The following is a 114,365-nucleotide window of genomic DNA, read 5'->3' on the forward strand; positions in this document are numbered from 1 at the left end:
CTGGAACGCGCCAATCTGGAAGGCCAGATCGCGGCGATCAACAAGGCGCAGGCTGTCATCGAGTTCTCGCTCGACGGCAAGATTCTGACCGCCAACGACAACTTCCTCGGCGCGGTCGGCTACTCGCTCGACGAGATTCGCGGCCAGCATCATTCGATGTTCGTGGAGGCGAGCTATCGCAGCAGCCCCGAGTACCGAGCGTTCTGGGACAAGCTCGGTCGCGGCGAGTACGACGCCGGCCAGTACAAGCGCATCGCCAAGGGCGGCAGGGAGATCTGGATTCAGGCGTCCTACAACCCGATCTTCAATGCCGAGGGCAGGGCGTTCAAGGTCGTGAAGTACGCCACCGACATCACCGCGCAGAAGCTGCGCGAGGCCGATCAGCTGGGCCAGTTGTCGGCGATCGGCAAGGCGCAGGCGGTGATCGAGTTCGCCCTGGACGGCAAGATTCTGACCGCCAACGACAACTTCCTGAGCACGGTCGGCTACAGCCTCGACGAGATCAAGGGCCAGCACCACTCGATGTTCGCGGACCCGGTGTATCGCGCCAGCCCCGAGTACCGCATGTTCTGGGAGAAGCTCGGTCGCGGCGAGTTCGATGCCGGCCAGTACAAGCGTTACGGCAAGGGTGGCAAGGAAATCTGGATCGAGGCCTCGTACAACCCGATCTTCGACATGAACGGCAAGCCGTTCAAGGTGGTGAAGTACGCCACCAACATCACCGCGCAAAAACTTCAGGCTGCGGACTACGCCGGCCAGCTTGCCGCGATCAGCAAGGCGCAGGCGGTGATCGAGTTCTCCATGGACGGCAAGATTCTCGACGCCAACGAGAATTTCCTGAAGACGCTCGGCTACACGCTGGACGAAATCAAGGGTCAGCATCACTCGATGTTCGCCACGCCCGAGTATCGCGCCAGCCACGAGTACCGCCTGTTCTGGGACAAGCTCGGCCGCGGTGAATTCGATTCCGGGCAGTACAAGCGTCTGGGCAAGGGTGGCAAGGAAATCTGGATCCAGGCCTCCTACAACCCGATCCTGGACATGAGCGGCAAGCCGTTCAAGGTGGTGAAGTACGCCACCGACATCACCGAGCAGCTCAGGATCGCGCGGATCAACGAGCGACTGATGCTGGGGCTCAACTCGGTCGATACCAATGTGATGGTGTCCGACGCGGACCTCAACATCGTCTACGTCAACGCCTCGATCAAGGCGATGCTCCAGGTCGCGGAGTCGGACATCCGCGAGGACGTTCCGAGCTTTGAGGCCAGGACGGTCGTCGGCACGAATATCGATACCTTCCACAAGAATCCGTCCTACCAGCGCAAGCTGCTGGCCGAGCTGAAGACAACGCACAAGGCCAAGCTGGTGCTGGGCGGCCGCACCTTCTCGCTGCTGCTCAACCCCATCGACGATGCCAACGCGCAGCGTCTGGGCTACGTGGTGGAGTGGAAGGACATGACCGCGGAACTCGCCGCCGCCAAGGCCGAGGCGGATCGCCAGGCCGCCGAGCGCAAGCTCGCCGACGAGAACCTGCGGATCAAGAACGCGCTGGACAACGTCAGCGGCAACGTGATGATCGCCAACAACGAGCGCGAGATCGTCTACATGAATGCTGCGGTCGGCGAGATGCTGGTCCGCGCCGAAAGCGAGCTGCGCAAGGTGCTGCCGCACTTCGACGCCCGCAAGCTGCAGGGCGCGCTGATCGACGTGTTCCACAAGAACCCCTCGCACCAGACGCAGATGCTCGCCAACCTGCGCAGCACCTACCGCACCGAGATCAAGGTCGGCTCGCTGACCTTTGGTTTGATTGCCAGCCCGATCGTCAACGCCGCCGGCGAACGCCTGGGCACGGTGGTGGAGTGGCGCAACCGCACCGCGGAAGTCGCGGTGGAGAATGAGGTGTCGAGCATCGTCGGCGCCGCCGCCAACGGCGACTTCACGCGCCGCATCTCGCTCGACGGCAAGGACGGCTTCTTCAAGATGCTGGCCGAGAACGTCAACCTGCTGCTGGAGACCAGCGAAGTCGGTCTGAACGAAGTGGTGCGCGTGCTGGGTGCGCTGGCCAAGGGTGATCTGACCGAGACCATCACCGCCGAGTACAAGGGCACCTTCGGGCAGCTCAAGGACGACGCCAACACCACGGTCGAGCAGCTCACGCAGATCATCACGCAGATCAAGAACGCCACGGACACCATCAACACCGCCGCCAAGGAGATCAGCTCCGGCAACAGCGATCTGTCGGCTCGGACCGAGCAGCAGGCCGCCTCGCTGGAAGAAACCGCCAGCTCGATGGAAGAGCTGACCAGCACGGTCAAGCAGAACGCCGAGAACGCCAAGCAGGCCAACCAGCTCGCGATGGGTGCGAGCGACGTCGCCCGCAAGGGTGGCCAGGTGGTCGGCGAAGTGGTCACGACCATGGCCTCGATCAACGAGTCGAGCAAGAAGATCGTCGACATCATCAGCGTCATCGACGGCATCGCGTTCCAGACCAACATCCTGGCGCTGAATGCCGCGGTGGAAGCGGCACGAGCGGGCGAACAGGGTCGCGGCTTTGCGGTCGTCGCGGCCGAGGTGCGCAGCCTCGCGCAGCGCTCCGCCGGTGCGGCCAAGGAGATCAAGACCTTGATCGGCGACTCGGTCGAGAAGGTTGGCAACGGCGCCAAGCTCGTCGACCAGGCCGGCAAGACCATGGAAGAGATCGTGACCAGCGTGAAGCGGGTGACGGACATCATGGCCGAGATCAGCGCCGCGTCGCAGGAACAGAGCCAGGGCATCGAGCAGGTCAACCAGACCATCACGCAGATGGACGAAGTGACGCAGCAGAACGCCGCGCTGGTCGAGGAAGCGTCCGCCGCAGCCCGCTCGCTGGAAGAGCAGGCCGGTGGCCTGAGCCACTCGGTCAGCCTGTTCAAGCTCGAAGAAGCGGAAGCGCCGATGGCCTTCGGCATCGGTCGTGCGGCACCGAAGCCGGCCGCAGCGAGCAAGCCGGCGCCGCGACCTGCAGCGCGCCCGCTTGCCAAACCCGCCGCGCCGGCTGCCAAGCGCGTGACCAACGGCAGCGGCAAGTCGGTCAGCCTGGCGGCCCCGGCAGAAAAGGGCGGCGAGCAGTGGACGGAGTTCTGATCGCCACTGCCCCGACCTGAAGACTGCACCCGTCATTCCCGCGCGAGCGGGGATGACGGGTTCAGGGACTCCACCGAACCGACGCCATGAACTTCTCGGACCTCACCACGATCCTGCTGCGCTGGCTCGCCAATTACGGTCTCAGCCTCTGCGCCGCGGACTACGCACTGCCCGAGGAACGCGAGTCGAGCTGTCCGTTCGCGAAGCTGCTCAAGTCACCGCAGAAGAACGTCTGATGGCCGACGGATCTGTTGAGGCGCGCGATTTTGCCTTCACCACGCGCGACTTCGACCGGGTGCGTAAACTGATCTACGGCAAGGCCGGGATCGCGCTCGCCGATTCGAAGGAGGAGATGGTCTACAGCCGTCTCGCCCGCCGACTGCGCGCACTGCGGCTCGAATCCTTCAAGACCTATCTCGACGGCCTCGAGGCCGGTGGTACCGAGGAAGAGTGGCAGGAATTCACCAATGCGCTCACCACCAATCTGACTTCGTTCTTCCGCGAGGCCCATCACTTCGAGGCGCTCAAGGAGTTCCTCCAGAAACAACCCAGCGGCCGGCCGGTACGCATCTGGTGTTCCGCGGCGAGCACCGGCGAGGAGCCGTACTCGCTCGCCATCACCGCCTGCGAGGCCTACGGCAGCCTGACGCCGCCGGTGTCGATCCTGGCCACCGACATCGATACGAACGTACTCGCAACCGCCGAGCGCGGCGTGTACACGCTGGACCGCGTCGAGAAGCTGGACCTGGCGCGCAAGAAGAAATTCTTTCTCAAGGGTGCCGGCAGCACGGCCGGCCAATGCCGTGCGGTGGAACCGCTACGCAAGCTGCTGACCTTCCGCCAGCTCAACCTGCTGGACGCGCGCTACCCGATGCAGGGGCCCTTCGATGCGATCTTCTGCCGCAACGTGATGATCTACTTCGACAAGCCCACGCAGCTCGCGATCCTCAGGAAGATGATGCCGCTGCTGTCCCGCGAGGGCCTGTTCTTCGCCGGGCATTCGGAGAGTTTCTTCCATGCCGCCGACGTGATCCGCTCCATCGGCCGCACCATCTACCGTCGCGCGGACGCACGCTGACATGTATGCCATCCGCAAGGTCCGCAGCGAAGCACCGCCGGCAGAACCCAAGGGCTACTTCGATCCCAAGTTCAACGCCCAGGCCCTCAAGGTGCTGCCGGGCGAGTACCTCGTTACCGGCAACGACGTGATGCTGGTCACCGTGCTCGGGTCCTGCGTCTCGGCCTGCATGCGCGATCCGCTCGCGGGTGTCGGCGGCATGAATCACTTCATGCTGCCGGAAGGCGAGACCGATGGTCGCAGCAGCTGGGGCAACGAATCAGCGCGCTACGGCGGCTACGCGATGGAAATGCTGATCAACGATCTGCTCAAGCGCGGGGCTTCGCGCGCGCGCCTGGAGACCAAGGTGTTCGGCGGAGGCGCGGTGCTCGCGGGGTTCACGGTCAGCAACGTCGGCGATCGCAACGGCCGCTTCGTGCTCGATTACCTGAAGAACGAAGGGCTGACGGTGAACGGGCAGGACCTCTTCGATACCTGCCCGCGCAGAGTCCATTACTTCCCGCTGACCGGCAAGGTCATGGTCAAGCGCCTGCCGTCCGCCAACGACGTGGACGTGCTGGCCAGCGAAAAACTCTACCGCTCGCGGCTCAAGGATTCGCCGACGACGGGTTCCGTGGAGTTGTTCTGATGAACGCGACAGCATTCAACGCAAAGGCGCAAAGGGAAAAGAGAGGACGCGAAGAACATCCTCCAAGTGCGCGGTCCGCGTCGGCTGCTGAGAAGTCACTCCCGTCCTTCTCTGCGTTCCTTCTGTTTCCTTTGCGCCTTTGCGTTGAAGGCTTTTCCGGACGTTCGGCATGAGCAAGATCAAGGTTCTGGTCGTCGACGACTCCGCACTCATGCGTCGCCTTCTGGTCGAGTTCCTGACCAGCGATCCGGCGATCGAGGTGGTCGGCTCCGCGCCGGATCCGATCATCGCGCGCGACAAGATCAAGCAGCTCAACCCGGACGTGCTCACGCTCGACGTCGAGATGCCGCGCATGGACGGCCTGACGTTCCTGGAAAACCTCATGCGTCTGCGGCCGATGCCGGTGGTGATGGTGTCCTCGCTCACCGAGCGCGGCGCGGAGACGACCTTGCAGGCGCTGGAACTCGGCGCGGTGGATTTCGTCACCAAGCCCAAGATCGATCTTGAAGCGGGCATCCGCCAGTACGCCGACGAGCTGGTCGCCAAGATCAAGTCGGCCACACGTGCGCGAGTACGCGCGATCGATCGCGGCGGCGGCGGGCCCAAGCCGTTGGTATCGCGCAAGCTGCTGCGCACCACCGAGAAGATCATCGCGATCGGCGCGTCCACCGGCGGTACCGAGGCGATCAAGGACGTGCTTGAGCGCATGCCTGCGGACGCGCCCGCCATCCTCATCACCCAGCACATTCCGGCGGCGTTCTCGGGCCCGTTTGCGGCGCGTATGGATCGCAGCTCCAGCATGCGCGTGTGCGAGGCGCGCCACGGCCAGCAGGTGGTGCCGGGCCACGCTTATATCGCGCCTGGCGACTGGCACCTGGAGCTGGCGCGCGACGGTGCCCGTTACGTGTGCCGACTGCACCAGCGCGCGCCGGAAAATCGTCACCGGCCCAGTGTGGATGTGCTGCTCAAGTCGATGGCGCAGTACGCCGGTGCCAACGCGGTGGCGGCGATTCTCACCGGCATGGGCGACGACGGCGCGCGCGGCCTGCTGGCGATGCGCGAAGCCGGCGCCCGCACGCTGGTGCAGGACGAAGCCAGCTCGGTGGTCTGGGGCATGCCGGGCGCGGCGTTCAAGCTCGGGGCCGCGGAACAGGTCTTGCCTCTGGCGCGTATGGCCGAGGCCTTGCTGGAACTGAGTGCCGGATGTTCGACAGCGGCGGCGCGAGCCGCACACGGAGACTGATGTGAATCAAGCGATGATGCAGACCTGTGCGCGGACACTGGCGGTACCCGCGCTCGTCACCGCGGCGCACGTCGCCGTGCAGGCGACCGGTGCGGCGCCGACCACGGTGTTGCTGACCTTCGTCGCGGTGGTGGCGGCATGGAGCTGGTCGAGCTGGCGGCTGATCCGGCGCGCGGCTGACGCCGAGCGCGAGGCGGCAGCGTATCGCGGCAGCCACGATGCGCAGCGCCGCATGCTGGCTGAGCTGCGCGGCGGTATCGCCAATGAAGCCGGCGGCGTACGCGAGGAGGTCGATCGCGTCAGCGGGCTGTTGCGCGAGGCGATCCGCGATCTGACCGGCGCCTTCGGCCGCATGACCGAACAGTCGCAGCGACAATCGCAGGCGGTGTCGCAGGTGTTGTCGCAGACCAGCCGTGGCGGCGCCGGGGTGGACGTGCGCCAGTTCGCGCAGCGTGCCGGCAGCCTGATGGAAAGCCTGGTCGGCACCATGAGCGAAGCCACACGTCAGAGTGCCGCCAGCGTGCAGCGTATCGACAGCATGGTGAAACATCTGGACGCCATCTTCGAGCTGTTGGGGGACGTCAAGACCATCGCCGACCAGACCAATCTGCTGGCGCTCAATGCCGCCATCGAAGCGGCGCGCGCTGGCGAAGCCGGGCGTGGTTTCGCGGTGGTGGCGGAGGAAGTACGTAACCTGTCCGAGCGTTCCACCAGCTTCAACGAGCAAATCCGCAAGCTGGTGTTCTCGTCCAAGGATGCGGTGGCGCAGGTGCGCGAAACCGTGGGTCAGATGGCCACGCGCGACAACGACACTACCGACCGCGCGCGCCAGGAGGTCTCGCGCCTGCTGGCGGAGATGGAAAACCTCAACACGCTGCTCAACGACGGTATGCGCGAAGTCTCCGGCGCTGGCGAGCAGATTCGCGACGCGGTGGGCCAGGCGGTGCGCTGCCTGCAGTTCGAGGACATCGCCACCCAGGCTCTGGGATCGGCGGCGCGACACGTCGGACGACTGGAAGCAGTGGGCGCCGAAGCCGGGCGCGCTGCGGGCGGCGAGCCCGAGGAGCGCGTGGCCGAGTCCGTCCCCACGCGGTGCCACGAACCTGCTGCAGCCGCCACTGTGTCACCAGCGGCATCGATGTCAAAGCCGCCGGCCAACGTTGTGCCGGTTGCGCTCGCCACGGTGACCGCCAGCGGCGCTGCCAACACCGCAGCAGTCCGGCTCAACGGCAAGGATCATCCACACGACTGGCGTGCGCCGGTACACAAGCCGGTGGCACAGGAGTCGATGCAGGCCGGCGCCGTGGAGCTGTTCTGAAGTCGGATCGTCGTCACTTTCAAAGCACCGCGATCGACGTAAGCTTGCCGGTGTGACCGGCGGCGATGGGTGAGACGTGAGCGAGCACGGATACCGGTGGCTGGCCGACGCGGTGCTGGCCGTACATTTCGGCATCGTCGCTTTCGTGGTCGGTGCCTTGCTGCTGGTGGTGCTGGGAAACCTGCTGCGCTGGCGCTGGGTCAACGGCTGGTGGTTTCGCGTCGTCCATTTGGTTGCGATCGGCGTCGTGGTGATGCAGGCCTGGCTGGGCGTGGCCTGTCCGCTGACGACCTTGGAGATCTGGCTGCGCGAGCAGGCTCAGCAGCCGGCTTACGAAGGCAGTTTCGTGCAGCACTGGGTCGAGCGCTGGCTTTACCACGACGCGCCGCTGTGGGTGTTTACCTTGGCCTACAGCCTGTTCGGCCTGGTCGTGGCGCTGGCGTGGCGATGCTTTCCTCCCCGCCGGCGGGGAGCCTGAGATCGCGCGTCGGAGTTCAGGGGCACGCAAGGCGCGGTGGGTTTCAATACCGGTTCGTCGGCACTACGCCTTGATGCGAGCAGGTGCCGTCATTCGAAGCGCGTACCGTCAGAGACCGGCAGCGGTCGTGCTGCGGTCCGCGACAGATGAAGGAGAGAACCATGACGCCAGAACAGGCCATGCCCCGCGACGAAGCCGTGAACGTGCTCAGTACGCTGATCCACGTTTCCGAAGACGGCCGCAAGGGGTTTACCGAAGCGGCAGACAAGGTCGATGACGCCAACCTCAAGGTGCTGCTCAGCGAACGCGCCCAGGAATGCGGCAACGCGGTGCGCGAGCTCACTCAATGCGTACGCACCCTGGGCGGGCAGGCGCCTGAAGGCGGTACGGTCACCGGCGCTCTGCACCGCGGCTGGGTGAAGATGCGCGCCAGCGTCACCGATGCACGCCTGGCGGTCCTGGAAGAAGCCGAGCGCGGCGAGGACTATGCCAAGGCCGCCTATGCCAAGGCGGTGAAGTCGGCCCTGCCGCCGGAGGCGCGGACCCTGGTGGAAAGACAGCAGCAGGGCGTGTTGCGCAACCATGACCGTATTCGCGATCTGCGCGATCGGCATCGGGCCGCAGCCTGAGTTTTGCGCGGCATCGAAAGCCGGCGCCGTCTCCGGGCGGCGCCGGCTTTCCGCTTATTGGGTAACCAGCAGTTGCAGCAGTTTTTCCGGCGGGACCGACGGATAGAACAGCCAGCCTTGCGCGTAGTCCACCCCGATCTGCTTGAGTGCCGCAAGCTTGCGCGCGTCGTCGACGAACTCAGCGACGGTCTTCTTGCCGGTGACCTTGGCGACGTGGTGGATAGCGCGCACGATCTCCTGTGCCACCGCGCTGTGGGCGATGTCGCGCACGAAGCTGCCGTCGATCTTGACCTCGTCGATAGGCAGCGAATTCAGATAACCGAACGAGCACAAGCCGGAACCGAAGTCATCGAGGCTGAACACGCAGCCGATGGATCGGAAGGCCGCGATGATCTCTGCAGCGACGTCCAGATGGCGGATGGCCGAAGTCTCGGTGATTTCCAGGCACAGCTTTCCGCGCGGCAGATGCGCGTTGCGGATGTCGCGAAACAGATCGTCGACGAAGCGGCCATCCATCAGCGACGCCCCCGACAGGTTCATCGACAGGCCGTGCACCCGGTCGAGCACTTCCGGTTGGGCATCGATCCAGTCCAGCAGATAGGAGGCGGTGTAGCGGTCGAGCTCCGACACCATGCCGTAGTGCTCCAGCGCCTCGATCACCCCGGCGGCCAAGGGCATCTGCACGCCGTTGCGTTCCATGCGGATCAGGAATTCGGCCTTCGCGATGCGCGGCCGAGCGCCGCTGATGTCCATGATCGGCTGCGCCTGCAGGCATAGGTGGCCGTCTCGCAATAGCTGGCGAAACTCGCCGACGGCCAGTGGACTGAAGCTCGGTGCATCGTTCCAGCCGATGCCCATGCCGTAACGCACGATCTGATTGAGGCCGCGCTGTTTGGCCTGCAGGCAGGCCTGCCCGGCCTCCGACAGAACGCGTGCCCAATCGTCGCCCTCGCGGTAGATCGACAATCCCAGCGATGCCGCAATGCATTCCGGGCCGATGGCGGAGTCGTAACGGATGGTGCCCAGCAGATCGCGCAGTGCCGCCGCCTCGTCGGCCGCCGACTGGGTGTGGTCGATGGCCTTGGCGGCAACGAACTCGTTACTCCACAGACGCCCGGTGACGCCGTGGCCGGCAGCCCATTGCACGAGCACCTGCTCAACCCGCCGCAGCACGCGATCGCCTTCGTCGGCGCCGGCGAGCCGATTGATCTCGCGCAGATTTCGCAGGTCGGCGTAGATCAGTACGGCCTGCACGCCGGGCGACCACGCGGTCAGGGCGTTGACGAGTTGCTGATATCGCGAGAACGAGATCTCGCCGTTGGAGGGCAGGCCCATCGAAGTAGTGTCGGCGTCCATCGCATCCGTCGCCATGAGGGAACGGATCGACGGCGCCGTCAGCGCCTTCGGACGGCGAGGCCTGACGGGAAGTCAGGGCGCGCCGGGTGGCAGAGGCGTCGATCCTGCCCTCATCCTGCAGGAGCTGTTCCAGCAACCGGCGTCAAGTTCGTGGCCGGGCCGGCCGGCGCCGCCTCCCGACGACAAACGCCGGCTACGTGACCCGCTCAGGGATCGCGACGGGTCTCGACCTGCTCGAAGCGCGACTCACTGCCGGTCGGTGTATCGATGCCTGCCGCGGGGACCGACGGCGCTGGTGCGTCGGTAGCGGGCGTTGCGGAGGGCTCCGCCGTCTGCCCCACTGCGTGCTCTGCAGAGCAATCCGCGACCACTTCAGCGATCTGTTCCGGTTCCGGCGCAAATCTCAGCCCGTCGGCGTCGCCGCCCGCGACTGCTGGCATGGGCGCCTCCTCGGCGACGCCCTGCGCGGTCTCGTCAGGAATGTCCTGGCGAGGATGGGGCTCGAAGGGCGCGCTGGGCACGATGTCCGCGTGGTCCGGTTGCGCGGCCGACGGCACCACCGCGGTGTCGACCTGCGCTACCGGTTCGGCTGTCGGCGCCGGCGCTTCGGGTTCTGGCTCTGCGGCGGCCGGCACCGGGGAATCTTCTGCCGCTGCGGTTGTGACCGGCAACGGATGTGTAACGGTGTGCTCGACGGGAGCGCCCGCGTCGTCGCCCGCGGCGTGCTCGATCGTCTCCGGCAAGCTCGGCAGCGCAGCTTCCTGCACCGCAGCGTCAGGCTCGGTCGATGGCGCCCACGGCGATGCGTTCGTAGCATCAACCTCGACCGCGGCATCGGCCTGCTCGTCCGCCGTTGCAGGTGCGGCGTCGGTCTGTCCTTCCGGCAGCGGGAAGCGGTTCTCGACCTGGCCGAAGCGATTGACCAATATGGCTGCGCCATTGGGCGCGTCGGCTGGCTCTGCAGCGTCGGTCGGCAGCGCATCGACGCTCGAGGTGTCTTTCCACGGCGTGTCGAGGGGCTCGAGGGGCGAGTCGTCGTTGCTGCCGGCCGCATCGGCGTTCTGCGCAGCGTCAGCGGCGGACAATGAGGCAGCCGCGACGGCGGCGGCGGGAACACCGCGGCCCAGGGCGGCAGCGAGGTCGGCCGGCAAGGCCGGCGGCTGGCTGCCATTGACGGTCGGCGAGGATTCGTTCCTCGTGCTGCCATTGCCGCCTTCGGCACTGCCTTCCGCGCGCCCACCGCGACCGCGCCGCCCACGGCGGCCGCGGCCGGAACGCGGGCCGCTGCCGTCGTTGCGATCTTCGCTTTGGGCGGCCTCGGTCGGTCCGGGTTCGGCACGGGCCGATTCGGCCTCGCTGGCGGCATCCGCATCGGCCTGCTGCGAGCGAGGGGTTTGCTTCTGCGGCTGGCGCGGCGTCGTCGCCGGTGGCGCGGCGCGCTCCTCGCGCCGCCCACCGCCGGCAGTCGGTGTGTTGCGCCCCTGAGCCCCGTTGGTGGGTTTTGTGTCGCTGCGCCCGGCATCGCGGTTGCTGCCGTCGCGGCCGTCGCGCCGGGCATCCTGAGTGCGTTCGTTTCGCTCGTTGCGGTTGTCGGCGCTGCGCTCGGGCTTGCGGTCGCGCCGATTGCTGCGCTCGCGCTCGTTGCGGCGTTCGGCGGACTTGCGGTCGCCGCGGGCTTCGCGCTTGTTGTCGGTGGCGGGCTCGCTGCGGTCCGGCTTGTCCTCGCGCGGGCGCGGCATGAAGCCGAACAGCCATAGCAGGCGCGACCAGAAGCCACGCGGCATGATCGGTTGCAGGGCCAGCACCGGCGCCACCGCTACCGGCGCCGGCGGTGCCTCGATCACCGGAGCCGGCACCGACGGCAGAATCTGCTGCACGGCCGCTTCCTGTGCCGGCTTGGCGCTGGCATAGGGGTCCGCCGGTTCCTGTTTGGCGCGCGGATCGAAGTTGTCCGCCAGCAGATGGCTGGCGGCGCTGTTGTTGTCGATATTGATGTGATCGCCGCGCACGCGACGGATCTCGTAGGCAGGCGTCTGCAGACTGGGATTGGGCACGATGGCGATGGACACGCGCTCGCGTCCCTCGATCTCCCGCACCTGCGAGCGCTTTTCGTTGAGCAGGAAGGTGCCGACTTCAACCGGCACCTGCGCGATCACGCGACTGGTGCGGTCCTTCATCGCCTCTTCCTCGATCAGGCGCAGCAGCGACAGCCCCAGCGATTCCACCGAGCGGATCTGGCCGCTGCCTTCGCAGCGCGGGCAAGTGACCTGGGTATGCTCGCCCAGGCTCGGGCGCAGACGCTGACGCGACATCTCCATCAGGCCGAAGCGCGACAGGCGTCCGAACTGGATGCGCGCACGGTCGATGTCGCAGGCCTCCTCCAGGCGGCGTTCCACCTTTTTCTGGTTGGAGGAGGCGTTCATGTCGATGAAATCGATCACGACCAGACCGCCGAGGTCGCGCAGGCGCAACTGACGCGCGATTTCCTCCGCCGCTTCCAGGTTGGTGTTGAGCGCGGTCTCCTCGATGCCGCCGCCGCCGGTGGCCTTGGCGGAGTTGATGTCGATAGAGGTCAGCGCCTCGGTCCGATCGATGACGATCGAGCCGCCCGACGGCAGGCGGATGGTGCGCTCGTGGGCCAGTTCGATCTGGCTCTCCACCTGGTAGCGCTGGAACAGCGGGGTGTCGTCGCGGTACAGCTTGAGGCGATTGAGCTGCTGCGGCATCACTGCCGACAGATGAGTGCGCGCCTGTTCGTAGATTTCGGGATTGTCGACCAGCACCTCGCCAATGTCGGGGCGCAGATAGTCGCGCAATGCGCGCAGGATGATGTTGTTTTCCTGGTAGATCAGGAACGGTGCGGGCTTTTCGTCGGCGGCCTTCTCGATCGCGTTCCAGATCTCGATCAGATAATCGGCGTCCCACTGCAGTTCTTCGGCATTCCGGCCGACGCCGTTGGAGCGCACGATCACGCCCATGCCGTCGGGCAGGTTCATCGCTTCCAGCGCCGCCTTGGCCTCTTCGCGCTCGTCGCCTTCGGCGCGTCGCGACACGCCGCCGGCCTTGGGATTGTTGGGCATCAGCACCAGATAGCGCCCGGCCAGCGACACGTAAGTGGTCAGGGCCGCGCCCTTGTTGCCGCGTTCCTCTTTTTCGACCTGGACGATCAGCTCCAGGCCTTCGCGCACCTGGTCCTTGATCGGGCCCTGGCCCTTGAGGCAGCTGCGGGCGATTTCCTTGATCGGCAGAAAGCCGTGGCGCTCGGCGCCGTAATCGACGAAACAGGCTTCCAGCGAGTGCTCGACGCGGGTGATGCGACCCTTGTAGAGATTGGATTTCTTTTGTTCGCGGCTGGCTAGTTCGATATCGAGGTCATGGAGCTTCTGGCCATCGACAATGGCCACCCGCAGCTCTTCGGGCTGCGTGGCGTTGATGAGGATGCGTTTCATGTAAAGAGCGGTCTCGGTAGACGCTCGACCGCCTGGCAGGGGAGTTACGCTGAACGGGCGCGCAGGCGCCCGGTCTTTGTGGCCCGAAGCCTGGCGGGAGCGCAGGTTTCTGGTGTTGGCCGCTGCCCGTCGCCGCTAAGCCGGTCAGACGCGCAGCGTGTCCAAGCCGCCGCGTAGCGGTTAATCTTGTGAGCGCTCGCGGGGGGCTGGAAGCCATCGTGTTTTGTTCCTATCACGTGCAGCGCAACGCAAGACGCGTAGGCCGGGTGACAAACTCCGGTAGCGCTTGCGATTTTTCGCATCAGCCTCGGAGTTGAAACATTTTGCCACAGTCTTCAGTCGGCGTGCGCCACGTCAAGGCCGGCCCGCGCGAAGCGGGCCAGCGGATCGACAATTTCCTGCTGCGATCCCTGCCCGGCGTACCCAAATCCCACGTTTACAGGTTGTTGCGGTCGGGGCAGGTCCGTATCAACGGGGGGCGGGCCAAGCCGGAGCGCAAGCTGATCGACGGCGACGAGATCCGCATCCCCCCGGTCCGCATGGCCGAGAAGGGCGAGGCGGTGCGGCCGCCGGACGAGGTGCTCAACCGCTTGCGCGAAGCGGTGGTGCATGAGGACGAGCATTATCTGGCCCTGGACAAGCCCGCCGGCTATGCCAGCCACGGCGGCAGCGGCCTTTCCTTCGGCGTGATCGAGGCGGTGCGCGCCTGGGGTAAATACGAGTTCGTCGAGCTGTGTCACCGGCTCGACCGCGACACCAGCGGCCTGCTGCTGCTGGCCAAGAGCCGGCCGGCGCTGTTGCGCGCGCAGCGGGCATTCAAGGACGGCGACACCGACAAGCGCTATTTCGCCTTGCTGATGGGCCGCTGGCGCGGCGAGGATCGCGAGGTCGACGCCGCCCTGGTCAAGAACAGCCTGGGCGGCGGCGAGCGCTACACCGAGGTGGACGAGGAGGACGGCAAGCCGTCCCGCTCGCGCTTCTCGCCGCAGGCGCGCTATCGCGATGCGACGCTGTGCGAAGTACAGATTTTCTCCGGCCGTACCCACCAGATTCGCGTGCACGCCCTGGCACTGGGTCATCCGGTGGCGGGGGATCGCAAGTATGGCGATCGCGGAGGCGACAAGGCCGTGCGCGACCGCGGCCTCAAGCGGATGTTCCTGCACTCGCACCTGCTCAAGCTTGCGGCGCAGGGCGAGTTTCCCAAGCTGATCCTCAGCGCCGCCATGCCCGACGAGCTGCGCGACGTGCTCAGCCGCCTGCCCGGAGTCCGTTGATGGCACCGCCCACTCTGCTGTACCGCCGCAACGGCGGCCGCTTCGGCGTGGTCATCGCCGCCGTGGTTCTGCCGATCGCCGCCTGGGTTGCCCACAACTTCTGGGATCGGCCGCTCAAACCCGAGGCCCGCGCGCTGCTGGAGGCACAACCGCAACCGATTCCCGATGCCGACAATCTGTTCCTGGGGTTGCTGGCGTTCTCCCTGCAGGGCAACGAGCCGGCGCACGAACGCGGACGCGCGGCGCTGCGCGCTTACGAAGCGCTGCCCGCCGGCGAGCGCCCCGGCACCTATGCCGAAGCGCTGGGCCGCAACATCGCGCTGTTCGATGCCGGTCCGGCGCGTCTGTGCAGTCCGGGCAACCAGGCCGGCGCCTATGCCTGTCTGCAGATGAGCCGCGAGGATCGCCCGGCTCTGCAAGGGCTGGTGCAGCACGTCGCGCCGCTGATGCAGCGTTATCGGGAGTTGCAGACCTATCCCGACTACGCGGATCCGCGCGTTCCGACGATGGACGAGCCCGCGCCCGACGTGGCACCGCTGCGCATCTCGCTGCTGAATCTGGCGGTGTTGACCTGGACGATCGACGCCGGACAGGACGGACCGGCGATGGCCGAACTGGTCCGTTCTGCCGAGCTGTGGCGGCGCGTGCTGTCCGGCAGCGACGTCGGCCTGATCGAAAAAACCATGGCGGTCCGGGCGCTGACCGCGCACCTGATGTTCGCCTCCGAGTGGCTGCGCGAACGGCCTGCCGGCACCGACCTGCCGCTGGACGCCCTGCTGGAACCCTACAGCGAGGACGAGCTGAGCCTGGCCAGCGCCTTCACCAAGGAATTCCGCCTGCAGGCGGCGCTGTGGGAGCAGCTCAGCGATCCGGGCAATCCGGTGGTGCAGGCAGACTTTCCGGATGCCTCGGCCTGGTGGTATCCCCTGCTGATGAAGCGCAACGACACCATCCATCGCGGTTACCGCGACCTGCAGACGCTGCTGGAGATCGAGCGCGCGGGCTGCACCGAGGTCGGCGCGCAGCTCGCCGAAATCAAGGCCCGGGGCGTCGATCGCGGTCCGGCTTGGTACGAGTATTTTTACAACCCCATTGGTCGCGTGCTGCACGGCATGTCGGGCGTCGGGACGCAGTTGGTCCACCTGGGCCGGCAATGCAATCTGCTGGCATTGCAGCGGATGTTGGGGCTGCAGCGCGAGCTGCATCGTCGCGGTACCGCGGCGCAATCGATGGCCGGGCAGGTTCAGGCGCTGGCAGCGCGCTACACCGATCCCAACTCCGGCGATGCGTTTGTCTACGACGCCGAGGCGCGCACCCTGGGTTTCGAGTTCCTGGGACCGACGCAGGAACTGATGACGCCGATGCCCTTGTCTTCGCCATGAAGGCGCTATCGCCGACGCATACGCCCACCGCCCCGGAGCACACCTGATGGAAGCACGGCGCTATGACGTGCTGATCTTCGATTGGGATGGGCGCACCGGGAATCAGGCGAGCGCCGGGGTTTGGCGCTCGCCCCCGGTGCGCGGGCGCCCGCCGGGCGCCCCGGAGCACACCTGATGGAAGCACGGCGCTATGACGTGCTGATCTTCGATTGGGATGGAACCCTCTCCGATTCCGAATCCCAGATCGTCTCCGGCATGCAGGCGGCGATCCGCGATCTGGACCTGCCGTCGCGTGACGACCGCGCCATCGGCCAGTTGATCGGCCTGGGTCTGGAGGAGGGCATGCAGCAGCTCTATCCGGAGCTGGACACCGACCGGCTGATTGCGCTGCTGATGCGGTATCGCGCCCGCTTCGTCGGCCAGGGTCTGCACGAGTCGCCGCTGTTCCCCGGGGTCGAGCAGGCGCTGCAGGTCCTGGCGCAGGCCGGATACCGGCTGGCGGTGGCCACCGGCAAGTCGCGCCCGGGCCTGAACCGCTCGTTCAAGCAGCACCATCTTCTGCAACCGCTGTTCGCCGCCTCCCGCACCGCCGACGAAACCGCCAACAAGCCCAATCCGCTGATGCTGGAGGAGTTGTTGCGCGAATTCGACGTTCCGGCGGAGCGCGCGCTGATGATCGGCGATACCGAGTACGACGCCGCCATGGCGGCTGCCATCGGCATGCCCATGCTCGGTGTCACCTGTGGTGTGCACGAGCCGCAACGCATCCTGGCGGCCGGGGCGATGGCCCTGCTGGAGTCGGTGGCCGATCTGCCGGGGTGGTTGCAGACGCGCCAAATCGTCTGACGCCGACGGCGCGGACGAAAAAACCACAAGACTCGCTGTTCGGCTTCCGAAACGGCGGTTAGCCGCGGATGATGCGAAGGGCGATGGCTCGAAACATCAGCTGCTCCGGGTTCAAGGCAGCTCGAAACCGGCCTTGCGCAGCAGACGTGCCGTGGCGATCAGCGGCAAGCCGATCAGGCCGGTGGGGTCGCGCGACTGGATTTCGTCGAATAGCGTGATCCCCAGGCCCTCCATCTTGAAGCTGCCGGCACAGTCCAGCGCCGGTTCGGCATCGACGTAGCGCTCGATTTCCGCCGCGCTCAGGCGGCGTAGTCTGACCACGGTCACGTCCATATCGGTCAGCGGCCGCGGCATGTCGGCGCGCACCAGCGCCAGCGCGGTGACGAAGGCCGCCCGGCGCCCCGACATCCATGCCAGTTGGGCACAGGCGGCGTCGCGGCTCAACGGCTTGCCGAGCAGGCGACCCATGCAGGACGCGGCTTGGTCGGAGCCCAGCACCCAACGGTCCGGATGCCGCGCGGACACCGTTTCGGCCTTGGTTCGGGCCAGACGCGGCGCCAGCTTCTGCGCGGTTTCCTGGATTTGCGGCGTTTCGTCCACCTCGGCGCCGTCCTGTTCGAAGGGCAGGCGCAGGCGCGACAGCAGTTCGGCGCGATAACGGGAGCAGGAGGCCAGGATCAGAGACGTCATGGCAAAGCGAACGTTTCTTTGACTAAAGAGGGGGACGAATCTACCATTCGCGCCCTTTTTGGCCAGCCGCCGCGTTCTTTTCCGTCCATGCCGATCCCCGCCCAGGTCAGTGCCGAGCGCGCACTCGCCCGCCATGAGCGCTACCAGGGCGAGCTGGACCCCGCGGGATTCGAGCGTTTGCGCGATGCGGTGTCGCAGACGGTGTACGCCGATCTGCAGATCCGTCGCGACGTCGCCGGCGTCGGCTGGGTCGAAGGGCTGATCCGGGCGCAACTGACACTGGAATGTCGCGTGTGCACGGCAAGCTTCGTCTGGCCATTGGACACGCGCTTTGCATTGGCATTGGCGCGCGACGAACAGGAAGAGGCGCGGCTGATGGAACGTGCCGAGCCTTTGCTGCTGATGGACGACGAGCTACGGCTGCACGAGATCGTCGAAGACGAATTGCTGCTGGCGCTGCCGATGATGCCCAAGTGCGCGACGTGCGAGAATGCGCGCCCGCCGGAGCCTTCGGCCGCTGCCGCGGAAGACACGCGCCGCCCTTTCGCGGCCTTGAAAGAATTGGGTTTGAAGGACGGCTCGGCCGTCCGAAGGAAGTGAAATGGCAGTCCAGAAATCGCGCAAGTCCCGCTCCACCCGTGGCCACCGTCGCTCGCACGACGCGCTGACCGCGCCGGCCCTGTCGGTCGATCCGACCTCGGGCGAGACGCATCTGCGTCACCACGTGACCGCCGACGGCTATTACCGCGGACGCAAGGTGATCGACACCCCCGTGGCGGAATCCGCGGAAGAGTAACTCGCGGTCTCGGGTACACAGCGTGCCCGTTACCCTGGCCATCGACGCGATGAGCGGCGACCACGGTCTGGACGTGACCGTGGCCGCCGCCTTGTCCTGCCTGAAGGGCAGCCCCGGCCTGCGTATCGAACTGGTCGGCGATCGCGTCGCGATCGAACGCCAGCTGGGGCGGCTCAAGGCCGTGCCGTGCGAGCGCTGCGCGATCGTTCACGCCAGCGAAGTGGTGAGCATGGACGAGTCGCCAGCCAAGGCCATGCGCAACAAGAAAGATTCGTCCATGCGCGTGGCGATCAACCGGGTCAAGGACGGCGCCGCGCAGGCGATGGTGTCGGCAGGCAACACCGGCGCGCTGATGGCCACCGCCAAATTCGTGCTCAAGACCCTGCCCGGAATCGACCGGCCGGCCATCGTCTCGGCCATCCCCAACGTCAACGGTCATGTCCACATGCTGGACCTGGGCGCCAACGCCGAGTGCACCGCCACACAGCTGTTCCAGTTTGCGGTGATGGGTTCTGCGCTGGTCACCGCCATGCTGGGTCGGCAACGCCCGCGGGTGGCTCTGCTCAACATCGGCTCCGAGGAGATCAAGGGCAGCGACACCATCCGCGCCACCGCGGCGATGCTGCAGGCGTCCAGCCTGAACTACATCGGCTATGTCGAGGGCGACGGCATTTTTCTGTCCGATGTCGACGTGGTGGTATGCGACGGTTTCGTCGGTAACGTTGCGCTGAAGACCGGCGAGGGCGTGGCCAAGATGATCCGCCAGTTCCTCAAGGAGGAATTCACCGCCAATCTTTTGCACAAGATCGCCGCGATCGCGGCGATGCCGGCGCTGAAGTCGCTGGGCAAGCGCATCGATCCGCGTGGCTACAACGGTGCGTCATTGCTGGGTCTCAGCGGCACGGTGATCAAGTCCCACGGCAGCGCCGACATTATCGGGTTCGCCAATGCCATCCGGGTGGCGGTGCGCGAGGTCGAGCAGAACGTGCCCGAACGCATCAGCCGATTGCTGGGCCAGGCCCTGGATCCCGCGCCGCCGCAGCCTCGCGCCGAGGCCTGAAGGCGCCGGTTGGTGCGGTCGACCGCCGTCATCCCCGAACCGGTGCGGCGCGCAAGGCGGCGATCAGCGCAACATCGCTAGCGCGCGGTCCCAGCTTCCGACGGGGGAGCGATGTCCTCCAGCTGTTCGGCCAGACGCTGGTCCACGTTGACCTGCTGCGGGTTGTCCAGCACCTCCTGCAGTCGCCCGCGATCGAGCTGACCGGTCCAGCGCGCGACCACCAGGGTGCCGATGCCGTTGCCGGTGAGATTGGTCAGCGCACGCGCTTCCGACATGAAGCGGTCGATGCCGACGATCAGCGCGATGCCGGCCAGCGGAATCACGCTGTCGAACGCCGCCAGTGAGGCCGCCAGGGTGACCAGACCGGCACCGGTGACCCCGGCGGCGCCATTCGACGAGATCAGCATGAACACCAGCAGGCCGATCTGGGTGCCGATGGGCACGTCGATGCCGAAGGCCTGGGCGATGAAGATGGCCGCCATCGCCATGTAGATGGCGGTGCCGTCGAGATTGAAGGAATAGCCGGTGGGAATGGTCAGCCCCACCACCGCGCGCGGCGCGCCGGCGGCTTCCAGCTTCACCAGCATGCGCGGCAGCACCGATTCCGACGACGAGGTGCCGAGCACGATCAACAACTCATCCTTGATGTAGCGGATGTACTTGAAGATGCTGAAGCCGCACCACCAGCAGATCGGCCCGAGCACGCCAAACAGGAAGATCAGGCAGGTCGCGTAGAAGCTCAGCATGAAGTGAGCGAGCGAGCCGAGGATTTCGCTGCCGTACTTGCCGATGGTGAAGGCCATGCCGCCCATCGCGCCCAGCGGAGCCGCCCACATCACAATCTTAATGACGCCGAACATCACCTTGGCCATCAGGTCCAGCGCCTGGACCGCGGCTTGCGCACGCGGCCCGAGCATGGTGATGGCGCAGGCAGTCAGCACCGCCAGCACCAGCACCTGGATCAGCTGACCGTCGACAAAGGCACCGAAGAAAGATTCGGGCACCAGATGGAGGATGAAACCGGTAAGCCCACCGCCACCGCCATCACCGGCGCTGCTGAGGGTGGCGCTGGCGGCGCTGGCATCGAAGCTGGCCAGATCCAGGCCCAGCGCGGCGCCGGGCTCCATCGCGTTGATCATCACCAGCCCGATGCCCAGCGCGAACACCGTGGTGACGTTGAAATAGATCACCGTGCGCAGCGCCAGGCCGCCGGCCTTGGCCAGATCTCCCAGGCTGGCGATACCGACCGCGACGGTGGCGAAGATGGTCGGCGCGATCACCACCTTGACGAGCTTGATGAAGACGTCCGCCAGCCACTTCATCTGCGCCCCGGTGTCCGGCGCGAAGATGCCGATGAGGATGCCGGTGCCAATGCCGATCAGTACCCAGAAGTACAGGTGATGCCACAGCGGCTTGCGGGAGGCGCCGGTCTCGGCGGATTTATTGGAGGCATTCATGGTTGGCATCCGCCTCTAGCCCGCTTTTCTCACCGGGGGATCGAGCGATGGCCGTACGTCGAGGACGTGCAGCGCGCCGGGACGGAACGAACCCCATAGTGGTTCTATGGGGTGAGTGAGTCCCAAGCACTGTGCGCCGCAGACAGGCCAGTGCCGATCCAGTCGGAGAATCTTCCGACAGTCTGTTTCCGAAGCGAGCTTGAAGAACGCTGCGAGCATGGGAATAGGCAATGGATTCTCCGGCGACCTGTGAGAAATGCGGGCTAGCGGTGTGGGCCTTGTCCGGATGGTGGCAGGGACGACACCCGGGACCAATAACGCGATGGTAGTAGGGCGGTGCCGACGATCCCCGACCACCGCGGCGTCGACGGCGCCATCGGCCGATATCGGCCTGCCGTGCGCCTCGGAGCCTTGCGGGCCACATCGGCGGCGGGGTGCGCGATGATGGGCCATGATCGAATTTCTACCCAACCGTCGTCGACAGGCACTGGTGGCGGTCCTGTCGATCGGTGCGGTGCTGGTCGTGGGCGCAGTGGTGCAACGCGAAGGAACGGCGCGTGGCCTGCAGAGCAGCGCGGGACAGGCGCGCGAGCAACTGCGCCTGCATCAGGACACGCTGAACGCACTGATCGAACGCTACCGCGTGCTGCCCTCGGTGCTGGTCCTGGATCCGCAGGTGCGCGCAGCGCTGGCGGCGCCAGCAGCGGATACGGCGGTCTCCGCTGCGCTGAATCGCAAGCTGGCGCTCATCAACGGCGCTGCCGACACCTCCACGCTGACCTTGCTGGACCGCGGCGGGCACGCCATCGCCGCCAGCAACTGGCAGTCGCCGGACAGCAACGTCGGGGTCGACTACCGCTTCCGCCCCTATTTCCAGCAGGCGGTGGCCGAGGGCAGCGGCAGTTTCTATGCGCTGGGCGTCACCACCGCGCAGCCCGGCTATTTCCTGTCGCAGGCGGTGCTTGCAAACGGCGGTGAGGCCATCGGGGTGGTCGTGGTGAAGCTGGATCTGTCGACGCTGGAGATGGCCTGGAAGGCGCTCCCCGACGTGGTGTTTCTGAGCGACGCTTATGGCGTGATCTTTCTTGCCGGTCGCGACCGCTGGCGCTATCGCGATCTGCGTCCGCTGTCGCCTGCCGAACAGGCCGCGATCGCAGCCACGCGCCAGTACGGCGATCTACCGCTGGAGGCCCTCCCGATCACGCCGGTGGGACGCGCCGATGCCGCGGTGCCGCGGGTCCGCCATCACGCTACGGGTGAGTTGCTGTGGGTGTCGCAGCCGGTGACCGGGCCGGGCTGGACCTTGCACCTGATGCGGCCGACCGCGCCGATCGAGGCTGCTGCGCGCATCGTGGCGCTGGCGGTCATGGCGGCGCTGACCGTGCTGATCCTGGCGGTGTATGCACTGCGCCAGCGGCGGCGGATGGCGCAGTTGCGCGAGCGCAGCCAGGTCGAGCTGCAGCGCCTGGTCGCGCAGCACGCCGAGCAGATGCGCAGTGCCCAGGACGGTTTGGTGCAGGCGGCGCGGCGTGCCGATTACGGCGAAAGCCCCAGCCTGCAGCATCTGCCGCAGGGCGTCAGCGTGATCGATGCGGAGCTGCGGCTGGTGGCCTGGAACCGCCGCTACATCGAGTTGTTCCGCTTTCCTCCCGAGCTGATCCAGGTGGGCCGGCCGATCGAGGAAGTGCTGCGCTACAACGCCTCGCGTGGCCTGCTCGGCGCGGACGAACAGACCATCGAGCGGCGCCTGGAGTATCTTCGTGCCGGCCGTCCGCATCTGCACGAGCGTGAGGATCCCACCGGCACCGTGCTGGAGATCCGCGGCAATCCCTTGCCCGACGGCGGCTTCGTCACCAGCTACGCCGACATCACTGCCTACCGCCAGACCGCGCGGGAACTGCGCTCGCTGGCCGACTCGCTGGAGCGGCGGATCGAGGCGCGTACCCGCGATCTCGACGCCGCCAGGCGTGACGCCGAGCGCGCCAACCGCTACAAGACCCGCTTCGTCGCCGCTGCCGTCCACGACCTGCTGCAACCGCTGAATGCGGCGCGCATGTTCATCTCCAGCCTGCGCAGCCGCATCGGAGACCCCGCGCTGCAGGCCCTGGCCGACAATGTGGAAGGGGCGCTGCGTTCGCAGGACGAGATACTCGACAGTCTGCTGGATATCTCGCGACTGGAGTCCGGCACCCTGGAGGTCAAGCGCCGCCACCTGCCGCTGGCGCCGCTGCTGGGCGATCTGGCGCGCGAGATCGGGGTGCTGGCCACGGACAAGGGCCTGCACTTCCGGTATCGGTCCAGCACCGTGGTGGCTGATACCGACGAGGCCCTGCTGCGGCGCATCCTGCAGAACTTCCTCACCAATGCGCTGCGCTACACCGCACGTGGTCGGGTGCTGCTGGGTGTGCGCCGGCTCGACGACGAGCTGCGCATCGAGGTCTGGGACCAGGGCCCCGGCATTCCGGCCGAACAGCACGCGGAGATTTTCGAGGAGTTCCGGCGTCTCGATTCCGGGGGCGACCTGCGCTCGCGCGGTGCTGGTCTGGGGTTGGCCATCGTCGACCGCATCGCCCGCCTGCTGGGACACCGCATCGGCCTGCGCTCCTGGCCCGGCCGCGGCAGCGTGTTCTCGGTGACCCTGCCGCGCGGCGCGGCGCGGGCCGCAGCCAAGCAGGCCGCGCCTGCCGCGATGCCGTCGAGCGGCAGCCTCGCCGGCCACGTTCTCTGGTGCGTCGAGGACGATCCTGCCTCCGGCGAGGCCCTGGCCGGACTGCTCGGCAACTGGGGATGTGTGACGCAGGTGTTGCGGTCGGCGGCCGAAGCCTGTGCCGCCGCCACACCGGAATCGGCACCCGACCTGCTGTTGCTGGATGTGCGCCTGGGCGAGGATCACGGCCCTGACCTGCTGCCGGCTTTGATCGCGGCCTGGGGCCGCTCGCCGCCGGTGGTGCTGCTCACCGGCGAGCGTGATCCGGCGTTGCGCCAGCACGCCCGCGAACAGGGTTGGGGTTATCTGCTCAAGCCGGTATCGCCGGCGGCCTTGCGCGCCTTGATCACGCAGCAATTGCTGCGCGGACGCGGCGAATAGTCAGGCTTCGAGCTCCGGGCCGTCGCCGGACACCGCATCCGGTTCCAGCGAACGCACCAGCACCGCGGCCTGGGTGCGGCTGTAACAGCCGAGCTTGCGCAGGATTGCGGTGACGTGAACCTTGACGGTGTTCTCCGCCAGTCCCAGCTCGTGGGCGATCTGCTTGTTGAGCAGGCCGTCGGCCAGGCACATCAGCACCCGCACCTGCTGCGGGGTGAGCTGCGCCAGTTGCTGGGCGAGCTGGTCGTCTTCGGCACTGCGTTCCGCGACCGCCTCGGGGAACCAGACATCGCCCGCCATGACCTTGCCCACGGCGTCGAGGATCTGCTCTACCGGCGCCGATTTGGGGACAAAGGCGGCAGCACCGAACTGCTCGGCACGGCGGATGGTGCGCGGGTGGTCGTTGGAGGAGATCACGATCACCGGCAGTTCCGGCCGTTCCCCGCGCAGATAGATCAGCGACGAGAATCCGCGCGCGCCGGGCATGTGCAGGTCCAGCAGCACCAGGTCGACGTCGTCGTGCGCCTGCATCGCTTCTTCCAGCATTTTCACGCTGGCGACCTCGATCGGCGCCACGGCGCCGGTGAAGTCCGACAGCGTCTGCAGGATGGCGGCGCGGAACAGGGGATGGTCGTCGGCAATGACCAGCTTCACGGCAGGCTCCGGACAGGTGCGTCCGCGGTCTTGTGACAGGCTTGCGGCGGATGGGCAAGGTTATCCGCCGCAAGTAGCGTCGACCGAGCGCTCAGGGGACGACCACACCGATGCTCAGCGCGGGGCCGGTGGTATCTCCCGCCGCGGGTACCAGGGCGATCAGTCCGCGGCCGGCCAGCAGGTTGCCGTTGACTGCGCCGCTGGCCCCGATGACGCCCGCGACCGGGTCGTCGTAGCTCAGGGTGGCCTCGTCGGTTTCAATGGTCAGCAGGGTATCGGCCCAGGTGGCGAGCGCGTTGCTGCCGCCGCTGTCGACCAGCGCATAGTTGCCGTCCAGGCCCTCGGCGATGATGGGGTCCTGCGGCAGATGCAGATAGAAGCCGGAGCGCTCGGCCGACTCGCGCAGCAGCTGCACCGGCACCTGCGCTCCGGCTACCAGGCCGATCACCATGGAGCCGTTGAGCGTTCCGCCCTCGGTCACCGCACTGCCTTCGGGGTCGGTGGCAAAGACATCGAAGGCATTGCGGTCTGCGTTATAGGTGATGTAGCCCTTGTCGGTCAGGCTGCAACCGGCCGAATAAATGTTGAAACGGCCACTGGCATCGTCCAGACAACGCTGGAAGGTGCCGGCGTTGCGGATTCGGCCGGATGCCGCGTAGGGCGTGGCGATGCCGCCGGTGTTGTCGACGCCGACGATGTTGTTGATGTCGGCGATGGGGTTGAAGGTGGTGGGGTCAGCGCTGTTCTCGAAGGTATCGCGGAAGGCCACCAGCGGCGCGAAGGCGTCGCCGGCCGGGGTGGCGACGCCGCCCAGCACCACGCCGTTGGGCGCCAGTGCGAACACCGCACCGGCCTCGTCGCTGGCGTAGGTGCAGTCGTCCAGAGGGTCCAGCGTGCCGCTGCGTTCGCTGCCGGCGACGCGCTGTGCGCTGGCGTCGAGGGCGATGCGGTAGCTCAGGTCGGTGGGATCGAGATCGAAGCTCAGCTCCTCGCCCAGCGTGTTGCCGCCCTTGTAGGTGGTCGCCGCAACCGGCAGGAAGGCACAGGCGTCGGGGTCGGGATTGACGGCTTCGACCAGACGGTCCGCGCCGTCGACACAGCCCTGCAGCGCGAGCACCAGCAGGGGCGCGCCGAGGCGCAAGGGGAGCGGTGTTTTCATCGCGGGTCTCCAGGCTCGGTCGGCGGGCATCAGAACACCACCTGGGCGCGCAGGGCGATCGACTCGCCGCTGTCTTCGCCCTGGAAGCTGCCCACCTGGTTGTCGGTGGTCCAGTCGTAGTAGTTGAGCGACAGGCGCGAGTGGTTGTTGAGGTACCAGTTCAGCGCGAGCGTCGTGCGCTGACCGTCGCCGCCGCGCTCGGCGTCGGTGAAGTCGAAGTCGTCGGCGCGCACCGCCAACTCGAAGGCGCCCCAGCCGCCCTCGGTCACCGGGCGCAGAACGCGGGTGGTGCCCCAGACGCCGGAGCGGGTACTGAAGCCGGGCCGCTCGCCGGTGATCAGCCAGCCGGCGGACACCGCCCAGGCCTCGCGGCCGACGCGATCGTTGCCGCCGATGACGACCGTCGAGGGCAGGCCGATGCGGCGCTCGCCGATTTCGCTGGTCGCCCAGAAGTTGCGGTAGACCCCGGCCAGCTCGAAACCCCAGCCTTCGTTGCGGCTGGGCGAGCTCAGGGAACTGGCGGATACGCGCAGGTTGTCGTTGAAGAACGGCCCGATGCGCGGGATGTTGTTGATCGTGGCGACCTCGTCGCTGATCTTCTCGTAGTAATACCAGGTGCCGAGATGGACAAAGCCCTGCGGCCGTTTCAACGGATTCCAGTGGGTGCGGACGCTGTAGGCGATGGAGTCGTCGGCGCTGCCGGTGTTGTCGAGATCGTCGCCGGTGATGCTCATGCCGACGTGCCAGCTATGGCCGTGGACTTTCAGCGAGGTGCCAAGGCCGTAGTAGCTGTTGACCGCGCCGGTGACGCCGGCCACGGCGTTGCGTTCCTGGAACGGGTTGCGAACCAGCGTGTTGGAGGCGTCGATGCCGCGCTCGCGCAGCTTGTTGCCGAGGAACAGCTCCATCGGCAGGTTCAGCGCGCGCCACTCGTAGGCGATCCAGGCGTCCTTGACCGACACCTCCTGATCGGCGAAGTCGGTGTCGACCTTGTAACGTAGGGCGCCCATGCGGCCTTCGGCGCCGAGGCGCACCGCGCGCATCTCGGTGCCGCTGATGTTGCGTTCGTCGAAGTCCGAGCCTTGGGTGGTGGAGACGTCGAACACCACGCGCCCGCGCGGACGGAAGCGCAGTTCGCCGTTGCTGCTGCGGAACTCCGGGGCGCCGCGATTCCAGCTTGCCGTCTCGTTTGCGCTGCTGGCGGCGGTGCTGAGCTGGATGATCTGCGCCTGCAGGTCGGCCAGGGTATCGGGGTCGGCTCCTTCGCTTTGCGCCTCCAGTTCGGCGATGCGGTTCCGCAGCGCCTGGATCTGTGCCTGCAGACCCTGCAACTGCGCAGCCAGTGCGGCGGCGTCATCGGCGGCCAGGGACGGGCCGGCGAAGGCGGTGAGGCCCATCGCCAGCAGGCTGGCGATCGCGGTTCGGTGAAAGCGCTTCATGGGAGGCTCCAGTAAGGAAGACGGTGGGTCAGCGCCGGGATCGGGCAGTCCCGACGAAACCCTGCTGGCGAGCCCAGGTGATGAACAGGCGTGGCCAGGTGGCGGTGGGCGTGCCAGGCAGGCCGATGCCCCAGCTGTGGCCGCCGCTGTCGAACAGATGCAATTCCACCGGCACGCCCGCCTGCTCCAGGGCGGCCGCCATCACACGGCTGTGGTCGGGGTCGGCGATGGGATCGTCAAGGCTGTGCGCCAGGAAGGCCGGCGACGAGCGCGGCTGGACGTGGCGTTCGGCCGAGTACGCCTCGACCACGTCGGGATCGGTGCCCAGCTTCTGGCGCGAGCGCGTCGTGTCCAGCGGCGGCGCCATCGAGATCACCGGATACAGCAGCACGGTAAAGTCGGGGCGTGGCGAGACACCGTCAACCGCGTCCACCGGCTCATAGAAGGCGGTCTCGAAGCGGCTGCCGAGGATGGCGCCCAGATGACCGCCGGCAGACATGCCGATCACGCCGATGCGTTGCGGGTCGATGCCCAGTTCATCGGCGCGCGCGCGCAGCAAGCGTATTGCGCGCTGGCCGTCGGCGAAGGGTGCCGCCGCCGGCCAGCCGTCGCCGGGCAGGCGGTAGTAGAGGATCGCGGCGGTAATGCCGACGGCATTGAGCCACTTGGCAACCGGTTCGCTGCCGCGGCCGATCTGGATGCGGAAATAGCCGCCGCCACCGGCGATCACCACCGCGGTGCCGTTCGGCCGCGCCGGACGGTGGATCGCCATGCGCGGCTCGGAGATGTTGGCAACCGCGCCCAGGCCGCTGCCTTCGCGACCGACGCGTTCGGGGCCACGAACGGTATCCGCGTCCAGGGTGCCGGCCGGCCACAGCGGCAGGACTTCGGGTGATGCTGCCGCCAGCGTCGGGCCGGCGATCGTCAGTGTCAGCAGCAGGCAGCACAGAATGCGGGATGACAGGTACATGCGGTCTCCTCGCGCCGGGTTATCGAGGGCTCGCTGCACCTGCGGGCCGATCGGCGTCGGCTGCTTTTTTACGCTCTACCTGGCTGCGCTCAAATAACACATTGGAGTTAGGGGAGCCTGCACAGCGTTGATCGGGCGCGACGTAGGAAGGCGTAGCACGGCTGGGCCGCGGAGCCGGAATCCGCGTCTGCGAGATCTCGCTGGCGAAGCTGAGCGGCCTTACCCAAAGCGGCTGACCGAGGGCGTCGGTCAAAGTTTCCAAAAAGATCTGGATTAAAGATCTTTCATGCTGATCTCGGAAACATGAGTGCCTCTCTACGCCCTGAACGTCCACCGCCGCCTCAGCCGGAAATCGTGGGCGGATTCTCCACCGTGCTGGCCGATCCGCCGTGGCGGTTTGCCAATCGCACCGGCAAAATTGCGCCCGAGCATCGCCGGCTCGATCGGTACTCGACCATGTCGATCGAGTCGATCAAAGCGCTGGGGGTTCAGGCCGTAGCGGCAAACAACGCGCACCTGTATTTGTGGGTCCCCAATGCACTGTTGCCCGAAGGACTGGACGTGATGTCGGCCTGGGGCTTCCGCTACGTCTCCAATATCGTCTGGGCAAAGCGCCGTATCGACGGCGGGCCCGATGGACGCGGGGTCGGCTTCTATTTTCGCAACGTCACCGAACTGCTCCACTTCGCCGTGCGCGGGTCGACGCGCACGCTGCCGCCCGGCCGCTCGCAGGTCAACATGATCGAGACGCGCAAGCGCGAACATTCCCGCAAGCCGGACGAGCAATACGCACTGATCCAAGCCTGCTCTCCAGGTCCGTACCTGGAGCTTTTTGCGCGACACCCGCAACCGGGATGGACGGTTTGGGGAGACGAGTCTTCGGACGAGGTCACGCCGCGCGGTTCGGTGCACAAGGGCTATGCCGGCGGGCCGATACTGCCGGACCTGATGCCCCACGAACATCTGGACGCTGCCCGCATCGCGGCCCTCGGCGAAAAGCTGAGTTTCCTGTACCAACGGGGAAGCAGCATACGGCAGCTCGCTGACGACACTGGCTACTCGATCCAGCGCGTTCGCAGCTTATTGCAAGCGGCCGGGACCTCGATGAGACCGCGCGGCCGCACCTCGGATGTCTTGGAGCCAGATCTGTTTCAGGGGCTGTAAGGCCGCCCGTTCCAGGTGGCCTCTGTTGCAGCCACGATCGGTAGGGGGCAAGTTCCCATCACACCGCGGCGGACCCGAAGCGCAGCTTTTTCAAGATTGGTCGTCGTTGAAGTTCCGAGGTCGATCGGAAGCTTGGTGTGGCGCTTCGTTCCGGAAAGCTTTTCCAGGTGATCGGCCCAGAGACGCTCCGCGAGCGTTTTCAGACGTACCCGGTCTTGCGTGATCAAAACTGCAGCAGAAATAACCCCGGCCTCGTGCCACGCGCGATAAGCCGAAAGATCGCGATCCAGGTTGCCGTCCTTCGCATTCCACTCGACGTCGAGCGCAACGCGGCCCTTGAAATTGTCGACCAAATAGCCTTCCTGGCGAACGGCAGGGAGGCGCTCCATCTCCAGACCTTTCTTGGACACCAGCACGCCTTCGGTGATCAGGTCTACCCGGGTTTCCCGCCAGCCAAGCGCTGCAAACGAATCGTCAATCTGTTTGGCGATATCGCCGCGATTGCCGCCCTTCTTCAGCCAGAGCGACGGGTTCAAGGAAAATGCCGCGAGTACCGATGTGATATCCCGCCACTCCTCCGGGCAGACCGCTCGCAAAACGGCTGCCGCGGAACTGGTCTCAAGAGACGCCCAGCGTTTCCGGATGGCCGGCTCAAGAACAACGGGATCGTCAAAGGTTGCGGTTTCGAACATGAGCCGAGTGTAGCCTGACCCTTCTGTGGATCGATCCGTCGTGCTACTCGGTTCTGGCAACGCGGAAACCGAGATTGCTGTAGCGGATCGACGACGGGTGCGCGGTGCGGATCGACGAACGCACATCGAAGGAAAGACTGAGCCAGGCCCCGCCGCGCACCACCCGACGTTCGCAGTCGCCCGCGGTCCATGCGCTGCCATCAGCCGGCGCGCCTTTGTAGGTGTCGTTCCAGCAGTCCTCCACCCATTCCCACACATTGCCGTGCAGATCGTGCAGTCCGAAGGCATTGGGCGCGGCGCTGCCGACGACGGCGCTCTTGTCCGCCTCTTCTCCGCACTCGCTGTAGCACACCGCCATGCCGGGAAGCATGTGGTCGCCCCAGGGATAAACCGTCCGGGTACCGGCCCGAGCGGCGTACTCCCACTCCGCTTCGGTGGGCAGGCGGTAGTGCTTTCCGGTCTGCGCACTGAGCCACCGCACATAGGTCTGCGCTTCGTCCCATCGAACGTTGACCACGGGTCGGCGGCCTCTGCCCCATCTCTGGTCGAATATGTCGGCGCTGCAAGGGCCGGACCTGGCGCAGGCATCCCACTCGTCGAACGTCACTTCGTATTTGCCGATTTGGAAGGGTTTCACGTGCACCGCGTGCACCGGAACTTCCTCGGTCGCGCCGAAAGCGGCGTGGTCGCCCATCAGAAGATCGCCTCCGGGGAGGCCGATCATCTGGGGACAGTGCGCGCAATCAGCCGAGCTTGGCGCGGACGGTTCAGGTGCTGCAGTCGTAGGCCCGCAGGTCATCAGCGCCGCGAAAGACAACGCGAACAGACGGCGATGCGAGGGGCTTGGCCGCCGCCGAACTTCCGATCTCAACATCTGCAGTCTCCAGCTCGTTCGACATCGATCCTCAGCCGCAGACGATGCGACCGGCCCGCGGGAGTGTCACCCATCGGAAGCGGCGTGAGGCGACCGCTCGCCGAGCGCCGGAGGCGCGCCCTACTTGACCAACTGGTTGAGATCGAAGATCGGCAGCAGGATGGCAAGCACGATCAGCAGCACAATGCCGCCCATGGTCAGAATCAGGATGGGCTCGAACAAGCCCATCAGCGCGGCGACCAGCGTCTCCACCTCGCGTTCCTGATTCTCTGCCGCGCGGTCCAGCATCTCGTCCAGGCGGCCGGAGGATTCGCCGCTGGCCATCAGGTGGATGGCGATGGGCGGAAACAGCTTGCTGTCGCCCAGCGAGCGCGCCAGGCCGCCGCCCTCGCGCACCCGCGTCGTCGCGTGTTCGATGGCATCGCGCATCGGCACGTTGGACACCACCTGGGTACCGATGCGCATGGCGTCCAGAATCGGCACGCCGCTGCCGAACAGGATCCCCAAGGTGCGGGTGAAGCGGCCGGTGTTGGCGCCGCGCGTGAGCCGGCCGATCAGCGGCAGGCGCAACTGGAAGCGGTGCACGCGCCGACGGAATTCGAGGTTGCGCATCATGCGGCCGAACCCGATGGCGCCTATGACGCCGGCCACCAGCAGGTAAGGCCCGTAGTCGCGCAGGAAGTCGCTGAGCGCGATCAGGCCCTGGGTCAGGCCCGGCAGTTCCTGGTCGATGTCGCCGTACACGCCAACCACCTGCGGCACCACGTAGGTCAGCAGCAGGATCACCACGCCCACCGCGACCACGGTGAGGATGGCGGGGTAGAACGCCGCCAGCAGCACCTTCTGCTGCATCACCTGGCGCCGCTCCACGTATTCGGCCAGACGCTCCAGGATCAGGTCCAGCTTGCCGGATTGCTCGCCGGCCTCCACGGTGGCGCGGAACAGGGGCGGAAAAGCGTTGGGGAACTGGTTGAGCGCCTGCGCCATGCTGGAGCCCTCCAGCACCGCGGCGCGCACACCCAGCGCGATGCGCTTGACCTTCTTCGATTCGCTTTGCTGCGACACCGCGGTCAGCGCCTCGTCCAGCGGCAGGCCTGAGCGCACCAGGGTGGCGAGCTGCCGGGTGAACAGGGTCAGCTCGGTAGTACTGATGTTGCCGCCGCCGCGCCCGAACAGCGAGCGCTGCGCGGCGCTGCGTTCCTGCACCTCGCGCACTTCCAGCGGCATCAGCCCGCGATCGCGCAGACTGCTGCGCGCCTGACGCGCGGTGTCACCCTCGATCAGGCCTTTTTCCTGCCCGCCGGATGCATTGAGCGCGGTGTATTCGAAGGCGGCCATGGGCTACGCGGGAATCGGGAATGGAGAATCGGGAATCGTAGGAGCCGACGCACACCGCGGCTGGGTCGATTCCCGATTCCCGACTCCCGATTCCCCGCTTTTCATTCCTCGATCGTCACGCGCAGCACCTCGCGCAGCGTGGTTTCGCCGGCGACGACCTTGTTGCGGCCGGACTGCAGGATGCCGGGGCCGCGGGTGCGTGCGTAGGTCTCCATGGCCTGTTCGCTGGCGACGTCATGGATCATGGATTCGATCTGGCGATCGACTTCAATCAGTTCCTGGATGCCGCTGCGGCCCAGGAAGCCGGTGTGCCGGCACAGCCCGCAGCCGACCGGCTGGTACAACTGGAAGCTGCCGTGGCGCTCGGCCGGCAGGCCCAGCTGTTCGACCTCCACCAGCTTGGGCTCGTAGGGCGTCTTGCAGTGCGGGCACAGGGTACGCACCAGACGCTGCGCCATCAGGCCCACCAGGGACGAGGACAACTGGTAGGGCTCCACGCCCATGTCACGCAGACGCGTGACCGCGCCGACCGCGGTATTGGTGTGCAGGGTCGACAGCACCAGATGGCCGGTCTGGCTGGCCTGTACCGCGATCTGCGCGGTCTCCAGATCGCGGATTTCGCCCACCATCACCACGTCCGGGTCCTGGCGCAGGATCGCGCGCAGGCCCTTGGCGAAGGTCATCTGCACCTTGGAATTGACCTGGGTCTGGCCGACGCCATCGATGTAGTACTCGATGGGGTCTTCCACCGTCATGATGTTGCGCGAACGGTCGTTGAGCACGCTCAGCGCCGAGTACAGCGTGGTGGTCTTGCCCGACCCGGTGGGGCCGGTCACCAGCAGGATTCCGTAGGGGCGGAAGATGATGCGATTCAGCACCTCGATCTGCTGCGTGTCCAGGCCCAGTTCGCCCAGGTCCAGGCGCTCGGCCTGCTTGTCCAGGATGCGCATCACCACGCGTTCCTGATTGGCCCCGGTGGGGATGGTGGAGACGCGCACGTCGACCTTGCGGCCGCCGAAGTTGCGGCTGATGCGGCCGTCCTGCGGCAGGCGCTTCTCGGCGATGTCGAGCTTGGCCATGACCTTGATGCGAGACACCAGCCGCGGGGCCAGGGCACGTGGCGGCTGCATCACCTCGCGCAGCACGCCATCGACGCGAAAGCGCACCTGCAGACGAGACTCGAAACTCTCGATGTGGATGTCGGAGGCGTTCTCCTTGATCGCCTCCACCAGCAGGCCGTTGATGAACTTGATGACGGGGGCGTCGTCATTGGACTCCAGCAGGTCCTGGTTGTCGGACAAAGCCTGCGCCAGCGCATCGAGATCGTTGTCGTCGGCGTCCAGACCGTCCATCAAGCTGGCGGCGGCGCCGGTGGCGCCTTCATAGGTACGCGACAGCAGCGCGTCGAATTCGGAAGCGTCCACCGCGTGCAGGCGCACCGGCCGGCCGAGGAAGCGCCGCACTTCCTGCAGGGACTCGATGCTGGTTCCGGGGCGGGCGGCGAGCACCACGTGATCGCCACGGTCTTCGCCCACGATCAGGCCGTGGCGCTTGGCGAAAGCGAACGGCGGGCGCCGCAGAGGCTCCATGCTGCGTGCGGACTCAGGGCTGCTCGATAGCAGGCGCAGCCCCGCCGTCTGCGGGCGGCAGCGGTACCGGCTCGTCGGGCGGGGCCGTCGAACCGCCACCAGGCGGCGTCCGCGGCGCATCAAGCACGGCGGGCCGAGGGTCGTCGCCGTCGGGTTTGGCGCGGGCGGCGTCCTCGGCAGCGGCGGCCTGACGCTTGATGCGGGCCTGTTCGTCGCGCGCGGCGTAGGCGTCGTAGGGGTCGAGCAGGATGCGCTCGCCGCCGATCAGGGGGATGCGTTTGCCGGCGCCGGACGAATGCTGCAGCGTGCGCAGGTCTTCGTACTTGCGGCGCGAGTAATAGTCGCCGTCGGCCGCGCGGCGCAGGATCGCCGGTTTGATGAAGATCATCAGGTTGCGCTTGTCCTTGTTGACCGAGCGGAAGCGGAACAGCGAGCCGATCAGTGGGATGTCGCTGAGAAACGGCACGCCGCGCTGGGTGTCGTTGTAGTTGTCGTCGATCAGCCCGCCCAGTACCAGTACCTGGCCGTCCTCCACGCTGACTGTATTGGTCAGGGTGCGCTTGTTGGTGACCAGGTCCACGGCACCGCCACCGGATCCGGGCGCCAGGCTGGAGACTTCCAGGTTCAGTTCCAGCTTGATGCTGTTGCCCTCGTTGATCTGCGGTGTGATGCCCAGGGTCAGGCCCACGTCCTTGCGCTCGATGGTCTGGAACGGATTGAGCTGGGAGCCGCCGGTGGCGCCGGTGTTGCTGAAGGAGCCGGTGAGGAAGGGCACCTCCTGGCCTACCGAAATTTCGGCTTCCTCGTTGTCCATCGTCACCAGAGTCGGTGTGGACAGCACGTTGGAATCGCCGTCGCCCTTGATCGCCTTGAGCAGGATGGCAAAGCTGGTGCCGCTGCCGCCGAAACGGCCGCCGGCGATGTTGATGCCGTTGCCCAGCAGGCCCAGCGCAGCGAGGTCGGAGTTGGCGGAGCTGCTGGTTCCGGTGCCGGTGGAGCCGAGCTGACCCAGTCCCTGCACCGCGCCGAGCGTGGCCGGATCGAGGATGCCGGCGGCGGCGATACGCTCGCCGTTGAACACCGCCCAGTCGATGCCCAGCGAACTGGATCGGCTGGCACTGACCTCGGCGATGATCCCTTCCACCAGCACTTGTGCGCGGCGGATGTCGAGTTGCGCGATCACGTCGCGCACCTGGCGCATGGTCTTGGGCGGCGCGGTGATGATGATGGCATTGGTGTCGGGGTCTGCCAGCACACGCACGTCGCCGCTGCCGCCACCACGATTCGCGTTGGCTGCCTGGGCGCCGCCGGCCGGCGCGGCTCCGGGCGCGGTTTGGTTCACCTGCTGGGCATAGCCTTCCAGGATCGGAGCGAGGTTCTCGGCACTGGCATAGCGCAGGTACACCACTTGGGTGGCACCGTCTTCGCCGACCGGAATGTCGATCTGCCCCACGATCTCCAGCAGCTTCTGTCGTTCGGCGCGGTCGCCGGCGATCAGCACCGCGTTGGAGCGTTCGTCCGCGATCACCGCCACCGGTCGCTGGGTGGGATCCTGCTGGCCCTGCTTGTCGCCCTGATTGAGCGAGGTCAGTACCCGCACCACCTCGCTGGCGGTGGCGTGCTCCAGGCGCACGATCTCAATGCCGCGATCGCCGGACTGGTCGATCTGCCGGATCAGGCGTTCCAGCCGCTGCACGTTGGCGGCGCGATCCGAGATGATCAGCATGTTGCTGGGCGCGTAGGCCGCCAGGTGTCCCCACTGCGGCACCAGCGGGCGCAGGATGGGCACCAGCTGCGCGGCCGACACGTTCTGGATGGCGTAGACGTGGGTGACCACCTCGTCGATCGCCAGGCCGGCGCCGCCGGAGCTGTAGCTGCCGCCGTCCTGGCGGGCGTTGGTCTCCGGCACGATCTTGACGGTGTCGCCGGAAGGAATCGCCGCGAAGCCCTGCACCTGCAGCACCGCCAGGAAGGTCTCGTACAGCCCCGAGGAATTCATCGGGCTGGAGGAGATCACCGTCACCTTGCCTTTGACCCGCGGGTCGACGATGAAATTGCGGCCGGTGACCTCGCTGACGGTCTGGATCAGCGTGGTGATGTCTGCGTCCTTGAGATTAAGGGTGACGTCCGCACGGATCGCGCCGCTGTAAACGATGGCGACCGCGAGCAGCGCTCTAACGAGAGAATTCATGCGCTAGTTGAAATTGACGTTCACGGTCTGCGGTTGCCCGCCGCGTTCGACCACCACGGTCAGGCTGGTGGCGGAGCTGAGCTGGCCCAGCATCTGCAGGGCGGTGTTGGCATCATTCAATTGTATGCCATTGACTTCGGTGACCAGATCGCCCGGACGCAGCCCGGCGGCGGTGAAGATGGCGCGGTCGCGTCCGGGATAGATGCGATAGCCGCGCAACTGTCCGCCGCTGGACGAGGGCTGCATGCGGATGTATTCGGTGGCGCGGCTCGGGTCGTTGAGCAGCTCGTCGCGGATGGTGCTGAGCATGGCCGCGGTGTCGGCATTGCCTGACCCGGCGCCGCTGGCTGCCGATTCCACCGGCGCTGCGCGCGGCGCGTCCTTGTCCAGGCGCAGGGTTTCCAGCTGGCCGGCGCGCGACAGGATCACGCGGTCTGCAAAGATGGCCTGCAGGCTGACGCCGCGGACCACGTCGGCGCCGATGGCATAGGGCTTCTCCTCGCCGTTGGAGGAGCCGATCAGCGCGCGCGATCCGCGTTCGGCCGTAGCCGCCAGGATGCCCATCAGGGTCAGGTCCAGCCGCGTGTCCGGTGCCTCGCTCAGCGCATCCAGGCTGGGCGCCGCGTCCGCCGCGGCCTTGCCGTAGAGGTGCGCCGCGGCGATGGCCTCCACATCCGGCCCTTGGCGTGCCGCTGGACCGGCCGCGATGCTCGCCGGGGGCGGCGCCCAGCGCGCCGATTCCGGCACCGGCAGCAGCTTCCAGAACAGCAGCGCTGCGGCATAGGCCACCGCGCCGGTCAGCAGCCACTCGGCCATGCGCGGCAGCCGCCGGCCGTGCTGTTCGGCCAGACGGCGCAAAACCGGCGCAGTTTGCGAAAGGGTCGAGGGCATCCCGAATGATAGCTTGCGTCAGATGACGGCACGGGCAGGTTGGCGTGCATCGCGCCGACAGGGACGGCGCAATTGGTCCGGCGTTCGGGCCGGGGTCACTGTCGCAGCCATCGCGACGTCGGATCGTGTTCCAGTCCCCGGTCTCCGAATCGTCTCGGCGCCGCGGGCCCTGGGAGGGTGCGGTGATCGGCGGCCGTCGCACCCCGTTTCGACTGGCGCGGTCCGAACGATCGAGGAGCCACCCTGCCGAATCTCCGAAGACGTCCGCCGGCTTCGGTATCACCCATGGTTCACCGCAACGGAGCCTCGTCGCAGGTCTGAATTCCAGTCATGGAAGGTCTTTCCGAGATTAGTTGACGATGTTACGTTAATAGTGTCAACTGATTCTATGGCTCGAAAGCGACAGTCCCCGGATGAGCGCAGCCGCAAGCGCGAGGAGATCCTCGACGGCGCCATGGCGGTGTTCGAGAAGCACGGCGGCCTGGCGGCGCTGAGCCTGCGCCGGCTGGCCACGGAAATGTCCCTGAGCTACTCGGCGCCGTATCGCTACTTCGCCAGCAAGGAAGAGCTGGTCACCGCGCTGCGCGCGCGTGCCTATCGCTGGATCGAGGGCGTGATGCTCGAGGCCATCGACGGCCTGCCCCAGCCGGACCGCCAGCTCGAGGCCCTGGCCGCGGCCTACATCCGCAACGGCGTGGAGCGACCGCACCGCTACGCGCTGATGTTCTTCAATCTCGACGACGGCGGCATCGCCCGGCGCTCGATCGAGTTCCGCGCCGCCAAGCACGATGCGCTGGACGTGTGCACGCGCGTCATCACGGCGGGGCAGGCCGACGGCAGCCTGCCCGCGCAGATCGATCCGCTCACCGCCAGCCACCTGTTCTGGATCGGCGCGCACGGCCTGGTGTCGCTGCAGGTGGCGGGCCAGTTCGAGATGGGGCGCAGCTTCGACGCGCTGGTGCCGGTACTGATCCAGACACTGCGCACCGGCATGGAACATTACGCGGCGGCCAACGGCCGCCCGTCCGCCATCAAGGCCCGGGAGGAGAACCATGGCTGATCACCTGTCCGCAATCGTTGCCGAGCGCGTGCCGGTACCGCGCAGCATTCCCTTCGAGTTCCCCGACGACCTCGATCCGCACTGGAAGCCGGACGACCCCGAGTTCTGCGCCATGGTCAACGGCGCGTCGCTGACCATGCCCTACCTCGAGCCGTTCCTGATCAAGACCGTGCGCGAGGCCATCCAGGGCATCGACGACGCACACGTGCAGGAGACCGGCCGCGCGTTCAACACCCAGGAACAGCATCACTACAAGGCGCACCGTCGTTTCAACGAACTGCTCAAGGCCAGGCGCTATCCAGAACTGGCGGTGATCGAGGACGACTTGAAGGCTTCGTACGCGAAGCTGTCGCAGCGCTCGCTGCGCACACGCATGGCCTACACCGCCGGCTTCGAGGCGATGACCCTGGGCGTGACCCGCTGGCTGATCGAGAACCGCGTGCGGCTGTTCGGCAATTCCGACACGCGCGTGGCCTCGTTCGTCCTCTGGCACTTCGTCGAGGAAGCCGAACACAAGCTGGTGGCCTTCGACGTCTACCGCGCCGCCTGCGGCGGCGGGATCGCGGGCTACTTCGCGCGCATGATCGGCGTCTTCCATGGCTCGCTCGACGTCATGTGGTATTCGATGCGCGGCTACAAGGCGATCCTGCAGAAGGACGGCCTGTGGAGCCGCATGCGTTCGCGCCTGCGACTGGCCGCGCACCTGTGGAGCTTCGTGCGCACCGTGGCGCCCTACCTGTTGCGCGCCGCGCTGCCCGGGCACAACCCGCGCCACGAACGCGATCCGCAGTGGGTGCAGGACTGGCTGGCCGGTCACGCACGCAGCGGCGGCGATGCGATTCCCCTGCTCGATACGCGCGACCCGGTGATCCCGGTGCCGTTTGCGTCCTCGAACACGCTGGCCGCCGGGAGCGCCTCATGATTTCCGTCGAAGAGCTCAAGCCCCTTCGCCGCCTGATGATCGGCCACGGCGCGCTGCTGATCTTCGTCGGTGGCGTGATCGGCTTCGGTTTCCTGTTCTTCCTGATCGGCGAAATCAGCCTGTGGCCGATACCGGGAAAGATCGACTACCAGATGCCCGGCACCTACGACGCCTGGCGCATGGCGCACATGGAGGCGATCGTCAACGGCGCGATCATCTGGATCGGCGCCGCGGTGCTGCCGCACATGCCGTTCACGATGGTCGGATTGCGGCGCGTGGTCTACGGCATGCTGGTGATTGCCTGGACCATCGTCATCGCTTCGGCCTTTGACCCGATCTTTCCGGAGAGCCGCGGCCTGGCGGTGAGTGACTCGCTCACCAACAACATCGCGTTCGGCCTGTTCTACATCGGCGTCGGCGGCGTGATGATCCTGATGGCGATCATCGCCTGGAAGGCGCTGCGCCCCGAGCGCTGATCGAACCCCGCGGCGCGCTGCCGGCTCTCACCTGGGAGGAGACATGAACCACAGCGACACGCTGCAACGCGCGGCCGAGCGCGGCCGCTCGAGGCTGCTGATGCACGGCGCCATCATCGCCGTGATCGGATTGCTGTCCGGCTTCGGGCTGGTGTTCGTCATCCTCGAGTCGGTGACGGTGTGGCCGCTCACGATTCCCACCGATGCCCCGTTCCCCGGCAGCGAGCGCGGCTGGCGCGTGGCCCACGTCGCCGGCGTGATGAACGGGCTGATGATGATGATCATCGGCTTCGCGCTGGTGCATGTGCTGCCCGGCCTGCGCGCGCAGGCCTGGATCGTGTGGGGCATGGTCTACACCGGCTGGGGCAACACGATCTTCTTCCACTGCGCGAACGTCTCCAGCAATCGCGGCCTGTCCGCCGGCACCACCCGCTTCGGCGAAGCAGACCTCGCCGGCATGGTCGGCTACCTTGTGGGGGGCAGCACGATTCCCTTCACCGTGATCGCGGTATCGTTGATCGGCCTGTCCGCGCACCGGATGCTGCGCCGCGCCTGAGCTTCGGTCCGCTATCTGCGCGACCAGTGCTGAATTCCAACTGACCACCATCGGAGAGACCCCGTGAACCGTGTCATCTATCTCAAGCAGACCCCAGAGGCCGAACTCAGGGCCGAGCATTTCGAGCTGCGCGAGGAGGCCGACCCGAGTCCGGCGCAGGGCCAGGTGCTGGTGCGTAACCTGCTGATGTCGATCGACGCCGCCAACCGCGCCTGGATGCACGGCCGTACCTACCGCGACCAGGTCAAGCCGGGCGATGCGATGGCGACCTACACCCTGTCGCAGGTGATCGAGAGCAAGGCGGATGCATTCAAGGCCGGCGACATCGTGCTGGCCGACGGCATCTGGGCCGACCGCTTCGTGGTCGCGCCGGCCAAGCTCACGCCGATGCCGGATCACCGGCCGCTGAGCCACCTGCACTCGCTGCTGGGCATCGCCGGCCTCACCGCGTACCACGGCCTGCTCAAGTTCGGGCGGCCCAAGGAGGGCGAGACCGTGGTGGTGTCGGCCGCGGCGGGATCGGTCGGCACCTTCGTCGGCCAGATCGCGCGGCTCAAGGGATGTCGCGTGGTCGGCATCGCTGGCGGCAAGGACAAGACCGACTGGCTCAAGTCCGAACTCGGCTTCGACGACTGCGTGGACTACAAGTCCGGGGATCTGGGCAAGCAGCTGCGCGCGGCCTGCCCCGAGGGCATCGACGTGTATTTCGACAACGTCGGCGGCGACGTGCTCGAAGCGGTCATGGCACAGATGAACGACTTCGGCCGCATCTCCTGCTGCGGCGCGATTTCCGGCTACGACAAGGGGCACAAGCCGCGCATGACCTCGTTCCCGATGTCGGTGGTGGTCAAGCGCCTGTCGGTGCACGGGTTCATCGTGCTCGACCACGCCGACGAACACCCGCAGGCCATGGCGGATCTGGCGAAGTGGGCGGCCTCGGGGCAGATCAAGGTCGCCGAGGACATCGTCGATGGCCTGGAAAACGCCCCACAGGCGCTGGTCGGTCTGCTCAACGGCAACAACCGCGGCAAGCGCATGGTGCGGGTGGCGCCGGATCCGGAATAGAACCGGAAGCCTCCGGCGCGGCGCCTGAAGCCGAATCCTTCGACGCCGCGCCCACGCTACAGGTGGGACGCGGACTAGGGCGAGCCCCTGCCGGGTCGACGTGCCCGACGAGTGCGTCCAACATCGCGCTTAAACCGCGAGGAGAACCCCATGGAAGTCGCCGCCTTCTATCTGCCCAGCCTGGGCCGCAAGGAAGAGATCGAGCAGGGCATGGCCGGCAAGCGCACCGACCTCTACCAGCGCATGCTGGTGGAACTCTCGGAGCAGATCGGCTTCATGGACGAGCACGGCTACTACGGCGCCGGCACCACCGAGCACCATTTCCACATCGAGGGCGAGGAAGTCTCAACCAATCCGGTTCTGCTCAACCTCTACTTCGGCCTGCGCACCAAGCGCATGAAGTTCGGCCAGCTCGGCAATGTGCTGCCCTGCCTGAATCCGGTCAACCGCGCCGAGGACATCGCGATCGCCTCGCAGATGCTGCAGGGCCGCGTGTTCGCCGGCTTCGCCCGCGGCTATCAGGGGCGCTGGGTCAATGTGCTGGGCCAGCACTATGGCCTGGGCGAGCCCGGCAAGGGCGAGGATTACGAAGAACTCAAGCGCTCCCTGTTCGAGGAGCACTTCGACATCATGATGACCGCCTGGAAGCACGACACCTTCAGCTACCACGGCAAGCACTGGCAGATTCCCACGCCGGGCATCCAGTGGCCGGCGGCCAAGACCAGTCGCGCCTACGGCAAGGGCGTGGACGAAAACGGCATCATCCAGGAGATCGGCATCGCGCCCGGGCTGTACAACAACCAGATCCCGGATCTGTTCATGCCTTTTGCCACCTCGGAGCGCTCCATCCAGTGGGCGATGGAACGCGGCGTGGTGCCGGTGACCATCATGACCCACCCCGACGTTGTGCGCGGGCACTTCCTGGCCGGGCAGGAGGCCGCGCAGCGCGCCGGCCTGGATTACAAATACGGCCAGGGCATGGCCATGAGCCGCGAGGTCATCGTTGCCGATACCGACGAGGAGGCCGAACGCATTGCCCGCGACGCCGGCGCCTTCATCTGGTGCAATTTCTTCCAGCCGTTCGGCTTCAACGCCGCCATCGCCACGCCGGAAGAAAAGAATCCGTTCACCGTGCCCAACAGTTTCGAGGCGATCTCCGAGCGCGGGCTGGTCATCCACGGCAGCCCGGACACCGTCAACCGCAAACTGGAAGCGCTGTTCAAGCAATTGCCGGTTGATTACTTCTGGATGTTCATCTACAACCACATGCCGCACGACGCCCTGATGCGCAGCCTGGAACTGCTGACCACGCGCGTGTGGCCCAACTTCTCCGACAAGATCCGCGGATGACGATGGCCGGCGGTAGCCGGGCCGCAGGTATCGCGACGCAGCCTGCGTTCAGCTGGCGAGTTGCACCCGTTTCAGGCGCGAGCCCGCCCCGGTCTTGATTTCGACCTGCGATCGGCGCAAGTCGAAATGCGCGGCGATCAGCGCGATCAAGGCCTCGTTGGCTTTGCCATCGACCGGCGGCGCCTCGACCTGCGCCAGCCAGGTGCCGTCGGCGCATTCGGTCAGGGTTTGCACTCGTGCGCCGGGCTTGACCCTGACCTGCAGCCGCCGCATCGCGCGCGTCAGACCGGCATGGGCTTGCGTTCGGTGTAATTGAGCACGCCGCGTACGATGCGGTAGATCCACCACACCGCCAGCACCAGAAAGCCCAGCGCGCCGATAAACACCATGGTCAGCAGGGCGCAGACAAAGGCCCATAGCAGGCCCCACCAGAACGTGCGGATCAGCCAGCGGTGATGGCTGCCCACGAAGCTGCTGCCGGTCTCGCCGGCCTTGAGGTGGTTGACGATCACCCCGGCGATCGCGGTGATGCCGTTGAACACGGCCAGGCCGTGCAGGATGTAGGCAATCAGCAGCGTGGTGCGTTCGGACTCGGTGCCGTCGGCGGTGGGGGCAAGCGATTCGTTGTTCATGGATCGGCCTCGGTCTGGGAATTGGCGGACGGCAGTAGCAGCTGGCGCATCTTTTCAAGAATCCGGACCCGCCGTCCACGGCACTGACGTTCAGGCCGCGAATGCCAGCATGCCCTGACGTTCGATGAAACGGATCACCGCGTCGACGCCGGTCCCGGTTTTCAGATCGGTCATCACGAACGGCCGCTCGCCGCGCATGCGTTGGGCGTCGTGCGCCATCACGTCCAGCGAGGCGCCGACATAGGGAGCCAGATCGATCTTGTTGATGACCAGCAGGTCGGCCTTGGTGATACCGGGGCCGCCCTTGCGCGGAATCTTCTCGCCACCGGCAACGTCGATCACGTACAGCGTCAGGTCGCTCAGTTCCGGGCTGAATGTCGCCGCCAGATTGTCGCCGCCGGACTCGATGAAGATCAGTTCCAGATCGGGGAAGCGCTTGCTCATGCGGTCGACCGCCTCCAGATTGATGGAGGCATCTTCGCGGATCGCGGTATGCGGGCAGCCGCCGGTCTCCACGCCCATGATGCGTTCGGCGGGCAGCGCGCCGGCCGCCACCAAGAGGCGTTCGTCCTCGCGGGTGTAGATGTCGTTGGTGATGACGGCGAGCCGATGATGCTCGCGCATGCGCTTGCAAAGCACCTCGACCAGCGTGGTCTTGCCGGAGCCGACCGGTCCGCCGACGCCGACGCGCAAGGGGGATGCGTTCATGGTTCTCCATCTCGGTTGCAAAAAATCGCTTGTTGCCGACCGCCTGGAACCGTCCTTCCTGCACGGAATTCACCGGCGCATACGGACCTGCGGGAAACGCGAGCCGACCTCTGCTTCATTGCCGACACTGCCAGCTCAACTGCGGAACAAGCGCGAGTATTGCGCTTCGTGCTGGCAACTGAGAATCGCCAGCATCGGGGTCTGTGTGCTCAGCTTCTCGTCTCCAAGCGACTGTGCCTCCGCGGCCGCCGCCTCGATTCCGCCTCGCAAACCCAGCAGCAGGCGCTGGCCGGCGGATTGGCCCAGAGGCACGGTCTTGAGCGCGGCCATCACCTGATTCTCGACCCAACCATAGAGATAGGCCTGCAGGCCGTCGTGCTCGTCGATGTGCCAGCACACGCAGGCCCAGGCATGCGCGCTGGGATAGGCGATCTCGCCGTCGGCCAGTGGCGAAGCGTGGCCCAGTTGGGTCATCAGCTGCATCAGCGAATAACCCATCTGCAGCGTCTCGGCACGCAACTCGCCGGTTTCGCGCGTGGCCAGGAACTCGTCATTGCATTCCTGCGCCGACACCACGTCGCGCACGGCCAGCGCGCGATGCAGACGCAGCCACTGAGGGGCTTCGTAGCGCGCCAGCACCAGGCGCAAGCCCTGCTCGATCCATCGCCCGGCGCTGGCCTGATCGTGCACCATCCCGCAATCGATCGCGCTCTCCAGGCCTTGCGAATAGCTGTACGCTCCCACCGGCAGGGCCGGGCTCGCTAGTTGCAGCAGGGCGGTCAGCGAGGCGGTCATCGCAGCAGATGAAACTGCTGGCCGGAGAAATCCGGCGCGGAATCGCCATGGGCCAGGCGCGACAATTGTTCGCCCAGCATGCCTCCGGAGACGTCGTGATCGTGGCGATGACCGCCACCGTAAGCGCCGGCTTCGGGCTCGAATGGGGCGATCGCCTCGCTTACCCGGAGACCCAGGCGCAGCAGCAGCTCGCGCAGAACGCCATCGCGTTCCAGCAGCAGGACGCCGGGCTGCAACTGCACCGGAACATGGCGGTTGCCCAGGTGATAGGCCGCGCGCAGCAGGTCGAAATGCGGGTCTTTGGAATCCGGCGCGGCTTGCACGCGATAAAGCGCCTCGGCCGAGGCAAGCAGTTCGATCACCCGGCCGTCATCCGCCTGCAGCTGGTCGCCGCCGCGCAGCACCGTGCCGCGCGGCAGGAACAGGCCGGCTTCCTCGTCGTTGTCCAGGTGCACGCGCAGTCGGCTCTTGCAGCGCTCGGCGTAGGGCAGGGTCAGGCGGCGCTGGGCGAAGTCGACGCGCGCCGGCAGCCGGCGCTCGATGCGGATCATGCCAAGACGCCTTGCAACCCGGCCCCGCACGGCGAGGCCGGCGCCATGTTCGAGCCGAAGACGCTGTGCTGTTCCGACGGTAGAACGTAGCCCGGTTTGGCGAACGCCAAGCCGGGACGGATTGGATGGGCGAAATCCCGGCTTCGTTGGCGCGAAACCGGGCTACGGCCGGAGGTCGTTCTCATCAGAACAGAAAGTAGCGTTGCGCCATCGGCAGCACGCTGGCGGGTTCGCAGCTCAGCGACTCGCCGTCGGCGATGACCTCGTAGGTTTCCGGGTCGACGCTGATCCTCGGTTGCAGGTTGTTGTGCACCATGTCGCGCTTGCCGATGCTGCGGCAGTTCTTCACCGCAACAACGGGTTTCTGCAGGCTGTAGCGCTCGCCCACCTTGGCCTTGGCCGCGGCCTGCGACACGAAGCTAATCGAGCTGCGCGTGAGCGAGCCGCCCGCGCTGCCGAACATCGGCCGGTAATGCACCGGCTGCGGCGTCGGGATCGACGCGTTCGGATCGCCCATCGCGGCCGCCGCGATCACGCCGCCCTTGAGAATCAGCGAGGGTTTCACACCGAAGAACGCCGGCTTCCAGATCACGAGGTCGGCCCACTTGCCGACTTCGACCGAGCCGACGATGTGCGAGACACCGTGCGCGATCGCGGGATTGATCGTGTACTTGGCGACGTAGCGCTTGACGCGGAAGTTGTCGTGCCGCGCGGTGTCGCTGGCGAGCGCACCGCGCTGCGTCTTCATCTTGTGCGCGGTCTGCCAGGTTCTGATGATGACTTCGCCGACTCTGCCCATCGCCTGACTGTCGGACGAGATCATCGAGAACGCGCCGATGTCGTGCAGGATGTCCTCGGCCGCGATGGTCTCCTTACGGATGCGCGACTCGGCGAAGGCCACGTCCTCCGCGATGCTCGCATCGAGGTGGTGGCAGACCATGAGCATGTCGAGATGCTCGTCCAGCGTGTTCACGGTGTAGGGGCGCGTCGGATTGGTCGAGGACGGCAGCACGTTCGGCTCGCCGCAGACCTTGATGATGTCCGGTGCGTGGCCGCCGCCTGCACCTTCCGTGTGGTAGGTGTGAATCGTGCGGCCCTTGAACGCCTTCACCGAGTGTTCGACGAAGCCGGACTCGTTGAGCGTGTCGGTGTGGATCGCGACCTGGGTGTCAGTGTCCTCGGCGACCGACAGGCAGCAGTCGATGGATGCGGGCGTGGTGCCCCAGTCCTCGTGCAATTTCAAACCAATCGCCCCGGCCTTGATCTGTTCGAGCAGCGGCGCCGCCTGGCTCGCGTTGCCCTTGCCGAGGAAGCCGATGTTCATCGGGTAGGCGTCGGCGGCTTGCAGCATGCGTTCGAGATGCCAGGGACCGGGCGTGCACGTTGTCGCGAACGTTCCGGTCGCGGGGCCGGTGCCGCCGCCGATCATGGTGGTGACGCCGGACATCAAGGCCTCTTCGATCTGCTGCGGGCAGATGAAGTGGATGTGGCTGTCGATGCCGCCGGCGGTCACGATCATGCCTTCGCCGGCGATGACCTCGGTGCCGGCACCGATGACGATATTCACGCCCGGCTGGATGTCCGGATTGCCGGCCTTGCCGATGGCGCTGATACGCGAGTTCTTGATGCCGATATCGGCCTTGACGATGCCCCAGTAGTCGACGATCAGCGCGTTGGTGATCACGGTGTCGGCCACGTATTTGGAAACGCGCTGCGACTGGCCCTGACCGTCGCGGATCACCTTGCCGCCGCCGAACTTCACTTCCTCGCCGTACGATCCGGCGAGCAGGGTGAAGTCCTTCTCCACCTCGATCAGCAGTTCGGTGTCGGCGAGCCGCACACGATCACCGACGGTGGGACCGAACATCTCGGCATAGGCGCGGCGGGTGATGGAGGCGGTCATCGGGTCTTCCTCCCGTAGCCTGGGTGCAACCCGGGGCTTTTCGTTCCCGGCGAGGAACGGCCCCGGGTTGCACCCGGGCTACGCTTGCTCTTCGTCGCGGACTTTGGTTTGTCGAGCGGCCCGGAGATCAGCGCGTTGAATCCAAACACGACGCGATCCCCGCCAAGCGCGACCAGTTCCACCGTGCGTTCCTGCCCCGGCTCGAAGCGCACCGCGGTGCCGGCCGCGATGTTGAGCCGGAAACCGCGCGCGGCCTTGCGCTCGAAGCGCAGCGCCGGGTTGGTCTCGAAGAAGTGGTAATGCGAGCCGACCTGGATCGGGCGGTCGCCGCTGTTCGCGACGACCAGGGTCACGGTCTTGCGCCCGACGTTGAGTGCGAGTTCGCCGTCGTCGATCAGCAGTTCTCCGGGAATCATGCGCGGCCTCAGACGATGGGATTGTGGACGGTCACCAGCTTGGTGCCGTCCGGAAACGTCGCCTCGACCTGGATGTCCGGAATCATTTCCGGCACGCCATCCATGACTTCGGCACGCGTCAGCAGCGTCCGACCACTGCTCATCAGCTCGGCCACCGTGCGGCCATCACGCGCGCCTTCCAGGATCGCGGCACTGATGTAGGCCACCGACTCGGGATAGTTGAGCTTGAGGCCGCGCGCCTTGCGCCGTTCGGCCAGCAGGCCGGCAGTGAAGATCAACAGCTTGTCTTTTTCTCTTGGTGTCAGTTCCATCGAATCGTCGGTTCCTCAGGTCGCCCAGATGCGTGGCAGATCGGCACCGCCGCCGCACAGCGCGGGGCGCAGCAACTGCCAGATGCGGGTCAGCGCCTGCCGTGCACGTTCCACCGACTCGCTCAGTGCCCGTGCCAGCCACAGGCCGTGTTCGAAGCGGGTGATGCCCAGCGCCACGCCGGGTTCTTCGATCTCGCGACAGGCCTGCAACAGGCTGTCGTCGGCCGGCAGACCGAGCGCCCACAGGCTGCCCAGCGCGCGGGCACCGTTCCAACCCAGGGGCGAGGCACGCAGCGCATCGGTGGCATCCAGCCGCGAACGCTCCATCCACAGCAGGCGGTCGTCGCGACGCAACTCGGTGACCTGATGCAGGTAGCCGCTGCGGAAATCCTCCCCGGAAGCCTTGCGTCCGAGCATCCACAAATCCCAGCCGCAGATTCGAGCCTTGCGGGTGCAGGCCAGTTGCGTGCGGACCTGGATGCGTGCGTCGTCATAGACGATGGCCTCTTGTGGCAGCCACTCCAGCACGGCGCCATCCGCGACCTGCAGACGCAGCGTCTGCGAGGCCTGCGCACCGCCGGACCGATACCACTTGGCTGCGCCGGGGGTGGTGACGCGCAGTTGCGACTGCGCCTCGATGTCGATGTCAAAGTGCAGTTGATCGCCGCCGGCGATGCCCGAGGGCGGATGCAGCAGCAGCACCTCGGCGCGAGCCGGGGTTTCCGGGTACAGGATCTTCTGCACCCGCAGCGGCCCTCGATGGTGCATGTGCGCCAGAACGGTGCACGACCCGCGGCGCTCGAACTTCAAAGCCAACTCCGCGTGCCAGCCGGTGGTGCCCGTAGACGTCCCGCCGGGAGCCTGTGGGCAGTTCGACGCCATCGTCGGCCGGCCGTCGAACATCAATGGCGAGGTCGGCGCCCGCGATCCGACCGCGGCTGCGCGGTCGGCGGCCGGCGCTTGAATGCCCACAGGCTGGCCCCGGCAATGGCCACCATTGCCAGCAGGACCGGCAAGCCGTGGGCGCCAAGCGCGTGATGCAGCAACACGGACATCAGATTGCCGTGATCGTGTCCGGGGTGGGCCTGGACGGCGCTGCCGATCGGCAGCAGGGATGAGCCAACACAGGCGCCGGTGGCGCGGGCCCACCGCAATGGCCGTTTCATGCGCGGTTCCTCGTTGTGAATGTTCGATGCCCTGCGTACCGCAAGGATTGCGCCACGCGACCGCGACCGCGAGTCGGGACTGTGGAAGCCCGGTAGGCGCTTGTTCATACGTCAATTGACGTAGTCGGCGGCCGCGGCAACGGCCCGCTTATTGCGCCCTGCCTCGGGACGGCGGGCACCTGGCCCTGCCATTGAACTCGCGCCGCATGACCACCGCTTCATCCCAGACCCCGCAGGGCAGCAGGCACGACGGACCGCCGATCCAGCGGATCGTCAAGCTGCGCCGCGACTACAACACCTGGGTGGCCAACGAGTCGATCGAGGACTACGCGCTGCGCTATACCGCGCGCAGTTTTCGCAAGTGGTCGCCGCTGCGCGTGGCCAACACGGCGTTCGGTTCCATCGCCTTTCTGCTGTTGGAGGCGGTGGGCGCATCGATCCTGTTGTCCTACGGCTTCACCAATGCGTTCTGGGCCATCGTGTTCGCCTCGGTGGTGATCTTCCTGGTGAGCCTGCCGATCTCCTGGTACGGCGCCAAGTACGCGCTGGACATGGACCTGCTAACGCGCGGTGCCGGTTTCGGCTACATCGGCTCGACCATCACCTCACTGATCTACGCCAGCTTCACCTTCATCTTCTTTGCGCTCGAAGCCACCATCATGGCGATCGCGCTGCGGCTGTGCTTCGACATGCCGCTCACCGTCGCCTACCTGGTCAGCGCCCTGGTGGTGATTCCGCTGGTGACGCACGGCATCACCCTGATCAACCGCTTCCAGGCCTGGACCCAGCCGCTGTGGCTGATCCTGCTGGCAGCGCCGTACGTGTTCGTGCTGATGAAGTCGCCGGAGAGCGTGCGCGAGCTCACCGATTTCGTCGGCCAGGGCAGCGCCGGCTTCGATCTGCTGATGTTCGGCGCCGCCGCCAGCCTGGTGCTGGCGATGGTGCTGCAGGTCGGCGAGCAGATCGACTTCCTGCGTTTCCTGCCGGAGAAGACCCGCGCCAATCGGGTGAGCTGGACCGCCAGCCTGCTGATCGCCGGACCCGGCTGGATCGGCTTCGGCGCGCTGCGCATGCTCGGCGGCGCGCTGCTCGCATTCGTGGCGATGAAGCATCTGGTGCCGGCACAGCACGCGCTGGAGCCGGCCACCATGTATCTGCATGCGTTCGGCTACGTGTTCGAGTCGCCGCAACTGGCGTTGATCGCAATGACGGTGCTGGTGGTGCTCAGCCAGCTCAAGATCAACGTCACCAACGCCTATGCCGGCTCGCTGGCCTGGTCGAACTTCTTCGCCAGAGTCACGCACAGCCATCCCGGCCGGGTGGTATGGGTGGTGTTCAACGTCGGCATCGCGTTGCTGTTGATGCAGCTCGGCGTGTTCGCCGCACTGCAGAAAGTACTGGGCCTGTACTCGAACATCGCCATCGCCTGGGTCGGTGCGCTGGTGGCGGACCTGGTCATCAACAAGCCGCTGGGACTGTCGCCCAAGGGCATCGAATTCAAGCGCGCGCACCTCTACGACATCAACCCGGTCGGCGTCGGCAGCATGCTGATCGCCTCGCTGATCTCGGTGTCCGCCTACGCCGGTATGTTCGGACCCTACGCGCAGGCCTTTTCAGCCTTTATCGCGCTGGTCACCGCGTTCGTCTGTGCACCGCTGATCGCCTGGGGCACCGGTGGTCGCTACTACATTGCGCGACAGCCCGACGCGACCCTGTTGAAGGCGCGCAAGGCGCAGCGCTGCTGCATCTGCGAGAAACGCTACGAGCCCGAGGACATGGCGATGTGTCCGGCCTACCGTGGCCCGATCTGTTCGCTGTGCTGTTCGCTGGACGTGCGCTGCCATGACCGCTGCAAACCCGGGGCCGGCTTCGCGGATCAGTTTGCAGTGCTGGCGCGGCGGCTGCTGCCGGCGGCGGCATCGACGCAGTCGCAGACGCGCGTGGGTCAGTTCCTGCTGCTGTTCACCGGCGCAGCGGTGCTGCTGGGCCTGGTGCTGGGCGCGATCTACGCCTACCAGGTGGCCTACGCGCCGGCCCCGATTCCGGCACTGCAGTCCAGCCTGTTGACGCTGTATGCGGTGTTGATGCTGGGCTGCGGCGTCGGTGGGTGGTGGGTGGTGCTGACCGCCGAGAGCCGGCGCGTGGCGCAGCAGGAAACCGACCGTCAGACCGAACTGCTGATGCGCGAGATCGAGGCGCACCAGAAGACCGACGCCGACCTGCAGACCGCCAAACAGATTGCGGAGCGCGCCAACCAGGCCAAGAGCCGCTACGTCAACGGCATCAGCCACGAGCTGCGTACCCCACTCAACAGCATTCTGGGCTATGCCCAGGTACTGGAGCATGACCCTGCCATTCCGGCGCACCGGCGCGAGGCGCTGGCGGTGATCCGCCGCAGTGGCGATCACCTGGCATCGCTGGTGGATGGCTTACTGGACCTGGCCAAGATCGAGAGCGGCAAGCTGGCGCTGGAGACCGAGGAACTGCGTCTGCCCGAATTCATCGAGCAGATCGTCGGCATGTTCCGCCTGCAGGCGCAATCCAAGGGCGTGAGCTTCGAGCATGTCGTGAGCGGCCGCCTGCCCGCGGTGGTGCGCGCCGACAAGAAGCGCCTGGGTCAGATCCTCATCAACATCCTCGGCAACGCGGTCAAGTTCACCGATCGCGGCGGCACCAAGCTGGAAGTGCGCGCGCGGCGCGACATCGTGAGTTTCGAAATCCGCGACAGCGGTGCCGGCATTGCGGCCGAGGACCTGGAGCGCATCTTCCTGCCGTTCGAGCGCGGTCCCAGCGCAGCGACGACCTCGCAGATCGGCACCGGGCTGGGCCTGACCATCGCGCGCATGCTCACCAATCTGATGGGCGGCGAGCTCAGGGCCAGCAGCAGTCCGGGCGCCGGCAGCGTGTTCGAGGTGCGCCTGTTCCTGCCCGAGGTACGCAACCCGCAGCCGCGACCGGAGCCGCCGCCGCTGGATATTTCCGGCTACGCCGGTCCGCGTCGCAGTCTGCTGCTGGTCGACGACACCACGGTCGACCGTGAATTCCTGGCCAGCATCCTGCAGCCGATCGGCTTCGACGTGGTGCAGGCTTCTTCCGGTATCGAGGCCCTGCGCGCGGTGGCCAGCGCGGCTCCCGATCTGGTGTTGCTGGATATCGGCATGCCGGGCATGAACGGCTGGGAAACCGCACGCCTGATGCGCACGCAGGTGTCCGGGCATCTGCCGGTGGTGGTGATCTCGGCGGACCAGTTCGACACCGCGCAGGCGGCCAGCGCCAGTATCGGCGTGGAGGATTTTCTGGCCAAGCCGGTGAGTGTTGCACGTCTGATGGAGCGCATCCGTCAGCGCCTGGATCTGATCTGGATCACCGGTGTGCGACCGATCGCTGTCCTCGAATCCATGGTCGCCACGCCACCGCTGGATCGCACCGAGCTATCGGTGCTGCGTCAGCTCGGCGACCTCGGTCACGTGCGCGGCATTCTGGATCACCTGGACCAGCTCGACCTGCGCGATCCCCGGCATGCGGCCCTGACCGCGCGGCTGCGCCGCCACGTCAAGGCCTTCGAGCTCCCCGAATACATGCGCGTGCTGCAGGAGGTGTCGGATGACACAGCCGAGCACTACTGAGGCGCCCGCGGTGGTGATGATCGTGGACGACGTGCCCGCCAATCTGGCGATGCTGCACGACGCGCTCGAACAGGCCGGGTACCGCGTGCGTGTCGCCACCAGCGGGGTGCGCGCGCTGGAAAGCGTCCAGCTCGAACCGCCGGATCTGATCCTGCTGGACGCCGTGATGCCGGGACTGGACGGATTCGAAACCTGCCGGCGTCTGAAGTCCGATCTGGTCACGCGGCATATCCCGGTGCTGTTCATGACCGGACTCACCGACTCCGACGATGTCGTCCGCGGCTTTGAGTGCGGCGGCGCCGATTACGTCACCAAGCCCGTCCGTACGCAGGAGGTACTGGCACGCATCGGCGCGCACCTGAGCAACGCCCGCGTGATGGCCGAGGCGCAGCAGGCCGCCGATGCCGCGGGCGACGCCATCGTCGCGGTGGACGTCGACTGCCGCGTGCGTTGGGCGACGCCGTTGGCGCGGCGCTGGCTGGGTGACGTGCTTGATGCCGATGCGCGCCTGCCCGCGGCCCTGCGTCAATGGTTGGGCAGGAACCTGGACAGCAGCTTCAACTGGCCCGGCGTGGATCGCCGGCTGGTGTTCAGCCGCCTGGGTGCCGCGCGCGGTGGTGATCGCCGCCTGCTGATTCAAAGCCAGGTTCATGTGCCGGAACCTGCTGCGCTGATGCGTGCCCTCAAGCTCACTCAGCGCGAGGCCGAGGTGCTGCACTGGGTGGCGCTGGGCAAGACCAATACCGAAGTCGGCGCCGTGCTGGAGATGAGTCCGCGCACGGTCAACAAGCACCTCGAACACATCTTCCAGAAGCTCAGCGTGGAAACACGCACCGCCGCGACCACGGTCGCCATCAACAAGGGGAGGACGGGCAATGCGCCTGCCGACGCCTGATGCCGTCGCGGGAGCGGCGCGAGCTCGCGACAGGAAGTGCCGACGTCGGTTGGGGGAGAAGGACTTTGTTTCGGGGCCTGGTGCCCATTTTGGCTGTACAGACAGGGAGATGAACGTGGACAAGCAAGACGTGGGAACACGGCGGATGAGCCGGATCAACAAGGCAACGCGCTGGGCATCGGCACTGATGGCCGCGGGCGCCGCGGGTGCCATGCCGGTGGCACATGCCGAGATCGAGTTGGGGAAGGGCTTCAGCATCGCCGGCTTTCTCGACATGTCGTACTCGAACTTCTCGCCCGATGAAGGATCGAGCACGGAAAGCATCGGCATCGATCAGTTCGAGACCACTTTCAAATATGCCGGGTCGCAGGGTGTTTCCGCCCAAGTCGATATCGAATACGGCGAGGGCTTCGATGGCAGCGACGACGAGACCTTCGTCGAGCAGGCATTTGTCACCAAGGCGTTTACCGAGCAGTTCAGCGTCAAGGTGGGCCGCTTCCTGAGCTACAGCGGTTGGGAAACCGAAGAGCCCACTGGCCTGTTCCAGTTTAGCGGCACCGGCTACGCCAAGTACTTCTACGGCTTCTACCAGAACGGCGCGTCGGCCTTCTACGGCGGCAGCAAGTTCGCCCTCATGGGCTCTGTCGTCACCAGTCCCTTCAATCCGAACGACCGCAACAGCGTCGAGGACGTCGACGACAAGATGGGATACGAAGTGGGCTTGGCGCTGATGCCCGCCGATGGCCTGACCGCCAAGGCGTTCTTCATCTCGGATCAGGACACCGACACCGACGTCGTCAACGTCTGGGCGTCCTACGCGGCCGCGGGATTCACCTTCGCGGGCGAATTCAACACGGTCGAATACGGTGCTTCCAGCGCGGTCGTGGATGGCGACGGCGATGGGTTTCTGTTGATGGGCAACTACGCCACCGGACCTTTGGGATTCACGGTCCGCTATCACGACTTCGAGATCCAGACCGCCTCCGGCGCCACCGCCGACGACGGCAGCGCCATCACCCTCGCGCCCAGCTACAAGGTCGGCGACAACCTGCTGCTCGTGTTCGAGTACCGCATGGATGAGTCCGATACCAACGGCGATTCGGACACGGTCGCGGTCGAAGCCCTGTTCACGTTCTGATTCGACAGATTCAGCGTCATCCACGCGTCGGCGGTCACCGGCCGGCGCCGGCATTTTCACCTCAACAACGGAGTCTGCTTCATGAAACTCAAAATCATTCTGGCGGCCGCCGCGCTCGGCGCAGCCAGCTTCACCTCGCATGCGGCCGACACCATCAAGGTCGGCGTGCTGCACTCGCTGTCCGGCACCATGGCGATCTCGGAGACCACGCTGAAGGACACCGTCCTGATGATGATCGACGAGCAGAACGCCAAGGGCGGCGTGCTCGGCAAGAAGCTCGAAGCGGTGGTGGTCGATCCGGCCTCCAACTGGCCGCTGTTTGCCGAGAAGGCCGAGCAGTTGCTGGTCAAGGACAAGGTCGCGGTGACCTTCGGCTGCTGGACCAGCGTGTCGCGCAAGTCGGTGCTGCCGGTGTTCGAGAAGAACAACGGCCTGCTGTTCTACCCGGTGCAGTACGAGGGTGAAGAGTCGTCCAAGAACGTCTTCTACACCGGTGCGGCGCCCAACCAGCAGGCGATCCCGGCGGTGGACTACCTGATGAACGAGATCGAGGTCGAGCGCTGGGTTCTGGCCGGCACCGACTACGTCTACCCGCGCACCACCAACAAGATTCTCGAGGCCTACCTGACGGCCAAGGGCGTGGCGGCCGAGGACATCATGATCAACTACACGCCGTTCGGGCATTCCGACTGGCAGTCGATCGTGTCGGACATCAAGAAGTTCGGCAGCGCCGGCAAGAAGACCGCGGTGGTTTCGACCATCAACGGCGACGCCAACGTGCCGTTCTACAAGGAGCTGGGCAACCAGCAGATCTCGGCCGAAGACATCCCCGTGGTGGCGTTCTCGGTGGGCGAGGAAGAACTCGCCGGGCTCGATACCAAGCCCCTGGTCGGCCATCTGGCGGCGTGGAACTACTTCATGAGCGTGGATGATCCGGCCAACAAGGCTGCCATTTCGCAGTGGCAGAAGTTCATCAAGAACGACAAGCGCACCTTCAACGACCCCATGGAAGCCACCGTCATCGGCTTCCAGCTCTGGGTGGCTGCAGCGGAGAAGGCGGGCACGGTGGATGTCGACAAGGTGTCCGAAGCCATCATCGGCCTGGAAGTGCCCAATCTCACCGGCGGCACCGCCAAGATGCTGCCCAATCATCACCTGACCAAGCCGGTGCTGATCGGCGAGGTGCGCGAGGACGGCCAGTTCGACATCGTCTGGCAGACCGATGGCGAAGTTCCCGGCGACGCCTGGAGCGATTTCCTGGAAGGGTCCAAGGACATCGAAGCCGATTGGGTGACGCTCAAGTGCGGCAACTACAACACCAAGACCAAGGCCTGTTCGGGTCAGAACTATTGAGGTTCGCGTTCGTCGCAAGGTCTGGAAAAAGCTCCTGAGGTCCCCTGGGGGCCGGCTGCAGGTTTGCGCCTGCAGTCGGTTTTTTCCGGGCACCCCAAAACATTGGCGAGATTCGTGCAGAAGACGAGATCGATGCTCATGCTCTCAACATCCGCCGTCGGCAGGTTTTGGCACCGGGCCCTCCCCAGGGCAGGCCTGCTTGCCGTGATCGCCGTGGCGGCGATGTTCGGCCCCGTGCCGGCGCCGGCGCAGCCGCCCCCGCCCGCCGATCTGGCGCAGACGTTGGCGCCTCTGGCTAACGCCAATTTCCGCCAGAAGCAGGACATTGCCGTGGCGGTCGCGCAGAGCGCCGAGCCCGGTGCGCGCGCCACCCTCGCGGCGTTTCTGGACGGCGAGTTGTATGCGCGAGAGGCCGATGGCGCGGTGCTCATCGGCAAGCCCGACGGCGATGCGCTGGCGCTGACCGATCCGGTCTCCCTGAAAAGCCTGACGACGGTTCCGGCCGAGGGTTACAAGAAGATCGGCACCAATAATTCGTTGCGCAAGCTGCTGCGTGGGCTGGTGGCACAGATAGACCTCAACGACGAGGACGCTGACGTGCGGCGCGCTGCGATCCGTGAGTCGCTGCGCAATCTGGACGCCGACACGGTTGCGGCTTTTCGCGCGCGGCTGCAGGTGGAAACCAGTGCGCGGGTGAAGCGGGCGCTGCAGGTGGGCCTGGCCATGGACGACCTCGGCAGCGCCGATGTCGAGCGGCGCCTGGCCGCGGTGCGCACGCTCGAAGGGGAGTACGCCGCCGAGGTGCATAACCGCCTGCGCACGCTGGTGGAGCGGGACAGTTCGGGCGCCTATGCCGAGCCGGACGTTCGGGTGCGCGATGCGGCGCGCGAGGCGCTGGCGCAGATCGATTCGCGGCGGCAGCTCTACGGTATGGCCGAGACCCTGTTCTTCGGACTTTCGCTGGGGTCGGTGCTGGTGCTGGCGGCGATCGGGCTGGCCATTACCTTTGGCGTGATGGGGGTGATCAACATGGCGCACGGCGAGTTGATCATGCTGGGCGCCTACACCGCTTATGTGATGCAGCTGTTGATGCCCGATCATCTGGGCTGGTCGCTGATTCTGTCCGTGCCTGCCGCGTTCGTCGTGTCGGGGCTGTTCGGGGTGGCGATCGAACGCGGCATCGTGCGCCATTTGTACGGGCGTCCACTGGAGACGCTGCTGGCGACCTTCGGACTTTCGTTGATCCTGCAGCAGCTGGTGCGCTCGGTGTTCTCGCCCAACAACCGGCCGGTGGCGATTCCCGATTTCATGAGCGGCGTGTGGCAGATCAACGAGCTGTTCGCGCTGACCTACAACCGTCTGTACATCCTGCTGTTCTCGCTGATCGTGTTTGCCGGACTGCTGATGGTGCTCAAGCGCACGCCGCTGGGCTTGCAGGTGCGCGCGGTATCGCAGAATCGCGCGATGGCACGCGCCATGGGCGTGCGCAGTTCGTTCGTCGACGCCGCCACCTTTGGCCTCGGTGCCGGCATCGCCGGCATCGCCGGAGTGGCGCTGTCGCAGCTCACCAACGTGGGCCCCAATCTGGGCCAGGCCTACATCATCGATTCGTTCATGGTGGTGGTGTTCGGCGGGGTCGGGAACCTGTGGGGCACCTTGATCGGCGGCATGTCGCTGGGCGTGATCAACAAGCTGCTGGAGCCCTATGCGGGGGCGGTCCTGGCCAAGATCCTGGTGTTGGTGGCACTGATCCTGTTCATCCAGCGCAAGCCCAGAGGCCTGTTCCCGCAGAAAGGCCGCGCCGCGGAGGGCTTGTGATGAATCCCGTCCAGTCCTATCGCGGCCTGCTGCGCAACGATCCCGGCTCGGGTGCGTTCTTCACGGTGTTGGCGCTGGTGACGTTGCTGGTGCCCGTGCTGAATCTGGCGGTTCCGGAAGGCAATCCCCTGCACATCAGCAGCTACACCGTGACCTTGCTGGGCAAGTATCTGTGCTTCGCGCTGCTGGCGGTTGCGGTGGACCTGATCTGGGGGTACTGCGGCATTCTCAGTCTGGGGCATACCGCGTTCTTCGCCCTGGGCGGTTACGCGATGGGCATGTACCTGATGCGCCAGATTGGGACGCGCGGCGTCTATGGCGATCCAGTGTTGCCGGACTTCATGGTGTTCCTGGACTGGAAGGAGCTGCCGTGGTTCTGGCACGGCATGGACATGTTCTGGTTTGCCATGCTGATGGTGTTCCTGGTGCCCGGGCTGCTGGCCTACGTGTTCGGCTGGCTGGCATTTCGCTCGCGGGTCACCGGTGTTTATCTTTCCATCATCACCCAGGCGCTGACCTACGCACTGCTGCTGGCGTTCTTCCGCAACGAGATGGGTTTCGGCGGCAACAACGGGCTGACCGACTTCAAGGAACTGCTCGGCTTCGACCTCGGTCAGCCCGGCGTGCGCGCAGGATTGTTCGTGGTGACGGCGATCAGTCTGGGGCTGGGCTACTTCGCCTGTCGTTATATCGTCCGCTCGCGTTTCGGACGGGTGGTGCAGGCGATTCGCGATGCCGAAAGCCGCGCGCGCTTCATCGGCTACCGGGTGGAGAACTACAAGCTGTGGCTGTTCGTGTTCTCCGCGATGCTCGCAGGTTTGGCCGGCGCCTTGTATGTGCCGCAGGTGGGCATCATCAACCCCGGTGAGTTTGCGCCGATCAACGCGATCGAGATCGTGATCTGGGTGGCGGTGGGCGGGCGCGGCACCTTGTACGGCGCCGTGGTCGGCGCGCTGGTGGTGAACTACGCCAAGACCGTGCTCACCGGCAGCTTTCCGGAAATCTGGCTGTACGGCCTGGGCGCGCTGTTCGTGGTGGTGACACTGTTCATGCCCAAGGGAGTGGTCGGCTTGATGCCCAAACTGCAGGGCTTGCTGATGAGACGAAAAGGGGTGTCGAGCTCATGAGCGTTCTCGGTACGCTGGAGCGCCTGACGGACCGTTCCCAGGTGTTCGATTTCATGTCGCACCAGGCGCGCGCGCCGCGTCTGGACCTTTCGCACAACATCATTTTGTATCTCGAAGGCATCACCGTCAGCTTTGATGGCTTTCGCGCGCTGAACAATCTGTCCCTGTATGTGGAGGCCGGCGAGCTGCGCTGCATTATCGGACCCAACGGCGCCGGCAAGACCACAATGATGGACGTCATCACCGGCAAGACCCGGCCCGACGAGGGCTCGGCCTGGTTTGGTCAGACCGTGGATCTACTGGCCCTGACCGAACCCGAGATCGCCGAAGCCGGAATCGGGCGCAAGTTCCAGAAGCCCACCGTTTTCGGCGAGCACTCCGTGTTCGAGAACCTGGAGCTGGCCATGGCCGGCGACAAGTCGGTGTGGAAGATGCTGTTTGCGCGGATGACCCCGGAACAGCATCTGCGCATCGACGAGGTGCTGGAGACCATCGGCCTGCAGGCGCATCGTTCGGCGCTGGCCGGTTCGTTGTCGCACGGCCAGAAGCAATGGCTGGAGATCGGCATGCTGCTGATGCAGGACCCGGCGCTGCTGCTGGTGGACGAGCCGGTCGCCGGCATGACGCCGCAGGAGACCGAGCGCACCGCCGAACTGCTGGTGTCGCTGGCCGGCAAGCGGTCCGTGGTGGTGGTGGAGCACGACATGGATTTCGTGCGCTCCATTGCGCGCACGGTGACGGTGCTGCACCAGGGTTCGGTGTTGGCCGAAGGCCGCATGGATCAGGTGCAGAACGATCCCAAGGTGATCGAGGTGTATCTCGGTGACTGATCTGCGCGAGAAAAACCTTGCCACGGATGGCACGGATACACACGGGCCTGTGCAGCGCATTCTGCGGCTGATTGGCTTTTCATCCGTGGGGCTCCGTGTCATCCGTGGCAAACGCTTTTCGGGCACCGACGCTCCATGATCGAGATCAACAACCTCAACCAGTTCTATGGTGGCTCGCACACCCTGTGGGACGTCAGCCTGTCGGTACCGACCGGTTCGCGCACCTGCCTGATGGGCCGCAACGGCATGGGCAAGACCACCTTGCTCAAATGCATCATGGGATTGATCCCGGCGGTCTCTGGTGAGATCGGCTTCGACGGCGCCGACATTCGCCGCCACGCCGCCGAAGCCCGCGCGGCGATGGGGATCGGCTACGTGCCGCAGGGTCGCGAGATCTTTTCGCAGCTCACGGTGGAGGAGAACCTGCGCATGGGGCTGTTCGCCAAGCGCACACGGCCAGCCGATGCACTGGAGCGCGTATACACCACTTTTCCGGTGCTCAAGCAGATGCTGCGCCGTCGCGGCGGTGACCTGTCGGGCGGGCAGCAGCAGCAGCTCGCCATCGGTCGCGCGCTGTTGCTGCAGCCCAAGTTGCTGATCCTGGATGAGCCGTGCGAGGGCATCCAGCCCAACATCGTCCACGAGATCGGCGATCTGCTACTGCGCCTCAACGCCGAGACCGGCCTGACCGTACTGATCGTCGAACAGAAGCTGCCGTTCGCCCGCCGCGTGGCCAGCGACTTCCGGATTCTGGACAAGGGCCGCGCGGTGGCCGGCGGGGCAATCTCGGAACTCAGCGACGAGATGGTGCGACATCACCTGACGGTGTGACGCCGCGCGCCGGGATCGGGTCCGACGAAGCGGCGCATGCCGGCGAACAGCAGTTCGAGCACCAGCACGCAGGGCACCACCAGTGCCAGACCCGCCAGCAGCGCGGTCTGGTCCAGCAGGATGCCGAAGGAATACTGCGCGCGGGTCTCGCCGAGGAGGTCGCGGTCGCCGTTTCTGACCATGTGCCAGACCTGCTGCGGCAGCGGCGCCAGCATCTGGGTCAACTCGGCCTGGAAGCGCTGGGCCCGCTGCTGCATGAAGCGGATGGCATCGCCTTCGGCGCGGAAGGTGGCGTCGCTGCTGGCCTCGTGATGCGCAATCAGCGCGTCCAGCGAGCCATTGTGAAAGCGGTCGGCGATTTCCTGGAAAGGCGCGAGATTGGTCTGCACTTCGCTGAGGTGGGCATCCACCCGCTTGCGGTACTGATCGCTGAAGTTGGGCACCTGAATGCCGATCAGCAGGGCGCCGCAGGCGACCAGCAGCAGAATCAGACGCGGGACGAAGCTCATCGGGTTCTCCGTTGGGGGCGCGGCGTGTCGGCGACGGCGCCTGGCGGGATTTTGCAGGATGATGCGCCTTCCTGAACCGCCGCCAACGAAATTTCCATGGACTCTATCCAATACCGCATCGACGGCGATGACCTGCAGGTGGTGGAAATCACCCTGGAGCCGGGCGCTGCCGCGGTCGGCGAGCCCGGCGCCATGATGTACATGGACGACGGCCTGGACATGGACACCGTGCTCGGCGACGGTTCCGGCCGCGGCAATGTGCTGCTGCGGCTGTGGCGGGCCATCAAACGCAGCTTCACCGGCGAATCGCTGTTCAGCAGCGTGTTTACCAACACCAGTGACACGACGCGGCGGGTGGCCTTCGCTGCGCCCTATCCGGGCAAGCTGGTAGCGATCGACCTGGCCGACGTGGGTGGCGCGCTGGTCTGCCAGAAAGGCGCGTTTCTGTGTGCCGCGCGCGGGGTGCAGGTCGGGGTGGCCCTGCAGAAGCGGTTACGCGTGGGCTTGTTCGGCGGCGAAGGCTTCGTGATGCAGAAGCTCAGCGGCGAGGGCATTGCGTTCATCCACGCCAGTGGCCTGCTCAGTGAACTGGAATTGCAGCCCGGACAATCCCTTCGGGTGGATTCGGGCTGCCTGGCCGCGCTGCAGCCGACCGTGCAGTACGACATCAAGTACGCCGGCCGGCTCAAGACCGCATTGTTCGGTGGCGAGGGCCTGTTCTTCGCCAGGCTGCAGGGACCGGGCACGGTTTGGCTGCAATCGCTGCCGATCCGGCGGCTGGCCGGGCGCATCGTCGCCGACGGCATCGCGCGACCGCGCGGCTGGGGCGGGCGCATCTATTTCATGCTGGTCATCCTGTTCATTCTCTTCGCGCTGTCCGGACCTGGGCCGACGCCGTGAATCCGGGCAGCGTGTTCGATGCCCGGCTTTTCGGCCCGGGCCTGCCGCGCGCCGGTTCGCCGATCAAGGCGCAACTGCTCGGCACCAACCTCCGACTGGAAACACCGCAGCCACGGGTGGTGCCGCTGTCTCACCTGTCGGCACAGGTCGGCGGCTTCGATCACGATTGCGTGTTTCTGAACTTCGAAGACGCCGGCGCGCGATGGTCGTTGCAGGTGGTGTCGTCCGCCACCCTGGCCGCGTTGCGCCGGCAGGCCGATCCGCGCCTGCAGCGCGAACTGGGCCGCATCGGCGGCGGTGTAAGCCGCCAGCGCTGGCTGTGGGGCGGACTGGGGACGCTGGTCGCGGCACTGGCACTGGCCGCGGCGCTGCTGGTGGTGCGCTACGACGCCTTCGTCGCTTGGGTGGCGCAGCAGGTGCCGGAAGCCACCGAGGCACGGCTGGGTGAGCAACTGGTGTCGGCGCTGCGCGACGGCGGGCAACTGGTGGAGGAGGGGCCGGCGCTGGAGGCCATCGGCACGATCGGCGAACGCCTGACCGCCGGCTCCGCCTACGACTACCGCTGGTATCTGCTGCGCGACGATCGGATCAACGCCTTCGCCGCGCCGGGCGGCGTGGTGGTGGTACACACCGGTCTGATCGCAGACGCCGCTTCGGTGGAAGAACTGGCCGGTGTGCTGGCGCACGAAATACAGCACGTGGAGTTGCGCCACTCGCTGCAGAACATGATCCTCACGCTGGGCTGGGCGGCGGTACTCACCGTGGTATTGGGCGACGCCAGCGCCATCATCGGGGTGCTGGTGCACCAGGCCGGCGCCATGAGCTTTTCGCGCGACCTGGAACGCGAGGCAGACGCGCTGGCGGTGCCGGCGCTGCACCGGGCCGGCGTCGATCCGCAGGGCATGGTGACGTTTTTCCGCCGGCTGCAGTCGCAGGAAAGCGGTAGCGTGGCCTGGCTGTCCAGCCACCCTGCCACCGCGGAGCGAATTGAGCGTCTGCAGACGCTGATCGCGGCGCTGCCGCCGCTGGTGCCGGAGCCCCTGGAACTGGATTGGCAGGGCGTACGCTCGTCCGTGCAGAAAGCGCCGTGAACGGCCCCGACGGTTGGGCGCGGAATCCATCCGGACTTGTCGCTCCCTGGAGCCCCCGGAGCCGGGTTGTAGTGCGGAACGATCGCTCCGCTCGCCGGTCTAGCAAGAGCACGTTCGACCGCCAGACCCCGGCTTCCATCGGCCGGAGGCGCCAGCACTTGAATTTGGCGCAGAACATGCAACTTTGGACAGGGCGACCGGAGGGCTTTCAAGTCACCCGCCGCGCGCTAGACTGGAACCCATGAGCGAAACCCCCCGAATCCGTACGGGCACCGACCTCGGCAATGTCGTCGAGGCGGCCAAGCCCAAGACCAAGCAGCCGCCGTTGTTCAAGGTGGTGGTGGTCAACGACGACTTCACCCCGATGGAGTTCGTGGTCCAGGTTTTGCAGCAGTTCTTTCACCACACCCGGGAATCGGCGGTGCAGATCATGCTGCACGTGCACACCAAGGGTCGCGGCGTTGCCGGCGTCTATCCCGCCGAGATCGCCGAGACCAAGACCGCGCAAGCCAATGCCTTCGCGCGCCAGCATCAGCACCCGCTGCTGACCGTGCTGGAAAAGGCCTGATGTCGATGCACCCCACACCCGCGTTGGATCCGTAAGGGAGCCGATCATGTTGTCCGACGAACTGCAGAAAGCACTCGATGCCGCGTTTCTCGCCGCACGCGGGGAGGGGCACGAGTTACTGACGGTGGAACACCTGCTGCTGGCGCTGTTGTCCGACGCCAACGTTTCCGAGGTGCTCACCGCCAGCGGCGCCGACCTGGAAAAGCTCGAACAGCAGCTGCGCGAATACATCCGTCACAACATCCACGCCACTCGCGGCGGCGAACAGACCGAGGTGCAGCCCACCCTGTCGTTCCAGCGGGTGTTGCAGCGGGCGATCTACCACGTGCAGGCCGCTGGCAAGAAGCAGGTGTCCACGCTCAACGTGCTGGTGGCCATGTTCGCCGAAAAGGACACGCACGCCGTGTATCTGCTCGGCGAACAGGGCGTGAGCCGGCTGGACGTGGTGAATTTCATCTCTCACGGCATCGCCAAGAACAATCCCAACGCGCAGCAGCCTTCGGAGGGCAGTTCGGAGACCGAGGACAAGGACGAAGGCAAGCCCAGCGGCAAGTCCGCGCTTGAGCAGTTCACCGTCAATCTGAACGAGCGTGCTACCCGCGGGCAGATCGACCCCCTGATCGGACGCGAGCACGAGATCGAGCGGGTCATGCAGACCCTGTGCCGACGGCGCAAGAACAATCCGCTGTTGGTAGGTGAGGCCGGCGTTGGCAAGACCGCCATCGCCGAGGGGCTGGCGTGGCTGATCGTGGAAGGCAAGGTGCCGGATCTGCTCAAGGGTTCGGTGGTGTTCTCGCTGGACCTCGGCAGCCTGATCGCAGGGACCAAGTATCGCGGCGACTTCGAAAAGCGCTTCAAAAGCGTGATGCAGGAGCTCACCCAGACCCCGGGTGCGATCGTGTTCATCGACGAGATCCACATGATCATCGGCGCTGGCGCGGCCAGCGGCGGCGTGATGGATGCGTCCAACCTGCTCAAGCCGCTGCTGTCGGGTGGCGTCTTGCGCTGCATCGGCTCCACCACCTATCAGGAATACCGCGGCGTGTTCGAGAAAGACCGCGCGTTGGCGCGGCGCTTCCAGAAGATCGACGTTACCGAGCCGACGGTGGAGGACTCGGTGAAGATTCTCGAAGGCCTGCGTTCGCGCTTCGAGGAACATCATTCCGTGCAGTTCACCCGCGGCGCTCTGCGTTCGGCGGTCGAACTGAGCGCACGCCACATCACCGACCGGCTGCTGCCGGACAAGGCCATCGACGTCATCGATGAAGCGGCTGCGCGCCTGCGTCTGCTCCCGGAGTCCAAGCGACGCAAGACGGTGCAGGTGCGCGATATCGAGGAGACCGTCGCCAAGATTGCGCGCATCCCGCCCAAGAGCGTGTCCAGCAACGATCGAGACAAGCTCGCGACCCTGGAGCGTGATCTCAAGCTGGTGATCTACGGCCAGGATGACGCGATCGCCCAGCTCACCTCCAGCATCAAGCTGTCGCGCTCCGGACTGGGCAATCCCGACAAGCCGATCGGCAATTTCCTGCTGGCAGGTCCCACGGGCGTGGGCAAGACCGAAGTCACGCGACAGCTTGCGCAGCTGCTGGGCATCGAGCTGATCCGGTTCGACATGTCCGAATACATGGAGCGGCACACCGTGAGCCGCCTGATCGGTGCCCCCCCCGGCTACGTCGGTTTCGACCAGGGTGGTCTGCTCACCGAGGCCGTGCTCAAGCAGCCGCACTGCGTGGTGCTGCTGGACGAGATCGAAAAGGCACACCCCGACGTGTTCAACCTGCTGCTGCAGGTCATGGACCACGGCAGCCTGACCGACAATAACGGACGCAAGGCGGATTTCCGCAATGTGATCCTGGTGATGACCACCAATGCAGGCGCCGAGGAATCCTCGCGCCGCAGCATGGGCTTCGCCGAGCAAAGTCATCTCACCGACGCGCTGGAAGTGATCCGCAAGATGTTCACGCCCGAGTTCCGCAACCGTCTGGATGCCATCGTGCCCTTCGCAGCGCTGGGCAAGGCGGAGATCGCGCGCGTGGTGGACAAGTTCCTCCTGCAGTTGGAGGAGCAACTCGCCGCCAAGGGCGTAGTGCTGGAAATCGACGAAAGCGCCCGCGCCTGGCTCGGCGAGCGCGGCTACGATGCCAAGATGGGTGCCCGTCCGATGGCCCGCGTGATCCAGGAAAACCTCAAGCGCCCCCTGGCCGAAGAGCTGCTGTTCGGCAAGCTCGCCAACGGTGGACGCGTACACGTCGAGGTCAAGGGCGACAAGCTTGAATTCGAGCTTGAAGCGCGCGAAAAGCCGGCTGTGCTCGAACCGGTCTGATGTTTCTCGCTCGCAGTAAGAAGCCCGCTTCGGCGGGCTTTTTATTGAGGGCAGTGGACGCGCGAAGATCGTCGGCCCCAGTGGCTTGGGCCAGGCCTGCACCCGCTACGGCTCGCTCGGCCGCGGGTCGATGTGTTCGCGGCGGACGCAGGTACGGCGTAAGAGTGCGGAGTCGGGGCCTGTGCCCACCACAGCCGACGCTCGCTTGCCCGCTGCTTGCTCCGCTCTTGGCGGGGCGGTTGCGACGGGAGGGCGCGGGTTGAGTTTTGGGGCCTGTGCCCGCTACAGCCGCCACTGGCTTGCCCGCTACTCGCTTCGCTCGCGGCGGGGTGCTCGGGCGGCTTACTTGTCCCTAAAGGTGATGCGGCCCTTGGACAGGTCGTAGGGCGTCAACTGCACGGTGACCTTGTCCCCGGTCAGAATGCGGATGTAGTGCTTGCGCATGCGGCCGGAGATGTGAGCCGTCACCACGTGGCCGTTTTCCAGCTTCACACGGAAGGTGGTATTGGGCAGCGTTTCGGCGACAACGCCGGGCATTTCAATGTGATCTTCTTTGGGCATGCGACCTGCGGGGCAGCTTGGGGGCGGGCATTATCCGGGCTGGGCAAGGACTGTTCAACCTCGGCCCGCCAGGAGGCGTTCCGGATCCGAGTTGCCTTCGCGCGGCAACTGCGAATGCCGTTTCAGCCGCTGATGTCGGCGCGCTCCCAGCCGTTGCTGCCGAGGACTTCCATCGGCCGAAAATTGCGCTTGTAGTCCATCTTCGGGCTGCCGGGGACCCAATAACCCAGGTAGACGTGTTGCAAGCCTTGTTCGCGCGCGGCCTGCAGCTGAGCCAGCACCGCGTAGGTGCCGAGGCCGCGATCGGCGTATTCCGGCGCGAAGAAGGTGTAGACGGCGGACAAAGCCTGCGGCACCCGATCCACCACGGCGCATGCCAGGAGCTGTTCGTCGTGCAGGAATTCCCAGAACTCGGTGGCGCCCCAGCCGCAGTTGAGAAAATTATGGAACCCGCTCTTGTCCTCGGGGTTCATGCCGCCGTCATCGTGCCGCGCGCGCAAGTAGCGCTGATACAGGTCGAACTGGTGATCGGTGATGTCGCTGCAGATGCGTACCCGCAGGTCGTTGTTGCGCTTCTGGCAGCGCCGCTGGGCGCGATTGGGGATGAAGTCAGCCACCGGGATGCGCGCCGGAACGCAGGCGCGGCAGGATTCGCACCGCGGCCGGTAGACGTGATTGCCGCCGCGACGGAAGCCTTGCTCCAGCAGGCTCTGGTAACGCGTCGGATTGACGCGATAGTCGGGATCGACAAACAGGCTGCGAGCGGACCGCGCGGGTAGATACCCGCAGGGATGTTCGGTGGACAGAAACAGGCGGACGCGTTCGTTCATGTGCGTGAATGTGTCGGCACATGCTCGCGCGAAGCCGGTACCGCAATATCGAACTGCCAGTGCCCGGTTCGCGCTGGCGCGGCGACTGACGGGCGCAGCAAACCGAGAAAGCGCTCGCGTGAGACTTCCACCGCGCCCAGGCTCTGCAGGTGCGGAGACCCGACCTGACAGTCGATGAGTGCGAAGCGCCAGGCGAGCAACTGCTGGCTCAACCAGTGCAGCGCGAGCTTGGACGCGTCGGGTTGATGACTGAACATGGATTCGCCGAAGAATACCCGACCGAGCGCGACGCCATAGAGGCCGCCGACCAGGTCCCCGGCACGCCAGACTTCCACGGAATGGGCGTATCCGTGTGCAAACAGTTTGAGGTAGGCCTCGCGCATTTCGTCACCGAGCCAGGTACCGCGACTGCGGCGCCGTGGCCCGCTGCACTGCTGCAGCACTTCGTCGAACGCACGATCCAGGCTGACGCCGTAGTCCTCGCGGCGGATGCTCCGGCCCAGCGAGCGGGTGATGCGCATGCCGTCCGGATACAGCACCGCGCGCGGGTCCGGGCTCCACCACAGAATCGGCTCGTCCGGGTTGTACCAGGGGAACACGCCCTGCGAGTAGGCGCGGATCAGACGGGGAACCGACAGGTCGCCGCCGATCGCCAACAGGCCGTTGGGATCACGCATGGCCAGGTGCGCGGGAGGGAAGGGCTGCTGCGGATCGCGCGGGTCCAGCCAGTGCAGCCGGATGGGATTGTCCATGTCCCTAACCTTGTTGCGTAACCGGTACGTCGGGTGTCGACCGGTACGGCCTATGGTGCATGAATTCATCCATCCGCGCCGCCACTGCGCGCCGCTCGCGCGCCAGGTAATCCTGCACGGCCTCACGCAGTCGCGGATCCGACAGATGGTGGAACGAGCGGGTCGCAACCGGATCGAACCCGCGCCCCAGTTTGTGCATCCCCTGGGTGCCGGCGTCGAAGCGCGCCAAGCCTTCGCGCAGGCACAGTTCGATGCCCTGGTGATAGCAGCATTCGAAATGCAGCGAGTGATAGTGCGCCTCGCTGCCCCAGTGACGTCCGTAGAGGGTGTCGCCGCCAACCAGCAGGATGGCCATGGCCACACGGCGCTGCTCGTGCACGGCAAACACCAGCCGCAGGTCCAGAGCGGCGCAATGGCCGATGTCGGCCAGGAAGTCGCGGGTGAAGTAGGGCAGTTGCCCGCGCTCGTGATAGGTGCCGGCGTAGAGGCGGTACACCAGATCCCAGTCCTGCGACGACAGGTCGGCGCCGCGGCACACCTCGAAACCGATGCCGGATTCCGCCACGCGGCGGCGCTCGCGCAGGAATTTCTTGCGCTTGTCGCTGCTGAAGGTGGCCAGAAACGTCGTCATGTCGAGATATCCGCGGTTGTGCCACTGGAATTGCACGTCGTGACGTTCGATGAATCCGGCGCTGCGGAAATCGGTCGCTTCGGGTTCGTCTACGAACAGCGCGTGCGCGGAGGAGCGGCTCTCGCGTTCGCAACTCTCCCTCAGATACCCGGCCAAGCGGCTGCGCACCGCGGCGTCGGCGCCTCCCAGACGCGGGCCGGTGCTGGGCACGTAGGGGATGGCATTGAGGTACTTGGGGTAATAGGGCTGACCGATACGGTGGCTGGCGTCGGCCCAGGCGAAGTCGAATACAAATTCGCCGTAGGAATGGTGTTTCAGGTATCGCGGTGCGGCGCCGACGCAGCGCCCGCTGTCGTCCTCGACAACTAGGTGGCTGGGCTCCCAGCCTTCCTGCTCGCTGACGCAGCCGTGGGTTTCCAGTCGTGCAAGCCAGTCATGGCGTACGAACGGGTTGCCGCCCTCGAACTGCCGGTCCCATTCGCCGGCCGCGATCTCCGCAAGGCGGCGTAATCGCCGGACATGCAGCACCGTCACGTCGCTGAGCGCGGGCCTTGTCAGTGAAAGGTCGGCCCGGCACTGGGGATGTCCCGGATCGCCCACTGCACCACGGCGTCATGCTCGAAGCCGCTGAGCGCGTCGTCGGCGGAAGCCGGGCTGGCTTCCAGCATCTTGCCTTCCTGGTCGAAGCGGATGTTGGCGCCGGCGGTCTGCACGCGAATTTCCGTGGCATTGGCTGCGTCCACCGCGACTTGGAGATAGCGCACGCGGCTGTCGGCAAATTCCGGCAGCCGGTCTGCCCCGGCGGCGATCTGCGCAGCCTGCTCGGCCGTGAATTCGTGAATCCGGCCCTCGGGGGTCAGAACGAAGTGGCGAACATTCATGTCGATCTCCTGCTGTTTCGGTAAAGCCTCAGACGCGATGATGATGTGTCTGTATCGGCGGCTTTCAAGCAGCCCGTTGTTATACTCCGGGTGCTACGTCCGTCCGCTGTGACCGGTGGTCTGGTCATCGGCGCGACCGCTTCTACCATTCCCACTCGTATTCCTTTCGCCTTGTCGAAAAGCAAAACGCAGGCCACCGACGCTCCCGCCGACACGGGGTGGCTGGAGCGCCTGCCGAGAGAAGCGGGGCTGCTGGCCTGCATCGGTCTCACCCTGTTCCTGCTGGCGGCGCTCATCAGCTTTGACCCCAACGACCCGGGCTGGAGTTCCTCGGGCGCCGGTGGACCGGTGAAGAACCTGGTCGGGCCGGTGGGCGCCTGGACCTCCGACGTCCTGCTCAGCCTGGTCGGCTATGTGGCGTTCTTTCTGCCGTGGGGAATCTGCGTTGCAGGGTTGCGCCTCTATCGGGGCGCGCGTGACGGTGCGCCGGTTCCGATTGTGGTTCGTGTGGCCGCCTGGGTGGTCATGCTGTCCTCGCTGTCGTCACTGTGCGCCCTTCATGCCGACGTGTGGGAGTCATTTCCGCCACAGGGCGGCGGGGGCATCGCCGGCCAGATCATCGGCGCCTGGTTCGTGCAGGCGCTCAAGCCGCTGGGTGCTTCGCTGAGCCTGCTGACACTGTTCCTGGCGGCAGCTCCGCTGGCCTTGATGTTCTCCTGGCTCAGCGTGGTGGACCGCGTCGGTGCCGCGACCCTCGGCGTGCTGCGAAGAATCCCCCTGCGTCGGCCCGGCGGCGCTGAAGACGCCGATCCGTTGCTGGACCCGGACTCGATGGCAGGCGACCTCAAGGCAAAGAACCGGACGCTGGCATCGCGGCGCCGGATGCCCGATCTGGGCGAGACGCCCGAGGCCTCCGAGGCGGCCACGCAGATGCTCCTGGGCGACTTCGCCGATGAGGACTTGCCTTCGGCCACGGGTACGCGCCGACTCGAACGCGCGACCCCGGACCTGGCACTGAGTGACGACAGCCCGCAGACGCCGACGGCGCGCGGGCGCGCGCCACGCAAGCCACGTGTCGAGCTGTCCGGCAAGTTGCCGTTCGGAGGCGACCCGCTGCCGCCGGTAGGCTTGCTGGACCCGGCGCGGCCCAGTGGCAAGCGCTACACCGACCATGAACTGGAACACCTGTCGCGTGAGGTCGAGCGCCACCTCGCCGACTTCGGCGTGAAAGTTCAGGTGGTGGCGGCCACCCCGGGGCCGATCATCACCCGCTTCGAATTGCAGCCGGCACCGGGCGTTAAAGGCGCGCAGATCACCAACCTGTCCAATGATCTGGCGCGTTCGCTGTCGGTATCCCGGGTGCGCGTGATCGAAGTGATCGAAGGCAAGCCCTTCGTCGGGTTGGAAATTCCGAACACCAAGCGCGAAATGGTGGCGCTGCGCGAAATTCTCGAATCGGGCGCCTACAGGAATTCGGCTTCCACGTTGTCGATGGCGCTGGGCAAGGACATCGCCGGCAATCCGGTGGCGGTGGACCTGGCCAAGATGCCGCACCTGCTGGTGGCGGGTACCACCGGCGCCGGCAAGTCGGTGGCGATCAACGTGATGATCCTGTCGATGCTGTACAAGGCCACCCACGAGCAGGTCCGGTTCATCTTCATCGACCCCAAGATGCTGGAGTTGTCGGTGTACGCCGATATTCCGCACCTGCTGACACCGGTGGTCACCGACATGAAGGACGCCGCCAACGCGCTGCGTTGGTGCGTGGGCGAGATGGAACGGCGTTATCGACTGATGACGCAGCTGGGTGTGCGCAATCTGGCCGGCCTGAACAAGAAAATCGAGGATGCCGCCGCGGCGGGCGAGCCTGTGCGCAACCCGATGGCGGCAGCACCGGAACTGTTCGATGCCGAGGGCATCGCCAATATGCCGGCGCCGGAACCCTTGCAGCCGCTGCCGAACATCGTGGTGGTGATCGACGAGTTGGCCGACATGATGATGGTGGTCGGCAAAAAGGTGGAAGAACTGATCGCACGCCTGGCGCAGAAAGCGCGTGCGGCGGGTATTCACCTGATCGTCGCTACTCAGCGCCCCAGCGTGGACGTCATCACCGGCCTGATCAAGGCCAACATTCCTTCGCGCATCGCGTTTCAGGTATCGGCGCGGGTGGACAGCCGCACCATCCTCGACCAGCAAGGTGCCGAAACCCTGCTCGGCCACGGCGACATGCTGTACCGCCCGATCGGCGCCTCCAGCGTGGCGCGTGTGCACGGTGCCTTCGTCGACGATCACGAGGTGCACAAGGTCGTGGCCTATCTCAAGCAGGTGGCCCCGGCCAACTACATCGAGGACATCTGCGCTGACGAGCCGCAGGCCAATCCGGCCGCAGACGGTGGCGAGGATGTGGAGGCCGACCCGCTCTACGATCAGGCGGTGGCGCTGGTGCTGGAGACGCGCAAAGCCAGCGTGAGCTGGGTGCAGCGGCGGCTCAAGATCGGCTACAACCGTGCCGCGCGCATGGTCGAGCAGATGGAAGCCTCGGGACTGGTCGGGCCCAGCGGCCCGGGCGGCAACCGCGAAATCCTCGCGCCGGGCGGGCGAGAGTGAGTTCGCTCAGTTCGCGTTCGGAGTTGGAAGCGAAGAATCACGCAAAGGCGCGAATTTGCGCGAAGAAGCAGGAACCCCACTCGTGAATTTTTCTTGCTATTGCATTGCGCCTTTGCGCTTCTCTTTGTGCCTTTGCGTGACGCTTTTGCTTTTGCAGGGCACTGCGCACGCCGCATCTGCCGAAGACGAACTCAGACAGTTCGTGGAAAACGTCAACACGCTCAGCGGCCGCTTCGTGCAGACCCAGACCGACGAGCATGGCGAGATCGTGTCTTCCGGTGCCGGTACGGTGGCGATCTCCAAGCCAGGCCGTTTCCGCTGGGCCTACGAAAAGCCCTACGTGCAGTTGATGGTTTGCGACGGCGAGCGTATCTGGGCCTACGATCCGGACCTGGCGCAGGTGACGGTAAGGCCGGCAGGCGAGGCCCTTGCCGGCACGCCGGCCGAACTGCTTTCGCAGAAGGCACGCCTGTCCGATACCTTCCGGATCGAGGACCGGGGGATGGAACGCGACCTGCGCCGGGTGCATCTGCAGCCGCGTGCCGAAGACAGCGAGTTCCAGTCGATCGAGCTGTGGCTGCGCGATGGCGTCCCGCAACGGTTGCGCTTTACCGACCCGCTGGGCGGGGCCTCCGATGTCGAGTTGCGCGACCTGGAGGTCAATCCGAAGCTGGACGCGGCCCGGTTCGTCTTCGAGGTGCCGGCGGGGACCGAGGTGGTCGAGGCGGTGCCGGCGCCGTGAACGCAGGCGCGCCGCTGGCCGAGCGCATGCGGCCGCGCAGTCTGGACGAGGTGGTCGGCCAGGACCATTTGCTGGGCCGCCAGGCGCCGTTGCGCGCGCTGCTGGAAAGCGGGCGCATTCCCTCGCTGGTGTTCTGGGGGCCGCCTGGCGTCGGCAAGACCACGCTGGCACGGTTGATCGCACAGTACGTGGATGCGCAGTTCCTGACCTTGTCGGCGGTGCTGGCGGGGGTCAAGGACATCCGCGAGTCGGTGGCCAAGGCGCAGGCCGAAGGCAGCGGCCTGATGGCGCGGCGCACGGTGCTGTTCATCGACGAGATCCATCGCTTCAACAAGGGACAACAGGATGCGCTGCTGCCCTATGTGGAAGACGGCACCCTGACCCTGGTCGGCGCGACTACCGAGAATCCGAGCTTCGAGCTCAACGGCGCGCTGTTGTCGCGGTTGCGCGTTCTGGTTCTCAGGCCGCTCGACGATCCTGCCGTGCGGGCGCTGCTGCAGCGAGCGCTGACCGATCGCGAACGTGGCCTGGGCCTGGCTGCCGATCACCTGCCGGAAAACTGGCTTGCCCGAATCGCCGAAGCGGCCGACGGCGATGCACGTCGCGCGCTGATCCTGCTCGATACCTGCGTGGAGTTGTTGCGTGCACAAAACGCACGCGTTGGGCCGGTGGAGCCGTCGCGCGCGGCGGCTCGACGCGACGATGCGCTGCTCGAACAGCTCATCGGCCGCGGATTCCGTCGCTTCGACAAGCAGGGCGAGCAGTTCTACGACCAGATCTCGGCTTTGCACAAATCGGTACGCGGCAGCGATCCGGATGCCGCGCTGTACTGGTTCGTGCGCATGATCGACGGGGGCTGCGATCCCCGTTACATCGCCCGTCGCGTCACCCGCATGGCCTACGAAGACATCGGGCTGGCCGAACCGGGTGCCATCCGCCTGTGCCTGGATGCCTGGGACGCCTGGGAGCGTCTCGGCAGTCCGGAAGGCGAGCTGGCGCTGGCCCAAGCGGTGGTCTACCTTGCCGGCGTTCCCAAGAGCAATGCCGTGTACCGCGCCTACAAGGCTGCACACGCGGCGGTGGAGGCGCAGGGTTCGCTGGAAGTGCCGCTGCATATTCGCAATGCGCCGACACGACTGATGAAGGACCTCGGCTACGGTAGCGGTTATCGCTACGACCACGACGAGCCGGACGCCCACGCCGAAGGTCAGCAGTTTCTGCCGGATCGCCTGGTGGGCACGCGCTTCTACGAACCCACTGCGCGTGGCCTGGAAGGACGCATTGCCGAGCGCCTGCAGAAAATTCGTGAAGCTCAGGGAGGCGCCGCATGAGCCCGGCGGTCTGGTTAGCGGTGGCCGTAGGGGGCGCGCTGGGGTCCACCGCACGTTTGGCGGTAATGCAAGCGGCGCGTGCCCTGGTTCCCGGTTGGCCCTGGGGGACCTGGGCGGTCAATGTTCTGGGCAGCCTTGCCATCGGCGTGTTGATGGCCTGGTTTCTGGCGCGGCCAGCGCCGGACTGGGTCCGCATCGGGCTGATGACCGGCGTACTGGGTGGCTTCACCACGTTCTCGGCGTTCTCGCTGGATACCCTGGAGCTGTTGCGCACCGCAGGCGCCGCTTCGGCAGCCGCTTACGTCGCCGCAAGCCTGCTGTTCGGGCTCGCTGCCTGCGCGCTGGGCCTGTGGCTGGGACGGGTATTGCTCGCGTGATGCGCCGCCGCCGCGGATAATCGCAGGCCCTTCCGCCGATTCGCCGATTGTCATGCTCGATCCCCGCCGCCTCCGCGCCGAACCCGAAGCTGTTGCCCAGCAGTTGGCACGCCGTGGATACACCTTCGATCTCGAGCGGTTCCGTGCACTGGAATCTGCACGCAAGCAGATCCAGACCGAGACCGAGCAGTTGCAGGCCGAGCGCAACGCCGGTTCCAAGCGTATCGGGCAGGCCAAGGCCAAGGGCGAGGACGCGTCCCCGATCCTGGCCGACATGGATCGCATCAAGGCGCAACTGACCGACAACGAGGCGCGCTTGAGCACCTTGCAGGCTGAGTTCGAAGATTTCGCCATGGGCCTGCCCAACCTGCCGCTCGCCAGCGTGCCGGACGGACGCGACGAGCACGACAACGTCGAGATCCGGCGCTGGGGCGAGCCGCGTGCGGCGCAAGGCATGCGCGATCACGCCGATCTCGGCGAAGCACTGGGGCTGATGGATTTTGCCGCGGCGGCCAAGATCACCGGCGCGCGCTTCACCGTGCTGCGCGGTGCTTTGGCGCGCCTGCACCGCGCGCTGACCCAGTTCATGCTCGATGTGCATACGCGCGAGCATGGCTACGAGGAGCTTTACGTCCCCTACATCGTCAACGCTGCGTCCCTGCGCGGGACCGGCCAGTTGCCCAAGTTTGGCGAGGATTTGTTCGCGCTCAAGGGCGACCAGGACTGGAGCCTGATTCCCACCGCCGAAGTGCCGGTGACCAATCTGCTGCGCGACGAGATCCTGGAAGCCGGATCGCTGCCCCGCAAATGGGTCTGTCACACCCCCTGCTTCCGGGCCGAAGCCGGCGCCGCCGGCCGCGACACCCGCGGCATGATCCGTCAGCACCAGTTCGAAAAAGTGGAGCTGGTCCAGGCCGTGTTGCCGGAAGATTCCGAAGCCGCGCTCGAGGCGCTGACCGCGCATGCAGAGGCGATCCTGAAAAAACTGGAGTTGCCGTATCGCACGGTAGCGCTATGCACCGGCGACATGGGATTCGGCGCTGCCAAGACCTATGACATCGAGGTCTGGCTGCCGTCGCAGGACCGCTATCGGGAAATCAGTTCCTGCAGCAATTTCGGCGATTTCCAGGCCCGGCGCATGTTGGCCCGGTACCGCCATCCGCACACCAAAAAGCCCGAACTCGTCCATACCTTGAACGGTTCGGGCCTTGCGGTCGGCCGCACACTGGTGGCAGTGCTGGAAAATTGCCAGCAATCGGACGGATCGATCACGATCCCCGCTGCGCTGCAGCCTTACTTTGGCGACACCTCGATCAGCAGTGCCTGATCGAGGAGGCCGGTTGAGCCTTGCCGGAAATACTGCTTGGCTGGGCTAATCGCATTTGCCGAGCTTGGCGCACTCGGCGTCGGCGGTGTCCTCCTTGCCGAAGACCCGTTCCAGCGACGCCGCCAAGCCTCCGACCTTGGAATTGCTGCCGGCGGGGGACTGCGATGAGGCGAAGTCACTGGCCAGGCCACCCGACACGCCTGTGGTGCCGCTGACCCCGCCGCCGGTGACGCCACCGCCGGTGACCTGAGCCGATGCGGCCGTGGCAAGCAATGCCAAAGATGCGGCCATTAATTTGAGAAGATTGGATTTCATGTCGATCTCCGATTGCGCGAGAGGCTATCGGCCTCAGAAAGAGAAGGTGTAGGACAGGGTGCCGCCGAACTGGGCGTCGGAGCCAAAGCGCTCGCCGACGTTGACCGCGCCCAAGGTCAGCACCAGCGGTTGGCCGCGGAACGGCGCCACCGAGGCGCCCACGTTGGTGAAGCGGCCACTGTGGTCGACGATCACCGAGAAATTGCGGGTGAAGTACAGCGCAGCCGAGCCGAACACGTTGACGCCGTCGTCGTCGATGCTGTTGGTGAACAAGCCGTCGCCGACGCCGATTGTGGTGACCAGTGCCAGACGGCGCGCACCGGCTTCGATCGCAAACACCTTGGAGGCGTTGGCAAAGACGCTGGACTCGTTCTGGTCCTCGGCTTCGCCCCAGCGGCTGGTGCCGATGACACCGGCCGAAATGGCAGCGCCGCCGGGCAGGTTGGTATGCAGTTTGAACGACAGACCGCCCGACTCGCCGAACTCGTCGGAATCGTTCTGGCCGCTCAAATCGCCGGAGCCGGTGAGCGAGGTCGTCACCGCCGCCACTTCCAGACCGGCGTAACGGTCGGCATCGCCGAGGCCGACGACCAGGGCAGCGCTACCGTCGAAGTCTTCGTCATCGCTGACCTGCTGGCCATTGAATTCGTCGGGCAAAGTCTGTCCGAACACACCGACGCCGACCGCCCCCCAGTCGGCGCCGAAGGCAATGGGCGACCCGAAAGAGGCACCGGCGTAGGAATGGGGTGGCGTCTGTGGAACCGAGATGGCAGCGCCCTGCGCGTGGGCGGTGGCCGCAGCCACGGAGATTGCCGTGACCACAAACGTTGCCGCTACGACCTGGACCTTCATATTGGATTTCCCCGCTGCTTCGAATTGTTGACCGGATGGTGGCTTGCAACGCCGTTGCCGGCTCAATGTAAGCGGAACCGCTTCAATGTGACAAGCATGGCCCCAGGCTGCAATCAGCTTCCGTGAACCGCCATGCGCGAGAAGGATTTACGCCGGCTAAATGAATCTTCGCTGAGCTTATCCAATACCGCGTTCAGGAGGCGTGCGCCACGTCACCTTTTCGCAATCTGCGGACCAGCGGACGAGTGTCCTGCGCGGGCTGGTAGGCGGGGGTGAGTTCGGCGGCAGCACGCAGACAGGCAGCCAGGTCCTGGTCCGCGCGCAGTTCGAAGGCGTTGAAGCCACAACGATGCAGGAAAGCGATCTGATCGCGTACCACGGCGGCGCCGGTGGCCCGCAGCTGTCCGGTGAATCCGACCCGATCGCGCAGCAGGCGTGCCTGCGAATAGGCGCGGCCGTCGGCAAACGAGGGGAATTCGAGGACGATCAGCGGCAGGTAGCGCAGGCGCGGCGCCAGGTCGAGGATGTCGGCAGTATTGGGAAGCAGCACACCCACGGCCGCAGCGGCCTCGGAGATGCGCTCGGCCTGCGCCTGCCAGTGCGCCAGCGAAACCAGAACGCGAGCCCCATGGGGTACCGGTTCGTCGTCGCCAAGTCGTACGAAGCTGTCCTGCTCCTGCCGGCTGTCGATGATGAGGGCGCTCATGCGTTGTCCCCGCCAGGTATTGCCCAGGGTTGCAGGCTGGCGCCATTCTCAGCGCTCATGCTGCTGCCTTCAGCGGGTACAACCTCGCCTTGAACGGGGCCATGCCAACGCGTCGATAGGTCTGCAGGAAGCTTTCATCCTCGCTGTGGCGCAGTTCCAAGTACACCTCCACGATGCGCTGCACGGCGTCCGCGATTTCGTCGCGGGCAAATGAGGGGCCGGTGCGATCACCGAGGCTGGCGTCGGTGTCCGCCGAGCCCCCCAGGGTGACCTGGTACCACTCCTCGCCCTTCTTATCCACGCCCAGGATGCCGATGTGTCCTACCGTGTGGTGGCCGCAGCCGTTCATGCAGCCGGACATCTTGAGCTTGATGGGACCCACGTCATGCTGGTCGTCGAGGTTGTCGAAGCGATCGAAAATGTCCTGCGCCACCCCGATGGAGCCGGCGTTGGCCAGCGAGCAGAAGTCCAGTCCCGGGCAGCAGATCAGGTCGGTCAGCAGGCCGATGTTGGGGGTGGCCAGGTTTTGCTCGCGCAAAGCCTGCCAGAGGGCATAGAGGTCGCGCTTGGCGACGTCGGCCAGTACCAGATTCTGATCGTGGGTGGCGCGCACCTCGCCGAAGGAATAGCGGTCCGCCAGATCGGCCAGCGCGTCCATTTGTCCGGCGGTGATATCGCCTGGTGCCACCCCGTTGGCCTTGAGCGACACGAACACCACCGCGTAGCCGGGTTGGCGATGCGCATGCAGGTTGCGGCGTGTCCAGGCAGCAAACGCCGGGTCCTCGGTCAGCCTCGCCTGGTAAGTCGGATCCGGGTCTGGCAGCTTGGCGTAAGCAGGCAGGGTGAAGTGCTGCTGCATGCTCTGCAGTTCGGCGGGGTCGAGCCGGAGTTCGCCCTCGCGGATGCGGGCCCACTCGTCCTCCACCAGCTGGCGGAATTTTTCCGGGCCGGTTTCCTTGACCAGGATCTTGATGCGCGCCTTGTAGATGTTGTCGCGTCGGCCCAGCAGGTTGTAGACCCGCAGCACCGCTTCCAGGTAGGACAGCAGGTCCAGTTCCGGTACAAAGTCGGCCAATTGCACGCCGATGATGGGGGTGCGACCGAGCCCGCCGCCGACGAACACCGTGTAACCCAGCTCACCGGCGTCGTTGCGCACGATCTGTACGCCAATGTCGTGGACGCGCACCGCCGCGCGATCGCTCTGCGAGGCCGAGAACGCGATCTTGAACTTGCGCGGCAGCCAGTTGAATTCAGGATGGAACGTGGCCCACTGACGGGTCAGTTCGCAGTACGGCCGGGGATCCACCAGCTCGTCGCGGGCGACGCCGGCCAGATGATCGGAGGTGATGTTGCGAATGCAGTTGCCGGACGTCTGGATGGCATGCATCTCCACCGTGGCCAGGTCGGCCAGGATGTCCGGCACCCGCGCCAGTTCCGGCCAGTTGAACTGCATATTCTGCCGCGTGGTGAAGTGGCCGTAGCCCTTGTCGTAAGTGCGGGCGATGTGGCCCAGCATGCGCAATTGCCGGCTGGACAGCAGGCCATATGGAATGCTGATGCGCAGCATCGGTGCAAATCGTTGGATATACAGTCCGTTGCGCAGGCGTAGCGCGCGAAATTCCTCCTCCGGCAGCTGGCCGGCGAGGTAGCGCTGGGTCTGATCACGGAACTGCGAAACGCGCTGGTCGACCAGGGATTGATCGTAGGAGTCGTAGCGGTACATCGGCTTCGTATCCGGGCGGCAAGGTGGCAATTGATCGCGCAGGCTAGCAGTCACTCAGGGTGCCAAACAGCATATGGCGGCTATATTCTCAGACGACTTGGGAATAGCTTGAATGCCGGTCAAGGCTTGCGCAGGGCCTCCACCAATTCGCGCGAACGCCGGCTGCGTTCCGCCGGGTCGCGGATGCCGGCCACCTCGTCGACCAGCCGTGGTGTCAGGTGCGGCGCAAAGCTGCCGATGAATTCGTACATGTAACCGCGCAGCAACATGCTGCTGCGAAAGCCGATATGGGTGGTGCTGGCCTCGAACAGATGATCGGCCGGCAATGCCACCAAATCGGCGTCGGCCTGCGGGTCGTAGGCGAGGTCGGCGACGATGCCGGCACCCAGACCCAGCCGCACATAGGTTTTGATGACGTCGGCGTCCACCGCGGTGAGCACCACGTCGGGCTTGAGGCCGTGGGCGGCAAACGCCTGGTCCAGCTTGGAACGGCCCGTAAAGCCAAAGGTGTAAGTGACCAGCGGGTGCTGGGCCAGCTCCTGCAGCGCCGGCCGCCCGCTGCGCACCAGCGGATGGTCGGGTCGGACCAGCACGATGCGGTTCCAGTGATAGCAGGGCAGCATGACCAGGTCCTCGAACAATTCCAGGGCCTCGGTGGCGATGGCGAAGTCGGCGTGGCCGTCCGACGCCATCTTGGCGATCTGCTGAGGCGAACCCTGATGCAGGTGCAGGCGCACCCGCGGAAACCGGCTGCGGAATTTCTGGATCACCGGCGGCAGCGCGTAGCGGGCCTGGGTATGCGTGGTGGCGATCGACAGCTCACCGCGATCAGCGTCGTGGAACTCCTCGGCGATGTTGCGGATGTTGTCCGCTTCCATCAGCAGGCGCTGGGCGTATTCCAGAATCCGAGCGCCCGCCGGCGTGATCTCGGTGAGGTGTTTGCCGTTACGCACAAAGATCGGTACGCCCAGCTCTTCCTCCAGCATGCGGATCTGCTTGCTGACCCCGGGCTGCGAGGTGAATAGCGCCTCCGCTGCCGCCGTCACGTTCAAGCCGCGACGCGCCACTTCCAGAATGTAGTTGAGCTGTCGAATCTTCATCGTCACTCCCCGGGCCAACGCCGGCCCGGCGCAACGTTATGCGAGAACCTTCGCGGTTGCCTATCTCATGTGACAAAGATTTATGACGCTGTGCCGAGGACGTTGCGCGGCCGCGATGCGGTTGCGACAACTTTGGGCCCTTGCGCTCCAAGCCCTTGTCGAGGATGGATTCTTGCGCTGCGCGCCGCGCCGATGCCGGCGTTCTCCGGGGGCGGACCGGGCGACCCGCGCGTGCGTCCTGGGCGCTTCGCCGAAGCGCACTCGTCATGAAACCGTCACAAGCGCTGCGTAACTTGCGCAGCGTTGAGGGCTGCCAGTGAGCGTGCCTGTCGATCTCGCGGAGCAAGGCGATCGGTCGAATAACGGATGTGAGCAGGCCTGGCCGCGACACGCTTATCGCGGCCAGGCCGCCACCTCGGCACTGGAAGCCCCATAGACGCCACTTTCCAACCGGATTGGGCCGGCTGCACGTCCAAAAAAGGTTGTTCGCCGCTGGATCCATTGATGCCCCCTCAGATGAAATCGCTGTTCAAGCTGTTGCTCGCGACCCCGGTCGTCCTGTTCAGCCCGCTTCTGCTGGCCGCCGAAATCAATCTCAACGCGTTCCTGGGCGCCAATCCGCTGAAGGATCTGGACGTGGAGCTCGACGGTCGCGTCGTCGGCGTCACCGACAGCCGCGGTGGTCTGACGGCAGACCTGGAAGCAGGCAGTCACCGCGTCCGCCTGCTCAAGCTTGATGCCGCGTTAACCGTGTACGAGTTCCAGACCGCACCCGGCGAAAGCGCCGACCTCAGCTTTACCTTTACCGATTTCGAACAGCCCGCGCTGGTCGCGTTCGACACCTTTGACGCTGCTACCGGCGAAGGGGGCGCGCCGGGTCTGGTGGAAGGGTATGTCGTCGATGCCGACGGGTACGCCGTGCCAGGCGCAACCGTGCGCGTCGAGGGCAGCGAGGTGGAAACCGTCTCCGACGACAATGGCGCATTCCGCTTCGAAATTGCTCGCGGCAACTACACGCTCAACGTCACCCATCCGGAACATGAGCCGGCCCGCCAGGGTGGCTTGCGGGTGCTGGCGAACGTCGGTATCGCCACCCAGATCGCGCTGCAGCCAAAGGTTCAGGAGTTCGGCGGTGCAGAAGCCCCCGCTGTCGGCGGCGCAATCGGCGCCCCCGACGCAGACATCGCATCTGAGCCCGCCGCGCCCGCGTCGGAAACTTCGTTTGGCGCAGACGGCGTGCAGGAAATCACGGTGGTCGGGACGTTCAAGCCCGCCCAGCAGACTGCGGTGGAGGTGGAACGATTCTCCGACAGTGTCACCAGCGCCATCAGCGTCGACGAACTGCTGCGCTTCGGCGACAGCGACGTCGCGGCGTCGCTCAAGCGCGTGGTCGGCATCTCGGTGTCCGACGGCAAGTACGCAGTGGTGCGTGGCCTGGACGGTCGCTACATCGCGGCCACGCTCAACGGCAGCCTGATGCCGGGCACCGATCCGTTCCGTCGTGACGTGCAGCTCGACTTGTTTCCGTCCGACATCCTCGGCGGCATCGAGATCCAGAAGAACTTCTCCGCCGAGCTGCCCGGCGAGACCACCGGCGGCGTGATCAAGATGAACACGCGTGGCGTGCCGGACGAGTACATCAACAAGTTTTCGTTCTCACTCGGATACGTCGACGGCGTCACCGGTGAGGACCTGGGCACCTATGAAGGTGGCGATACCGATGACTTTGGTTTCGACGACGGCTTCCGCGATCTGCCCGGTGCGATTGATGCCGCCAGCAATGGCGGGCTGGATTTCAGCGTGTGTCAGGTTCAGGGTCAGGCCAATTGTGTAGAGCGCGAGGAAGCGGGTCGGCTGGCCACCCTGCTGCCCAACGTGCTCAATCCTGAAGCGGAGTCCGCAGCGCCGAACTTCGGTCTGTCCTACTCCCTGGGCAACGTGTTCGATCGCGACATCGGCGAGGTGGGTCTTTATGGCGCGGTCTCCTATGACCGTTCCAGCAAGGCACGCCAGGATGCGTTCATCGACGACAACTCGGTCGACACGCAATACACCCGCGACCAGCGCAACACCACGCTGTCGGGCTATTTCGTCGCCGGCCTCACCCCGGCGTCCGGCGCCGAGTATCTGAGCCGCACCATCGTGCTGCGCAATACCGAGGACACCGTCGAGGTCGAGTCCGGAATCAACAAGGACGAGGGCACGGGCCTGGATCGGTTCCTGCTCGAGTGGGAGGAACGCCAGTTTCTGGCCCAGCAGTTCGAAGGCAAACACTTCCTGTTCGGCGGCGACCAGCGGCTGTCATGGCGCGCGGGGGTGTCGCAGACCCGGCGCGATTCGCCGGACCGGCGCAGCTATCGTTACATCAACAATTCGCTGGCACTGAGCACGTTCGAGCGCAGCTATTCGGAACTGGTGGAGGATGGTCTTGACTTGGGTCTGGATTACGAACTGCCGCTGACATTGACGCCGAACATCGAAACCAAGGTTACGGTTGGAGCGCTCGGCAATCTGCGCGAGCGTGAAGTGGATCTCGCGCGCCTTGGTATCCGTCGCGGCAATGGCCCTAATGTGTCTCTGGGTCAGGATGCCGAATCATTGTTCGTGCCGGAAAACTTCCTGGCGGACAGTTTTCAATTGCAGCAGCGAACTACCGACACCGATTCGTACGACGGCGAACAGGAAGCCTTCGCCGGCTACGTCTCGACCAAGACGGACTTCGGTGATGCGGTGACCATCGTGCTCGGCGTGCGCCAGGACCAGTTCACCCAGGAGCTGTCGTTCCCGAACGACCCGGGCTCCGAATCCGAACTGGACTCCGACGAGCTGCTGCCCTCGCTGCTGGTCACCTATCGCCTGACCGATGCCCTGCAGTTCCGCGGCGGATATGCCGGTACGGTTTCGCGTCCCAACCTCACCGAGCTGGCGCCGTCGATCTTCTATGACGAGCGCGGCCGCGAGTTCCGTGGCTGTCCCACCTGCGAAGCGTCAATCATCGACAACTTTGACGTGCGCATGGAGTACTACTTCGCCGATCAGGACAGCATCTCGATCGCCTTCTTCACCAAGGACATCGACGACCCGCTGGAAACCGCGCTGGAGGACGGCTCGGGTTCGGCTACCGATACCCTGACTTTCCGCAACGCCGAGGGTGCCACGGTGTCCGGCATCGAGATCGACGGTGGTTATACCTTCCTGGACGACGCCGCGCACATCCTGTCGATGGGCGCCAACATGTCTTTCATCGATTCCGAAGTCGATCTGGACCCCTTGAGCCAGCAGCTCGAGATCGATCCCAAGCGGGAACTGCAAGGTCAGTCGCCCTTCCTGGCCAATCTGCAGGTGGCTTGGGATTTCCTGCCCTGGGGCCAGAAGGTGACCCTGCTGGCCAATTACTTCGACGACCGCATCGACCGCATCACGCGCGGCCAGCCGCCGATCGAGGAAGCCGGTCGCCTGATCGTGAACTTCAATTACGAGAAGGAGCTGTTCGCGCAATCCAAGATCAGCTTCAGGGTCAAGAACCTGCTCGATGAAAGCGTCGAGTACACCCAGGGTGGAAGAGTGATCGAGGGTTACGACGAGGGCATCGAGATGTCTCTCGGCTATTCGGTGAACTTCAACTGATGAGGCATCAGATCCATCCAGTCTGGCAGTACGCATCGGACGAGACGCCATGGCGACGGCGTCTGGAAATTGCGGTAGCGGGGCGGCAAAAGCAAACCCAGTCAACACAGGCCGCCGAAATTCGGCACACGACCTACGGAAACAAGGCATGAAACGAGACTATCTACTGGCCGCCCTGTTCGGCAGCACAATGATCCTGACCGCCTGCGGCGGCGGTGGCGGCGGCGGCGGTGCGGGACCCGGCCCGGATCCTGACCCCGATCCGGATCCGACCGATTGCCCCGCGGGCTTCGACGGGCTCGACTTCCTGAGCTGCGACGGCAACACCTTCACCGTCAGCGGCACCATCGACCAGGATTTCACCATGACCGCGGATCGCGACTGGATCCTCGACGGTCAGGTGCTGGTGGGCGGTGGCAACATCGAGATCAGCGACAACGCCGAGGCACAGCAGGTCAAGGATGACGGCGTCGTCCTCACCATCGAGGCCGGCACCGACATCCGCGGCCTGACCGACGGCGTCCTGATTGTCACCCGCGGCTCGCGGATGGAAGCCAATGGCACCGTGTCTGCGCCCATCACCTTCTCCAGCCTCGATGCCGATTTCGACGGCCTCGGCGAGTGGGGCGGCGTGATCATCCAGGGCTTCGCACCGCAGTTCCGCAGTGGCAATCTCGGCGAGTGCTTTGCACCCGGCGACACCTTCTGCAATCTGGCAGGTGAAGGCGGAGCCGGCTTCTTCGGCGGAAACGACCCGGCGGATGACAGCGGTACCGTCCGATACGTGCGCATCGCCGAAGGCGGCACCGCCGTGGGCGTCGACGACGAGGTCAACGGCCTGACCATGCAGGGCGTGGGCTATCAGACCACGGTCGAGTACGTACAGGTCCACAACAATCTCGACGATGCTTTCGAGTGGTTCGGCGGCACGGTCAACGCACGCTACATCGTGGCCACCGGCAACGATGATGACAGCATCGACTATGACGAAGGCTACATGGGCAATATCCAGTACGCGCTGGTGCTCATGGGCGACCGCGAAACGCCGGAAGGCAACAACGATCCGCGCGGCATCGAGGCCAACAGCTCGGACGACGAGTACGTGCCGCAGACCAATGCCACCCTGGCCAACGTCACGTTGCTGGGCGCTGCAGCCAACAACAACCCGGCCTCGGCCAACGGCGCGCAGCCCGGCATGCGGTTGCGCGGCGCGCTGACCACGGCGATCTACAACACCGCGGTCAACAACTTCGATACCGGATGCATCCGGATCGACGATGCCGATCCGGATGCCGATGGCCCGATCACCGAACTGGTGTTGTCCGACGTGACCCTGGTCAACGTCATTGGCGACTGTCAGGACGGCTTCTACGACCGCCGCGATGCCGACACCGAAACCGGCGTGACCGGCGCCGCGACGTTCACCGTCGACGATGCCTACGCGATCAACGAGGCCATCGCCGAACTCGGCAGCCCGACCACCATCGTGGCCACCTCGAACGGCTCCGGCTTCGTGTTCGACCAGACCGATTACATCGGCGCGGTTGAGCCCGGCACCGCGGCCGGTGACGCCTGGTGGGCGGGATGGACCTTGCCCGGCACGCTGGTGCCCGAGGAGGAGGGTCCGGCGCCGGCTGACTTCGTGAGCTGCAACGGCGATATCTGCACCATCGAGGGCACCATCGATACCGACTACACCCTGGTCAACAGCGTGCAGTGGATTCTCGACGGCCAGGTACTGGTGGGCGGTGGCAACATCCAGATCGCCGATAACGCCGAGGCGCAGCAGATCAAGGATGACGGCGTCACCTTGACCATTCAGCCCGGTACCGACATCCGCGGCCTGACCGACGGCGTCTTGATCGTCACCCGCGGATCGAAGCTGGAGGCAGCGGGTACGGCCAACGCTCCGATCACCTTCAGCAGTCTCGACGAGAATTTTGACGGCCTCGGCGAGTGGGGCGGTGTGATCGTGCAGGGCTTTGCGCCGCAGTTCCGCAGCGGCAACCTGGGTGTATGTTTCGCGCCCGGCGATACCTTCTGCAACCTCGCCGGTGAAGGCGGAGCGGGCTTCTTCGGCGGTGACGATCCGGCCGATGACAGCGGCACCATCCGTTACGTGCGCATCGCCGAGGGTGGAACGGCCGTGGGCGTCGATGACGAGGTCAACGGCCTGACCATGCAGGGTGTCGGTCACGCCACGCAGGTCGCCTACGTGCAGGTCCACAACAATCTCGACGATGCTTTCGAGTGGTTTGGCGGCACGGTCAACGCGCGCTACATCGTCGCCACCGGCAACGATGACGACAGCATCGACTACGACGAGGGCTACATGGGCAACATCCAGTACGCCATCGTCATCATGGCGGATCGCGAGACGCCGGAAGGCAACAACGATCCGCGCGGCATCGAGGCCAACAGCTCTGACGACGAGTATGTGACGCAGACCAACGCTACCCTGGCCAACGTCACCATCCTCGGCGCGGCGTCCAACAACAACCCGGCCTCCGCCAACGGCGCGCAGCCTGGCATGCGGCTGCGCGGAGCGCTGACCACGGCGATCTACAACACCGCAGTCAACAACTTCGATACCGGTTGTATCCGGATCGACGACGCCGATCCGGATGCAGATGGTCCGATCACCGAACTGGTGCTGTCCGACGTGACCCTGGTCAACGTCATCGGCGACTGTCAGGACGGCTTCTACGACCGTCGCGACGCCGACACCGAAACCAACTCGGGCGCCGCGACGTTCGGGGTGGACGCAGCCCTGGCCCTGACCGGTTCTCCGACCATCACGGCACCAACCATCGTCCCGGTCGACAACGGCTCGGGCTTCGAATTCGACGCGACCGACTACATCGGCGCCGTCGAGCCGGGTACCGCGGCCGGTGAGGCCTGGTGGGCAGGCTGGACGCTGCCGGGAACCGTGGCCGCGCCGTAACGCGACGCACCGCGGGTCCGGGAACGGCAACCGGCAGGTTGCCGTTCCCGCTTTGGACGCTGGTTTTCCTTACGTTTGCGTGACTGCCTCTGCCTGCGTGGTGGGGGCGGTCACTCAAACTGCGGGTTTGGCGATGCCGCCGAGGGCGGTAGCCGCCATCGGTGAGATGAACTCGAAACGGACAGGTTGAGCAGGTGGGAATCGGATGAATTTCGGTACTGACGGTGGCGCCCACAACCAGAACCGCGTGGCCGGTCTGGTGTTTGTGATCGGGCTGCATGTCCTGCTGATCTGGGGGTTGATGAGCGGCCTCGCGCGCAAGGCGGTGGAGCTGTTGCCCTCACCCATCGAGACCAAGATCATCGAAGATATCGCGCCGCCGGTGGACGAGCCGCCGCCGCCGACGCCGGAGTTCGAGCCACCGCCGCCGCCCTTCATCCCGCCACCGGACATCGTCATTGCCTCGCCCCCGCAAGCGACCACTGCGATCCGCCAGACCACGCAGATCCTGGCGCCCCCGGCGCCACCGCCGCCGCCGAAGCGGGTGGCGCGGGTGGCGCCTCGCATCGATCTTGCGGGGAGTCCGCGGGCTTGCCGCGAGCCGGAGTATCCATCGGCGTCGGAGCGTCTGGGCGAGCAGGGCACCAGTGCGATCAGCCTGCTGATCGGAGAAGATGGCAAGGTGCGTGATACGCGCGTCGATGCCAGCAGCGGCCATGATCGACTGGACACGGCGGCGGTGCGCGCATTCAGCCGCTGCAAGTTCTTCGTCGGCACCATCGACGGCAAGCCCGAAGCCTCATGGTTCTCGATCCGCTACAAGTGGGTGGTGCCGCAATGAGCGCGACATCGCCAGCGTCGATTTTTGCGTTACCGTTTTTCAACTCATTCTTTAGGCCGCGTTCCGCAGTAATGGAGAAGTCCGTCATGCCGTTCCTCAAATCCCTGTTCCCGATCACGACGACGGCGCAGCGCCTGGCGGGTTTGCTGCTGATGCTTGGCATGCTCGGTCTGAGTGTTCCGCTGTCTGCTCAGGACACGCCGGCCGATGCGCCGGCTGCCGAGGCGTCACCCACCGATCCGGCCGTTGACCCCGCCATCGACCCTGCCCTGGACATCGACCCCTTTGCCGAGCCGTTTGCGGAGCCGGCGGATACGGCGGCGGCGCAAGCGCCGGAGGCCGAGACCGTCGAGATCGAGAACCCCTATGGGCTGAAGGCCATGTGGGAACACGGCGACTTCGTCTCCAAGGGCACCCTGTTCATTCTGATCATCATGTCGGCGGCGACCTGGTACATTCTGGTGGTCAAGCTGATCGAACAGCAGAAGCTGCTGGGCGAAGCCAAGGCTGCCGACCGGAAATTCTGGACCTCCGCCGACGTGCGTTCCGGCATGGACACCCTCAAGAAGGGCGGCCCGTTCTGGTACATCGTGGATCGCGGCGTCAGCGCCGATTCCCACCACGAAGGCACCCTGGTCGAACAGATCGACCGCTCCAGCTGGATCACCATGAGCGTCAATCGCGCCGTCGACGCCATCAACAGCAAACTCACCGGCGGCCTGGCCATCCTGGCCACGGTGGGCTCCACCGCCCCCTTTGTGGGCCTGTTCGGCACCGTCTGGGGCATCTACCACGCCCTGACCGCCATCGGCATCTCCGGCCAGGCCAGCATCGACAAGGTCGCCGGCCCGGTGGGAGAAGCCCTGATCATGACCGCCATCGGCCTGGCCGTCGCCGTGCCTGCCGTGCTTGGCTACAACTGGCTGGTGCGCCGCAACAAGGGCGCGATGGACCGCGTCAAAGCCTTTGCCGCCGACCTGCACTCGGTGCTGCTGTCCGGGACGCGGGTGGGGGACAAGAAGGCCTGAGAAGCCGGGAATGGGCAGACGGGAATCGGGAATCGTAGAAGCAAGCGCAGACCCTGGGCTTTAACGATTCCCCATTCCCGATTCCCGGTTTTCAACGATTCCCCATTCCCGATTCCCGGTTTTCAACGATTCCCCATTCCCGATTCCCGTCCTCCAACGATTCCCGGAGCAAGACATGAGCATGTCCGTCGGCCCTGCCGAAGACGAAGAAGAACAAACCATCAGCGCCATCAACACCACCCCGCTGGTGGACGTGATGCTGGTGCTGCTGATCATCTTCCTGATCACCATTCCGGTGGCGATCGAGAACGTTCCTGTGGTGCTGCCCGCTGAAGAAAACCAGCCCCTGCAGACCAAGCCCGAGAACATCACCATCGCGGTAGACGCCGAAGGCACCCTGTACTGGAACACCACCCCCCTGGCCGACCAGCAAGCCCTGTTGGAGCGTCTGTACAAAGTGGCGGTGCAGGTTCCCCAGCCCGAAGTGCACATCCGTGGCGACCAGGAAACCCGCTACGAGAACGTCAACCAGGTGGTCGAAGCCTGCCAGCGCGCCTCGATCCTCAAGGTGGGCTTCATCACCGAGCCGCCGCCGAGAGGGTGAGCAACCGCGCTGAGGCGATGCCTTGACTTGGCATCGCCTGCGGTCGCGAACGCCCGGCCGTGAGGCCGGGACGAAGGCGCAACGTTTGGCGCGGTCTCAGCCAATATCAGGAGAACCCCATGGGCATGAACCTCAGCAGTAGCGACAAAGACGACGAAGTGATGATGGACATCAACACCACGCCGCTGATCGACGTGATGCTGGTGCTGCTGATCATGCTCATCATCACCATCCCGGTGCAGACCCACGCGGTCAAGCTGGATCTGCCGGTAGACCAGCAAAGCGCCCCGCCGCCCGAACCGCCTCCGGTAGTGAATCTGGAAGTCGACTTCGACGGCACGATCTACTGGGATGGCGTCATCGTCGCTGACCGTGCCGACCTGCAGCAGCGCTTTCGTAGTGCCGGGTTGCTGCCCCAACAGCCCGAATTTCACATCCGGCCCAATCGGCTGGTGGCCTACAAGCACGTTGCCGGCGTCATGGCTACGGCGCAAAAACTGGGCATCACCAACATCGGACTGGTCGGAACCAGTTGATACCTGACGCCGGACCTGCACCAACCTGAGTGAATTGGAATCCCGCATGAACTTAAAACATCTGCTGACCGCCGCTCTGCTCGGCCTGAGCCTGAGCGCCGCCACCCCGGCCCTGGCCCAGCGCGACAGCCTGCGCCCGGAAGTCGGCAAGCCTCTGCAGGAGGCCCAGAAGCTCATCCAGGCCAAGCAGTTCAAACAGGCTCTGCCGGCCATCGACCAGGCCGAAGCGGTGGGCAAGCTCACCGACTACGAGGCCTTCGTCATCGCCCAGATGCGCGGTGCGGCGTATTCCGGTGCGGGCAACGCGGTCAAGGCCGCTGCCGCCTTCGAACAGGTGCTTGATGCCAAGCGCCTGCCCAAGGATGAAGCGCTGAACATTTCCGAAGCTATTGTCGGCACCTACTTCCGCGCCAAGGATTATCCGCGCGCAGTTCAGTGGATCGAGCGCTATCGCGCCGATGGCGGCACCAAGCCGCAGGTACTCGGTTTGCTGCCGCAGGCGTTTTACCTGGCGGGAGACTTCGGCAAGGCCGCGCAAGCTTCGGCGGTGGCGGTGACCGCCTCGGAGAAGGCCGGCGCCAAGCCGGACGAAACGCTGATCAAGATCATGGCGGCGAGCTACCAGAAGGCCAAGGACGCTGACGGTTATACCCGCGCGCTGGAGAAGCTGGTGCGCCATTACCCGACCCCGGAATATTGGTCGGACGTGATCATCCGTACCGCGGGGCGCCCTGGCTTTTCGCGCAATCTGGACTTGGACATGTACCGTCTGATGCGCGCCACCGGCAATCTGGACGAGCCCAAGGAGTACATGGAGGCCGTGCAGCTGTCGATTCAGGCCGGTCTGCCAGGCGAAGCCATGGAGATCCTGGACGAGGGCTTTCGCAAGAAGATCCTCGGTGCTGGCGACGCTGCGGATACCGAGCGTCAGAACCGCTTGAAGGCGCTGGTCGAGAAACGTTACGCCGAGGATCGCAAGACGATTGCGGAGACCGATGCCGACGCCGCCAAGGCGGCCACTGGCGATCCGCTGGTGAAGACCGGTCTGGCCTACGTGACCTACGGTGACGCGGCCAAAGGCCTGCCGATGATGGAACAGGGCCTGCAGAAAGGTCAGCTCAAGTACCCGGAGCAGGCCAAGCTGCATCTCGGATACGCGCACTACCTTGCCGGCGACAAGGCTGCTGCGATCAAGCAGCTGCGCACGGTCAAGGGCGATGACGGTGCCGCTGATTTCGCACGTTTATGGATGCTGCTGGCCGCGCGTTGAGGGCGACGGCGCGCTGGCAGTAGCGGCATGCGGGTGTGGCGCCACCCCGACCGGCGCCGATCAGCTGCCGTCGGTCGCCGGGTTGTCACAAATCGATCAGCGGTGTCATCTGAGCGAAACGCCAGAATTATTATTTAAATTATTGAATATATTGAATAATAATTAATAGCTGAGTCGCATCGGCACAGCACCGATGCGTTAAAGATGACGACTGTCATCTGTATGTAACAAAAGCTTCATAGGCTTTTAGAAGTGGGTGACCAACATGCCTGTTGCGTCAACCACCATACGAAAGCCAGAGGAATCCAATGAAGCTCTCCAAACTCGCCCTCGCCCTGGGCGTCGCCGCCGCCAGCCTGACCGCCCCGCTGTCCGCCTCGGTGGATCCGGCGCTGCCGGAATACCAGACGGCATCCGGCGTGTCCGGCAATTTCAGCAGTGTCGGTTCGGACACACTGAACAATCTCATGACCTTGTGGGCTGAGCAGTTCAAGAAGTTCTATCCCAACGTCAACATCCAGATTCAGGGGGCGGGTTCCAGTACCGCGCCGCCGGCGCTGACCGAAGGCACCGCCAACTTCGGCCCGATGTCGCGCGCCATGAAAGACCAGGAAATCCAGGCCTTCGAGCAGAAGTACGGCTACAAGCCCACCGGCGTTGGCGTGGCTATCGATGCCCTGGCCGTCTACGTAAACAAGGACAACCCCATCGAGGGCCTGTCGATCACGCAGGTGGACGCGGTGTTCTCCGCCACGCGCAAGTGCGGCGCCGCCAAGGACGCGACCCGCTGGGGCGATCTGGGCCTGGCCGGCGACTGGGTGTCCAAGCCGATCCAGCTCTACGGCCGCAACTCGGTGTCGGGGACTTACGGGTACTTCAAGGAAGTGGCCCTGTGCAAGGGCGACTTCAAGCCCAACGTCAACGAGCAGCCGGGGTCGGCATCCGTGGTGCAGTCGACGTCCACCGGGCTGAACGCCATCGGCTATTCCGGCCTGGGTTACCGGACCTCCGGTGTGCGCGCGGTGCCGCTGTCCAGTAAGGACGGCGAAGCCTTCGTCGAGCCCACCGATGAAAATGCGGTCAACGGGTCCTATCCGCTATCGCGACTGCTGTGGGTGTATGTGAACAAGGCGCCCAACAAGCCGCTGTCGCCGATGGAACGCGAGTTCTTCAAGATGGTGCTCTCCAGGTCCGGCCAGGAAGTTGTGCAGAAGGACGGTTACACCGCCCTGCCGGAAAAGATCGCCGCGCGTTTCCGCACTCAGCTTGGCATTGACTGATCCCGCGCAGCCGACCCGTGCCGCTGCGAGCGGCATGGGTCGCAGGCCCGCGCTTCCCGTTCCAATCTTTCTTCGTAGGCACTCTCCATTGAACACGTACTGCAAGATCGGTGCCCTCCTGATCGGAATGGGCGCCGCCCTGAGCCCTGCCCGTGCCGATCGATCGGAAACGCGTGGCGGCGTCACCATCCGCTCCGAGGATGGCCGTTTCGAAGCCCGATTCGGCGGTCGCATTCATCTGGACAGCAACATCTTCATCACCGATGACGATGAAGTCGACGGCATCGGCGACCAGACCACCGACATCTACTTTCGCCGCACACGGCTGACCCTGACCGGCAAGGCCTACGGCTGGCGCTATATGCTGGAGAACGATTTCGCCGGTCAGGACGACGGCCAGGGCAGCGGGTTTCGGGAAGTGTGGATCGCCACCGACGTGTTCGGCGCCAACCTGCGCGTGGGCCAGGCCAAACCGTTCCGCGGTATGGAAGAACTGACCAGCTCCAACGAACTGCACTTCATCGAGCGACCGTTTTCGAGCTCCAACTCCCTGTACGGCAACCGCCAGTACACGACCGGACTGTTCCTGAACAACGCAGCAGCCAACTGGGGCTGGGGCGTGTCGGGCTACAACCTGCGCAGCGGCGCCGACAGCGACGACGAGACCGACGGCGTGGGCGCGACCGCGCGGGTGTACTGGGCGCCCGTGCTGGGGCCGCAGGGGGTGTTTCATCTAGGTGTCACAAGCAGCATCGACAATCCCGCCAATGGTCTGACGGTTGCGCCGTCCAGTGCTCGCTACGCCGGACGCAGTGGACCCGGGGCGAGTCTGAGCGCAGTCGCCAGCAGCCAGGACCAGACCACGTTCGGGCTCGAACTGGCGGGTCGGGTGGGGCCGTTCTATGCGCAGGGCGAGTACGCGAGCGCGCGTTTTGCCCAGGATTCGGGCGGGGACCTCGACGTCGATACTTACTATGTGCAGGCCACTTATCTCATCACCGGGGAAATCAAGCCGTACGACATCGACAAGGGCGTGTTCAAGTCGGTCAAGCCCAAGCGGCCGATCGGGGCCTGGGAGGCCAAGCTGCGTTACGACGCCATCGAAACCGACGGCTTGGACGCGGATCGCGAGGTGTCGCAGTTCATCGTCGGCCTCAACTGGTTCGTCAATCCCAGTGTGCGCATGATGTTCGAGTACATCCGTGGCGACGATCATCTCCAGGGCAGTCCGGAGCGCTCCGGAGACCTGATCGCCACGCGTCTGCAATTTGCCTTCTGAAGCCACGCGCATCCCGGCGCGCAAAGGTCCTCACGGCCTGCGATCCGGGCTCATGGCGCTTGAGCCTGCACCCCGATTCCGCCGAGTATCCCGCGCCGACCCCGCCACCCCAATCGTGCCGATCCAGTCTTAAGACATGAGCGAACCGACCGCAGCGACCGTGCCGGCCTCGTCCGAATCCATTGTGGCTGGACAGGCGCCCGGCATCCGTCGCCGCTATCTCAAGGACCGGTTGGCGCGCGGCGTGGTGTGGACCGGCGGCCTCAGCGTGATCCTGGCGCTGATGCTGATCTTCTTCTATCTGCTGGCCGAGGTGGCGCCGCTGTTCGGCGCGGCCGATCTCGAGCGCCGCCAGCACTTCGCGATCCCCGGTGCTGCCGAATCGCCGACGGTGTTCGTCGCGGCCGAGGAGCAGGCCGAGGTCGGCATGCGCGTCGGTGGCGACGGCGCGGTGAACTTCTTCGATCTGCACGACGGGCGTCCGCTGCAGCAGCAGCGCCTGCCGATCGGCGAGGCCCGGATCGTACGCATCGCCGACGTCAACGCCGACCAGGGCCTGCTGGCTGCCGGCCTCAGTGATGGCGGCGTGCTGCTGTTCCGCCACCGCTATCGGGTCACCTACCCGGACGACCAGCGGCTGATCACCCCGCAGCTCGAATACCCCAACGGCGAGGTGCCGATCTCGCTTGGACTGACCGCGGCGCGCGCGCTGGCGGTGCGCGATGAACGCGGCACCTTGCTGATGGCGGCGCTGGGAGACGACGGCCAGATCGCGCTCAAGCGCATCGAGAAGACCGAGTCGTTCCTTGGCGATGTCGAGATCACCGAAGGGCCGCTGGCGCTGTTCAGCCCCGCGGTCGAAGCCAGCCTGCTGCTGATGGAACCCTTGCAGGGCTGGCTGTACGCCATCGACGGCGAACGCGGCCGCGTCGCTTTCTATCGCCTCGACGGCGATCGGACTCCCGAGCTGATCGGCGAGGTGGTCGAGGTCGGGTCGCCGGTGACGGCGGCCAGCTACCTGGCCGGTGGCATTTCCATCGTACTCGCGCAGCAAGACGGCAAGGTCTCGCAGTGGTTTCCCGCACGTCGCGACAACGGCGATTCTTATCTGGCGCGCGTGCGCGACTTCCAGCTCAAGGGCGATGCCCAGGCCACCGCCATCGGCCCGGAGATTCGCCGTCGCACCTTTGCCGTCGGCGATGCGCAGGGCCGGGTCACGCTGTTCTACGCCACCTCCGGCGGCCGCGTGGCAAGCGAACAGATGCTGCAGGGGCCGGTGTCGTTGCTGGCATTCAACCCGCGCGCGAACTACCTGATGGCAGTGGGCGAGGACGGCCAGGCGGTTGGCTACGACGTGCACAACGAGCATCCGGAAGTGTCGCTGGGCGCGCTGTGGGGCCGCGTCTGGTACGAGAGTTACGACGAGCCGCGCTTCCTCTGGCAGTCGTCCTCGGCCAGCTCCGACTTCGAGCCCAAGTTCAGTCTCACGCCGCTGGCCTTCGGCACCCTCAAGGCGGCCTTTTACGCCATGCTGTTCGCGGTGCCGCTGGCGATTCTGGGTGCGATCTACACCGCCAACTTCATGTCCACCCAGATGCGCCAGGTGGTCAAGCCCACAGTTGAGCTGCTGCAGGCCCTGCCCACGGTGATTCTCGGCTTTCTGGCCGGCCTGTGGCTGGCCCCGTTCGTGGAAAGCGAGCTGCTGGGCGTGTTCCTCACCTTGTTTCTGCTGCCGTTGTCGGTGCCCCTGTTCGGTTACCTGTGGCTGCGCGCGCCGCGCGGACTGCGTCTGCGCGTGCCGCCGGGCTGGGAGGCTGCGTTGCTGGTGCCGGTGATCCTGGGCATGACCTGGCTGTGCTTTACGCTGTCCAAGCCGCTGGAAATCTGGTTCTTTGCCGGCAACCTGCAGTCGTGGATGGACCGCGAGCTGGGCATTGGCTACGACCAGCGCAATGCCTTGATCGTCGGGATCGCGATGGGCGTGGCGGTGATCCCGGTGATCTACTCGATCGCGGAGGACGCCATCTTCAGCGTGCCCAGGCATCTGAGCCTGGGTTCGCTGGCACTGGGTGCCACGCCCTGGCAAACCCTGATCGGCGTGGTGCTGCCCACTGCGAGCCCGGGCATTTTTTCGGCGGTGATGATCGGCATGGGGCGCGCGGTGGGCGAAACCATGGTGGTGCTGATGGCCACCGGCAACACCGCGGTGATGGACCCCAGCCTGTTCCAGGGCCTGCGCACGTTCTCTGCCAACATCGCCGTGGAAATGCCCGAATCGGAAGTCGGCAGCACCCATTTCCGCCTCCTGTTCATGGCCGGACTGGTCCTGTTCGTCTTCACGTTCTTCTTCAACACGCTGGCCGAAGTGGTGCGCCAGCGGCTGCGCCAGAAGTACTCCGCGATCTGATCGGACGTCCCCCATGACCACCGACTCCACCACCGCCGCTTCCGATCTGAGCGTGCGCGACACCGCCAGCGTCGGTGCCTTCGTGCGCTCCGGCCAGCCCTACGTATGGACCACGGCGGGCGCCATCGCCGTCAGCATCATCATCACGGTGGCCTTGCTGGTGCTCACCATGGTCAAGGGCATGGCGCACTTCTGGCCAGCCGATCTGGTGCAGGCGACTTATCGCGAACCAGGCAGCGAGGCCCAGCGCGTGCTGGCCGAGCTGCGTTCTCGGGAAGAAGTGAGCGCTGCGCGTCTCAAGAGCGCCGGCCTGCCGGTGGACGAAGCGCGCGATCTGTACGAGCGCATCCTGCTCAAGATCGGAAACCGCGACCTGCTGGGGGTGGATTTTCGCTACGTGGTGTCCGATTGGCTGGTAGAGCGCAGCGAACCGGTCGATGCCGCCGTGTGGGAGCGCCTGGAGTGGGGCAATCTGCACGGCTTTCTGCAATCGGCTACGCGCGACGGCCTGTCGGTGAGCGGCGACGCCGCCTGGGACGCCTACCGGCACGCGCAGCGACGCGCCAACGGGCTGCGCGAGCGCATCGCGCATATCGAGAAAGGCGAGATCGGGCGCATCAATTACAGCCTGGAACAACTGCGCCTGGAAGAGCGCCGTCGCGAACTGGCGGGCGTCCTGCGCGCCGAGCAACCCGCAGCCTTCGAGGACCTGGACCGACGCCGCGCCGTGCTGGACACCGAGTACGCCGAACTCGCCGAGCGGCGCAGTGCGCTGTACGCCGATCTGGCGCGCGATCGGATTGTGGTGCGCACGGTCACCGGCGAAGACGTAACGGTGCCGCTGGACAAGCTGGTCGACGGCTACCGGCCCAACCGGATGAACCTGCCGCAGAAGCTGTGGCACTGGACCGGCAAGTTATGGGAGTTCGTTTCCGAAGAGCCGCGCGAAGCCAACACCGAGGGCGGCATTTTTCCGGCCATCTTCGGTACCGTGATGATGGTGTTGCTGATGTCGGTCTTCGTCACCCCCTTCGGCATCCTGGCGGCGTTGTACCTGCGCGAATATGCCAAGCAGGGGGCGGTGACGCGCACGATCCGCATCGCGGTCAACAATCTGGCCGGCGTGCCGTCCATCGTCTACGGCATGTTCGGCCTGGGCTTCTTCGTCTATTTCCTGGGCGGCAATCTGGATCGCCTGTTCTATCCCGAAGCCTCGCCGGCGCCGGTGTTCGGTACGCCCGGCATCCTGTGGGCGTCGCTGACCTTGGCCCTGCTCACCCTGCCGGTGGTGATCGTGGCCACCGAAGAAGGCCTGGCGCGCATTCCGCGATCCTTGCGCGAGGCTTCGCTGGCCCTCGGTGCCACCAAGGCCGAGACCCTGTGGCGGGTGGTGATGCCGATGGCCTCCCCGGCCATGATGACCGGCCTGATTCTGGCCATCGCCCGTGCCGCTGGCGAGGTGGCGCCGCTGATGCTGGTGGGCGTGGTCAAGCTGGCCCCCTCGCTGCCGTTGGACGGCAACTTCCCGTTCCTGCACCTGGATCGCAAGTTTATGCACCTGGGCTTCCACATCTACGACGTCGGCTTCCAGTCGCCCAACGTGGAAGCGGCGCGACCGCTGGTGTACGCCACGTCGTTCCTGCTGGTGGTGGTGATCGTGCTGCTCAACGTATTTGCCATCGGCATCCGCAACCGCTTGCGCGAACGCTACAAGGCCCTTGACCATTGAGGTCGGACCTTCCTACTCCCCACTCCATGGATCGCATTCCCATGACCGGCGTCCAGTCCACGACCTCGCTTACGCACGGCATCGATATCGAGTCGATCAAGCGCGAGCGCCAGGGCCCCGACCTCGCGCAGTTGCCCATATCGCTCGAAGTCGAAGGTCTGAACCTTCACTACGGCGACAAGCAGGCGCTGCGCAATGTCAGCCTGCGCATTCCCGAGAAGAAAGTCACCGCCTTCATCGGTCCGTCCGGCTGCGGCAAGTCCACCCTGCTGCGTTGCTTCAACCGCATGAACGACCTGATCGACGACTGTCGCACCGAAGGCGAGATCCGGCTGCGCGGCAAGAACATCTTCGATCGCGACGTCGACGTGGCCATGCTGCGCCGCAAGGTCGGCATGGTGTTCCAGAAGCCCAATCCGTTTCCCAAGACGATCTACGAGAACGTCGCCTACGGTCTGCGTCTGGCCGGCAGCGTGCGCAAGCGCGAACTGGACGAGACGGTGGAATGGGCCCTGCGTGGTGCGGCGCTGTGGGACGAGGTCAAGGACCGTCTGGAGGACTCGGCGCTGGGACTGTCCGGCGGCCAGCAGCAGCGCCTGGTGATCGCGCGTTCGATCGCGATTCAGCCGGAGGTCATCCTGCTCGACGAACCTTGCTCGGCGCTAGACCCGATCTCGACGCTCAAGGTCGAAGAACTGATCAACGACCTCAAGACCCGCTACACGATCGTCATCGTCACCCACAACATGCAGCAGGCGGCGCGGGTTTCGGACTACACCGCGTTCATGTATATCGGCGACCTGGTCGAGTTCGGCAATACCGACCAGCTGTTCACCAAGCCGGCGAAGAAGCAGACCGAAGACTACATTACCGGCAGGTACGGCTGATGAAGCGGGACGCGCTGCCTGCTCGCTTTAGGCGTTATCCAAGCCCCACACTTTTCGCCAACGCCAACGCCAACGCCAACGCCAACGCCAACGCCAACGCCAACGCCAACGCCTAACCGGGGCTGCCGCCCGCCAGGACGGCGCACGCAAGTGCCAAGTCAAGGCACTTGCGTAAGCCCGCACCGCCCTGGCCCTAACGCCTGACCCAAGAATGCCTGACCCTTCCATGACCCCCGCCTACAAATCCCATATCTCCAGCCAGTTCAACGCCGAGCTGGAGGACGTGCGCCAGCGCGTGCTCGCCATGGGCGGCATGGTGGAACAGCAGCTGGTGGATGCCACCCGCGCTTTGATGGAGCTGGACGTCGATCTGGCCGACGAGGTGACCCTCAACGACGACAAGGTCGATCAGATGGAAATGCTGATCGACGAAGAATGCTCGCGCATCCTGGCGCGCCGCCAACCCACCGCCAGCGACCTGCGCCTGGTGTATGCCGTGATCAAGACCATCACCGACCTTGAGCGCATTGGCGACGAGGCGCACAAAGTGGCGCTGATGGCACGCGAGCTCGCCAGCCAGGAGCGCCTGCGCGAGCACATGATGGAAACCCAGCACCTGTCGCGCCAGGTGTCGCAGATGGTGCGCGACGCGCTCGACGCCTTTGCGCGCATGGATGCCGAATCGGCCCTGGCGGTGGTGCGCGACGATGTCAGCATCGATCGCGAATACGAGGCGCTGATGCGCCAGTGCATCACCTACATGATGGAAGAACCGCGCACCATCCGCCGGGTCATGGACCTGATCTGGTGCGTGCGCTCGCTCGAGCGTATCGGCGATCACGCCAAGAACATCGCCGAGTACGTCATCTATTTCGTCAAGGGCAAAGACGTGCGCCATACCTCGCTGGAGGAAAAAGAGCGCGAGGTCCACGGCGAGTGACCCGGACGGTGGCGGCGTTTCGCCTACCCGGCGCGGTCTTCGGGCAGTTCGGTCAGCACGCCGGGGCGGAACAGCCGGTATCATCGCGCGCTTAAATGGCGCGCTCTTCCAAACGTATCTCGTTGCGGCAGGTTGTCTATGTGCTGCTGGCCACCCTGATCGTGGCCATCAGCGTGGGCGGCATGCTGCTGTCCGGGTACCTGGTTCAGCTCGATCAGGAGATCCGCACCCGCTTTGCCGGCAGCCGCTGGGCCTTGCCGTCGCAGGTGTACGCCGCGGCGCTGGATCTCTACCCCGGGCGCAACCTGAACGCCGCCGACCTGCGTCACGAACTCGAGCGAATTGGCTACCGGCCGAGTCCGGCGCTGACCGGGCCCGGCACCTTCGTCGCCGGCAGCGATCGTATCGAGGTGGCAATCCGCGAGTTCCAGTTCTGGGACGGTGCGCAACCGGAGCTGCGTCTGGGCGTGCGCTTTGATGGCGCCGGCATCGCGCAGATCGACGACCTCGAGGCCGGCGCGCCGCGCGACATCGTGCGCCTGGACCCGATGCTGATCGGCAGCATCTACCCGCAGCAGCAAGGCGAGGACCGCGTGCTGCTGCGCCTGGAGGAAGTGCCGCCCTTGCTGCGCGACGGCCTGATCGCGGTGGAGGATCGCGGGTTTTACGAGCACTTCGGCATCAGCATCCGCGGCATCCTGCGCGCCGCCCTGGCCAACGTGAAGGCGGGCCGCGTGGTGCAGGGCGCTTCCACCATCACCCAGCAGCTGGTGAAGAACTTTTTTCTCACCAGCGAGCGCGATTGGGCGCGCAAGGCAAAGGAAGCGCTGATGGCGCTGCTGCTGGAGGCGCACTATGCGAAGGACGAGATTCTCGAGGCCTACATCAACGAGATCCATCTGGGCCAGGAAGGCAACCGCGCGGTACACGGATTCGGCCTGGGCAGCCGCTTCTACTTCAACAAGCCGGTCGACGAACTGCAGGTGCACGAGATCGCGCTGCTGGTGGGCGTGGTCAAGGGCAGCTCGCAATACAACCCGCGACGCAATCCCGAGCGTGCGCTGGCACGGCGCGACCTGGTGCTCAGAGTGTTTCTGGAAGCTGGACTGATCGACGAGGACACCTACGTCGCGGCGCTGGCCGAGCCGATCGCCGTGACCGGCGGCACCGGCGGCAGCGTCGCCCGCTACCCCGCCTTCGTCGACCTGGTCAAACGCCAGCTCAAGGGCCAATACCAGGACAGCGATCTCACCAATGAGGGCCTGCGCATCTTCACCACCCTGGAGCCGCGCGCGCAGGAAGTCCTGGAACGCAACCTCGCCGAAGGGATCGCCAAGCTGGAGAAGGATCGCAAGCTGCCGGAACAGACCCTGCAGACCGCCGGCGTCATCACCAGTGTCGACGGCGGCGAAGTTCTGGCGATGGTGGGCGGTCGCGACTTCCGGTATGCGGGGTTCAACCGCGCGCTGGATTCGCGCCGCTCGATCGGCTCGCTGGTCAAACCCTTCGTGTTTCTCAGCGCCCTGCAGAATCCGGACCGCTTCAATCTGCACACCCTGATCGAGGACGAGCCGATCGAGATGAAGCTGCCCAACCGGCAGACTTGGGCGCCCAAGAATTACGACAAGAAACTGCATGGACCGCAGCCGCTGTACCTGGCGCTGGCGCATTCGTACAACCTACCCACGGTGCGGGCCGGCCTGGAGGTCGGCGTGGAGCGCGTGCTCGAAACCCTGCGCGCCACCGGCTACAAGGGCGATGCTCAGCCGCTCCCCAGTGTGTTCCTCGGCGCGGTGGATGCCTCGCCGCTGGAAGTGGCGCAGATGTACGGCACCCTGGCTGCGGCCGGTTATCAGAGCGAGCTGTCGGCCATTCGCAGCGTCACCACCAAGGAAGGCGAGCCGCTCAACCGCTATCCGATCAAAGTGCGCCAGGCCTTGCCGGAAGGTCCGGCCTATCTGATCAACTGGGGCATGACCAAGGTCATCGAACTGGGCACCGGGCGCGGTGCATTGTCGGCGGTGCCGCCGGGCACCGCGCTGGCGGGCAAGACCGGCACCACCGACGATCTGCGCGACTCCTGGTTCGCCGGCTTCGGCGCCGATCGCGTCTCAGTGGTGTGGATGGGGCGCGACGATTACAAATCCATGGGCTTCACCGGATCCTCCGGCGCGCTGGTGCTATGGACGCGGGTGATGAAGGACCTCAAGGTACGCGGTCTGGACATGCTGCCGCCGCCGGACATTCAAGAACAGCTCACCGACCGTTTCACCGGACTCAAGGCCGACGAGGGTTGCCTGAGCGTGGTGCTGCTACCGTATCTGCGCGGGCATGCGCCGACCGATTACGCCCCTTGCGCCCATGCTGCGGAGCGCACGCCACTGGATTGGCTGCGGGAGATTTTCGAATGAAGACGATGATGTCACTGGCCTGGATGCTGCTGACGGCGCTGCTGCTGGGCGGCTGCGCGTCGTCCACCGGCCAGCGCGAGCGCAATGTGCCGTATCCCACCACACCGCCGCGCGCGGTGATCCCCCCGGGCGAGCCAAGCACTGTGCCAGCACCGAGCTTGCCGCCGGTATTGCCGGTCCCCATCGAGCCGGTGCAACCCGCCCCCCCCCGCTTCCCGCGCACCGCCGGCGAGATCAGCGGCCAGGCGGTGGTGGCGTTGATGCGTCAGGCCGCTGATGCGCGTGCCCAGGGACAGCTGGACCTTGCCGCTTCGCAGCTCGAACGCGCGCAGCGCATCGAGCCCCGCAACTACTTCGTGTGGGCCGCGCTGGCGGGGGTGTACCTGGATCAGCAGCAATACGATCAGGCGGTATCGGTGGCCAGCAAATCCAACAGCCTGGCACGCGGTAACGTCTACGTGGAGCTGGAGAACTGGAAAACCATCAGCGCCGCGCGTCAGGCACAGGGCGATTCGCTCGGCGCGCTGCGGGCGCAGACCCGCATCGATGAGATCGAGCGCCAGCTCGGCGGCGGCTGAAATGCGCGGAATCCGGTACCGCGCATGATCGAAGGCTGGTTCGCGCCCGACGGACCGCTGGCGCGTTCCATTCCCGGATTCAAGTCGCGTGAGGCGCAGGCGCGCATGGCGGCGGAAGTCGAAGCCGCGCTGAGTCGGTCCGATCTGCGCCTGATCGAGGCCGGCACCGGCACCGGCAAGACCTTCGCATACCTGGTTCCGGCGTTGGTCGCCGAGCGCCGCGTGATCGTCTCCACCGGCACCAAGAACCTGCAGGATCAGTTGTTCGAGCGCGATCTGCCGCGTCTGCTGCAGGCGCTGCGCGTGCCGGCGCGCACCGCCATGCTCAAGGGTCGCAACAACTACCTGTGCCTGTACCGGATGCGCAACGCGGATGCCGCGCGGCAGGCGCAGGGCGCAGCAGGCAACCGGCGACAGGTCCCCGACGAGCGCCTGCGCCAGATTGAGGCCTGGTCGCGATCGACCGACCGCGGCGAAGTCTCCGAGCTGGGCCGGGTGGTGGAAGACGACCGCCTGCGCTTCCAGATCACCTCCACCGCGGATAACTGCCTGGGTGCCAAGTGCCCGGATTTCGGTCAGTGTTTCGTGGTCAAGAGCCGGCGGGCCGCCATGGGTGCGGACCTGGTGGTGGTCAACCACCACGTGCTGCTCTCCGACGCGGTGCTCAAGGAAGAGGGTTTCGGCGAGATTCTTCCCGGCGCCGACGCGGTGATCGTCGACGAGGCGCACCAGCTGCCGGAACTGGCTAGCCAGTTCTTCGGGACGCGCGTCTCCAGTCGTCAATTGCGGGATCTTGGCGACGACGTGCTCGCCGCCGCGGCCGAGCAGGGCGACGCGCCGGAGCTGCAACTCGCCGCCCAGCAATGGGCAGGTCCGGTCATCGCCTGGGAAGCAGCGCTCGCACGATCGAACGGACGCACCGGCCTGACCGATTTTGTTGCCTTTCAAGGGTCGGCTGCCGAGCCCGAACCTCTGCTGGCAGCGCTGGACGAACTAGTCCAGAGCCTCGACGCCTGTCGCGAACGCAGCCAGGTGCTTGACGCTCTGCACGCACGCGCCACACGTCTGCAGGCCGGCCTTGCGCTTTGCTACGACGCTGCCGATCCGGAGCACGTGCGCTGGGCCGAGGCACAGGGCCGTGGTGGTTCGCTGCATGCCACGCCGCTGGACCTCGGACGCGGCTTTGCACGCGTGTTCTCCGCCCATCCCGGTGCCTGGATCCTGACTTCCGCCACGCTGTCCGCCGGTGGCGATTTCGATCACTTCCGCCAGCAGATCGGCGTGCCAGACGCCGCCGCGCTGGCGCTCGACAGCCCTTTCGACTACGCCACGCAGGCGCGCCTGCTGTTGCCGCAGGGTCTGCCCGAGCCCAGCGCGCCGGGCTACTCGGACAGCGTCGCCGATCTGGCGCAGCGGCTGATCGAGGCCAGCGGCGGTGGCGCCTTCGTGCTGTGTACCAGCCATCGCGCGCTGCGCCTGATCGCCGAGCGCCTGCGCGCGCCCTTCGGGCGACGTTTGTACGTACAGGGCGAAGACGACCGCGCGCGGCTGGTGCAGGAGTTTGCGGCCAGCGGCAACGGCGTGCTGGTCGGCACTCACAGCTTCTGGGAGGGGGTTGACGTCAAGGGACGCGCGCTGCGCCTGGTGATCATCGACAAGCTTCCGTTCGCTGCGCCCGGCGATCCGGTCTACGACGCCCGCCTGCACGCGTTGCGCCAGCGCGGCGGCCAGCCGTTCACCGAAGTACAGCTGCCCGAGGCCATCGTCAGTCTGCGTCAGGGCGCCGGGCGGCTGATCCGCGACGAGCACGACCAGGGCCTGCTGGTGTTGTGCGACCCGCGCCTGCGCAGCAAGGGTTACGGGCGGCGCATGCTGGCGGCACTACCGCCGATGCCGCAAGTGGATGAAGCCGGCGCCGTGTCCTGGCTGCGCAGTCTGTGAAGATCGCTGGCGGCTGCAGCGTTCGAGCCGTGGTCGGGGCGAGGGCGGGCGTGCCGTTGGCAAAGGACTGCGCCGCCTCGTAACGGGCCTGCCGCGATAACGGGCAATCCTGTCGGCCCTCCACCCGAAAAAACTGCACGCGGAACCTTCGGTCCAGAAAGCTGATCAGTAGATGACAACCTGATCCGGCAACCGGAGAACGCGGCGTCGACATATGACGCCGGGGCGCTGCAGCACAGGTCCCTTGGTCTTTTCGGTTGCGGATCGCATCACCGGAACCAAGGAGCCAAATCATGTGCCACGATCCTCGCGCGTTGCCCCTCGCTCTGTTTGTCTTGCTGTTCGCTACAGCGTGCCAACGGGAAACAGAACCGCCGGTACAACAGGCCCTGGACGTCGTCGAAGAAATTGCGGAGGGTCAACGCGAGGTGACGGATGCTCGTGTCGACGCGGCGCTGGACCCCACGCTGGACGACAGTCCTGCCGAGGCCGCAGAGGCGACTTATCGCATTCGTACGGAGAAGGCCGAGGCCGAACATGACGTGGCGCGGCAACTGTGCGACGCGATTCAGGACGCGATGCAGCAGGAGGCCTGTTTTGAGGACGCCCTTGAGCAATATGAAGCGGCGATGGAAAAGGCTGAGAACAAACGCCGGGCTCTCGCGGGGCGCAACCGGGGCGCCACCGCGAGCGATTCTTGAGCAAGCCATTCGCTGGCGAGTGCCGATTCGATCGACGCCCGGCGGCGGACGATTGCAGGCCACGGCGTGACTCCGTCGGTTCGCGGACGATCGGTCCGGGGACAGGCCGGTTTCCGGCCGTGCCCGGCCCATCTTCGAAGTGCCGCGCCGGTAGATCAGCTCGCCGTCGCCGAGGTGCGGGTCGAGCCCGGTCAGTCGGCCAGCCTAACCACGGCCTTGCCGAAATTCCGGCCTTCGAAGACCCCTTGCAGGGTGTCCGGCGCGTTTTCCAGTCCATCCACGATGTGTTCCACCACCTTGATCTGGCCGCCCTGGATCCAGCCCTTCATCTCTTTTTTGAACTGGCTGTGGAGTGGTGTCCCGGCCCAGTCCAGGGTCACCAGACCATGGACCGAAATCCGCTTCAGGTTGATCTCGTTGAAAACGACCATCGTCTGGTCCGGCCCCGGCGGCAGTTCCACGCCGCTGTAGAACGACATGACTCCGCAGGCCGCAATGCGCGCATGCAAGTTGAAGTGCGGCATCGCCAGCTGGAGGACGCCGCCGGTTGCGGACATCAGATAGCAATCCACCCCGTTCCTGGAAAATTCCTGTTCGCAACGCGCCTTGAAATCCTTGGTCTTGCGATCCAGGCAGACGTCGAAACCCAGTACATCCTCGCCGTAGCGAACCTTCTGCGGGCCGCTGACGCCGCCGATCGTCCGCGCGCCCCGCATCTTTCCAAGCTGACCCACGATCTGGCCCAGTCCGCCCAGCGCGGCGCCGAAAATAAGGGTCTCTCCGCGTTTGACCTTCAGATATTCGTTGACCGCAACATACGCGCCGAAGCCGGACATCCCCAGCGCTCCCAGAACGTATGAAGGGCGTGGAATATCCGGGTCGATTTTGGAGACCTGCGAGCCGTCCGAAACATGGTAGTCCTGCCAGCCCCAGAATCCCTGGACCATGTCTCCCTTCGCATAGTCGGGACGATTCGAGATTTCCACGCGCCCGACCGTCGGCCCGACCATCACGTCGCCCAGCGAAACCGGTGTGGTCTGTGAGGACGTCGCTTTAAGCCGCCCGTAAAGATACGGTTCGATGCCCAGCCAGGTCGTTCGTATCAGTATCTCGCCATCGCCCGGTTTCGGCTTTGGAGCGGTGTCCAGACCGAATACTTTAGTGTTCGGAACCGAAAAGCGCGGACGCTCCGAAACGATGATGCGGCGGTTCGCGGAACTTTCGCCCATGCTGTTTTCTCCTCCCGGTCTTCCGCCAGCGCCTGCACACGAACGTCGTGCACGCAGCCGGCCGTTGATAACGACATGCGGGCAGCGGCTTCTTCGCTTCCAATGTAGCGTATCGCTTGCTTGGCGTGTCCAGGCTGGCGAGTGGATCACTCACGCAAATAATGCGACGTGAGGGATTGGCTGGAGCACCCGCTGTTTCGGGCGTCCGCACCAAATGCGCGAAATATCGGAGGGGCGCGCCGACGCCAGTGCCGGCAGCGGAGTGGCCGAACTTGAGCTGCTTGATGTCGGCGCTACGCGACAAGGACCTGTGGATTTTCCTGAACGGAACGCGGCGCCACTGGATTCCAACGCTGTGCTCGCCACACAATCTTCGAATCGTGCGCCTGCTCGCCCTGGATACCGCTACTGAAGCCTGTTCCGTCGCCCTGTGGTGCGACGGCGAGGTGTTGGCGCGTTTCGAACACGCGGGCCGCACCCATACGCAGCGTCTGGCGCCAATGGTCGACGAGGTGCTGGCCGAGGCCGGCTGCACGGCGGCGCAGCTCGATGGTTTGGTCTGCGGCACCGGGCCCGGCAGCTTCGCCGGAGTGCGCATCGCGGTGGGTTTCGTCAAAGGGCTGGCGCTGGCGCTGGATCGCCCGGTGGTCGGCGTGAGTTCGCTGGCGATGCTCGCGCAGGGCGCCATCGAGGCCGGAGGCAAGCGCGTGCTCAGCGCCATCGACGCACGCATGGACGAGGTTTATTTCGGCGCTTTCGAGGTGGACGAGAACGGGTTGGCCCGCGCGCTGGCACCTGCCATGGTGACTGCGCCCGCGCAGGTTCGGGTGGACATTCCGGGGCCCTGGCAGGCCACTGGCAGCGGCTGGGGCCGCTATGCCGAGTTGCTGCGCGCCGGTGTCGGCGCAGCCATCGAATCCGTCGACGGCCTGGCGCTACCGCATGCCGCAGCCGGCCTCAAGCTGGCGCTACCGGAGTTCCTGGCGGGCCGCGCAGACCCGGCTGACGCGCTGAGCCCAGCTTATCTGCGCGACAAGGTGGCGCTGACTCTGGACGAGCAGCAGCACCTGCGCGCCGGCAAGTCCGCTGCCCGTTGAGATGAGCGCATTGCAACGCATTTCCTACGCCGACTTCGGCCATAACTTCATCCGCTATGTGGTCACCGCCGAGCGTCTGCGCGGCGAGATCGAAGAGGTACTCAAGGCGCTGATCGAAGGTTCGGTGAAGAAATTCCCGGCCGATCTGCTGGTGGCCTCCTACGTGTTCCGGCTGCAGGACGTGGACGTGCATCCGCTGATGAACCGGTTGCCTGAGGTGAGTTTCGTCATGGTGCTCAGCGGCGAACTCAAGTTGGATGTGCGCCTGCTCAACCTCCGGTTCAAGTTCACCCTCAACGTCGAGATTCGTCTGGATCTCGACGTGCAGACCTACGCGCCGCTGACCGTGAAACTGCTGCTGGCGCCGGTGACCCATGCCGGCATCCGCACCGATATCGACAGTCACGGCCTGCCCGCAGAGGTGCTGGAGCAGCTGCGCATCGTCGGGCCCATCGTGCGCGACGAGATCGTGCGCGAAGTCAACGAGCGCCTCGCCAGTCCCGAGCTGGTCGCCGCCACCGAGATCGATGTGCTGGCGCTGGCGGCCTCCGCACAGCTGCCGTCGCTGGCAGCCGCCGCTGCAACCCCCTTGGCCGAGGTGATGGGCAGGGGTCCGTCCAGGCACGATCAGACTGAGGAAAATGTAGAAGAATCAGGTTGATCGTGGCGCTTCTTGAACGCGCCTCGGAACCGTGGGCGATACTTGGCGCGAAATCGGGCGGGGAAATCGGGGATAATGGGTGCTGGTCCGCGCCGGCCCTCCGCGACGGCAAGCTGTGAACCCCGCCAGGCCCGGAAGGGAGCAACGGTAGCGGTGTCGCCGGGTGCCGGAGCCAGCTGGCGCGGACCTTTAATTCGATTAAGATCAGAGACCTGCTCTCTTTTTTCACAGCTTTTTCGCGCTGGTCGCCGGCCGCAGTTGGCCTCGCGGCCCAACCTTCCTCGCGATGGAGAAGGGCGCTGCAAGTCACTGAAAACCATCGGACGCGGCGATCTGCGGTCGCCATGGGCTTGGAACTGGTGTCCACTGCCCCCAACTCCGAACTTCCGCGGTATGGGCCTTGCCCTCGATCAGAACGCCATGATGGAACCGTATGAACAGCGTGTCGTGCTTGCCTGGGTGGCCAACCTCGGCGCGCGGCTGGATCGGCACCGCTGGGCTCAGGAGGGCTTGGTGCGCTTTCTCGGCGACGAGGCCGAGCACCTCGAACTGGACGCCGGCGACGATCCCCGCAAACTGGAAGCCGAGGCCTGGGCGCCACTCGTGGAGGATCGTCTGGCGCAACTGCAGGACGCCGAGCCCAGCACGCTGGAGCTGAACCTGCGCGCGGTGGCCGAACTGCTGCAACTCAGCGAAGCGGAAGGCAGGGTGATGGGCGCGCTGGTGCGTGACCGCGTGCTGCCGCAGGCCGAGGATCTGTTCGAGACCCTGGAACTGGACGAACTGCGCATCGGCGACAGCGGCGTGATCAGTCTGCTCGGGACCCTGCTGGGACTGAGCCGCGGCGAAGTGGTGGACGCGATGTCTTCGCGTGGACGGCTGATCGGCAGCGGCCTGTTCACCACCGATTACCGTTCCGATTGCCAACCCCTGGTGTCGCTGACCAGCTTCCTGCAGTCGCAGGCGCAGCCGGTCAGCGACGTACGCGCGGCGCTGTTGGGCAAGCCGCTGACACACAGCCTGGAGTGGGAGGACTACGACCACCTGCGCGAGGATCGCGAGCTGGCCTCCAACCTGCTCGGACGGGCGGTGAGCGAGCAGGCGCGCGGCATCCACATTCTTCTTTACGGCCCGCCCGGCACCGGCAAGACCGAGTTCTGCAAAACCCTGGCGGCCAAGCTCGGCCTGCGTTTGTACGATGTCGGCCAGTCGGACGACCGCGGCCAGGAGCCTTCGCGCGATCAGCGCATCGGCTCGTTCCGGCTGTCGCAGAAGCTGCTGGAAAACCAGTCGGACGCGCTGCTGCTGTTCGACGAAGCCGAAGACCTGTTGCGCGGCGAAGGCGACGGCCTGTTCGATACCGAACGCAGCGGTTATGGCTCGCGCGTCTACATGCATCGGCTGTTCGAGGAGACGCGCGTGCCGACGCTGTGGACGGTCAACGACCCCACCGCGCTGGGGCCGTCGGTGCTGCGTCGCATGACCTATGCTATCGAGATGAAAGTGCCGCCGGCACGGGTGCGCGAGCGCGTGTGGCAGCGCCTGCTGGAACGCGAACAGGTGCAGGTGCCGGCCGAGGAAGTGCGCCGCCTGGCCGAGGATTTCGATGCGCCGCCGGCCGTTGCGGCTGGTGCGGTACGCTCGGCGCGACTCACCAGCGGTGGCTTCCAGGACATCCGCCGTGCGGTGCACTCCATCGCCAAGGTGATGCGCGGCACCGAGGCGCCGCCGCGGCCGCAACTCGGCGTGCGCTACGAACCCGCCCTGCTCAATGCCGACATGGATCTGAGCCGGCTGCGCGACCGCCTGGTGTCGCTGGAAACCCGCGCTTTTTCCATGTGCCTGTACGGCCCGCCCGGGACCGGCAAGTCGGCCTATGCGCGCTGGCTGGCGCACGAGATCGGCGTGGAAGTGGTGCAGAAGCGCGCATCCGATCTGCTGTCCAAGTGGGTCGGCGAAAACGAGCGCAACATCGCCGACGCCTTTGCCGAGGCACGCGAATCCGGCGCCTTCCTGATCTTCGACGAAGCCGATTCGCTGCTGGGCGATCGCCGCAACGCACACCAGGGCTGGGAGATCAGCCAGGTCAACGAAATGCTGACGTGGATGGAAAGCCACGAGTATCCGTTCGCCTGCATCACCAACCTGATGAGTCATCTGGATCAGGCCGCGCTGCGACGGTTCTCGTTCAAGGTGCGTTTCGATTTTCTCAAGCCCGACCAGCGCGCGGCGGCGTTTGAACACTACTTCGCGCTGCCGGCGCCGCCGCTGGTGCGCGAGATCGACCAACTCACCCCTGGCGACTTTGCGGTGGTGCGCAACCGCGCGCGCCTGCTCGGCGGCGCCGACGACGCTGCGGAACTGGTGCGCATGCTGCGACAGGAAGTGGCGGTCAAGCCCAACTCGGGGCGCGAGATCGGGTTTCGCGCGCTGCATTGAAGCGGCTGAACGGCCTGTCGCGGGGGCGGCATCGATCGATCGGACCGGCCCGGGACAGAATCGTTCGCGCGGCATTGGCGCGCCGCCGCGGCATCCCTGACAATTCCGTCCCCATGTCGATCCTTCCGTCCTGCCCATGAGCTATCTCGCGCTCGCGCGCAAATGGCGGCCGCGCGTCTTTGCCGACGTGATGGGGCAGGGCCACGTGGTCAAGGCGCTGACCCACGCGCTGGACGGCGACAAGCTGCATCCGGCGATCCTGCTCACCGGCACGCGCGGGGTCGGCAAGACCACGCTGGCGCGCATCGTGTCCAAGGGACTGAATTGCGAAACCGGCGTGTCGGCCAGTCCCTGTGGCGTGTGCAGCGCTTGCCTGGAGGTGGACTCCGGACGTTTCGTGGATCTGCTGGAAATCGACGCCGCCAGCCACACCGGCGTCGACAATGTGCGCGAGCTGATCGACAACAGCCAGTACGCGCCGGCTCGAGGGCGCTACAAGGTCTACCTGATCGACGAAGTGCACATGCTCTCCAAGAGCGCATTCAACGCCTTGCTCAAGACCCTGGAAGAGCCGCCGCCGCACGTGAAGTTCATCCTCGCCACCACCGATCCGCAGAGGCTGCCGATCACGGTGCTGAGCCGTTGCCTGCAGTTCAACCTCAAGCGTCTGCCGATTGCGGTCATCCGCGATCAACTTGCCAAGGTGCTTGAGCAAGAAGGCATCGCCTTCGAAGCCGGTGCCGTCGCCGAGATCGCGCGGGCAGCGGACGGTTCGATGCGCGACGGCCTGTCGCTGCTGGATCAGGCCATCGCCTTTGCCGGCGGCGCGGCCCTGGCGCGCGCGCCGGTCGAGGACATGCTCGGCACCTCCGGCCGCCAGATTCTCTACGCCCTGCTGGCCGCGGTCGCCGCAGGCGACGGTCCGGTGCTGGTCGAGGGCGTGCGCACGCTGGACGCGCGCGCGCCGGACTACGCTGCCCTGATCAACGATCTGGCCGCCGCCCTGCAGCGTATCGCCGTGCTGCAGGTGTTGCCGGACGCGCAATCCGACGATGACGACGCCGAACTGCTGGAACTGCTGCCGCGCTTTGCTGCCGAAGACGTGCAGCTCTGCTACCAGATCGCGGTGAGCGGCCGTCGCGATCTGCCGTGGGCCCCAGACCCGCGCAGCGGTTTCGAGATGACCTTGCTGCGCATGCTGGCGTTTCGACCCGACGACGGCGCTGCGGCGCGGCCTGCGCCTGCGACCGCGCGCAGGACGGCGGCGTCGCGTCAGATCGGCGGTGCCGCCGCGCCGGCCGCCGCCGGCCCGCTCGCCATCCCGGCCTCCGAGGCGCCGGCTGTCGCGGCGGTCGGAGTGAGCGAAGCGTCGCCGATGCCGGCTGCACAGGTCGCCTCGCCCGACCCGGCGCAACTGCCCTGGGCCGAACGCGTCGACACGCTGGGACTGGACGGCGCCGCCAAGCAGTTGGCCCGGCAATGCGCATGGGACGGGCAGGACAGCGACCTGGTGCGTTTGCATCTGTCGGCCGCCGCCGCCTTTCTGATGAAGGACGACAGCCGCCGCGCCGCCATTGAGCGTGCGCTGTCGCAGCAGCACGGCGCGCCGTTGCGCGTGCAGATCCGGATTGCCGAAGAGGCGCAGGCGCCAACGCCCGCGCAGCTCGATCAGCAACGTGCGCAACAACAACAATTGGCGATCGAAGCGGCGATGCACTCGGACCCGGTAGTGCGCGCGTTCCGGAATCAGTTTGGCGCCAGCCTGCGTACGGGCTCCATCCAGCCACCGCCGTGATGTCCCGTTTACCTATCCAATGACAAGGAACCCGATATGAAAGGCGCACTCGGCCAGATCATGCAGCAGGCGCAGAAGGTGCAGGAAAACTTGAAGCGCGCGCAGGAAGAAGTGGCCCGCATGGAAATCACCGGCGAGTCCGGCGCAGGCATGGTCAGGGTGACGCTCGACGGCCGCCATCAGGCGCGCAAGGTGGAGATCAATCCCGCCGCGCTGGGCGAGGACAAGGAATTCCTGGAAGACCTGATCGCCGCTGCCATCAACGACGCAGCCCAGAAGCTGGACACGGCGACCAAGGAGAAGATGGCGGCTGCGACCGGCGGCATGGGCCTGCCGCCGGGCATGAATCTGGGGCTCTGAGCTCGGTCAGCGCGGCTGCAATGAGTGGCTGGCTCTATCTGAGCGTGGCCATCGTCGCCGAGGTGATCGCCACCTTGGCCCTGACCGCCAGCCAGGGCTTCACGCGGTCATGTCCCTCGCTGCTGGTGGCGATCGGCTACGGCCTCGCGTTCTGGTGTCTGGCACAGACGCTCAAGAGCATCCCGGTGGGCGTGGCCTACGCGATCTGGTCCGGCGTGGGCATCGTGCTGATCTCGATGATCGGCTGGCTGGTGTTTCGGCAAACCCTGGACTTCGCCGCCGTCCTTGGCATGAGTCTGATCGTGGCCGGTGTGATGGTCATCAACCTGTTCTCCCGCAGCGTGGCACATTGAGTCATGGGTCGGTCCTATTTCCCGCTGTTCGTTGACCTGCTCGATCAGCCGGTGCTGGTGGTCGGCGGTGGCGAAGTGGCGGCACGCAAGATCCGCCTGCTGCTCAAGGCCGGCGCGCAGCCGCGCGTGGTCGCCCTCGAACTCAACGAAGAGCTCGCCGGGTGGGTTGGGGACGGTCGTGCCCTGCACCTTGCAAAGCAGTTCCAGGCCGATCAACTGCGGGGCTGCCGGCTGGCGATCGCCGCGACCGACGATGCCCAACTCAACCGCGCGGTGGCGTGCGCCGCCGAAGCGGCCGGGGTGATGTGCAACGTGGTGGACGATGCCAAAGCAAGCCGCTTCATCACGCCCTCGATCGTCGAGCGCGCACCGATCACGGTGGCGATCTCCAGCGCCGGCGCCGCTCCGGTGCTGGCGCGGCGCTTACGCGAGCGCATCGAGTCGCTGCTACCCGCCGGGTATGGACGTATTGCCGAGTTCATGGAACGCCATCGCGATCGTGCCAAGCGATTGCCCGTCCCGGCCCGCCGTCGGCTGTGGGAGGATTTCCTCGACGGTCCCGGACCCGAGCGTCTGCTCGCCAACGACGAAGTCGCAGCGGTGTTCGAGCTGGAAAGCCTGCTCCGTGGCGCCGCCGCCAGAGGCGAGGTGTACCTGGTCGGCGCCGGACCCGGCGATCCCGACCTTCTGACCTTTCGCGCCTTGCGCCTGATGCAGCAATGCGATGTGGTGTTGTACGACGCCCTGATCGCGCCCCCCATCCTGGACCTTGTCCGTCGCGACGCCGAGCGCATCTATGTCGGCAAGCGCCGCGCCAATCACACGCTGCCGCAGGAAGAGATCAATGCCGAACTGGTGCGCCTGGCGCGGGCCGGCAAGCGCGTGCTGCGACTCAAGGGCGGCGATCCATTCGT

At 65.7% G+C, this 114,365-nt stretch carries 98 protein-coding genes, 1 other RNA gene and 1 pseudogene (2 of these 100 running past the window's edge); 64 read left to right on the forward strand and 36 right to left on the reverse strand.

The annotated features are described in order from the left end of the window. The 8 genes from ACOOHP_RS04615 to ACOOHP_RS04650 all read left to right on the forward strand — a co-directional run. On the forward strand, nucleotides 1-3,123 hold the 3' portion of the coding sequence (locus tag ACOOHP_RS04615; RefSeq protein ID WP_420465285.1) for a methyl-accepting chemotaxis protein. It extends 117 nt beyond the left edge of the window; only the last 3,123 of its 3,240 coding nucleotides appear in the window; its start codon lies off the left edge, out of view; it ends in the stop codon at nucleotides 3,121-3,123. An 86-nt stretch (nucleotides 3,124-3,209) separates the two neighbouring features. Further along, a complete protein-coding gene (locus tag ACOOHP_RS04620; protein ID WP_420465286.1) occupies nucleotides 3,210-3,359 on the forward strand; it encodes a hypothetical protein in 150 nt (49 codons plus the stop codon). Beyond that, nucleotides 3,359-4,201: a CheR family methyltransferase gene (locus tag ACOOHP_RS04625; protein WP_420465287.1), complete on the forward strand. Its 843-nt coding sequence runs from the start codon at nucleotides 3,359-3,361 to the stop codon at nucleotides 4,199-4,201. Before ACOOHP_RS04620 ends, ACOOHP_RS04625 begins: the two co-directional genes overlap by 1 nt. A gap of 1 nt (nucleotide 4,202) precedes the next feature. Continuing rightward, complete coding sequence (gene cheD, locus ACOOHP_RS04630) at nucleotides 4,203-4,829, forward strand: chemoreceptor glutamine deamidase CheD (RefSeq protein WP_420465288.1); 627 nt, start codon at nucleotides 4,203-4,205, stop codon at nucleotides 4,827-4,829. A 169-nt stretch (nucleotides 4,830-4,998) separates the two neighbouring features. Continuing rightward, complete coding sequence (locus tag ACOOHP_RS04635) at nucleotides 4,999-6,072, forward strand: protein-glutamate methylesterase/protein-glutamine glutaminase (RefSeq protein WP_420465289.1); 1,074 nt, start codon at nucleotides 4,999-5,001, stop codon at nucleotides 6,070-6,072. A gap of 1 nt (nucleotide 6,073) precedes the next feature. Then, nucleotides 6,074-7,390 carry a methyl-accepting chemotaxis protein gene (locus ACOOHP_RS04640; RefSeq protein WP_420465290.1) on the forward strand — a complete coding sequence of 439 codons (1,317 nt, stop codon included), beginning with the start codon at nucleotides 6,074-6,076 and terminating at the stop codon, nucleotides 7,388-7,390. A gap of 76 nt (nucleotides 7,391-7,466) precedes the next feature. Then, nucleotides 7,467-7,868 carry a DUF2784 domain-containing protein gene (locus tag ACOOHP_RS04645; RefSeq protein ID WP_420465291.1) on the forward strand — a complete coding sequence of 134 codons (402 nt, stop codon included), beginning with the start codon at nucleotides 7,467-7,469 and terminating at the stop codon, nucleotides 7,866-7,868. 161 nt (nucleotides 7,869-8,029) lie between these two features. Then, the gene (locus tag ACOOHP_RS04650) at nucleotides 8,030-8,497 is read left to right on the forward strand and encodes a PA2169 family four-helix-bundle protein (RefSeq protein ID WP_420465292.1); all 468 of its coding nucleotides are present in this window, start codon (nucleotides 8,030-8,032) and stop codon (nucleotides 8,495-8,497) included. Nucleotides 8,498-8,551: 54 nt separating this feature from the next. Here the strand turns inward: ACOOHP_RS04650 and ACOOHP_RS04655 are convergent, their stop codons facing one another. Together ACOOHP_RS04655 and ACOOHP_RS04660 are read right to left on the reverse strand one after the other, a co-directional pair. Next, nucleotides 8,552-9,853, reverse strand: a complete 1,302-nt coding sequence (locus ACOOHP_RS04655; protein ID WP_420465293.1) for an EAL domain-containing protein — start codon at nucleotides 9,851-9,853, stop codon at nucleotides 8,552-8,554. 206 nt (nucleotides 9,854-10,059) lie between these two features. After that, nucleotides 10,060-13,302, reverse strand: coding sequence for an Rne/Rng family ribonuclease (locus tag ACOOHP_RS04660; protein ID WP_420465294.1), 3,243 nt, complete (start codon nucleotides 13,300-13,302; stop codon nucleotides 10,060-10,062). A 323-nt stretch (nucleotides 13,303-13,625) separates the two neighbouring features. Here ACOOHP_RS04660 and ACOOHP_RS04665 point away from each other — a divergent pair, with 323 nt between their 5' ends. The 3 genes from ACOOHP_RS04665 to ACOOHP_RS04675 all read left to right on the forward strand — a co-directional run bounded on the left by ACOOHP_RS04665 (nucleotide 13,626) and on the right by ACOOHP_RS04675 (nucleotide 16,804). After that, entirely contained in the window at nucleotides 13,626-14,576 is a 951-nt protein-coding gene (locus ACOOHP_RS04665) for an RluA family pseudouridine synthase (protein ID WP_420465295.1), read from the forward strand. Continuing rightward, a complete protein-coding gene (locus ACOOHP_RS04670) occupies nucleotides 14,576-15,958 on the forward strand; it encodes a hypothetical protein (RefSeq protein ID WP_420465296.1) in 1,383 nt (460 codons plus the stop codon). Before ACOOHP_RS04665 ends, ACOOHP_RS04670 begins: the two co-directional genes overlap by 1 nt. 174 nt (nucleotides 15,959-16,132) lie before the next feature. Further along, nucleotides 16,133-16,804, forward strand: a complete 672-nt coding sequence (locus tag ACOOHP_RS04675) for an HAD family hydrolase (RefSeq protein ID WP_420465297.1) — start codon at nucleotides 16,133-16,135, stop codon at nucleotides 16,802-16,804. A 111-nt stretch (nucleotides 16,805-16,915) separates the two neighbouring features. Here the strand turns inward: ACOOHP_RS04675 and ACOOHP_RS04680 are convergent, their stop codons facing one another. Further along, nucleotides 16,916-17,494, reverse strand: a complete 579-nt coding sequence (locus tag ACOOHP_RS04680; RefSeq protein ID WP_420465298.1) for a Maf family protein — start codon at nucleotides 17,492-17,494, stop codon at nucleotides 16,916-16,918. An 87-nt stretch (nucleotides 17,495-17,581) separates the two neighbouring features. Between ACOOHP_RS04680 and ACOOHP_RS04685 the strand changes: the two genes are divergently transcribed. From ACOOHP_RS04685 to plsX, 3 genes are read left to right on the forward strand one after another with little or no spacing between them, the layout of a single operon-like run. Continuing rightward, on the forward strand, nucleotides 17,582-18,094 hold the full coding sequence (locus tag ACOOHP_RS04685; protein WP_420465299.1) for a YceD family protein: 513 nt from the start codon (nucleotides 17,582-17,584) through the stop codon (nucleotides 18,092-18,094). Between the two features lies 1 nt (nucleotide 18,095). Beyond that, nucleotides 18,096-18,290, forward strand: coding sequence for a 50S ribosomal protein L32 (gene rpmF / locus ACOOHP_RS04690; RefSeq protein ID WP_420465300.1), 195 nt, complete (start codon nucleotides 18,096-18,098; stop codon nucleotides 18,288-18,290). 22 nt (nucleotides 18,291-18,312) lie between these two features. Next, nucleotides 18,313-19,350, forward strand: coding sequence for a phosphate acyltransferase PlsX (gene plsX / locus ACOOHP_RS04695; RefSeq protein WP_420465301.1), 1,038 nt, complete (start codon nucleotides 18,313-18,315; stop codon nucleotides 19,348-19,350). A 77-nt stretch (nucleotides 19,351-19,427) separates the two neighbouring features. Here plsX and dctA read toward each other — a convergent pair whose 3' ends face one another. Continuing rightward, nucleotides 19,428-20,807: a C4-dicarboxylate transporter DctA gene (dctA, locus tag ACOOHP_RS04700; RefSeq protein WP_420465302.1), complete on the reverse strand. Its 1,380-nt coding sequence runs from the start codon at nucleotides 20,805-20,807 to the stop codon at nucleotides 19,428-19,430. A 451-nt stretch (nucleotides 20,808-21,258) separates the two neighbouring features. Here dctA and ACOOHP_RS04705 point away from each other — a divergent pair, with 451 nt between their 5' ends. Then, nucleotides 21,259-23,895: a PAS-domain containing protein gene (locus ACOOHP_RS04705; protein WP_420465303.1), complete on the forward strand. Its 2,637-nt coding sequence runs from the start codon at nucleotides 21,259-21,261 to the stop codon at nucleotides 23,893-23,895. Here the strand turns inward: ACOOHP_RS04705 and ACOOHP_RS04710 are convergent, their stop codons facing one another. From ACOOHP_RS04710 to ACOOHP_RS04725, 4 genes are all read right to left on the reverse strand, one after another. After that, the gene (locus ACOOHP_RS04710; RefSeq protein WP_420465304.1) at nucleotides 23,896-24,549 is read right to left on the reverse strand and encodes a LuxR C-terminal-related transcriptional regulator; all 654 of its coding nucleotides are present in this window, start codon (nucleotides 24,547-24,549) and stop codon (nucleotides 23,896-23,898) included. It lies immediately after the preceding gene. Between the two features lie 91 nt (nucleotides 24,550-24,640). Next, nucleotides 24,641-25,708 (reverse strand): hypothetical protein, encoded by a 1,068-nt coding sequence (locus ACOOHP_RS04715; protein ID WP_420465305.1) that lies wholly within the window; start codon nucleotides 25,706-25,708, stop codon nucleotides 24,641-24,643. A gap of 29 nt (nucleotides 25,709-25,737) precedes the next feature. After that, complete coding sequence (locus tag ACOOHP_RS04720) at nucleotides 25,738-27,147, reverse strand: OprO/OprP family phosphate-selective porin (RefSeq protein ID WP_420465306.1); 1,410 nt, start codon at nucleotides 27,145-27,147, stop codon at nucleotides 25,738-25,740. Between the two features lie 28 nt (nucleotides 27,148-27,175). Further along, nucleotides 27,176-28,117: an alpha/beta hydrolase gene (locus ACOOHP_RS04725; RefSeq protein WP_420465307.1), complete on the reverse strand. Its 942-nt coding sequence runs from the start codon at nucleotides 28,115-28,117 to the stop codon at nucleotides 27,176-27,178. A 303-nt stretch (nucleotides 28,118-28,420) separates the two neighbouring features. Between ACOOHP_RS04725 and ACOOHP_RS04730 the strand changes: the two genes are divergently transcribed. Beyond that, nucleotides 28,421-29,281, forward strand: coding sequence for an MT-A70 family methyltransferase (locus tag ACOOHP_RS04730; RefSeq protein ID WP_420465308.1), 861 nt, complete (start codon nucleotides 28,421-28,423; stop codon nucleotides 29,279-29,281). Here the strand turns inward: ACOOHP_RS04730 and ACOOHP_RS04735 are convergent. The 6 genes from ACOOHP_RS04735 to gspC form a co-directional block, all read right to left on the reverse strand. Beyond that, nucleotides 29,269-29,973, reverse strand: a complete 705-nt coding sequence (locus ACOOHP_RS04735) for a BglII/BstYI family type II restriction endonuclease (RefSeq protein ID WP_420465309.1) — start codon at nucleotides 29,971-29,973, stop codon at nucleotides 29,269-29,271. The genes ACOOHP_RS04730 and ACOOHP_RS04735 overlap by 13 nt on opposite strands. A 43-nt stretch (nucleotides 29,974-30,016) precedes the next feature. After that, complete coding sequence (locus ACOOHP_RS04740; protein WP_420465310.1) at nucleotides 30,017-30,847, reverse strand: formylglycine-generating enzyme family protein; 831 nt, start codon at nucleotides 30,845-30,847, stop codon at nucleotides 30,017-30,019. Between the two features lie 120 nt (nucleotides 30,848-30,967). After that, on the reverse strand, nucleotides 30,968-32,185 hold the full coding sequence (gene gspF / locus ACOOHP_RS04745) for a type II secretion system inner membrane protein GspF (protein ID WP_420465311.1): 1,218 nt from the start codon (nucleotides 32,183-32,185) through the stop codon (nucleotides 30,968-30,970). 101 nt (nucleotides 32,186-32,286) lie between these two features. Continuing rightward, nucleotides 32,287-33,774, reverse strand: coding sequence for a type II secretion system ATPase GspE (gspE, locus tag ACOOHP_RS04750; protein ID WP_420465312.1), 1,488 nt, complete (start codon nucleotides 33,772-33,774; stop codon nucleotides 32,287-32,289). Nucleotides 33,775-33,787: 13 nt separating this feature from the next. Continuing rightward, nucleotides 33,788-35,965 carry a type II secretion system secretin GspD gene (gene gspD / locus ACOOHP_RS04755; protein WP_420465313.1) on the reverse strand — a complete coding sequence of 726 codons (2,178 nt, stop codon included), beginning with the start codon at nucleotides 35,963-35,965 and terminating at the stop codon, nucleotides 33,788-33,790. A 3-nt stretch (nucleotides 35,966-35,968) separates the two neighbouring features. After that, nucleotides 35,969-36,856 (reverse strand): type II secretion system protein GspC, encoded by an 888-nt coding sequence (gene gspC, locus ACOOHP_RS04760; RefSeq protein WP_420465314.1) that lies wholly within the window; start codon nucleotides 36,854-36,856, stop codon nucleotides 35,969-35,971. A 388-nt stretch (nucleotides 36,857-37,244) separates the two neighbouring features. On the opposite strand from gspC, the gene ACOOHP_RS04765 reads away from it, so the two are divergent. The 6 genes from ACOOHP_RS04765 (at nucleotide 37,245) to ACOOHP_RS04790 (ending at nucleotide 42,285) form a co-directional block, all read left to right on the forward strand. Beyond that, nucleotides 37,245-37,916 (forward strand): TetR/AcrR family transcriptional regulator, encoded by a 672-nt coding sequence (locus ACOOHP_RS04765; RefSeq protein WP_420465315.1) that lies wholly within the window; start codon nucleotides 37,245-37,247, stop codon nucleotides 37,914-37,916. Next, nucleotides 37,909-38,838: a metal-dependent hydrolase gene (locus ACOOHP_RS04770; protein WP_420465316.1), complete on the forward strand. Its 930-nt coding sequence runs from the start codon at nucleotides 37,909-37,911 to the stop codon at nucleotides 38,836-38,838. Before ACOOHP_RS04765 ends, ACOOHP_RS04770 begins: the two co-directional genes overlap by 8 nt. Next, the gene (locus tag ACOOHP_RS04775; RefSeq protein WP_420465317.1) at nucleotides 38,835-39,314 is read left to right on the forward strand and encodes a hypothetical protein; all 480 of its coding nucleotides are present in this window, start codon (nucleotides 38,835-38,837) and stop codon (nucleotides 39,312-39,314) included. The genes ACOOHP_RS04770 and ACOOHP_RS04775 overlap by 4 nt, the downstream gene beginning before the upstream one ends. Before the next feature lie 43 nt (nucleotides 39,315-39,357). Beyond that, entirely contained in the window at nucleotides 39,358-39,870 is a 513-nt protein-coding gene (locus ACOOHP_RS04780; RefSeq protein WP_420465318.1) for a hypothetical protein, read from the forward strand. Between the two features lie 63 nt (nucleotides 39,871-39,933). Next, nucleotides 39,934-40,935 carry an NADP-dependent oxidoreductase gene (locus ACOOHP_RS04785; protein WP_420465319.1) on the forward strand — a complete coding sequence of 334 codons (1,002 nt, stop codon included), beginning with the start codon at nucleotides 39,934-39,936 and terminating at the stop codon, nucleotides 40,933-40,935. Between the two features lie 150 nt (nucleotides 40,936-41,085). Beyond that, nucleotides 41,086-42,285, forward strand: coding sequence for an LLM class flavin-dependent oxidoreductase (locus ACOOHP_RS04790; RefSeq protein ID WP_420465320.1), 1,200 nt, complete (start codon nucleotides 41,086-41,088; stop codon nucleotides 42,283-42,285). A gap of 48 nt (nucleotides 42,286-42,333) precedes the next feature. Here the strand turns inward: ACOOHP_RS04790 and ACOOHP_RS04795 are convergent, their stop codons facing one another. The 10 genes and pseudogenes from ACOOHP_RS04795 to ACOOHP_RS04840 form a co-directional block, all read right to left on the reverse strand. Then, on the reverse strand, nucleotides 42,334-42,558 hold the full coding sequence (locus ACOOHP_RS04795; RefSeq protein ID WP_420465321.1) for a DUF167 domain-containing protein: 225 nt from the start codon (nucleotides 42,556-42,558) through the stop codon (nucleotides 42,334-42,336). Between the two features lie 8 nt (nucleotides 42,559-42,566). Next, nucleotides 42,567-42,917, reverse strand: a complete 351-nt coding sequence (locus ACOOHP_RS04800; RefSeq protein WP_420465322.1) for a DUF4870 family protein — start codon at nucleotides 42,915-42,917, stop codon at nucleotides 42,567-42,569. Nucleotides 42,918-43,007: 90 nt separating this feature from the next. Further along, nucleotides 43,008-43,625, reverse strand: a complete 618-nt coding sequence (gene ureG / locus ACOOHP_RS04805) for an urease accessory protein UreG (protein ID WP_420465323.1) — start codon at nucleotides 43,623-43,625, stop codon at nucleotides 43,008-43,010. Between the two features lie 135 nt (nucleotides 43,626-43,760). Continuing rightward, complete coding sequence (locus ACOOHP_RS04810) at nucleotides 43,761-44,420, reverse strand: urease accessory protein UreF (RefSeq protein WP_420465324.1); 660 nt, start codon at nucleotides 44,418-44,420, stop codon at nucleotides 43,761-43,763. Further along, entirely contained in the window at nucleotides 44,417-44,971 is a 555-nt protein-coding gene (gene ureE / locus ACOOHP_RS04815) for an urease accessory protein UreE (protein ID WP_420465325.1), read from the reverse strand. The genes ACOOHP_RS04810 and ureE overlap by 4 nt, the downstream gene beginning before the upstream one ends. 184 nt (nucleotides 44,972-45,155) lie before the next feature. After that, nucleotides 45,156-46,874: an urease subunit alpha gene (gene ureC, locus ACOOHP_RS04820; RefSeq protein ID WP_420465326.1), complete on the reverse strand. Its 1,719-nt coding sequence runs from the start codon at nucleotides 46,872-46,874 to the stop codon at nucleotides 45,156-45,158. A gap of 107 nt (nucleotides 46,875-46,981) precedes the next feature. Then, nucleotides 46,982-47,290: pseudogene (locus ACOOHP_RS04825) on the reverse strand (urease subunit beta); the annotation flags it as partial. Between the two features lie 8 nt (nucleotides 47,291-47,298). Beyond that, nucleotides 47,299-47,601 carry an urease subunit gamma gene (ureA, locus tag ACOOHP_RS04830; protein WP_420465327.1) on the reverse strand — a complete coding sequence of 101 codons (303 nt, stop codon included), beginning with the start codon at nucleotides 47,599-47,601 and terminating at the stop codon, nucleotides 47,299-47,301. Nucleotides 47,602-47,616: 15 nt separating this feature from the next. Next, on the reverse strand, nucleotides 47,617-48,411 hold the full coding sequence (locus tag ACOOHP_RS04835; RefSeq protein ID WP_420465328.1) for an urease accessory protein UreD: 795 nt from the start codon (nucleotides 48,409-48,411) through the stop codon (nucleotides 47,617-47,619). A gap of 92 nt (nucleotides 48,412-48,503) precedes the next feature. Continuing rightward, entirely contained in the window at nucleotides 48,504-48,767 is a 264-nt protein-coding gene (locus ACOOHP_RS04840; RefSeq protein ID WP_420465329.1) for a hypothetical protein, read from the reverse strand. A gap of 206 nt (nucleotides 48,768-48,973) precedes the next feature. Here ACOOHP_RS04840 and ACOOHP_RS04845 point away from each other — a divergent pair, with 206 nt between their 5' ends. The 8 genes from ACOOHP_RS04845 (at nucleotide 48,974) to urtE (ending at nucleotide 60,385) form a co-directional block, all read left to right on the forward strand. Further along, nucleotides 48,974-52,393, forward strand: a complete 3,420-nt coding sequence (locus ACOOHP_RS04845; protein ID WP_420465330.1) for an ATP-binding protein — start codon at nucleotides 48,974-48,976, stop codon at nucleotides 52,391-52,393. Next, nucleotides 52,371-53,288 carry a response regulator gene (locus ACOOHP_RS04850; RefSeq protein ID WP_420465331.1) on the forward strand — a complete coding sequence of 306 codons (918 nt, stop codon included), beginning with the start codon at nucleotides 52,371-52,373 and terminating at the stop codon, nucleotides 53,286-53,288. Before ACOOHP_RS04845 ends, ACOOHP_RS04850 begins: the two co-directional genes overlap by 23 nt. After that, entirely contained in the window at nucleotides 53,269-54,426 is a 1,158-nt protein-coding gene (locus tag ACOOHP_RS04855) for an outer membrane beta-barrel protein (RefSeq protein ID WP_420465332.1), read from the forward strand. The genes ACOOHP_RS04850 and ACOOHP_RS04855 overlap by 20 nt, the downstream gene beginning before the upstream one ends. A gap of 81 nt (nucleotides 54,427-54,507) precedes the next feature. Further along, on the forward strand, nucleotides 54,508-55,779 hold the full coding sequence (urtA, locus tag ACOOHP_RS04860; protein WP_420465333.1) for an urea ABC transporter substrate-binding protein: 1,272 nt from the start codon (nucleotides 54,508-54,510) through the stop codon (nucleotides 55,777-55,779). 222 nt (nucleotides 55,780-56,001) lie between these two features. After that, nucleotides 56,002-57,597, forward strand: a complete 1,596-nt coding sequence (gene urtB, locus ACOOHP_RS04865) for an urea ABC transporter permease subunit UrtB (RefSeq protein ID WP_420466944.1) — start codon at nucleotides 56,002-56,004, stop codon at nucleotides 57,595-57,597. After that, nucleotides 57,597-58,724 carry an urea ABC transporter permease subunit UrtC gene (urtC, locus tag ACOOHP_RS04870; RefSeq protein ID WP_420465334.1) on the forward strand — a complete coding sequence of 376 codons (1,128 nt, stop codon included), beginning with the start codon at nucleotides 57,597-57,599 and terminating at the stop codon, nucleotides 58,722-58,724. The genes urtB and urtC overlap by 1 nt, the downstream gene beginning before the upstream one ends. Beyond that, nucleotides 58,721-59,554 (forward strand): urea ABC transporter ATP-binding protein UrtD, encoded by an 834-nt coding sequence (gene urtD / locus ACOOHP_RS04875; RefSeq protein WP_420465335.1) that lies wholly within the window; start codon nucleotides 58,721-58,723, stop codon nucleotides 59,552-59,554. The genes urtC and urtD overlap by 4 nt, the downstream gene beginning before the upstream one ends. 135 nt (nucleotides 59,555-59,689) lie before the next feature. Then, nucleotides 59,690-60,385 carry an urea ABC transporter ATP-binding subunit UrtE gene (gene urtE, locus ACOOHP_RS04880; RefSeq protein ID WP_420465336.1) on the forward strand — a complete coding sequence of 232 codons (696 nt, stop codon included), beginning with the start codon at nucleotides 59,690-59,692 and terminating at the stop codon, nucleotides 60,383-60,385. Here urtE and ACOOHP_RS04885 read toward each other — a convergent pair. Then, entirely contained in the window at nucleotides 60,370-60,894 is a 525-nt protein-coding gene (locus ACOOHP_RS04885; RefSeq protein WP_420465337.1) for a DUF2937 family protein, read from the reverse strand. The genes urtE and ACOOHP_RS04885 overlap by 16 nt on opposite strands. Before the next feature lie 96 nt (nucleotides 60,895-60,990). Between ACOOHP_RS04885 and ACOOHP_RS04890 the strand changes: the two genes are divergently transcribed. The 4 genes from ACOOHP_RS04890 to clpA all read left to right on the forward strand — a co-directional run bounded on the left by ACOOHP_RS04890 (nucleotide 60,991) and on the right by clpA (nucleotide 65,779). Next, a complete protein-coding gene (locus ACOOHP_RS04890) occupies nucleotides 60,991-61,794 on the forward strand; it encodes a TIGR00266 family protein (RefSeq protein WP_420465338.1) in 804 nt (267 codons plus the stop codon). Further along, complete coding sequence (locus tag ACOOHP_RS04895; protein WP_420465339.1) at nucleotides 61,791-62,885, forward strand: M48 family metallopeptidase; 1,095 nt, start codon at nucleotides 61,791-61,793, stop codon at nucleotides 62,883-62,885. The genes ACOOHP_RS04890 and ACOOHP_RS04895 overlap by 4 nt, the downstream gene beginning before the upstream one ends. 241 nt (nucleotides 62,886-63,126) lie before the next feature. Further along, complete coding sequence (gene clpS / locus ACOOHP_RS04900) at nucleotides 63,127-63,453, forward strand: ATP-dependent Clp protease adapter ClpS (protein WP_420465340.1); 327 nt, start codon at nucleotides 63,127-63,129, stop codon at nucleotides 63,451-63,453. Nucleotides 63,454-63,499: 46 nt separating this feature from the next. Next, entirely contained in the window at nucleotides 63,500-65,779 is a 2,280-nt protein-coding gene (gene clpA / locus ACOOHP_RS04905) for an ATP-dependent Clp protease ATP-binding subunit ClpA (protein WP_420465341.1), read from the forward strand. 342 nt (nucleotides 65,780-66,121) lie between these two features. Here clpA and infA read toward each other — a convergent pair whose 3' ends face one another. The 5 genes from infA to ACOOHP_RS04930 form a co-directional block, all read right to left on the reverse strand. Next, complete coding sequence (gene infA / locus ACOOHP_RS04910; protein ID WP_420465342.1) at nucleotides 66,122-66,340, reverse strand: translation initiation factor IF-1; 219 nt, start codon at nucleotides 66,338-66,340, stop codon at nucleotides 66,122-66,124. 122 nt (nucleotides 66,341-66,462) lie between these two features. Further along, nucleotides 66,463-67,170 carry an arginyltransferase gene (locus ACOOHP_RS04915; protein WP_420465343.1) on the reverse strand — a complete coding sequence of 236 codons (708 nt, stop codon included), beginning with the start codon at nucleotides 67,168-67,170 and terminating at the stop codon, nucleotides 66,463-66,465. Next, the gene (aat, locus tag ACOOHP_RS04920; protein ID WP_420465344.1) at nucleotides 67,167-67,922 is read right to left on the reverse strand and encodes a leucyl/phenylalanyl-tRNA--protein transferase; all 756 of its coding nucleotides are present in this window, start codon (nucleotides 67,920-67,922) and stop codon (nucleotides 67,167-67,169) included. Before aat ends, ACOOHP_RS04915 begins: the two co-directional genes overlap by 4 nt. A gap of 4 nt (nucleotides 67,923-67,926) precedes the next feature. Then, entirely contained in the window at nucleotides 67,927-69,087 is a 1,161-nt protein-coding gene (locus ACOOHP_RS04925; RefSeq protein WP_420465345.1) for a GNAT family N-acetyltransferase, read from the reverse strand. Between the two features lie 20 nt (nucleotides 69,088-69,107). After that, nucleotides 69,108-69,434, reverse strand: coding sequence for a hypothetical protein (locus tag ACOOHP_RS04930; protein WP_420465346.1), 327 nt, complete (start codon nucleotides 69,432-69,434; stop codon nucleotides 69,108-69,110). Between the two features lie 171 nt (nucleotides 69,435-69,605). Here ACOOHP_RS04930 and ACOOHP_RS04935 point away from each other — a divergent pair, with 171 nt between their 5' ends. From ACOOHP_RS04935 to serS, 5 genes are all read left to right on the forward strand, one after another. After that, on the forward strand, nucleotides 69,606-72,041 hold the full coding sequence (locus tag ACOOHP_RS04935; protein ID WP_420465347.1) for a DNA translocase FtsK: 2,436 nt from the start codon (nucleotides 69,606-69,608) through the stop codon (nucleotides 72,039-72,041). Between the two features lie 136 nt (nucleotides 72,042-72,177). Then, the gene (gene lolA / locus ACOOHP_RS04940; protein ID WP_420465348.1) at nucleotides 72,178-72,783 is read left to right on the forward strand and encodes an outer membrane lipoprotein chaperone LolA; all 606 of its coding nucleotides are present in this window, start codon (nucleotides 72,178-72,180) and stop codon (nucleotides 72,781-72,783) included. A gap of 26 nt (nucleotides 72,784-72,809) precedes the next feature. Beyond that, nucleotides 72,810-74,114, forward strand: a complete 1,305-nt coding sequence (locus ACOOHP_RS04945) for a replication-associated recombination protein A (protein ID WP_420466945.1) — start codon at nucleotides 72,810-72,812, stop codon at nucleotides 74,112-74,114. Then, entirely contained in the window at nucleotides 74,111-74,491 is a 381-nt protein-coding gene (locus tag ACOOHP_RS04950) for a fluoride efflux transporter FluC (RefSeq protein WP_420465349.1), read from the forward strand. Before ACOOHP_RS04945 ends, ACOOHP_RS04950 begins: the two co-directional genes overlap by 4 nt. A 52-nt stretch (nucleotides 74,492-74,543) precedes the next feature. Then, nucleotides 74,544-75,818 carry a serine--tRNA ligase gene (serS, locus tag ACOOHP_RS04955; protein ID WP_420465350.1) on the forward strand — a complete coding sequence of 425 codons (1,275 nt, stop codon included), beginning with the start codon at nucleotides 74,544-74,546 and terminating at the stop codon, nucleotides 75,816-75,818. Nucleotides 75,819-75,863: 45 nt separating this feature from the next. On the opposite strand, the gene ACOOHP_RS04960 is transcribed toward serS, so the two are convergent. From ACOOHP_RS04960 to cysB, 5 genes are all read right to left on the reverse strand, one after another. Next, nucleotides 75,864-76,133 carry a hypothetical protein gene (locus tag ACOOHP_RS04960; RefSeq protein ID WP_420465351.1) on the reverse strand — a complete coding sequence of 90 codons (270 nt, stop codon included), beginning with the start codon at nucleotides 76,131-76,133 and terminating at the stop codon, nucleotides 75,864-75,866. A gap of 33 nt (nucleotides 76,134-76,166) precedes the next feature. Continuing rightward, nucleotides 76,167-76,985, reverse strand: a complete 819-nt coding sequence (locus ACOOHP_RS04965; protein ID WP_420465352.1) for a hypothetical protein — start codon at nucleotides 76,983-76,985, stop codon at nucleotides 76,167-76,169. 193 nt (nucleotides 76,986-77,178) lie between these two features. Continuing rightward, a complete protein-coding gene (locus ACOOHP_RS04970) occupies nucleotides 77,179-77,691 on the reverse strand; it encodes a DUF934 domain-containing protein (protein WP_420465353.1) in 513 nt (170 codons plus the stop codon). Between the two features lie 55 nt (nucleotides 77,692-77,746). Continuing rightward, nucleotides 77,747-79,414: a nitrite/sulfite reductase gene (locus ACOOHP_RS04975; protein WP_420465354.1), complete on the reverse strand. Its 1,668-nt coding sequence runs from the start codon at nucleotides 79,412-79,414 to the stop codon at nucleotides 77,747-77,749. Nucleotides 79,415-79,533: 119 nt separating this feature from the next. Further along, complete coding sequence (cysB, locus tag ACOOHP_RS04980; protein WP_420465355.1) at nucleotides 79,534-80,514, reverse strand: HTH-type transcriptional regulator CysB; 981 nt, start codon at nucleotides 80,512-80,514, stop codon at nucleotides 79,534-79,536. 504 nt (nucleotides 80,515-81,018) lie between these two features. Here cysB and ACOOHP_RS04985 point away from each other — a divergent pair. The 17 genes from ACOOHP_RS04985 to ACOOHP_RS05065 all read left to right on the forward strand — a co-directional run bounded on the left by ACOOHP_RS04985 (nucleotide 81,019) and on the right by ACOOHP_RS05065 (nucleotide 105,517). After that, nucleotides 81,019-84,141: a TonB-dependent receptor domain-containing protein gene (locus ACOOHP_RS04985; RefSeq protein WP_420465356.1), complete on the forward strand. Its 3,123-nt coding sequence runs from the start codon at nucleotides 81,019-81,021 to the stop codon at nucleotides 84,139-84,141. 148 nt (nucleotides 84,142-84,289) lie between these two features. Continuing rightward, a complete protein-coding gene (locus ACOOHP_RS04990; protein WP_420465357.1) occupies nucleotides 84,290-87,085 on the forward strand; it encodes a hypothetical protein in 2,796 nt (931 codons plus the stop codon). Between the two features lie 205 nt (nucleotides 87,086-87,290). Beyond that, a complete protein-coding gene (locus ACOOHP_RS04995) occupies nucleotides 87,291-87,926 on the forward strand; it encodes an energy transducer TonB (protein WP_420465358.1) in 636 nt (211 codons plus the stop codon). 86 nt (nucleotides 87,927-88,012) lie between these two features. Beyond that, on the forward strand, nucleotides 88,013-88,954 hold the full coding sequence (locus tag ACOOHP_RS05000; RefSeq protein WP_420465359.1) for a MotA/TolQ/ExbB proton channel family protein: 942 nt from the start codon (nucleotides 88,013-88,015) through the stop codon (nucleotides 88,952-88,954). Between the two features lie 175 nt (nucleotides 88,955-89,129). After that, complete coding sequence (locus ACOOHP_RS05005) at nucleotides 89,130-89,558, forward strand: ExbD/TolR family protein (protein WP_420465360.1); 429 nt, start codon at nucleotides 89,130-89,132, stop codon at nucleotides 89,556-89,558. Nucleotides 89,559-89,677: 119 nt separating this feature from the next. Beyond that, nucleotides 89,678-90,094 carry an ExbD/TolR family protein gene (locus ACOOHP_RS05010; protein WP_420465361.1) on the forward strand — a complete coding sequence of 139 codons (417 nt, stop codon included), beginning with the start codon at nucleotides 89,678-89,680 and terminating at the stop codon, nucleotides 90,092-90,094. A 46-nt stretch (nucleotides 90,095-90,140) separates the two neighbouring features. Then, the gene (locus ACOOHP_RS05015; protein ID WP_420465362.1) at nucleotides 90,141-91,364 is read left to right on the forward strand and encodes a hypothetical protein; all 1,224 of its coding nucleotides are present in this window, start codon (nucleotides 90,141-90,143) and stop codon (nucleotides 91,362-91,364) included. 308 nt (nucleotides 91,365-91,672) lie between these two features. Further along, nucleotides 91,673-92,644 (forward strand): PstS family phosphate ABC transporter substrate-binding protein, encoded by a 972-nt coding sequence (locus ACOOHP_RS05020; protein WP_420465363.1) that lies wholly within the window; start codon nucleotides 91,673-91,675, stop codon nucleotides 92,642-92,644. 88 nt (nucleotides 92,645-92,732) lie between these two features. Next, nucleotides 92,733-93,923 carry an OprO/OprP family phosphate-selective porin gene (locus ACOOHP_RS05025; RefSeq protein ID WP_420465364.1) on the forward strand — a complete coding sequence of 397 codons (1,191 nt, stop codon included), beginning with the start codon at nucleotides 92,733-92,735 and terminating at the stop codon, nucleotides 93,921-93,923. 136 nt (nucleotides 93,924-94,059) lie between these two features. Beyond that, entirely contained in the window at nucleotides 94,060-96,330 is a 2,271-nt protein-coding gene (locus ACOOHP_RS05030) for an ABC transporter permease subunit (protein ID WP_420465365.1), read from the forward strand. A 13-nt stretch (nucleotides 96,331-96,343) separates the two neighbouring features. Continuing rightward, a complete protein-coding gene (gene pstA, locus ACOOHP_RS05035) occupies nucleotides 96,344-98,059 on the forward strand; it encodes a phosphate ABC transporter permease PstA (protein WP_420465366.1) in 1,716 nt (571 codons plus the stop codon). A gap of 41 nt (nucleotides 98,060-98,100) precedes the next feature. After that, nucleotides 98,101-98,946, forward strand: coding sequence for a phosphate ABC transporter ATP-binding protein PstB (gene pstB, locus ACOOHP_RS05040; protein WP_420466946.1), 846 nt, complete (start codon nucleotides 98,101-98,103; stop codon nucleotides 98,944-98,946). 226 nt (nucleotides 98,947-99,172) lie between these two features. Then, a complete protein-coding gene (gene phoU / locus ACOOHP_RS05045; RefSeq protein WP_420465367.1) occupies nucleotides 99,173-99,886 on the forward strand; it encodes a phosphate signaling complex protein PhoU in 714 nt (237 codons plus the stop codon). A 95-nt stretch (nucleotides 99,887-99,981) separates the two neighbouring features. Next, complete coding sequence (gene mrcB, locus ACOOHP_RS05050; RefSeq protein ID WP_420465368.1) at nucleotides 99,982-102,297, forward strand: penicillin-binding protein 1B; 2,316 nt, start codon at nucleotides 99,982-99,984, stop codon at nucleotides 102,295-102,297. Continuing rightward, entirely contained in the window at nucleotides 102,294-102,875 is a 582-nt protein-coding gene (locus tag ACOOHP_RS05055) for a tetratricopeptide repeat protein (RefSeq protein ID WP_420465369.1), read from the forward strand. Before mrcB ends, ACOOHP_RS05055 begins: the two co-directional genes overlap by 4 nt. 24 nt (nucleotides 102,876-102,899) lie before the next feature. After that, nucleotides 102,900-104,816: an ATP-dependent DNA helicase gene (locus tag ACOOHP_RS05060; protein ID WP_420465370.1), complete on the forward strand. Its 1,917-nt coding sequence runs from the start codon at nucleotides 102,900-102,902 to the stop codon at nucleotides 104,814-104,816. 293 nt (nucleotides 104,817-105,109) lie between these two features. Next, nucleotides 105,110-105,517 carry a hypothetical protein gene (locus ACOOHP_RS05065; protein ID WP_420465371.1) on the forward strand — a complete coding sequence of 136 codons (408 nt, stop codon included), beginning with the start codon at nucleotides 105,110-105,112 and terminating at the stop codon, nucleotides 105,515-105,517. A gap of 191 nt (nucleotides 105,518-105,708) precedes the next feature. Here the strand turns inward: ACOOHP_RS05065 and ACOOHP_RS05070 are convergent, their stop codons facing one another. Next, complete coding sequence (locus ACOOHP_RS05070; RefSeq protein WP_420465372.1) at nucleotides 105,709-106,746, reverse strand: zinc-binding dehydrogenase; 1,038 nt, start codon at nucleotides 106,744-106,746, stop codon at nucleotides 105,709-105,711. Nucleotides 106,747-107,030: 284 nt separating this feature from the next. On the opposite strand from ACOOHP_RS05070, the gene tsaB reads away from it, so the two are divergent. From tsaB to cysG, 8 genes are all read left to right on the forward strand, one after another. Next, nucleotides 107,031-107,843, forward strand: coding sequence for a tRNA (adenosine(37)-N6)-threonylcarbamoyltransferase complex dimerization subunit type 1 TsaB (gene tsaB / locus ACOOHP_RS05075; RefSeq protein WP_420465373.1), 813 nt, complete (start codon nucleotides 107,031-107,033; stop codon nucleotides 107,841-107,843). Nucleotide 107,844: 1 nt separating this feature from the next. Beyond that, nucleotides 107,845-108,504: a hypothetical protein gene (locus ACOOHP_RS05080; RefSeq protein ID WP_420465374.1), complete on the forward strand. Its 660-nt coding sequence runs from the start codon at nucleotides 107,845-107,847 to the stop codon at nucleotides 108,502-108,504. Nucleotides 108,505-108,593: 89 nt separating this feature from the next. Further along, an RNA gene (gene ffs / locus ACOOHP_RS05085) (signal recognition particle sRNA small type) lies at nucleotides 108,594-108,690 on the forward strand. Nucleotides 108,691-108,924: 234 nt separating this feature from the next. After that, nucleotides 108,925-110,943 (forward strand): AAA family ATPase, encoded by a 2,019-nt coding sequence (locus ACOOHP_RS05090; protein ID WP_420465375.1) that lies wholly within the window; start codon nucleotides 108,925-108,927, stop codon nucleotides 110,941-110,943. 136 nt (nucleotides 110,944-111,079) lie between these two features. Continuing rightward, nucleotides 111,080-112,738 (forward strand): DNA polymerase III subunit gamma/tau, encoded by a 1,659-nt coding sequence (gene dnaX, locus ACOOHP_RS05095; RefSeq protein WP_420465376.1) that lies wholly within the window; start codon nucleotides 111,080-111,082, stop codon nucleotides 112,736-112,738. A gap of 36 nt (nucleotides 112,739-112,774) precedes the next feature. Beyond that, entirely contained in the window at nucleotides 112,775-113,098 is a 324-nt protein-coding gene (locus ACOOHP_RS05100; RefSeq protein WP_420465377.1) for a YbaB/EbfC family nucleoid-associated protein, read from the forward strand. Between the two features lie 20 nt (nucleotides 113,099-113,118). Beyond that, nucleotides 113,119-113,451: an SMR family transporter gene (locus tag ACOOHP_RS05105; protein ID WP_420465378.1), complete on the forward strand. Its 333-nt coding sequence runs from the start codon at nucleotides 113,119-113,121 to the stop codon at nucleotides 113,449-113,451. Nucleotides 113,452-113,454: 3 nt separating this feature from the next. Next, a protein-coding gene (cysG, locus tag ACOOHP_RS05110) for a siroheme synthase CysG (protein WP_420465379.1) crosses the window boundary here: on the forward strand, nucleotides 113,455-114,365 show its 5' portion. The gene runs 472 nt beyond the window's last position; the window shows 911 of its 1,383 coding nt (coding positions 1-911); the start codon lies at nucleotides 113,455-113,457; the stop codon falls past the right edge of the window.

The organism is Panacagrimonas sp. (assembly GCF_965216805.1).
Lineage (GTDB): Bacteria > Pseudomonadota > Gammaproteobacteria > Nevskiales > Nevskiaceae > Panacagrimonas.

Excerpts from the sequence above, each read along its gene's own strand:
- ACOOHP_RS04620 (WP_420465286.1), top strand. The coding sequence starts at position 3,210 with ATGAACTTCTCGGACCTCACCACGATCCTGCTGCGCTGGCTCGCCAAT.
- ACOOHP_RS04625 (WP_420465287.1), top strand. The coding sequence starts at position 3,359 with ATGGCCGACGGATCTGTTGAGGCGCGCGATTTTGCCTTCACCACGCGC.
- cheD (WP_420465288.1), top strand. The coding sequence starts at position 4,203 with ATGTATGCCATCCGCAAGGTCCGCAGCGAAGCACCGCCGGCAGAACCC.
- ACOOHP_RS04635 (WP_420465289.1), top strand. The coding sequence starts at position 4,999 with ATGAGCAAGATCAAGGTTCTGGTCGTCGACGACTCCGCACTCATGCGT.
- ACOOHP_RS04650 (WP_420465292.1), top strand. The coding sequence starts at position 8,030 with ATGACGCCAGAACAGGCCATGCCCCGCGACGAAGCCGTGAACGTGCTC.
- ACOOHP_RS04655 (WP_420465293.1), bottom strand. The coding sequence starts at position 9,853 with ATGGACGCCGACACTACTTCGATGGGCCTGCCCTCCAACGGCGAGATC.
- ACOOHP_RS04660 (WP_420465294.1), bottom strand. The coding sequence starts at position 13,302 with ATGAAACGCATCCTCATCAACGCCACGCAGCCCGAAGAGCTGCGGGTG.
- ACOOHP_RS04670 (WP_420465296.1), top strand. The coding sequence starts at position 14,576 with ATGGCACCGCCCACTCTGCTGTACCGCCGCAACGGCGGCCGCTTCGGC.
- ACOOHP_RS04675 (WP_420465297.1), top strand. The coding sequence starts at position 16,133 with ATGGAAGCACGGCGCTATGACGTGCTGATCTTCGATTGGGATGGAACC.
- ACOOHP_RS04680 (WP_420465298.1), bottom strand. The coding sequence starts at position 17,494 with ATGACGTCTCTGATCCTGGCCTCCTGCTCCCGTTATCGCGCCGAACTG.
- ACOOHP_RS04685 (WP_420465299.1), top strand. The coding sequence starts at position 17,582 with ATGCCGATCCCCGCCCAGGTCAGTGCCGAGCGCGCACTCGCCCGCCAT.
- rpmF (WP_420465300.1), top strand. The coding sequence starts at position 18,096 with ATGGCAGTCCAGAAATCGCGCAAGTCCCGCTCCACCCGTGGCCACCGT.
- dctA (WP_420465302.1), bottom strand. The coding sequence starts at position 20,807 with ATGAATGCCTCCAATAAATCCGCCGAGACCGGCGCCTCCCGCAAGCCG.
- ACOOHP_RS04705 (WP_420465303.1), top strand. The coding sequence starts at position 21,259 with ATGATCGAATTTCTACCCAACCGTCGTCGACAGGCACTGGTGGCGGTC.
- ACOOHP_RS04715 (WP_420465305.1), bottom strand. The coding sequence starts at position 25,708 with ATGAAAACACCGCTCCCCTTGCGCCTCGGCGCGCCCCTGCTGGTGCTC.
- ACOOHP_RS04720 (WP_420465306.1), bottom strand. The coding sequence starts at position 27,147 with ATGAAGCGCTTTCACCGAACCGCGATCGCCAGCCTGCTGGCGATGGGC.
- ACOOHP_RS04725 (WP_420465307.1), bottom strand. The coding sequence starts at position 28,117 with ATGTACCTGTCATCCCGCATTCTGTGCTGCCTGCTGCTGACACTGACG.
- ACOOHP_RS04730 (WP_420465308.1), top strand. The coding sequence starts at position 28,421 with ATGAGTGCCTCTCTACGCCCTGAACGTCCACCGCCGCCTCAGCCGGAA.
- ACOOHP_RS04735 (WP_420465309.1), bottom strand. The coding sequence starts at position 29,973 with ATGTTCGAAACCGCAACCTTTGACGATCCCGTTGTTCTTGAGCCGGCC.
- ACOOHP_RS04740 (WP_420465310.1), bottom strand. The coding sequence starts at position 30,847 with ATGTTGAGATCGGAAGTTCGGCGGCGGCCAAGCCCCTCGCATCGCCGT.
- gspF (WP_420465311.1), bottom strand. The coding sequence starts at position 32,185 with ATGGCCGCCTTCGAATACACCGCGCTCAATGCATCCGGCGGGCAGGAA.
- gspE (WP_420465312.1), bottom strand. The coding sequence starts at position 33,774 with ATGGAGCCTCTGCGGCGCCCGCCGTTCGCTTTCGCCAAGCGCCACGGC.
- gspD (WP_420465313.1), bottom strand. The coding sequence starts at position 35,965 with ATGAATTCTCTCGTTAGAGCGCTGCTCGCGGTCGCCATCGTTTACAGC.
- gspC (WP_420465314.1), bottom strand. The coding sequence starts at position 36,856 with ATGCCCTCGACCCTTTCGCAAACTGCGCCGGTTTTGCGCCGTCTGGCC.
- ACOOHP_RS04765 (WP_420465315.1), top strand. The coding sequence starts at position 37,245 with ATGGCTCGAAAGCGACAGTCCCCGGATGAGCGCAGCCGCAAGCGCGAG.
- ACOOHP_RS04770 (WP_420465316.1), top strand. The coding sequence starts at position 37,909 with ATGGCTGATCACCTGTCCGCAATCGTTGCCGAGCGCGTGCCGGTACCG.
- ACOOHP_RS04775 (WP_420465317.1), top strand. The coding sequence starts at position 38,835 with ATGATTTCCGTCGAAGAGCTCAAGCCCCTTCGCCGCCTGATGATCGGC.
- ACOOHP_RS04780 (WP_420465318.1), top strand. The coding sequence starts at position 39,358 with ATGAACCACAGCGACACGCTGCAACGCGCGGCCGAGCGCGGCCGCTCG.
- ACOOHP_RS04790 (WP_420465320.1), top strand. The coding sequence starts at position 41,086 with ATGGAAGTCGCCGCCTTCTATCTGCCCAGCCTGGGCCGCAAGGAAGAG.
- ACOOHP_RS04795 (WP_420465321.1), bottom strand. The coding sequence starts at position 42,558 with ATGCGGCGGCTGCAGGTCAGGGTCAAGCCCGGCGCACGAGTGCAAACC.
- ACOOHP_RS04800 (WP_420465322.1), bottom strand. The coding sequence starts at position 42,917 with ATGAACAACGAATCGCTTGCCCCCACCGCCGACGGCACCGAGTCCGAA.
- ureG (WP_420465323.1), bottom strand. The coding sequence starts at position 43,625 with ATGAACGCATCCCCCTTGCGCGTCGGCGTCGGCGGACCGGTCGGCTCC.
- ACOOHP_RS04810 (WP_420465324.1), bottom strand. The coding sequence starts at position 44,420 with ATGACCGCCTCGCTGACCGCCCTGCTGCAACTAGCGAGCCCGGCCCTG.
- ureE (WP_420465325.1), bottom strand. The coding sequence starts at position 44,971 with ATGATCCGCATCGAGCGCCGGCTGCCGGCGCGCGTCGACTTCGCCCAG.
- ureC (WP_420465326.1), bottom strand. The coding sequence starts at position 46,874 with ATGACCGCCTCCATCACCCGCCGCGCCTATGCCGAGATGTTCGGTCCC.
- ureA (WP_420465327.1), bottom strand. The coding sequence starts at position 47,601 with ATGGAACTGACACCAAGAGAAAAAGACAAGCTGTTGATCTTCACTGCC.
- ACOOHP_RS04840 (WP_420465329.1), bottom strand. The coding sequence starts at position 48,767 with ATGAAACGGCCATTGCGGTGGGCCCGCGCCACCGGCGCCTGTGTTGGC.
- ACOOHP_RS04845 (WP_420465330.1), top strand. The coding sequence starts at position 48,974 with ATGACCACCGCTTCATCCCAGACCCCGCAGGGCAGCAGGCACGACGGA.
- ACOOHP_RS04850 (WP_420465331.1), top strand. The coding sequence starts at position 52,371 with ATGACACAGCCGAGCACTACTGAGGCGCCCGCGGTGGTGATGATCGTG.
- ACOOHP_RS04855 (WP_420465332.1), top strand. The coding sequence starts at position 53,269 with ATGCGCCTGCCGACGCCTGATGCCGTCGCGGGAGCGGCGCGAGCTCGC.
- urtA (WP_420465333.1), top strand. The coding sequence starts at position 54,508 with ATGAAACTCAAAATCATTCTGGCGGCCGCCGCGCTCGGCGCAGCCAGC.
- urtB (WP_420466944.1), top strand. The coding sequence starts at position 56,002 with ATGTTCGGCCCCGTGCCGGCGCCGGCGCAGCCGCCCCCGCCCGCCGAT.
- urtC (WP_420465334.1), top strand. The coding sequence starts at position 57,597 with ATGAATCCCGTCCAGTCCTATCGCGGCCTGCTGCGCAACGATCCCGGC.
- urtD (WP_420465335.1), top strand. The coding sequence starts at position 58,721 with ATGAGCGTTCTCGGTACGCTGGAGCGCCTGACGGACCGTTCCCAGGTG.
- urtE (WP_420465336.1), top strand. The coding sequence starts at position 59,690 with ATGATCGAGATCAACAACCTCAACCAGTTCTATGGTGGCTCGCACACC.
- ACOOHP_RS04885 (WP_420465337.1), bottom strand. The coding sequence starts at position 60,894 with ATGAGCTTCGTCCCGCGTCTGATTCTGCTGCTGGTCGCCTGCGGCGCC.
- ACOOHP_RS04890 (WP_420465338.1), top strand. The coding sequence starts at position 60,991 with ATGGACTCTATCCAATACCGCATCGACGGCGATGACCTGCAGGTGGTG.
- clpS (WP_420465340.1), top strand. The coding sequence starts at position 63,127 with ATGAGCGAAACCCCCCGAATCCGTACGGGCACCGACCTCGGCAATGTC.
- clpA (WP_420465341.1), top strand. The coding sequence starts at position 63,500 with ATGTTGTCCGACGAACTGCAGAAAGCACTCGATGCCGCGTTTCTCGCC.
- infA (WP_420465342.1), bottom strand. The coding sequence starts at position 66,340 with ATGCCCAAAGAAGATCACATTGAAATGCCCGGCGTTGTCGCCGAAACG.
- ACOOHP_RS04915 (WP_420465343.1), bottom strand. The coding sequence starts at position 67,170 with ATGAACGAACGCGTCCGCCTGTTTCTGTCCACCGAACATCCCTGCGGG.
- aat (WP_420465344.1), bottom strand. The coding sequence starts at position 67,922 with ATGGACAATCCCATCCGGCTGCACTGGCTGGACCCGCGCGATCCGCAG.
- ACOOHP_RS04930 (WP_420465346.1), bottom strand. The coding sequence starts at position 69,434 with ATGAATGTTCGCCACTTCGTTCTGACCCCCGAGGGCCGGATTCACGAA.
- ACOOHP_RS04945 (WP_420466945.1), top strand. The coding sequence starts at position 72,810 with ATGCGGCCGCGCAGTCTGGACGAGGTGGTCGGCCAGGACCATTTGCTG.
- ACOOHP_RS04950 (WP_420465349.1), top strand. The coding sequence starts at position 74,111 with ATGAGCCCGGCGGTCTGGTTAGCGGTGGCCGTAGGGGGCGCGCTGGGG.
- serS (WP_420465350.1), top strand. The coding sequence starts at position 74,544 with ATGCTCGATCCCCGCCGCCTCCGCGCCGAACCCGAAGCTGTTGCCCAG.
- ACOOHP_RS04960 (WP_420465351.1), bottom strand. The coding sequence starts at position 76,133 with ATGAAATCCAATCTTCTCAAATTAATGGCCGCATCTTTGGCATTGCTT.
- ACOOHP_RS04965 (WP_420465352.1), bottom strand. The coding sequence starts at position 76,985 with ATGAAGGTCCAGGTCGTAGCGGCAACGTTTGTGGTCACGGCAATCTCC.
- ACOOHP_RS04970 (WP_420465353.1), bottom strand. The coding sequence starts at position 77,691 with ATGAGCGCCCTCATCATCGACAGCCGGCAGGAGCAGGACAGCTTCGTA.
- ACOOHP_RS04975 (WP_420465354.1), bottom strand. The coding sequence starts at position 79,414 with ATGTACCGCTACGACTCCTACGATCAATCCCTGGTCGACCAGCGCGTT.
- cysB (WP_420465355.1), bottom strand. The coding sequence starts at position 80,514 with ATGAAGATTCGACAGCTCAACTACATTCTGGAAGTGGCGCGTCGCGGC.
- ACOOHP_RS04985 (WP_420465356.1), top strand. The coding sequence starts at position 81,019 with ATGCCCCCTCAGATGAAATCGCTGTTCAAGCTGTTGCTCGCGACCCCG.
- ACOOHP_RS04990 (WP_420465357.1), top strand. The coding sequence starts at position 84,290 with ATGAAACGAGACTATCTACTGGCCGCCCTGTTCGGCAGCACAATGATC.
- ACOOHP_RS04995 (WP_420465358.1), top strand. The coding sequence starts at position 87,291 with ATGAATTTCGGTACTGACGGTGGCGCCCACAACCAGAACCGCGTGGCC.
- ACOOHP_RS05000 (WP_420465359.1), top strand. The coding sequence starts at position 88,013 with ATGCCGTTCCTCAAATCCCTGTTCCCGATCACGACGACGGCGCAGCGC.
- ACOOHP_RS05005 (WP_420465360.1), top strand. The coding sequence starts at position 89,130 with ATGAGCATGTCCGTCGGCCCTGCCGAAGACGAAGAAGAACAAACCATC.
- ACOOHP_RS05010 (WP_420465361.1), top strand. The coding sequence starts at position 89,678 with ATGGGCATGAACCTCAGCAGTAGCGACAAAGACGACGAAGTGATGATG.
- ACOOHP_RS05015 (WP_420465362.1), top strand. The coding sequence starts at position 90,141 with ATGAACTTAAAACATCTGCTGACCGCCGCTCTGCTCGGCCTGAGCCTG.
- ACOOHP_RS05020 (WP_420465363.1), top strand. The coding sequence starts at position 91,673 with ATGAAGCTCTCCAAACTCGCCCTCGCCCTGGGCGTCGCCGCCGCCAGC.
- ACOOHP_RS05030 (WP_420465365.1), top strand. The coding sequence starts at position 94,060 with ATGAGCGAACCGACCGCAGCGACCGTGCCGGCCTCGTCCGAATCCATT.
- pstA (WP_420465366.1), top strand. The coding sequence starts at position 96,344 with ATGACCACCGACTCCACCACCGCCGCTTCCGATCTGAGCGTGCGCGAC.
- pstB (WP_420466946.1), top strand. The coding sequence starts at position 98,101 with ATGACCGGCGTCCAGTCCACGACCTCGCTTACGCACGGCATCGATATC.
- phoU (WP_420465367.1), top strand. The coding sequence starts at position 99,173 with ATGACCCCCGCCTACAAATCCCATATCTCCAGCCAGTTCAACGCCGAG.
- mrcB (WP_420465368.1), top strand. The coding sequence starts at position 99,982 with ATGGCGCGCTCTTCCAAACGTATCTCGTTGCGGCAGGTTGTCTATGTG.
- ACOOHP_RS05055 (WP_420465369.1), top strand. The coding sequence starts at position 102,294 with ATGAAGACGATGATGTCACTGGCCTGGATGCTGCTGACGGCGCTGCTG.
- ACOOHP_RS05060 (WP_420465370.1), top strand. The coding sequence starts at position 102,900 with ATGATCGAAGGCTGGTTCGCGCCCGACGGACCGCTGGCGCGTTCCATT.
- ACOOHP_RS05065 (WP_420465371.1), top strand. The coding sequence starts at position 105,110 with ATGTGCCACGATCCTCGCGCGTTGCCCCTCGCTCTGTTTGTCTTGCTG.
- ACOOHP_RS05070 (WP_420465372.1), bottom strand. The coding sequence starts at position 106,746 with ATGGGCGAAAGTTCCGCGAACCGCCGCATCATCGTTTCGGAGCGTCCG.
- tsaB (WP_420465373.1), top strand. The coding sequence starts at position 107,031 with ATGTCGGCGCTACGCGACAAGGACCTGTGGATTTTCCTGAACGGAACG.
- ACOOHP_RS05080 (WP_420465374.1), top strand. The coding sequence starts at position 107,845 with ATGAGCGCATTGCAACGCATTTCCTACGCCGACTTCGGCCATAACTTC.
- ACOOHP_RS05090 (WP_420465375.1), top strand. The coding sequence starts at position 108,925 with ATGATGGAACCGTATGAACAGCGTGTCGTGCTTGCCTGGGTGGCCAAC.
- dnaX (WP_420465376.1), top strand. The coding sequence starts at position 111,080 with ATGAGCTATCTCGCGCTCGCGCGCAAATGGCGGCCGCGCGTCTTTGCC.
- ACOOHP_RS05100 (WP_420465377.1), top strand. The coding sequence starts at position 112,775 with ATGAAAGGCGCACTCGGCCAGATCATGCAGCAGGCGCAGAAGGTGCAG.
- ACOOHP_RS05105 (WP_420465378.1), top strand. The coding sequence starts at position 113,119 with ATGAGTGGCTGGCTCTATCTGAGCGTGGCCATCGTCGCCGAGGTGATC.